The following is a 112,626-nucleotide window of genomic DNA, read 5'->3' as shown; positions in this document are numbered from 1 at the left end:
GCCTTGCTGACGACGATCCGGTCGACCGCGGTCTGTTCGGAGCCGACGCCGAGCGAGGCCAGCGTGCGCTGCCAGTCGGCATCGGCGATCGCCCCCGGCGCGATCCGATCCCCGCCGATATTGGGGACGCGCAATTGCTGCCCGGCCACGAAATAGCCGCCACCGGCCTGCCCGTCTGCGGCCTGCGCATTGGCGCCATCGTCGGGGCCGGCGTCGGCGGTGGCGCTGCTGCCCGCAGGTCGTCCGTCCGGGTTCAGTTCGCGCAGCACCTCGACGGTGGTGTGAAACCGTTCGGCAAGGCGTTCATCGAGCGATTTGTAGCCCAATCGGTCGAGCTTCGCCTTGCCGGCCACGCTGTCGGGCATGTCGGTGTATTCGGCTTCGGCCCAGCTATCGGGTACCGTCACCACGCGGGTGGCGGGGATCCGCTCCCATTCGGCCAACGCGGTCTTGGTCGGCTGGTCCAGTCTGCCCGTCACCTCGAGATCGTTGGCCTCCTGGAAACCGCGCAGCGCGTTTTCGGTGCTCATGCCCATCTTGCCGTCGATTACGCCGGGGCCGAAGCCGATACGGTCGAGCACGACCTGCGCCTGCATGACCGGCCGTTCGGTCGCATCGGGAATGTCGTTCGCCGCGTCGCTGTCTGGCGTCGCGCCATCAGCCATGTAGCGCGCATCGTCCGACGCCATGGTGTCGGCCAGATTGTCGCTGCCGCGCGTTTCGTAGCCATGCTCGCTGCCGCTCGCAGCGGCGGTCTCGGTCGCGGCTTCGGGCGAAGCATCGGGTTCCTGCCCGCCGCAAGCGACCAGCGCGAGCGAGGACACGGTGGCGAGGATGAAATTGCGCATGGGGAGAGCTCCTGAAATCAGGGCTTTACCGCCCTTTCAGGATAGCCAACTCACGCCGCCCCGTTTTGCTCCGCGCGGATCCGCTGGGCGAAGGCCTTGACCGCCGCGACTTCGTCGCCGTTCCAGACCGCGCCGGACACGGCCAGGAAGTCCGCACCCGCCGCCACGATCGGCGCGCAATTGGCAGGCGTGATCCCGCCGATTGCCACGCAGGGGATTTCGAACACCGTGCTCCACCATTCGAGGATCTCCGGCTCGGGCCGGTGCTCGCTCGCCTTGGTGGTGCTGTCGAAGAAGGCGCCGAACGCCACGTAATCGGCCCCGCCCTCGCCCGCTTCCATCGCGAGATGGCGCGAGGCATGGCAGGTCACCCCGATCTGCGCTTCGCGGCCAAGCTCCTCGCGCGCATCGCGGACATCGCCATCGCCCTGCCCCAGATGCACGCCATCGGCGCCGAGCCGCTTGGCCAGCGCGACATCGTCATTGACGATGAAGGCCACGTCGCGGGCCGCGCAGATCGCCTGCAGCGGTTCGGCCAGCCGCGCAGCTTCGTGCTGGTCGATATCCTTGACGCGGAACTGGAAGGCGGTGACCAGTCCGGGGCCGGCATCAAGCGCGCGCTCGAGACGTTGGGGAAAGTCGCCCGTCACATCGAGCGGAGAGATCAGGTACAATTGGCAATCGGTCATGGCTGGCGCCCATAAGACCATTGCCGCGCCGCGTCACCTGTTCAGCGATACGAAAGCAGCCGGCGCCTCTACCGCAGACATGAAAGCCTATCTCGCCGCCGCCCTGATCGCCCCGCTGACCGCCGCCTGCGCCATCATTCCCGATACGCCCCGCGGCAATGGCGATGCCGCCAGCCAGGGCAGCGCGGTCGCCATCGGCAGCCCGGTGTGGGCGGGCGATGCGATCCTGACGCCGCTGGCGATCATCGAGGACACGCGCTGCCCGGCGGACGTGCAGTGCTTCCACGGGGGCGAACTGACCGTGTCGACGCGCATCGCGGCGACACACTGGACGCAGACCGCCCCATTGACGCTGGGCGATCCCTACGAAGTGATGGGCCGCACCTATGTGCTGGCCACTGCTGATCCGTTGCCGACGGCCGGCGGAGACATCCCCGCCGGCGACTATCGGTTCGTCTTCGAACGCCAGTAGCGTTCAGGCAACACTGGCGGCGTGGATCTGGTCGATCGCGCCCGACAGCGTGCCGTCGAATTCCTCGTCGCTCTGCGTGGCGCGCAGATCCTGCAGCAGGCCGCGGCTGAAGCTGGCGATCATGCCGGGGTTCTTGGCCAGCTCGCTGCAGGCCTCCTCGGTCGAATAGCCGCCCGAGAGCGCGACCACGCGCAGCACCTTGGGATGGTTGGTCAGACCCCCATAGATCCCGGCTTCCTTGGGGATCGACAGCTTGAGCATGATCTGCTGGCCTTCGGGCAGCGCGACGAGGCCTTCCTCGATCGCTTCGAGCATGATCTTCTCGCCCTCGGCGCGGTCGGCGGCGGTGATGTCGTATTCCGGCTCGAGCATGGGGACGAGGCCGCAGGACAGGATGCGCGCACCTTCGGCGAATTGCTGGCGGACGGCTTCCTTGATCCCGACCGGATTGGCCGACTTGATCACCGATCGCATCTTCGTCCCGAACACGCCCAGCTCACGCGCGCGGTTGCACATGTCTTCCAGGCCCGGATTGGGCTTCATCAGCTGCGCGCCGTCGCGTTCCTCGGCCAGGCCCTTGTCGACCTTGAGGAAGGGCACGATGCCGCGTTCCTTGAGCCGCGCGGGCACGCTCTTGCCGCCGCTGGCGCCTTCCATGGTCTTTTCGAACAGGATCGCGCCGATGACCTTGCCATTGCCGAAGCAGGGGCTTTCGATGATCCGCTGGCGCATTTCGTGGATCAGGCCGAACATCTCGTCTTCGGTGGTCCAGGCATCTTCGGCAACACCGTAACCGGCCAGTGCCTTGGGGGTCGAACCGCCCGACTGGTCGAGCGCCGCGATAAAGCCCTGGCCCTCGGCAATACGCGCCTTCATTTCATCGAACGTCATCTGGAAAACCCCGTCGCTGGTAGTGGTACTGCATTCGTATGCGGCGCATACAAAAGGCCCCCAACCCCTGCAACTGCGGGGGCAACAAAATCCGCAGCCTTGCGGGAACACAGGACGGCCGCGGTGGCGGGCTTCGCGTAAAGCAAGGCAAGCCGCGGATGCCGCGCGGTAACTATCGCGCCGCCCATGCGTAGTTTCACCAGACCCAAGGAGGACGCATGCTCGACGATACCCAGCGCAAACTGTGCGACGACAACACCACCGACTTTTCGGACCTCAAGGCGTTGACCATCAATTGCACGCTCAAGCCCAGCCCCGGCGGTTCGCATACCGACAAGTTGCTGAGCGTTGCCGAGGCGATCCTCGTGCGCAACGAGGTGACGCTCGAACAGGTGCGGCTGGTCGATCACACGATCGCGCCGGGCGTCTATCCCGACATGACCGAACAGGGCGCCGAGCGCGACGACTGGCCCGCGATCTGGAAAGAGGTCGAGGCCGCCGACATCCTGATCGTCGGCACGCCGATCTGGCTGGGGGAGAAAAGCTCGGTCTGCCAGCGACTGATCGAGCGCCTCTACGCGCATTCGGGCCAGACCAACGACAAGGGCCAGTACGTGTTCTACGGCAAGGTCGGCGGCTGCATCGTCACCGGCAATGAAGACGGCATCAAGCATGTCGGTATGGGCGTGCTCTATTCACTGCAGCATGTGGGCTACACCATCCCGCCGCAGGCCGACGCCGGCTGGGTCGGCGAAGCCGGCCCTGGTCCAAGCTATGGCGACGCCAGGGAAGACGGCCAGGGCTACGAAGGCTTCGACAATGACTTCACCCGCCGCAACACCACCTTCATGACGTGGAACCTGATGCACATGTCACGCATGCTGAAGGATGCGGGCGGAATTCCCGCATGGGGCAATTCGGTCGACCTGTGGCAGGAAGGCCGCTGCTTCGCCGCGCCCAATCCTGAATACCGCTAGCGAGCGAATTCCTCGAGGAAGCGCCGCGCGAGCGGGCTTTCGGCGACTTCGGCCTTGACCAGCGAATTGTCCCACCAGACCGCCTCGGTATTGGCGAGCACAATCAGCGTCAGCCGCTTGCCGGGCACCTTGAGGTAAAGCGCGGAGCCCTTTTGCTCGTTCCAGCCCGAATGCCACAGCAGGCGCTGGCCGATTGATCGAAGAGTGCGAACTCATCCGCCGGATCGCTAGTTTGCGCCAAGGTTGCCGAGGGCAGCAGAAGCACAGCGAGCAGGCAGAAAATACGCACGGTTCTATCTCCTGGTGATCTTCCGGATAATGCCGTTGAAGCTCAGCACCGGCTTGCCGTCGGCACGGATCATGCCGACGACATAGATCGTCTTGCCACCCGCGCGCACGACTTCGCCGCGCGCCTCGATCAGCTGGCCGACGCTGGCCGGATCGAGGAAATCGCCCGCGAGATGCATGGTGACGCCATGCGATCCGGCGAGTTCGTCGGTCGCGATGGTGAAGATCGCGCTGTCGGCGAAAGTCATCATGCAGCCGCCGTGCATGAAGCCCGCGCCGTTCATGTGGCGCTCCTCCGCGCGAAAGGCGGCGACCATGCTGCCGTCGTCATCGCGCCGTTCGTAGAACGGGCCTGCGCGCTGCTCGAAAGCATCGCTCTGCCAGGTCGACCAGCCGGCCCACTCGCCCTCGGTGACGGGTACGAGCCCGCCGCTCGCGCCTACTGCTTCGTTCTCGCTCATGCGGTCAGCGCCGCCACGCCGGGAAGCGGCTTGCCTTCCATCCATTCGAGGAAGGCGCCGCCCGCGGTCGAGACAAAGGTAAACTCGTCCTTCACCCCGGCATGCGCGAGTGCGGCGACCGTATCGCCCCCGCCCGCGACCGAGATCAGCGAACCGTCCTGCGTCAGCGCCGCGGCGGTCCGCGCCAGCGCGACGGTGGCGGTGTCGAAAGGTTCGGTCTCGAATGCGCCCATCGGGCCGTTCCACACCAGCGTACGGCAGGTCTTGAGCACGTCGGCCAGCGCCTCGGTCGCCAGCGGGCCGACGTCGAGGATCATCTCGTCATCCGCGACTTCGTGGACATTGCAGGTACGCAAAGACGCGGGGTTGGCGGCAAATTCCTTCGCCACCACGACATCATAGGGCAGGTGAACCGTGCAGCCCGCATGCGCCGCTTCGTCGATGATACGATTGGCGGTGTCGGTCAGCTCGTGTTCGCAGAGCGACTTGCCTACATCGACACCCTTCGCGGCGAGGAAGGTGTTGGCCATCCCGCCGCCGATGATCAGGTGCTGCACCTTGCCGACCAGATTGGTCAGCACGTCGAGCTTGGTCGAGACCTTGGCCCCGCCGACGACCGCGGCCACCGGCGCTTCGGGATTACCCAGCGCGGCGTCGAGCGCCTTCAGTTCGGCTTCCATCGCGCGGCCCGCATAGGCCGGGAGGTGATGCGCCAAGCCCTCGGTGGTCGCATGCGCGCGGTGCGCCGCGCTGAACGCATCGTTGACGTAGAAGTCGCCATGCGCGGCCATGCCCCGCGCGAATTCGGGATCGTTGGCTTCCTCGCCAGGCCAGAAGCGGACATTGTCGAGCAGGCCGATATCGCCATTGCCGAGGATGCCGATCGACTGTTCGACGACGGGCCCCATCACCTCGGGGATGAACATGATCTCCTTATCCAGCACCTTCTCGACATCGCCCTGCACGAAGCTGGTGCTCATGGTCGAGAAGCGCTGGCCCTTGGGACGCCCGTAATGCGCGAGCAACAGGACCTTGGCACCCTTTTCGGCGAGTTCGAGGATGGTCGGCTTGACCGCCTCGACGCGCGAAACATCGGTGGCCGAACCATCCTTCATCGGCAGGTTGAGATCGACGCGTACCAGCGCGACCTTGCCGGTGATATCACCGAGATCGTCCAGGGTCTTGAAGCTGCTCATTGGTCGGGCGTCCTTTGGCGGAACTTGGCGTTAGAGGAACTTTGCCATCACACCGGCGGTGTCGATCATGCGGTTCGAGAAACCCCATTCATTGTCGTACCAGCTGACGACGCGGGCAAGCTTGCCTTCCATCACGCTGGTTTCGAGGCTGTCGATGGTCGAGCTGGCGGGGTAGTGGTTGAAATCGCTGCTGACGAGCGGCTGGTCGGTATAGTCGAGCACGCCCTTCATCTTGCCTTCGGCGGCTTCCTTGAGCGCCGCGTTCAGTTCCTCGGCGCTGGTGTCGCGGCCGGGGGTGAAGACGAGGTCGACGAGGCTGACGTTCGGCGTCGGCACACGCACGCTCGAACCGTCGAGCTTGCCCGCCAGTTCGGGCAGGACGAGGCCGACCGCGCGCGCCGCGCCGGTGGTCGTCGGGATCATGTTCTGCGCGCCGCCGCGGGCCCGGCGCATGTCGCCATGCATCTGGTCGAGCATGCGCTGGTCGTTGGTGTAGCTGTGGATCGTGGTCATGAACCCGCGCTCGATGCCGACAGTGTCGTGCAGCACCTTGGCCATCGGCGAGAGGCAGTTGGTGGTGCAGCTGGCGTTCGAGACGATCACGTCCTCGGCGCTGAGCGTTTCGTGGTTCACGCCGTAGACGATCGTGGCCGAAACGTTCTTGGCCGGGGCCGAGATCAGCACCCGCTTGGCGCCTGCCTTGAGATGCGGTTCGGCCTGCTCGTGGCTCTGGAAGAAGCCGGTGCATTCGAGGACGATGTCGACGCCCTGGTCGCCATGCGGCAGGTCGCCCGGATCGCGCTCGCTGGTGACCGCGATCGACTTGCCGTTGACGATGATCGCCTTGTCGCCGACCTCGACCGTGCCGGGGAAACGGCCATGCGTGCTGTCATACTGGAACAGCAGCGCATTCGACTTGGTGTCGGCCAGGTCGTTGATGCTGACGAGTTCGAGATCGTGATCGTCACGCTCGAGAATGGCACGCGCCACGAGGCGGCCGATACGTCCAAAACCGTTGATTGCAACCTTCGTCGCCATTGCAAAAACTCCTGCTTAACCGTTCAGTTTGTTCATGATTTGCGGAACGATGGCGTCCGCAGTGAAGCCGAATTTCTCGAACAGATCGCCCGCCGGCGCGCTGACACCGAAGCGGTCGATGCCGATCCGCAGACCATTGGTCATCGTGTAGCGATCCCAGCCGAATGTCGTCCCCGCCTCGATGCTGACGCGAAGCGTTTCGTCAGGCGAGACGTCGGGCAGCAGCTCGGTCCTGTAGGCATCGTCCTGCTCGTCGAACAGCTGGGTGCAGACCATCGACACGACGTCCGCGCCGATGCCCGCCTTTTCCAGTTCGGCGGCGCATTCGGTCGCCAGGCTGACTTCCGATCCGGTCGCGATCAGGATGACCCGGCGCGGCGATTCGGCAGCCTTGAGACGATAGGCCCCGCGCCCGCTGAGGTTCTCTGCAGCCGCCTCGGTGCGCAGCTGCGGCAGCCCCTGGCGGGTCAGCGCAAGAACCGTCGGGCGGTCCTTCTCGCGCAGCGCGATGTCCCAGCATTCGGCGGTTTCGACCGTGTCCGCGGGGCGCATGACCAGCAGGTTCGGGATCATCCGCAGCGACTGGATGTGTTCGACCGGCTGGTGCGTCGGACCGTCTTCGCCCAGCCCGATGCTGTCATGCGTCATGACATAGACCACGCGGGCCTGCTGCAGCGCGGACAGGCGGATCGCGGCGCGGCAATAGTCGGTGAACACCAGGAAGGTGCCGCCATAGGGGATCACCCCGCCATGCAGCGCCATGCCGTTCATCGCCGCAGCCATGCCGAATTCGCGGATGCCGTAATAGATATAGCGTCCGCTGCGGTCGTCGGCGGTGAACGGACCGATACCGCCCGCCTTGGTGTTGTTGGACCCGGTCAGGTCGGCGCTGCCGCCGATCGTATCGGGCAGGTTGGCGTTGATTTCGCCCAGCGTCATCTCGCTCGCCTTGCGCGTCGCGACCTTCTGCGGTTCGTCGATCAGCGACTGGATATAAGTGTCCAGGCTGAAACTCTCGGGAAGATCGCCCGCCATCCGGCGTTCGAATTCGGCCTTGTCGCCATGCGCCTCGAGCCGGTTGCGCCATTCGGCGCGCGCCGCCGAACCACGCTCGGCCGTCCCGCGCCAGTCGGACAGCACCTGTTCGGGAATTTCGAACGGCGCCGCCTCCCAGCCCAGCGCCTCGCGCACTGCGGCGATTTCATCATCGCCCAGTGGTGCGCCGTGGGTGGCACTGGTGCCCTGCTTGTTGGGCGAACCCTTGCCGATGACCGTCTTGCACGCGACCAGCGAGGGCCGTTCGTCGGCCACCGCTTCATCGAGCGCGCGGCGGATATCGTCGAAATCGTGCCCGTCGCAGCTGACGACATGCCAGCCGGTCGCTTCGTAGCGCGCTTTGATGTCTTCGCTGGTCGACAGGTCGGTGGTCCCGTCGATGGTGATGTTGTTGTCGTCCCACAGCACGTTCATGCGGCCGAGCTTGAGATGACCGGCAAGACCGATCGCTTCGTGGTTGATGCCTTCCATCAGGCAGCCGTCACCCGCGATCACCCAGGTGCGGTGGTCGACGATGTCGTCGCCGAAGCCCGCGTTGAGGTGCCGCTCGGCAATCGCCATGCCCACCGCCATCGCCAGACCCTGTCCCAGCGGGCCGGTGGTGCTTTCGACGCCCTCGAGCAGGAAGTTCTCCGGATGTCCGGCGCAAGGGCTGCCGAGCTGGCGGAAATTGCGGATGTCCTCCATCGTCGGCGCGGCATAGCCCGACAGGTGGAGCAGGCTGTAGATCAGCATCGAGCCATGACCCGCGCTGAGCACGAAGCGGTCGCGATCCGCCCAGTCGGGTGCGGCGGGATCGTGCTTGAGATAGTCGCTCCACAGCACGGTCGCGACATCGGCCATGCCCATCGGCATGCCGGGGTGCCCCGAATTCGCCGCCTGCACCGCATCCATCGAAAGTGCCCTGATGGCGTTGGCCATCTGGACCATGCGAGCGGTGGCAAGACTCATGGGATTTATTCTCCGGAAACTGGGTCGATTCGACGCGCGCGAAGCCTTCGCGGAGCGTAGGCGCGAGGTCAACCCGCCCCGGCCGCGATGCACAGCGCGCAGCCGCCTCATTCCACTTATCAACAGCGCGGGGCAAACCTTTGCCTTGGCGCAGCAATCTTGGTAATTTGCGCGAGTCATGACTTCGCAGCGAATTACAAATGCCCTCGATCGGATCGATCGCGCGATGGCGCGCATCGAAACGCAAGCCGCGCTGGCTTCGCATGCCGCGCCTCCAACCGGCCTCGGCGATGCGGCAGATCCGGACGACAGCGGCCTGGCCGCCCGGCACGAAGCCCTGCGCCGCAGCGTCACAGCCAGCCTCGCCGAACTCGACGGGTTGATCGAAGGGCTGGAGCGATGAGCGACGTGACGCTTGCCGTGGGCGGCCGCAATTACACCGTATCCTGTGCCGATGGGCAGGAAGAAAACGTCCAGCGGCTGGCGCGCGTGGTGGATGGCAAGCTGGGATCGATGGGCACCAATCTGTCGACCAACGAGGCGAAGAACCTGCTGTTCGCTGCGCTCCTTCTGGCCGACGAGCTGGAGGAAGCCGGCCAGCGCGCAACCGCCCCGCCCGCAGAGCCCGAAATCGACGTGGACGGGCTGGCCGGACGGCTCGAACGGCTGGCCTCCGCGCTCGAGAAAGCGGCGTCCACCCTTGAGGACGGGTCGCATAACGCCTAGATAGTGCGGTGACGGGGCTGCCCGGCACGAGCCGCATGAACATCCCTGAGGCTATAAGCAATCCAAGGGAGCTGTCCCTGCCCTGGTCCACCGGTTCGGCCGTGGGATTGGGGCATACGGTACCCACCTGACGTTTTAGGCGTCAGAGGATTTCGCCGGAAACGACCCATGGTGGTCCCGTCACTCTTCCCTTTCCGTCTGCCCGTCCCGTGTCCGGGGCTGCGTGTCCGGCACGCGCCGGCGTGCGGCGCGATGGACGCCCTGCCTTCTCCCCGATAAGGATTTGCCCCGTGACAAAGGATGATCTCCGCAGGCAATTGCGCACCGCGCGGCGCGACCATGTCGCGGCCCTGCCTGCCAGCATGCGCACGCTGGTGTTCATGCGCCCGCCCGCGCCGCTGCTCGAACTAGTGCCGGACGGTGCGGTGATCGGGCTATACCGTGCGACCGCCAACGAAGCCCCGACGGCCGCCTATGCGCGGTATTTTGTCGAGCAGGGCCACGATCTCGCCTTGCCGCGCTTCGCCGATACGCACAGCGCGATGGAATTCGCGCGCTTCACCGATCCCTTCGCCGAGAGCGATCTCGAATCCGGCCCGTTCGGCGTGATGCAGCCCGCCGGCGATACCGACACGCTCGAACCGGGCGTGCTGATCGTCCCGCTGGTCGGATTTACCGCCTCGGGTGCGCGACTGGGCCAGGGCGGCGGACATTACGACCGCTGGCTTGCCGATCACCCCGGGACGATTGCGATCGGGCTCGCCTGGGACAGCCAGCTGGTTGACGATCTGCCCAGCGAAGCGCACGATATTCCGCTATCGGCAGTGGTCACCCCGACCCGTATTTACGGACCCTTCGCATGAGGAAAGAACCCAGCTGGCGCCTCCCGGTCGGCATTTTCGGCCTGATGGTCGCACTGGTGGTCTATGGCGTGGTGATCGCGCGCTATGCCCCGGGCCTGATCGGCGAATGGCCGACGTTGCTGCAGACGCTTGTCTATGTCGTCCTCGGCATCGTGTGGCTGCTGCCGCTGCGCCGCTTCCTGATCTGGATGGAAACCGGCCGCTGGGGCTGATTGCCAAGGCGCCTGCCCTGCCCTAGCCTCGCTGCGGGATAGGGAGAGGGCATTGACCCAAACTGAAGGCGCGACCGGGAAAGCCCCGGTGTGGCTGAAGCTGGCACATGGATCGGGCGCCGCGGCGTTCGGGATCAAGAACGGCGGCTTCGATTATTTCCTGTTGCTGTTCTACGGCACGGTCATCGGGCTCGAACCCGGTCTGGTCGGCCTCGCGATCCTGATTGCGCTGGTGGTCGACGCGATCAGCGATCCGCTGGTGGGCTATTGGTCGGACAATTTTCGCAGCCGCTGGGGGCGGCGGCACCCCTTCATGTATGCGGCCGCGCTGCCCGTCGCACTGAGCTATTTCCTGCTGTGGAACCCGCCCGACTGGGGGCAGACCGGGTTGTTCGTCTATCTGACCGTCCTCGCGGTGCTGATCCGAACCTTCATCACCTTCTACGAAACACCCAGCTCGGCGCTGATACCCGAACTGACCACCGATTATGCCGATCGTACGAGCCTGCAGGCCTATCGCCTGCTGTTCGGCTGGTCGGCGGGAACCGGGATGAGCGTCGTGATGTTCGGCGTGCTGCTGACCGGTCCGCTCGGCATGCGCGATCCGGATGCCTACGCTACCTATGGCATCATCGCCTCTCTGCTGATCTTTGCGACAATCATGATGTCGGCGCTGGGGACGCACAGCCGCATTCCCTATCTCCACCAGCCAGTCGAGACGGGCGAGCGCTACAGCGTCGGCCGCATCTTCCGCGAGATGCTGCAGACGCTGAGCGAGAAGAGCTTCATCGCGCTGTTCCTGGCGACCATGCTGTTTGCCATCGCCAGTGGGCTGTCCGCCGCACTGGCCTTCCTGATGCTCAACTACTTCTGGGGCTTCAGCGAATACCAGATCTTCATCTGGACCTGCTCGGTGTTCATCTCCGCGTTGCTGGGCTTCGTGCTCGCCCCTTGGGCGACGCGCAGGCTGGGCAAGAAGCGCGCGACGATCCTGCTCGGGGTGCTGGCCTTCACGATCCAGCCCATGCCCGTGCTGCTCCGGCTGGCCGGGCTGATGCCAGAAAACGGCGATCCGCTGCTGTTCCCGCTGGTGCTGGGCGTGAATGTGATCGACCTGGCGCTAATTATCGCGGTCCAGGTGGTGTCCTTTTCCATGATCGCCGATCTGGTCGAATCCAACGAACTGCGCACCGGTCGGCGATCCGAAGGGGTCTATTATGCTGCGGTGACCTTCACGCGAAAGACCACACAGGGTCTGGGCGTGCTCGCCGCCGGGCTCATCCTGTCCTTCGTGAACTTCCCCGAAGGAGCCCAGCCGGGCAGCGTCGCGGCGGACACGCTGTGGAATCTCGGTGCGCTCTACGCCCCCGCGATCCTCGCGGTCTACCTCGCCGCGCTGCTGTGCATCGCGCGCTATCGCATCGACCGGAACGCGCATGAGGAAAACCTGCGCCGGCTGGCGCAAACCCGCAAGGGCGCGGCAAGCTGATGGACATCGAGTTGTAAGGAAATTCCCAAGTGGCGCGAGTGACGGGACTCGAACCCGCGACCTTCGGCGTGACAGGCCGACACTCTAACCAACTGAGCTACACCCGCGCAGCCACTTGGGAGCCGCGCATCTACGGGCGGGTCCGATTCCTGTCAACGAAGATTCGTCCCTTTTTTCGAACTTTTTTCCCAGGCGGCATTCCGCCTCTCTATTTACCGCAAAACCGCCGAATTCCGCGCGTTTTTACCGCACCATCGCAATGAAAAGGGCCCCCGGACCGATCGTCCGGGAGCCCCCTTTAAGTCGATGCTGCAAATGACCCCGGAAAGGGCCGTCAGTCGATCAGGATCAAGGCCGGCGTTTCGAGAAGGCGCTTGAGCGCCTGGACGAAACTCGCCGCGTCCCAGCCATCGACCACGCGGTGGTCGCAGCTGATCGAGATATTCATCAGCTTGCGCTTCTCGATCCGCTCGACGCCATCGCTGCCAGTGACATACATCGGGCGTTCGATGATGCGGTTGGGCCCGATGATGGCCACCTCCGGACGGTTGATTACCGGCGTGGTCGCCACCCCGCCGAGCGGACCCAGCGACGTCACCGTCAGCGTCCCGCCCTGCATTTCTTCCGATTTCGCAGTGCCGCTGCGTGCCGCCTCGGCAAGGCGCGATATCTCGTTGGCAAGCTGCCACAGGTTCTGCGCCTGCGCATTTCGGATGACGGGGACCATGAGGCCGGCATCGGTCTGCGCCGCCATGCCCAGGTTCACCGCGCCGTGGCGCGTCACGACGCCGGCTTCGTCGTCGTAACGGGCATTGATCATCGGGAAGTCGGGCAGCGTCTTGCAGATCGCAGTGATCAGCAACGGCAGGATCGTCAGCTTGGGCTTGTCGCCGCGGTTGCTGTTGAGCTGCGCGCGCAGCACTTCCAGATCGGTCACGTCGCATTCCTCGACATAGGAGAAATGCGGAATGTTGCGCTTCGATGCGGCCATGTTCTCGGCGATGCGGCGGCGCATCCCGATGACCTTCTTCTCCTCATCCGCACGGGGCGCGGCGGCAGCGCCATAGCCAGCGTTGTAGGATAGGAACTGGTCGAGATCGCCGTGCCGGACGCGGCCGTCCTCGGCTGGCTTCACCTGTGCGAGGTCGACGCCGAGGTCCTTGGCGCGCTTGCGCACTGCGGGCGTGGCGAGAATCTTGGCGTGCTGGACCGGCTCGGGCGCCGACGTGGGCGTGGGCGCAGGAAGCGGCTCAGGCTGCGGATCGGCCGCAAGCGCATCGTCGGCATCGGACGCATCCGAGTTCTCGACCTCGATCCGTTCCTCGACCGCCTCGTCCTTCGGCGCGGGTGCCGACGCGGGCGTGGCTTCCTCGACGACATCCTCAGGCATTTCGCCTTCTACCTCGATGACGACGAGCATCGAGCCGATCGATACCATATCGCCCTCCCCGCCGGCGATCTCGAGGATCTTGCCGTTCACGGGGCTTTCCATCGGCACGGTGGCCTTGTCGGTCATCATGTCGACGAATTCTTCGTCTTCGCTGATCTGATCGCCAACCTGCTTGTGCCATTGCACAATCTCGGCCTCGGCGATGCCTTCGCCGATATCGGGCATGTTGAAGGTAAATTTCGCCATGGGGATCAGTCCTTGAGGATCTTGTCGATGGCCTCGCCGATGCGGATCGGGCCGGGGAAATAGGCCCATTCGAGGCTGTGGGGATAGGGTGTGTCGAAGCCGGTCACGCGCTCGACCGGGGCTTCGAGATGATAGAAGCAGCGTTCGGTCACCAGCGCGGAAAGCTCCGCGCCGAAACCGCTCGTGCGGGTCGCTTCGTGTACGATCAGGCAGCGACCGGTGCGTTCGATCGAGGCTTCGATCGCTTCGATGTCGAGCGGGACCAGCGTACGCAGGTCGAGGATGTCGGCTTCGACGCCCTTCTCGCGGCACACCGCCTCGACCACATGGACCATCGTGCCATAGGCGAGGACGGTCAGCCGGTCGCCTTCGGTGACCTGCCGCGCCTTGCCCAGCGGGATCTTGTAATAGCCTTCGGGCACCACGCTGGCGTCGAACTTCTTCCACGGCTGCACGGGCTTGTCGTAATAGCCCGAGAACGGACCGTTGTAGATGCGCTTGGGCTCGAAGAAGATGACCGGGTCGTTGTCCTCGATGCACGAAATCAACAGCCCCTTGGCGTCATAGGGCGTGGCCGGGATAACCGTCTTGAGGCCCGAGACATGCGTAAAGATCGCCTCGGGGCTCTGGCTGTGCGTCTGGCCGCCAAAGATGCCCCCGCCGAAGGGCGATCGGACGGTCATCGGTGCGACATATTCGCCCGCCGAGCGGTAACGCAGGCGCGCCGCCTCGGAGATCAGCTGGTCGAGCCCGGGGTAGATGTAATCGGCGAACTGGATCTCGGGCACCGGACGCAGGCCATAGGCGCCCATGCCCACCGCCACCGCGATGATCCCGCATTCATTGATCGGCGTGTCGAAGACGCGCGTCTTGCCGTATTTGTCCTGAAGCCCCGCGGTGCAGCGGAAGACGCCGCCGAAATAGCCGACGTCCTCGCCCATCACCACGACATCGTCGTCGCGGCCCATCGACACGTCGAGCGCATCGTTGATCGCCTCGATCATGTTGAGGCGGCGTTCACCGTCCTGCGTGCCTGCGGGCATGTCCGTTGTTTGGGTCTCGCTCATGCCTCGGGCAGTCCTTCGGGAAACTTGGTCTTGCGCTCGTGCACCGCCTGGTCGGCCTGCTCACGCAGGTGCCACGGCAGTTCCTCGAAGACGTCTTCGAACATGGTGCGGAACGGGTGGTGGAGACCGTGGCCGAGGATACCGTTGGCCTCGGCTTCCTTGGTCACCTTCTTGACGTGCTCGGCCGCCTCGAGGTCCATCTTCTCCTGCCGCTCCTCGTCCCATTCACCGAGCGCGATGAGGTGGTTCTTGAGCCGCATCACCGGATCGCCGAGCGGCCATTCGCTGCGCTCCTGCGCGCTGCGGTAGCCGCTGGGATCGTCCGAGGTGGAATGCCCTTCGGCGCGGTAGGTAAAGAACTCGATCAGCGTCGGCCCGGCGTTGGCCCGCGCGCGGTTCGCCGCCCAACGCTCGGCGGCATAGCAGGCCAGCGCGTCATTGCCGTCCACCCGCAGACCCGCAAGGCCGTAGCCCAATGCGCGCGCAGCAAAAGTGGTGCGCTCCGCCCCGGCAAAACCGCTGAAGCTGGAGATCGCCCACTGGTTGTTGATAACATTGAGGATAACCGGTGCATTATACACCGTCGCGAAGGTGCAGGCCGAATGGAAGTCGCCTTCCGCAGTGCTGCCCTCGCCCACCCAGGTCGCAGCGATCCGGCTGTCGCCCTTCATCGCGCTGGCCATCGCCCAGCCCACCGCCTGCGGGGTCTGCGTCGCGAGATTGCCGCTGATGGTGAAGAAGCTGTGCTCGCGGCTCGAATACATGATTGGCAGCTGGCGGCCCTTCAGCTTGTCGCCCTTGTTCGAGTAGATCTGGTTGATCATCTCGATCAGCGGGTAGCCGCGCTGGATCAGGATGCCCTGCTGGCGATAGCTGGGGAAGACCATGTCGTCCCCCGCCAGCGCCATCGAGGCCGAGACGCTGGTCGCCTCCTCCCCGGTGCACTTCATGTAGAAGCTGGTCTTGCCCTGCCGCTGTCCGCGGAACATGCGCTCGTCGAACGCCCGCGTCATCGCCATGTGGCCGAGCATAGCGCGCAGCGTATCGGGATCGAGCTTGGGATCCCACGGCCCGTGCGCCTTGTCGTCATCGCCCAGCACGCGGACCAGGCCATAGGCAAGGTCGCGCATCTCCGCAGGGTCGCACGCCTCGTCGGGCCGCGCCATGCTGCCCGCCTCGGGCACGTCGATATGCGAGAAATCGACCGTGTCGCCTGGCCGGAACTTGGGTTCGGGAACATGCAGCGAGAGTGTCGGGCGGTTTTCGCCTTCCGCTGCACTACCCTGGGGCCTGTCGGCCATAGAATCGTCTCCCAGACGCAATCTTACGCTTAAGCGTTATTTTATTTCACAGATGGGAAACGGTCAAGGGATGGCCGGATCACACCGCGACGGGCGCCTTGATCGGCCCGTGCGGCGTATAGTCGTGAACCACGAAATCCTCGATCGTGTAATCGAAAATGGAGGGCGGACGCCGCACTATCTCAAGGCGCGGGCGGCCCTGCGGTTCCCGCGACAGCTGCTCGTCGATCAGCGCTTCGTGGTTGAGGTAGAGATGCGTGTCGCCGCCCGTCCAGACCAGCTCGCCCGGTTCAAGGCCGACTTGCTGCGCGATCATCCGGGTCAGCAGCGCCGCCGACCAAAGGTTGAACGGCAGGCCCAGTGCGACATCACAGCTGCGCTGGTAGAGCAGGCAGTTGAGCTTCGTCCCCTCGCCCCCGACATGGAACTGGTAGGTCTTGTGACACGGCGGCAGCGCCATCGCGTCGAGCTCGGCGACGTTCCAGCCCTCGATGATATGCCGCCGGCTGCCCGGATTGCTGCGCAGCGATCTGACCACCTCAGCAATCTGGTTGATACCCGGTCCCGGCCGGTAGCTGCCATCGCTCTGCACTTCATAGGTCGGCCAGTCGACCCATTGCTTGCCATAGACCGGGCCGAGGTCGCCCCAGCGGGCGGCGAAGGCCTCGTCGTCGGCGATCCGCTGGACGAATTCCTCCAGCGAGACCTGCTCGCCCGTCTCCGCGACATAGCGCGCATGCGGCCATTCGTTCCAGATCTTGACCCCCTGCAGCACGAGCGGGCGGATATTGGTGTTGCCGGTTAGGAACCACAGCAATTCGCGCGTCGCGGTCTTCCAGTAGACCCGCTTGGTCGTCACCAGCGGCATGGCTCCATCGGCAAGGTCGAACCGCAGCATCGCGCCGAAGACCGACCGCGTGCCCACGCCGGTCCGGTCCATGCGTTGGTCACCCTTCGACCATATGCGGCGCATGAGATCGAGATACTGCTGTTCGGGATGCGATTCGGACACGGAAGGCTCGTTTTGCTGCGGAAAATCCTCCTAGGCACAATTTGCCCGAATTGCCCGCTTGCGTGTGCCGCAATCCCCACCTATAGGGCGCGCCTTGCTTCGCACCCGCCGCTTCACGAAGTCGCGGGCCGATCCGGTCGGGGAGTAGCTCAGCCTGGTAGAGCACTGTCTTCGGGAGGCAGGGGCCGGAGGTTCGAATCCTCTCTCCCCGACCAAATCTTTTTGTTCATTTAAAATCATTGCCTTAGCGGGTCCAGCACTGCCCTTGTAGGGCAGGTTCGTGGGGCAGGTTTGTGGGCAGGTTTGCGAAGAACTACTGCCGCTGGCCTCTTAAAGCTATGTCGGGCACCCGCTGTGACAGCGCTCATGAAGCCCTGCACCCTGAGCTAGGCGCTATGCAGGAGTCGGCTCGCCTCGCTGGGGCTGTGTTCTTCGCCAAAGCAGGGGAGGCTATCGGGGAGCGATGGTGAACGCCCTCCACCAGCGGACGGGTGGTCGGCTGCCATAGCCCTTGCTGACATTGTATTCGTCGTCGGCGAGCGCGGGCGCGGCTGGCGCGACGGCCAGCAGCACCGCGACGAGGATCGAATTGGGACGCAGGTTCTTGGTCATTGATGGTCTCCTTCTAGACTGTCGGTGGGACGGGGGTGACGGCAGGCGACCGCGCTGCAGGGGGTCGGTGAGCGGTGCAATCGGCTGCCGCCGGGCCGGGCCGGGTGCGGGCTGGGGCAGGAAGCCCGGGCCGGTTTCCGGTGAAGCGCGGCGCGCTACTCGTATGCGGTGGCGATCGCGCGCAGGGTGCTGGCGGTGTTGTCGACCTTGCTCGCAATCATGCGGAAATTGACGAGCGAGGCGGCATAGCCATCGTAATGCTCGGTGATCGCGCCAGCGGTCGCGTCGGTCACGACCATCACTTCGAAGCCCGCCTCGATCAGCGCGCGCATGTGCGATTCGGTGCACAGGTTCGACGACATGCCGCCCAGGATCACCTTGGAGATGCCCGCCTTGCGCAGTTGCAGGACGAGGTCGTTGCTGTCGGGCCCGTATACCTTGTGCGGGCTGGTCACGACGGTGCGGCCATTCTCGATGATCGGCTTGTAACGCTCCAGCCAGTCCGCGCCCGACCCTGCGAACCCTTCGAGGGTAAGCGCATGCGGGCGATCGAACATGCCGATACCGTGCATCAGCGTTTCCAGGGTGCCCTCGAACTGCCAGCGATGATCGTGTTCGAAATAATAGTGCGGCGAGATGAAGATCGGCATACCGTGGCGGTCGGCGGCAAGGAACAGATTCTCGATATTCTCGACCGTACGGTTAGCGATGATGCTCTCGCCGACCACACCCCAGGTGACGCCGTCGGGCGAGAGAAAATCGTTCTGCGGATCGGTGATGACGAGCGCGGTCCTTCCCGGTTCGATATCGAAGCCGGGCATCGGCAGGCCATCGTCGACCGGCGGCTGGGTCGCGCTGACGGCGCGAGGCTGTGCGGTGGCCGGCACAGCGGATGCCACGGCCAGAGCTATCGTCGCTACCGAAGCGAGCGCGGCCGCGGCCAGGCGCTGTCGGGTGATCGTATCGCACGTCATCATAGGCTCCTTCTCAAGAATTGGACCCGGCAGGTCGGCGCCGATGGGGCGCTCGCCACACCGGCGGTCGGTCACCTGAATAGGTTGCGAGGGTCCGAGCGTTCTTGCCCGCGGATGCCGTTTGATTGACGCCAGGTGCCAAACGCGGCGCGATGCGCTACAGGAAGGCAGGGTGTTTTACGGGTCGCTGCGCAGAATTTCCGGGGGCACGGGTGGAAATATCGTCGCTATTCTCGGCCAAGGCGGTCGCGCAGGCAGACCCGCAGGTGGCGGATCGGGCGTTGGCGCGCGTGGGGATCACGCGTGAGGCGCTGGCCGATCCTGCCAGCACGGTCGACGTGTCGCAGCACCATGCGCTGTTCGGGGCGCTGGCCGAGCCCGAACGCCCCGATATCGGCATCCACATGCGTACATCGGCTTCGATGCGGTGCGAGGATTTCGGGACGCTGGGCCTGACCATGCGGTCCGCGCCCGACCTGCGCGGTGCGCTGACGCGGCTCGATCGCTATGTGCGGCTGTTCAACCGCTATTCGGTCTTCGCCCTGTCCGATTTCGGATCGGAATGGTGGTGGACCAATTCGCGCGGTGCGGACAGCGACGGCGCGCGCCTGTCGCACGAGGCGGGGCTGGGCACCTTCCTGACGCTGTGGCGCGACGCGAATGGAGAGGATCTGACGCCCGCGCGGGTCCAATTCATGCACCAGCCGGTCGGCTCGCTCGCCCCGCTCGAGGCGCTGTTCCGCTGTCCGGTCACCTTCGGGGCGGAAATCGACGCGATCGTGCTGCGCAGCGAGGATCTCGACCGGCCCAACCGTGTGGGCGACAGGCACATCTGGGAGTTCCTGCGGGGGCATCTGGAAGAGAGTATCGCCGGGACCGAGGAAGACCATCTCGACCGGGACGTCTTGGTCTATGTCGCCGATACCCTGAGCGAAGGCGTGCCCAGGCTCGAGGATGTGGCCCGCCATCTGGGCATCGGCAGCCGCACCCTACAGCGTCGCCTGTCCGACCTTGGCCACAGCTACCAGTCGCTGGTCGACGAGGCGCGGCGCGAGGTTGCCTTGCGGCTGGTGGCGGAAGGGCGCCAGTCGCTCGTCGAAGTAGCGTTCCTGACCGGGTTTGCCGAGCAGAGTTCGTTCACGCGGGCCTTCAGGCGCTGGTCGGGTACGACACCGCGCAAGTATCGGGAAACCTCGTCCCGCATGCCCGCGGGCGTCCTGGGGCAGGCAACGCTGGCGGGTCAGCGCCTGCGCGCCTGACCATCAGAGCTCGCTCATCCGGCGGGAACGCCGACGCAGGCGCAAGCCGATGATCATCGCCAGCAGCAGGATCACCGCGAGCCCCAGAGCGAACCAGAACAGCGCAGTCTCCATCCCGGCGGCGAAATCGAGATTGTCGACATTGCCGGTCTTCCAGAAGACCCACTCCCCGGCCAGTTCGGTCGCAAGCGAGCCGTGCCCTGTCGAGAGGATCACGATGCCGTCGCCCGTCGCGGGGTCGATCCGTGCGGCGGTGTTGATCGCCGGGCCGTTCTGCCCGTCGTGACCGATCACGAAGCTGCCGCTGGCGTTGGGCGCATAGAGCATCGCGCCGAGGCCCCAGATATCGGCGCCGAGCTGCGAGGCGTGTGACGTGGCGATGAGGTCGAGCGTGTCGTGTGACAGCACGGGCTGCTCGCCATCCGGCCCCTGCACGGCGAGAAACCGCGCGAGATCGTCCGCGGTCGTGAACAGCGAGGTCGCGGCCAGCGCGGTATACCAGCGGAAGGGCTCGACCGGCCCGTCGGGCCGGAAGTTCTGCGCAAGGCCCAGCTCAAGCGCGCGCTCGTGATCGAAGGTGGTGCGCTCCATACCCAGCGGGTCGAAAACCGCGCGATCCATATATTGCGCGAAAGGTTCGCCCGAAACCTCCTCGATCACCAGCTGTAGCAGCGTGTAGCCGCCACCCGAATACTGCCACTGCGAACCGGGCTCGCTTCCCAGCCGCACGGTGCCGCTCTTGCCCGGCGAGGCGTCGCGCGCGCGGGTGAGCGAGTCTTCCAGCGTCTGGCGATCCTCCTTCGCCGCGAAGCCATCATAGCCGAGGCCATCGTCGAGCCCCGCCGTATGGCTGAGCAGGCGGCGCATAGTGACGCCATCGGCATCGAATTCGCTGTCGGGCAGTTGCCAGCGCGAGAGATAGGTGGACACCGGCGCGTCGAGATCGATCCGGCCGTCCTCCACCAGCGCCATGACGCCCCATGCAGTGAGCCACTTGCCGAGCGATGCGACCTGAAACAGCGTATCGCCGTCGACCGGATCGCCCTGCGACAGAGCGAAGCTGCCGACCTCGCGGCCATCTTCGAGCATCACGAAGGCCAGATTGCCGCGATTATCCGCCATCGCACTGGCCTTCGCCGCGGCAACGAAGGCCTGCGGGTCGTCGCCTTCAACAAGTGGACTGCGCAGCCAGCCCTCGCTCAAGGTCGCGAAGACGAGCGCCGCCCACGCCACACAGACCGCAAGCGTTCCCAAGATCAGAAGCCCATAGCGTTTCATCCAACCCTCCCTGTGGCCGCGCCGAGTTCGAGCGCGGCGAGTGCATAAAGCGTGCCGGTCACGATGCAACCGAGCATGCGGAAATGGTTGAGGGCGGTCCAGCGGCTTACGTAATGCGCCCAGTACTCCGCGGCCTCGGCACTTGCGGGGTCGACCCGATCGAGCCGATTGTTCATCGGCACGTTGCCCAGAACCGTCATGAAAAGCGCGCTCGGCAGGTAGACTGCCGCCGCCGCGACGATCAGCACGGCAGCCGTGCCGTCGAGGGCGAAGTACGCATAGAGCGCGAAGCCCGGCGTAATCGCGCCGAGCGCAAGGATCGCGAACACGAACTCGGTCCGCAGCACAGTGCGGTTGATTCCCTGCATCGCTGCGATCCCGCTGACCGGCTCGGCCTGCGCGAGGCCGCGCATGACGAATTCGGAGAACGCCTTGAACACCCCGCCTGTGAGCATCGCCCACAGCGCGAGGAAGACGCACAGATAGAGGCTCCAGTGATAACTCATGCCGCGATTTCCCAAGCCCCGGCGCGTGCGGCGTTTCGTGCATAGTGCGCGAAATCGCGCGGTGGGCGACCAAGCGCGCGTTCTACTCCATCGGCGAGGCTCGCGTTGCGCCCGTCGAGCACGGTCGAGAACAGATAGCCGAGCAGCCACACGATCTCTTCGGGGGCACCGGAATCGGCGAGCTGGCCGATGAATGCGTCGTGCGGCACGTCCACATAATCGATGGGTCGCCCGATCGCGTGCGCAAGGTCGCGGGCGACCTCGCGGAAGGTCATCAGGCGCGGGCCGGTGACTTCGTAGACCTCGCCAGCATGGCCTCCCTTGACTAAGGCAGCGAGCGCAACGTCCGCTACATCGTCGAGGTCAACGAAGGGTTCGGGGGTCTCGCCGCCCGGTAGCGCGATCGTGCCACTGGCGACCATGTCTGCAAAAGCGCCTTCGGAGAAGTTCTGCGCGAACCAGCTGGCGCGCACGATGGTCCATTCGAGACCGCTGTCCTGCACGATTTTCTCGCACGCCTGCGCCTCTGCCTCCCCGCGGCCCGAAAGCAGCACCAGCCGCTTCACCCCGTGCAGTTTCGCGCGCCAGACCAGCGCCGCGATCGCGTCTTTCGCCCCCGGGATTGCAAGGTCGGGCGCGTAGGAGATGTAGATGCTCGAAACGCCTGTCAGCGCATCGTCCCAGGTGTCTTCGCGTGCCCAGTCGAAGGGCGGGTTCGCCGACCGCGATCCGACGCGCACCGAAAGCCCGCGACTGCGCAGCCGCTCCACGATGCGGCGCCCGCTATTGCCGGTCCCGCCGAGCACCAGAATGGGTTTATTGGACGTCGATACGGTCTGCATGGCTCGCTCCTTCTGTCTCGTTCGGCTGAGCGAATAGCGGCAGCAAGGGCCTGCGCTCTTGCTTCTGCGCGACAACTTCTTGACCTGTCGCGCTAGGATGATTGCAACGATTTCGTCTCGCGCTCAGGCGGGTGCGTTCTCCTGCGCGGCATTTGCGAGCGCAGGAACCGCAAAGGCGGGGCCGACAAGCGCGGTGGCCGCTTCGGGTGAGGCCCGAACCTCCGCCACGATGGACAGAGTGCCCAGCACGAACAGCACGCCCAAAAGTGACCCGAAAAACGCATCGAGGAAATCGAAAGTCTTGAATGGCATCATCGCCTCCTTTGTTTGGTGACGAGATGAACCTAGCGGGACCCGCCCAGCCGGGCCTTGACGGTGGGTGCCAGAGTTTTGATCCATCATGAGTGCCTTCGCCCCTAGAACGAGGGCACCACCGCGCCAAGAACGGGCTACTTTCTCAGTTCGAATCAAGGACGGCTTTCGGGCATTGGTTCCCGCAGTCTGGATGGCGGAGATAAGGGCGAAAGCTGCCAATTTAGGCCTTTAATACAAGGCTACTAATCGGCCGAACTCCCTCCCCGAATCTGCTGCTCGCTTTGTGCCACAAATTGGGCCACAGATTGTGCCGCACGCTTCGCCCGGAAGCGTGGAAATGGCTGTTTTCTGCGCTTTGTCAGGAGCGGTTGAAAAAAGGTCGGGAACCTCTCTCCCCGACCATTTTTCGTCGTCTTCGCCGTACGGCCGAACAGGATCCTGCCTGTTCGAGACGATAAGCCGGGCCGGTGTGCGATGCGCGGCCGCAACATGGCCGAGCGGGTGATCGAGCGGTGGCGATTGGCGATATCGCCAACCTACTTCGCCCCGGATCTAAGCCATTGCTTCCATAGCGACTTTTAGGTGGGCGATGCGGGTTGCTCCGCAATGTGCGCTAGACGTTGGTTTCGAGGTTATTAACCTTGCGTCACCCATGCGGATGCAGCGCCGCCCCCCATCGTTTCAACAGGTACAATATGTCGCAACGTCACAAGGCCGGGGGTTCTGCGAACCTTGGCAAGGTTCTCCAGCCACGAAATCTGCGTGACATCGGCTTGCTGGCGATCTGCTATTTCGTCGCGGGCTATATCGGCCTCTCACTGGCGGTGCCGCCGGGCTATGCGACGATCATCTGGCCCGCATCAGGCGTCGCGCTGTGTGCCCTGCTGCTGCGCGGCCCGGTTATCTGGCCCGGCATCTGGCTGGGGTCCTTCGCACTCAACGTCATGAACGGGTTCGACCGGGCCAATTTCGACAGTGCCGTGCCGATCATTGCCATCGCCGCGGTGGTCGCCGTCGCTGCAAGCATCCAGGCACTAGTGGGTCTGCGCCTGGCCCAGCGCTTCTCCGATAGTATCGAGCTTTCGCGCATGCGCCGGATGGGCATGGCGGTCTTGCTGGTGATCGTCCTGCCCTGTCTCATCGCCCCCACGATCGGGACGGGTATGCTTTTTGCGGCCGGCGCGATCGGTCCCGACATGGTGCTGGAGAACTGGCGTACCTGGTATATCGGCGATTTCTTCGGCGTGCTGCTGATCATCCCGATCCTCCTGCTGTCGCATCGCTCGCCGGTCGAAGTGCGGTGGCACGACCGCTCGCTGCAAGGCGCAAGCTCGCTGGTGGCGATCAGCCTGGTGACGACACTGCTGCTGACATTCTACGCATGGCAGTTCATCTCGGAGCGGGAATACGGGCAGGCCGAAGCCAATTTCGTGGCGATCGCCGATGAGACCGACAATGCGCTGCGGTACCGCCTTCAGATATACCAGCGTGCGCTAGAAGCCGGCGCAGCGTTCGTCGCCGTCAATGAAAGCGTGTCCCCGGCCGAGTGGCGCGAATATGTCGCCCAGCTCGACATGACCCGCGCCTATCCGGGCATGCGCGGCTTCGGCACGTTCGAATTTGTGTCCGCAGACGACCTGCCCGCCTTCCGCGACAATTTCATTCGCGAGTTCGGCGATCGCTTCGAAATCCATCCCGAAGTGATGCGCGACGAGCATTATGTCATCAACCGGATCGAGCCGCTGGAAAGCAACCTCGCCGCTCTCGGCCTCGACCTTGCATTCGAGGAAGGGCGCCGCGACGCGATCGCGCTATCGAGGACATCCGAGGAACCGGTGCTCACGCGCCCGATCGTGCTGGTGCAGGACGCAAAGCAGGGCGCGGGCTTCCTCCTGATGCGGCCCGTTTTCGACCGCGCCGGCGAACCGACCGGCAAGTGGGTCTACGCCCCGGTCGTGGCGGAAGAGCTGGTCTCGGCGCTGACGCCCGGACAGGGCGATCAATTCGCGCTCGAGGTTTTCCACGGCGACGAGCCTGCCGCCGACGCTCTGCTGTTTTCGACCACTGCGAAGAATGCGGCGGCGAGATTTGTCGTGACGCGGACGGTCGAACTGGCAGGCCAGCCGATTTCACTGCGCTGGAGCAGCCTGACGCCCTTCGAACAGCGCAATTCGTCGAGCGCGCCGGCCTTAGTGCTGGGAAGCGGCATCCTGATCACGATCCTGCTGGGGCTGCTGCTCACGATATTCCTGCGCCGGGAAAGCGATGTCGTGCGCAAGGTCGAGGAAGCGACCGCCGAACTGGCAGAGCGCAACCGCATGCTCGAGATGGCCGAGGCAACCGCACATATCGGCCACTGGCACTTCGACCTGGTCAATGAGGATATTCGTTGGTCGGACGAAGTGTTCCGGCTGCACGGACTGGCGCCCGAGGAAGCACCGCCGCTCGACCGGGCGTTCGAATTCTACCACCCGGAAGATCGTCTGCGGGTCGAGGATACACTCGACCAGGCAATCGCGAGCGGCGAATCGTGCAGGTTCAAGGCGCGTATCCTGACCGCCGATGGCCAGACCAGGCATGTCGAGGTGATCGGCCGGGTCGACACTTGCGAAGGAGGCGAAGCCAGCGCCCTGTTCGGCGTGATGATCGACCGTACGCCCGAGACCCTGATGCGCGAACGCCTTACCGAGACGCTGGAAGAAGCCCGGGCGGCCGACAAGGCCAAGACCAGCTTTCTGGCCAATATGAGCCATGAAATCCGCACCCCGATGAACGGTGTGATCGGATTCACCGAGCTGGCGCTGAGCGAGGAAAAGGAACCGGCCCAGAAGCGGCGCCTCCAAATAATCGCTGATTCGGGCAACGCCATGCTCCGCCTGCTGAACGACCTTCTGGATTTCGCCAAGATCGAGGCCAAGCAGATGGCCATCGTCAGCGAGCCGACCGATCTGCGGCATACGCTGAGAAGCTGCCAGAGATTGATGGAACCGGTCGCGCAATCGCAGGACCTGAAACTGAAACTCGACATCGATCCGGCGCTTCCGCCAATGGTTCTCGTCGACAAGATGCGCTTCCGCCAGATCGTGCTGAACCTTGTCGGCAATGCGCTGAAATTCACGATGGAAGGCGAAGTAACGATCGCGGCATCGGTGGCCAGGCGCGCGTCCGAGCCGGGAGACAATATCGAGGTTACGGTGCGCGATACGGGCATCGGCATCGCTGCCGACCGGCTCGAAAGCATCTTCGAGAAATTCACTCAGGCCGACGATACGACGGCGAGACGCTTCGGCGGAACCGGCCTTGGTCTGCCGATCAGTGCGGAACTCGCCGAACTCATGGGCGGTGACTTGCGCGCCGAGAGCGAGCCGGGCGTGGGTTCTGCCTTCATCCTGTCGATCCCGCTCGAAGCCAGCGCTGCGCAGGTGGCGCAGCAGGCTGCGGAAGCGCCGTCCGGCGATTGCGGGCATGACGTGACGCTGCGTGTGCTGGTGGCCGAGGACAATCCGGTGAACCAGGAACTGACCATGGCGATGGTCGACAAGTCCGGACACGAATGCGAACTTGCACAGGATGGCCGCGAGGCGGTCGAGGCCGTGCTCAACGCCAAGCGCAACGGGAGCCCCTACGATCTGGTCCTGATGGATATGCAAATGCCCGAGATGGACGGGCTGGAAGCAACCAGGGCGATCCGCGCGGCGGGTTTCGATGGCCACACTCTACCTATTATCGCGGTCACGGCCAATGCCTATGCCGACGACATCCAGCGTTGCAAGGCGGCCGGAATGCAGGCGCACCTCGCCAAGCCGCTGCGCCTAAAAGACCTGTGCGCCGCAATCGCGCACTGGTCGTCGCGTGTGGTAATCGAGCCGCGCAGCGAAGAAAATGCGATCGAAGAGGAAACCGATCCACGTTTGCGCATTATGTTCGATGAACGAAAGACCGCTGCGCTCGATGCGCTGGCTTCAGCGCTTGGCGAAAACGAAATTACCGAAGATCGGAAGAAGGAGGTAGCCAGCCTGTTGCACCAGATAGCCGGGGTCGCCGGTTATTTCGGACAAGCAGCGCTTGGCGAAACATGCCGTGAGTATGAACGGAAGATCCTCGCATCCCGGACCGATCGGGACAGCCGCGAACTGATGGAAACCATTCGCGGGCAGATATCGACGGTCGCGGCTGGCGCTTCGGCGGAAAGCTGAGCACTGCGAGGTTCTACGCATGGCCCGCCGCGGGAAACATGCCTTAGAATTGCCTTAATAATCATTCCTTATCCAATGAACGAGCCTGGAGCGATAGATGGCCGAAATACTGATTGCCGATGACGACCCCATTCTTGTCGAAATACTGAAGTTTCGGCTCGAGGGTGCGGGCCATTCGGTGTCGGTCGCCAAGGACGGCGAGGAGGCATTGGCGATGGTGCAGTCCGGCGCGCCGCAGCTGATCGTGCTCGATTCTATGATGCCGATCCTCTCCGGTCCGGAGGTTCTCGCCCAGCTCAAATCCGATGAAGCGGTGCGCGACATCCCAGTGGTCATGCTCACCGCGCGCGACAGCGAGGCCGATATCGTCGCCGGGTTGAAAGGCGGCGCGGCCGAGTATCTGACCAAACCGTTCATCCCGCAGGAACTGCTCGTCCGCATCGAAGGCCTGCTCGGGTAATCCCTGTGGCCGGGGCCCGTATCCTTGTCGCCGCATCGGCCCTCATGGCGGCGCCGCTGGCCGCCCAGCAACCGCTCGAAACGCGCAGCGAACAGGTGGAAGCCGCCGAGGCTGCGCGTTCCGCGAGCGACTTTGCGGAAGCACGGCGATTGCTGCGCAGCATGCTTGCCGAAGCACCCGACGATGCCGACCTGCTTCGCCGCCTCGCCATGACCGAGGCGGGCGATGGCAATCTGGACGAGGCTCTGGCGCTGGTCGAGCAGGCTTCCCAGCGCGCGCCTGCCGACCTCGATGTCGCGCTGGCGCGCGCCTATATCCTTTACTGGAACGGGCAGTACGACGCGGCCGAACAGGCCGTGGCCGGTATCGCCGCGCGGGCGCCCGACTATCCCGACCTCGCCCCGCTAAAGGCGAACCTGCAGCGCCGACGCGATGCAGGCGGCATTCGCCTGCGCGTGCTGTCGGCGTCAGCGAGCGTTTCCGATATCGCATTCGACAATCGCGGCAGCCAGACCTGGACCAGCCAGAATGTGGCCGTCGCGTTCGACGTATCGCAGCGCTCTTCGATCACGCTCGCCCTCGCCCAGGAGGATCGCAATACCAAGGACGCCCGCCTGTCGGCGCGCATCGACCGGCGGATCGGCACCGGTTTCGTTTATATCGCTGCCAGCACCGTTCCCGATGCCGACTTCCAGGAACGCTGGAGCCTTGCGGCGGGCGGCGAGGACCGGATTTCAGAACGCCTCACGGCGATCCTCGATACGCGTATCGCCGAATATGAAACAGGAACTATCCTCGCGCTGCAGCCGGGCCTGCGGTTCGCCCTGGACGATGATTTCTCGCTGACTGCACGCGCGATCAATATCTTCGGAGGCGGCGACAGCTATCGGCTGGGCGGTTCCGCGCGGCTCGACTACCGCGCCGACAGCGGTCTGGCCCTGTTTGCGATCGCTGCGAGCTATCCCGATGTCGAAGCCGACGGCGTCAGGCAGTTGCGCAGCGGCGCTCTTGGCGTTGCCGTTCCGCTGTCCGACCGCTTCACCCTGTCGGGCGCGACGAGCTACGAAGACCGCGAGAACAGCTATCGCCGCCTGTCCGGGACCCTGGCTTTGTCATACAGGTTCGGCACGCCATGATCGGGTACAGCCAGGTGGTGACCGGGACGGTGTTCCTTGCGGCGGCTATGTTGGTGGTTTTCCTCATTCTCGTCTTGCGCCGCTACCTTTCAGAACGCTCAAAGGCGCAGCGTGACGAGCGCGATGCCGCCATAACTCGCAATTACCTGCACCGGGTGGCCGGGCACAGGGTGGACGACAGCGCCAGGTGGAGCCGCAGCGTCAGGCTCGCAGCGGTAACCCGCATCCTGCCGCTGCTGAAGGGCGGCGAAAGAGCACGCCTGCTGCAGATTGCCGAACTCGACGGGGTGCTGGCAGAGACGCTGCGGCGCTCGCACAGCATGTTTGCAGCCGAACGGATTTCCGCCATCCATTTTCTCCAGCGGTTCGGAAGCGAGGTCTGCGTGGCCCGCTTGCGCCAGCTCATGGCGAATGATTCCCAATTCCGCGTGCAGCTAGAAGCGGCATTCGCGCTTGCCGCGAACAACGCGCTACCGCCGCCTCGGGAAAGCCTGCGCATCCTGAATGCGCTTTCCCGGCAACCGACACGGCTCGATGTCGCGCTGCTGCGCGCGACGGCCCCGCTCTACCCCGCGCAGATGGTCCTTCTCCTCGAAGACGACTTGCCGAGCGAATGGCGCGCGCAGATCATCGACGCGCTCGGCTGGTCGGGCGACATGGGGACCATCGACCTGCTCGAGCGTGCCGCAGCAGATCCCGACCCCGAAATTCGCCGCGCAGCGCTGCGCGCCTCCGCCAAGCTCGGCCATCCGGCGGCCGAACGCTGGATCCTGCCCGCGCTGAACGATCCGATCACGTCGGTCCGCCTGCAGGCGATCGCGGCGAGCGTCTCGCTTGGCCTGCGCAGTGCCCTACCCGATCTGACGGCGATGCGGAGCGATGAAGAACTCTGGATCCGCTTGCGCGTCGAACAGGCCTTCGACAGGCTCGCGCCCGAACAGAACGCGGCCCTGCCCAGGGACGGTGCCCGATGAGTTGGGAACAGTTTCAGGTCCTGGCCGCGAACGGAATCATGTGGGTCGCCTTCGCATGCTTCATCATCGTTGCACTGCGCAACGGGATCAGCCTCATCCAGTTGCTGATCGCGGCATGGGTCTTCGTGACCCGCGTCCGGCCGAGCGAAGGCGCCCGCGACCTGTGGCACCGCTATGCCGATCTCGCCCTGCCGATCACCGTCATTGCACCTGCATTCAACGAAGAACTGTCGATCGTGCAGAGCACCAAGGCGCTGCTCGCGCTGGAATATCCCGAACACGAAGTCATCGTGGTCAACGACGGGTCATCGGATTCAACGCTGGACGTGCTGATCGAAGCGTTCGGCATGGAGGAAACCCAACGCACGCAAATTGCCGCGCTACAGGTTACGGAGGTCTACCGGACTTTCCATTCGCGTCGGTACCCGAACCTGCTCGTGGTGGACAAGGAGAACGGCCGCAAGGCCGATGCCGCAAACGCCGGGATCGGTTTTGCGCGCACACCGCTGGTGTGCATCATCGACGCCGATTCGATCATCGAACCCGACGGGCTGCTGCGCGCAGCCGAGCCCTTCATGTATGACGACGGGCGGCTGGTCGCGGTCGGCGGGGCAATTCGCATAGCCAATGGCTGCACCATTCGCGGCGGTTCGCTGCAGAAGATCGGCATTGCCGACACCATGGTCCCCCGCTTCCAGGTTGTGGAATATCTGCGCGCCTTCCTGATGAACCGCGTCGCCAATGCGCATATGAACACGCTGATGCTCATCTCGGGCGCGTTCGGCCTGTTCCGCCGCTCCACGCTCGTCGAAATGGGGGGATATCGCCACGATACCGTGGGCGAGGACCTCGAGCTGGTGGTTCGCATGCATCGCCACATGCGCGATCAGAAGCGCGACTACCAGATCGACTTCGTGCCCGATATCGTCTGCTGGACCGAAGCACCCGCTGAACTCGACGGCCTCGACAACCAGCGGGCCCGCTGGCAGCAGGGCGCGCTGGAAACGCTGCAGCGCCATCGCGGGATGATCCTCAACCCGCGCTATGGCCGCATCGGTCTGCTGGCCATGCCGCAAATCGTGCTCGAAGACATTTTCGGACCACCGGCTGAACTGCTCGGTTATCTCGTCCTGCCAGCCGCGGCGCTGCTGGGCCTGCTCGATCCGATGATGGCCGTCGCCTTTTTCTTCGTATCGGTCGTTTTCGGATGCGTACTCAGCCTCGGGACGCTGGCGCTGGAGGAACAACAGCTGCGGCGGACGCCGAATGCGAAGGATCTGCTACGACTGGGCGCCGCTGCGGTCCTCGAGAATTTCGGCTACCGTCAGATCAATCTCTGGTACCGCATGGCCGGCATCCGCCGCTACTTCCGCAACGACACGTCCTGGGCGGCGGTACCCCGCGTGGGCCTCGGCAAGAGCTGAGCCTGGTCGCCTGGCGGTTACACCGCGACAAGACCCAGCGCCTTGGCCCCCATCCACAGGCCCATGCCGATCATGAACAGGTTCTCGGTCAGCGAAACGAAACCGAGCGGGACATTGCTGTTGCCCCCCACGCAGGCGCATTTGAGCTCGCGCTTGTCGACATAGACGGCTTTGAACACGCTCACCGCGCCGACCGTACCGATGAACAGCGCCACGGGGACCGAGATGATCGGCAGCACATGCGCCAACATCAGGATACCTGCGAGCGCTTCGCCGAAGGGATAGATATATCCGTAGCGAACCCACCGGCGTGCAAGCAGGTCGTAATTCAGGAACATGGTCGAAAAGCTGCGCAGATCCTGTAGTTTCTGGATCGCGAGCAGCGCCATCGAAAGGCTGACGAACCATTCCGCCGCCTGCACGGTGAAAACCGTTTCGAAGACATACCAGCTGATCGCCAAGGCGAGCATAAAAGCGACGCCGAATATGGCGAGAACCGGCTGGTAGCTTGTCTCACCCTCTTCAGGCTGGCTGCGGGACTTGCCCAGATATTCGCGCAGGTCGTCGTAGCCACCGATCCGCTGCCCATCGATAAAGGTCTGCGGCGTAGTCGCGACATCGTGCTCGGTCTTGAAGGCATCGGTTTGGGCGCGCGTCTCGAGATGGTGATCCTCGACAGCGAAGCCTTCGCGCTTCAGCAGATCGACCGTCTTCAGGCCATAGGGGCAAAGATGGTCCGGCATCACCATCCGGTAGACTGTCGCGGTCTTCGTGCTCACGAGGCGCCGCCCGGATAGCTGGACCAGACCTTGCGGCCATCAGGCCCGAAAGCGATGACCTGATAGGCCTGCCGGTGATCGCCATGTTCCATACCCGGCGATCCGACGGGCATGCCTGCGACCGCGAGCCCGGCAACGCCCTCGGGGCGTTCCGCCAGCAGGCGTTCGATATCGGCGACGGGCATATGCCCTTCGATCACATAGCCATCGACGACAGCGGTATGGCACGAAAGCAGATCCGCGGGCACGCCGTGTGCGGCTTTCACCGCTGCCATATCGGCATGATTGACCGCCTCGACATCGTGTACCCCGCCGCGCTCTACATGCCCGGCCCAGGCGAGGCAGCAGCCGCAATTGGCATCGCGGTACATGGTCAGGCTGGCCGCCTGGGCCGCGCAGGCGGTCAATGCCGCCCCCAGAGCGAGCGAACCCGCAAGCGTCCGGCGAGAAAGCGCCGATCCGAGCGATGAAATCATGTGTGTTCTCCTTGGTTTCGAACCGCGCTCACCGTTTCGCCTTTTCGAACAGCGTCACCAGTTCCTCGAACTTTTCGCGCTGGTCGTCGGCATTGCCGCTGGCGATGGCCTCGGCGACGCAGCAGGCGGCGTGATCCTTCAGGACCTGCGTTTCCACCTTTGCCAGCGCAGACTTGATCGCCTGGATCTGGTGCAGGATGTCGATGCAATAGCGATCGTCCTCGACCATCTGGGCGACGCCGCGAACCTGACCCGCAATGCGGTTGAGCCGGTTGATTCCTGCCTTTTTCGCTTCGGCCATTCCATCGTCCTGTCAAAATACCCTATGGGGGTATATATCGGTTCGACCGCAGGTTCAATTGGAAGCAGTTTCGCATGTCCACTCTTTCCCGCCGCCACCTCATCAAGAGCACCGCCGCGCTTGCCGCCGCCAGCGCGCTGCCCATGCCCGCGTGGGCGAAAGGACAGTCGCTTTCGCACGCCAAGAAAGGGGTCGGCGAGGTTTCCGGGGAGGATATCGAGCTTGCCATCGGCAATCACCATTTCGCCACCGGCAACCGCTCGGGACATGCCGTGGCGGTAAACGGGACGATTCCCGGGCCGCTGGTGCGGTTGCGCGAAGGCCAGCATTCGCGGCTCCACGTCACCAACACGCTCGCCGAGGACAGCTCGATCCACTGGCACGGCCTGCTCGTCCCGTTCCAGTTCGACGGTGTTCCAGGGGTGAGCTTTCCCGGCATCCGTCCCGGCGAACGGTTCACCTACGATTTCCCGATCCGCCAGAGCGGCACCTATTGGTGGCATTCGCACTCGGGATTGCAGGAACAGGCCGGTCACTATGGTCCGATCATCGTCGAAAGTGCCGACCCCGATCCGCGCTACGACCGCGATTACGTGGTGCTGCTCAGCGAATTCACACCGCTCCATCCGCATGACATCATGCGCAAGCTGAAGGTCGGCGAACACTATTTCCAGCGCGACATGCTGACCGCAAGCGAAGGCACCATGCCCGGCGCCATGCGCCGCATGTGGGGCAAGATGCGGATGAACCCGCGCGATATCTCCGACGTGACAGGCAGCACCTATACCTTCCTCGTCAATGGCCACGGGCCGCAGGACGATCTGCAGTTCGCGTTCTTTCCGGGCGAGCGCGTGCGTCTGCGGGTCATCAACGGGTCGGCCATGACCTTCTTCAATCTGCGTATTCCCGGCGTTCCGATGACGGTGATCCAGGCCGACGGCCAGGACGTGGACGAAGTCGAAGTCGATGAATTCCAGATCGGTGTAGCCGAGACATACGACGTCATCGTCAGTCCGCCCGCCGGCAGCCATGCCATCGTTGCCGAGGCTATGGACCGCAGCGGTATGGGCATCGCCAGCCTGACCAGTCACAAGGGGCATATCGCCACCCCGCCCCCCTGCGCCAGATCCCCACGCTGACCATGGCGGACATGGGGATGATGGACCATTCCGCGCATTCCGGAAGCGGAATGGCGAGCATGGAGGGCATGGACCATTCGATGCGCGACACATCGGCGCTGCCCGCCGATGTCGAAGCGGGGCCCGGCGTGGACATGGTCGCCCCCATGCCGATGGACCGGATGGACTTCCCCGGGCTCGGGCTGGATACGGTCAGCCACCGCGTGCTGCGCTACACCGATCTCAGGGCCCGCCGGATGAACCCCCACCGCGAAATCGACCGCGAATTGGAAATCCATCTTACCGGCAATATGGAACGCTACATGTGGTCGTTCGACGGCCGGAAGTTCACCGCGGTGACCGACGATCCGATCCGTTTCGGCTATGATGAACGGGTTCGCGTGAAGCTGGTCAACCAGACGATGATGGCGCATCCGATCCACTTGCACGGGCATTTTTTCGAACTCGTCAACGGTGCTGACCACATGCACCAGCCGCTCAAGCATACCGTCGTGGTGCAACCCGGCGGAACCGCCACGTTCGACCTCACCGCCAACGAACCGGGCGACTGGGCCTTTCACTGCCACCTTCTCTACCACATGCATGCGGGCATGATGCAGGTGGTGACCGTGCGGCCGTTCCCCGAAGGAGCGGAAGCATGAGGCGCGCCTCCCTGCTAGCCGGGGCCATGCTGATGGCCGCGCCGCTCGCCGCGCAGGACCATGCGGGGCACGGGAACGACGCCGGGGCGCAGCCGCAAATGGACCACTGCGCGATGGGACACCTGCCGCCCGAACAGTGTCCGCCGAAAGAAGGCGACCCGCCGGCGGAGACCATGGACGACCCGATGGCGGGGATGGATCATGGCGCGCACCGGGGCATGGCGGAAAAAGCGGCTCCCGGCGCGGCGCCCGAAGATGCCCTGCCTCGGCGTGCGCTCGAAGGGCCGCAGCATGCCGCCGACGCGATCTGGGGCAGCGCGGCCATGGCGCCCGCCCGCCGCCAGCTCGCGCGCGAGAACGGCGGCATGGTCACGGGCAAAATCTTCGTCGAACGGCTCGAAGCCCGGCTTGCGACCGATGGCGCGGAGGACGGCTATGTCTGGGATGCCCAGGCCTGGTATGGCGGCGACATCAATCGCTTCGTGCTCAAGACCGAAGGCGAAGGCGAGATAGGCGGCGTGCTGGAGGATGCGGAGATCCAGGCGCTCTACAGCCGCGCTATCGGCCCCTTCTTCGATCTGCAAGCGGGCGTCCGCTTCGATCCCGAACCCGAGGCGCGCACGCATCTGGTCGTCGGCGTGGCGGGTCTTGCGCCCTACATGTTCCATGTCGACGGAGCGCTGTTCCTGTCCGACCGGGGCAAGCTGACTGCGCGGATCGAGGCCGAATACGACCAGAAAATCACTCAGCGGCTCATTCTTCAGCCCCGCATCGAGGCCGAGTTCGCCGCGCAGGACATTCCTGCACGCGAGATCGGTGCAGGGATCGCCAAGATCGAACCCGGGCTCAGGCTACGCTACGAGATCGTTCCCGAATTCGCGCCCTACATCGGTCTCGAATACGAAGCGAAAACGGGCGAAACCGCTGACATCGCGCGCCTTGCGGGAGAAGACCCCGATGGCCTGAAAATAGCGGTTGGTTTGCGCGCCTGGTTCTAGGCGCGCAAACCGGTGCCCGAGATGAGCCACGCGCTCACCTCGCGCGCCAGACCGGCCTGCCCCGCTTTACTCGGCCGGTGATGCGGTCCGGGTCCATCCCGAACGGTAGCGGTCGAACCAGGCGAGGATCGCCGCAGCCTTGGCGGCAGATTGCGACGGCCTCGCCGCAATGCTGCCGTGGCTGGCGCCGGGCACCTTGACCAGAGCGGTAGGCACGCCGCGCAGCCGCAATGCGGTGTAATACTGCTCGGATTCGCTGACCGGCGTGCGGTAGTCCTCGCTGCCGACCACCACCAGCGTGGGCGTTTCCACTTCGCCAACGAGCGAAAGCGGCGACAGACGCCAGTAGGTCTCGGGGTCTTCCCAGGGCTGTGCGCCGATCCAGTAACGGCCGAAAAACGCGGGACCGTCGGCGGTCAGCGCCTGCGTGGTCCAGTTGATCACGGGCTTCTGCGTGGCGGCAGCCTTGAACCGGTCGGTCTTGCCGACGATCCAGCTGGTCAGCACGCCGCCGCCCGATCCTCCGGTAACGAACAACTGGTCGGGATCGGCAATCCCCAGCGCGATCGCACGGTCGACGATCGACATGAGATCGAAATAGTCATTGCCCGGATAGGCCTTGTCGATCTCGTTGGCGAAGTCTTCCCCATAGCTGGTCGAACCGCGCGGATTGGCCGACAGAACAGCATAGCCGGCAGCGGCATAAAGCTGGTTGTCGGTCGAGAAATGCGGGCCGTAGGCGGCGAAGGGTCCGCCATGGATTTCGAGGATCAGCGGCACACGCTGGCCTTCGGCATGGCCCGGCGGCAAGGTCAACCACCCCTCTATCTCGAGCCCGTCATGGCTCGACGGCACCGCGATCCGGCGCACTTCGCCCAGCGTTTTCACCGCGCGAAGCGAGCGGTTGAGATCGGTCAGTATCCGAAGGTCGCCGCCTCGTTGCAGGCCGACTTCCGCCGGGCGCGTGGCCGTTCCCGCCGTAAAGGCAATCGCGGCGTTGTCCGAAACTGAGAAGCTCCCCCCGGTATAGGGACGATCGAGCCCCCCGCCCGAGACGCCCTCGACCACATCGCGCACCGAGCCATCGAGACCGATACGCAGGACGCGGGTTTCCCCGCTGATATCATATTGCGCGTAGATCGCGCGGCCGTCGGCATCCCACCGGATACCTGCAGGGCTGTATCCCCATTCGGCGGTCAGATTGCGGACGCTTCCGCCACTGCGGTCCATGACATAGAGGTCGTCATCCTCATAGGCGCGCAGGGCATCGTCGAAGCCGAGATAGGCCACCAGTCGGCCGTCGGGCGATGCGACCGGGCTATGATCGGGGCCGTCACGATCGGTCAGCTGGGTCACGGCGCCACTCGCCACATCGAGCGCGTAGATCTCGCCCTCGACGGGATCCTCTTCCCAGTCCGCGCGCCGGTTGGCACCGAAATAGATCGTCGATCCATCGGGCGACCAGCTGAGCGGGCCGCCGTCGTGATACCGCCCGTAGGTCAGCTGCCGCGGCGCACCCCCGGTTGCCGGAACGAGGAATATCTTCTGGAAACCGGGCTCGACATACCCCTGCCCGTCGGCGCGATAGGTCAGCAGGTCGCGGATCTCGAGCGGTTCGGCCCAGTCGGCGCCTTCCGGCTTGTTCGCCGGCGCCGATCCCAGCTTTGGCCCCTCGTCCTTGACTTTCATAGTGTAGGCAATCGAACGGCCGTCGGGGGCCCAGGCGATGCTCGACGGGCCCGTCGGCAGGCCGGTCAGGCGTATGGCCTCGCCGCCATCCAGCCATTGCACCCACAGCTGCGCCCCGCCCGCTTCGGTCGACGCATAGGCAAGACGGTCGCCGCTGGGCGACCAGCGCGGGCTGAAGGCATCGCCATTGCGCCCGGCGAGCGGCGTTTCGCGTCCGGTGCGGGTGTCGATCAACCAGATCGAGCTGACGGCGCGGTCGGACATGATGTCGTTCGTCCGGCGAACATAGGCGATATGGCGGCCATCAGGGCTGATCTGCGGGTCGGCCGCAATCGCGATGTCGAACAGATCGGCGCCGGTGAAACGGCGTTCGGGCCCGGTGCGGTCGCTGCCCATTGCCGCACCCGTCATGGGCGCCGCGCGCTGGTTTTCGACACTTCGTGCCGGTGCGTCATGCGGCGCGGGTTCGGCTTGCTGTGCCAAGACGCTGCCCATCGGTATTACCAGCAATGCGATCCCCGTCGCCAGCCTGCCTATCGCCATCTCGTCAATCCTCTCGCTCGCGGTTCGACCGATCTGTCGCCTTGCGGCGGAGCGCAGTCAATGTGTCATCTTCGACAGTTAGTCCCGGTTGCCTCGCCTGCGTCACCGGCGCAGAGTGAGCGAGATGCGGAAAAAATTGGCCGCGCAGCAAAATCGCGCCCGAGCAAGAGCAGGATCGAGGACCGAGATACCATGCATATCGACCGACGAAACTTTCTCGGCGCAACGGGCACAGCCTTTGCGGGACTGCTGCTGAACGGCTGCACGAGACAGGCATCTGCGTTGGCCGCTTCGGGAAGCGGTTTTACCGACTATGGCCCGCTGATCCCCGATCCCGCAGGGATGCTCGACCTGCCGCGCGGCTTTTCCTACCGCCTGCTGTCGCAGCTCGGCACGCCGATGGACGACGGCGGGACCGTGCCCGACAAGGCCGATGGCATGGGCTGCCTGCCCTTGGGGCGCGACGAGCTGGTGCTCATCCGCAATCACGAGCTCGTACCGAGCGACGAAGCGGGCGGCACGCCTCCCGCAGGTTACGGCACCTATGAAGGAGCGATCGTGCCGGGGGGCACGACCAATATCGTGCTCGATGCGCGTACGCTGGAAGTCAAACGCGAGTTTCGCACACTGGCGGGGACCATCCGCAATTGTTCTGGCGGGATCACGCCATGGGGAAGCTGGCTGACCTGCGAGGAAGCGCCCGTGGGACCCGGCAAGGGCCTCGCGCAAAGTCATGGCTGGGTGTTCGAAGTTCCCGCTTCGGCAACCGGACTTGTCGAGCCGGTGCCGCTCACCGCAATGGGCCGGTTCAACCACGAGGCGGCTTGCGTGGATCCCGTGACCGGCATCGTCTATCTGACCGAGGACCGCGGCGACAGCGTACTGTATCGTTTCCTCCCGGCAGTTCCGGGCAATCTGCGCGCAGGCGGACGCCTGCAGGCCATGGTGGTCGAAGGCTTGGCCGATACGCGCAACTGGGCAGGCCCGGCCATGGCCGTTGGCACGCGCCATGCGGTGCGCTGGATCGACTGCGAGAATGTAGGGGCACCGCAGGACGATCTGCGTCACCGCGCGGCGGCGCGAGGCGCGGCGCTGGTCGCACGCGGCGAAGGCATTCACATGGGGACCGACGCATTGTTCGTCTGCTCGACCAATGGCGGGCAGCGCAAGCTGGGCCAGATTTTCCGGCTTGTTCCGGGCCGCGGAACAGCCGCGGATTCGATCGAACTGTTCTTCGAAAGCGAGCGCGAGGACCAGTTCAACTATGGCGACAACCTGACCGTCGGCCCCAATGGCCATCTGATCGTCTGCGAGGACCAGTACACCGACGTGGTCGACAACCATTTGCGCGGCATCACCCCGGATGGGCGCGCCTATCCCTTTGGACGCCTGCGGATGCAGACCGAACTGGCAGGCGGATGCTTCTCCCCCGATGGCAGATGGTTCTTCGTCAACGCCTATTCGCCTACCCGCACCCTGGCCGTCACCGGGCCATGGGCGAACTGAGGACCGGTTATAACCACCCACGGCCGGGGCGTGCAGCCCGGTTTCGGCAAATCCGCTGGCCTCGCGGTATCGTAGTCCCGTGAGCGGCGCCCTGCGGCATCCGCGCAGCGGCCAAAAGCCGTGGGAGACAATTTCTCGGACCCCTCCCCGCGGCGAGGCATTGTCCTACCATGCAAGCACAACAAACCGCCTCCCACAACGATGGGCCGCCCTGGAATATCATCACCAACGGGGGCCCGGTCGTGGCCACTGCCATCCACGCCGGGCATGTCGTCCGTGACGAGCTGGCGCCTTATCTCGCGATTGATCCCGAAGACCGCCGGCGCGAGGAAGACCCGCTTACCGACTATTTCCTGTCACTGAGCGACAACCTCGTCCGCGTGAACCGCTCACGCTTCGAATGCGACATGAACCGCCCCCGCACGGGCTGCATCAGCCCCGATCCGGCAGATACGTGGGGCCTGAAGATCTGGCAGGATGGACTTCCCGAAGGCCAGATCGAGACTTCGCGCCAATTGCACGATCGCTTCTATGCCGAGATGCGGACGCTGTTCGACCGTTTGCTCGACCAGCACGGCCGGCTTCTGGTGCTCGATCTTCACAGCTACAACCACCGCCGCGACGGGGCGGAGGCCGAAGCGGCGCCGGTCGATGAAAACCCCGATATCGATATCGGAGCAACAACGCTCGACCGCGGGGTATTCGGCGATCTTCTGGGGCGCTTCACCGAGGAGCTCGGGCGACACACGATGCGCGGCAATGCGCTGCAGATCGGCGAAAATGTCCGCTATCCCGATGGCGGGAACTTCCCCGAATGGCTGTTCGAAACCTATGGCAAGCGCACCTGCGTCATCACCCTTGAATACAAGAAGATATTCATGGACGAATGGACGGGCACGCTCGACATCGGCGCGGCGCAGGATCTGCGTACCGGGCTGATGCATGCGCTCGGAGTGGCTCGCACGGAACTGGCCAAGCTCAACCGATGAGCGATGACATCGAATTTACCGCAACGGCCCGCGAAACGGACCGGGCGCTGGCACGGATCGACGGCCGGATCGACTGGCTGTCCTATCTCACGCCGACGAACCTCGACGCGGTCGCCGAAGGTTTTCGCGACAGCGGGTACAAGGTGCTGCCCGAACTGGAATACCCGCCGATCCCCGACGATCTCGGGGCGTTGCGCTCGCAACTGCTCGACCTCCCGATGCGACAGCTTGGCAATCTCGATATCGAGGCGCTGCTGATCGAAAAGCAGCGCGAACTCGACCGGCAGATCGAACTGGTCCGCTTGCGCGGCCGCGACGGCTTCACCATGGCATCGATCGACCTGTTCGGCGATGTCGATGCGGCCCTGTTGGCGGTAGCCGAGAAAGTGCTTGAAGAGGTGCCGATCCGCGACCGGCCAACCGCCCAGCGCGTCGATGCGCAGGCCTTCATGGCAGCCGCACGCGAGGCGATGGACAGCTACCGCGCGAAAGATCCGCGCTTCGATTTCGAAGTGGTGGAGGAAACCACGCCGGGCACCCACATCTTTACAGCGGCGGGCAATCTGCATGTCGCCTTCGACTATACTTGTCCGCGCAACCGCGTCGAACCGCTGATCCGCCATGAAGTCGGCACCCATACGGTGACGCGGTTCAACGGTCGCTGCCAACCGCTCAGCGTGCTCGAATGCGGGCTTGCCGATTACGATGCATTGCAGGAAGGCATCGCCGTTCTGGCAGAATACCTCGCCGGCGACATGCCGCCGTCACGCCTGCGGGTCCTGGCGGCGCGCGCGGTGGCTGCCCGCATGGCAATCGATGGCCGGCCTGCAAGCGAGATATTCGCAAAGATGCGCGAAGAGTATCACCTGCGTAGCGAAACCGCATTTGACACCACCGTCCGCGCATTGCGCGGTGGCGGCATGACCAAGGACGCGTTGTACCTGCACGGGCTGGTCGACCTGCTCGCCTATCTGGCGGGCGGCGGATCGACGGAATTCCTCTTCATCGGCAAGTTCGCGCTCAAGCAGCGCGCACTGCTGGAGCGGCTTCTCGACGACGGCTTCCTGCAACCGCCCGCAATCGTGCCCGATGAATTTGCGGCACCGCCAGCCAAAGACCCCATTTCCCCAATTCGGCAAATGCGCGTCGAACAATTCTACACGGAAAGCACTGCAGCATGAAACTCGCATTTGTCGTCAATCGGATCGAGACCGAACAGGCCGATTACACCACCATCCGCCTCGCTCGGAAGGCCGCCGCCCGCGGGCACGAACTGGCCTTCTTCGGGCTGGCGGATTTCATCTACGAATCCTCGGGGCGGATCTGCGCGATGGCGAGCGTGCCCAAGCCGGGAGACTATGCTGATGACGCCGCCTATCTCGACCACCTCCAGAACGACGCTCCGGAAAAGCGTATCGTGGTCGAGGATTACGACATCGTCATGCTACGCAGCGACCCGGCCGACGAACTGACCACGCGGCCGTGGGCGCCGCCGTCGTCGCTGCTGTTCGCGCAGCTTGCGGCCGCGCACGGCACGATCGTGCTCAACGATCCGAGCCATCTGACCGACGCGCAGAACAAGACCTATTTCCAGCATTTTCCCGAGGAAGTGCGCCCGGCCACCTGCATCACGCGCCACGCCGACGAAGTCAGCGCGTTTCTTGAAGAACATGACGGCAAGGGTGTGCTCAAGCCGTTGCAAGGTTCGGGCGGACAAGGAGTCTTCATTGTCGACAAGAAGAACCGCCAGAACCTCAACCAGATCATCGAATCGATCACTCGCGATGGCTATGCGATCGTGCAGGAGTACCTCCCTGCTGCAGCCGAGGGCGACCTTCGCGTCATCACGCTCAACGGGCGTCCGTTGCAAGTCGACGGCACCTTCGCCTCGCTGCGCCGCTCGAGCACGACCGAAGATCATCGCTCGAACCTGTCGGCGGGGGGCAAGGCCGATCTCGAACAGCCCGACGAGGCGGCGATGCGCGCGGCCGAGATGTGCGCGCCCAAGCTGATCGACGATGGCATGTATCTGGCCGGGCTCGATATCGTCGGAGACCGGATGATCGAAGTGAATGTCGATAGCCCTGGTGCGCTCAGCTATATGGAAGACCTCAGCGGAGTCGATTTCAGCGGCGCGATCATCGATGATCTCGAACGGAAGGTGCGACTGAAGAAAAATTACAGCGGCACGCTGAGCAATCGGCATCTCGCGGTCGTCTGACCTGCAGGTGAGGTGAAGGTCGCCGGTCAAAGGCCGATCTTCACCCCCGCCCAGACAGTCCGCGGGACGCCGAGATCGGTCGATCCGCTCTGGTTGCGGGTGATGATGGTCTCGTCGGTCAGATTCTCGCCGCGAAGCACCAGCGCGACATCTCGAAGCAGGGGTATCTGCGCGTAGGCATCCAGCGTGGTCGCGGCTGGAAGGATGTTGGTTTCGCGATCGTCCTCGAACTGCGCACCGACATGACGGATCGTGGCCGAAAGCAGCCAGGCTTCTGCCGGGCGCCAGGCAAGCGATGCCCCGCCGACAAAACGCGGCGTCTGCGACGGACGGTTTCCGTCGAGCACTGCAGCAAATCCCGAACCGCGCGCTTCGGCATTCGTCCATGAAGCCGAAGCATCGAAGGAGAGCCGCCCGACATTCGCGGATGCGGCGGCTTCGAGGCCGCGCGCACGGATCGCGTCGATATTGCGGCGCTGACGCAGATTGGTGCCCAGCGTGACGTTGGCCACCGCATTCTTCACCCGGTTGTCGAAGGCGGTCAGCGACAGTTTGACGCCCGATGACGGCGTGAGATCGACACCCGCCTCGAACCCTTCGAGACGCTCGTTCTCGAGGGCGGCATTCGCTTGCGTGACGACGGGGAAAACCACGAAGGGGCGGTACAATTCGTTCAGTGTCGGCAGCCGCAAGCCCGAATAGGCTGCTGCACGAAGGGCGATCAGCGGGTTCGCCCGGTACAGCAATCCTCCACGGAACGAGGCATCCCAGCCCGACCGGTCCGGATAGCCGGCATCGATCTGCAGCGTGCCCGCAGCGTCGCGCTCACGGTAGAACCCGTCATGGATGGTCCAGCGATCGAGCCGCGCGCCCGCGGTCAGCACCATTGCCCCCAGGGTCCAGTCATCCTCGATGAAGAAACCGAGATCGGTGTTGGTCCCGCCCGCCTGCCGGCGCGCAGTGACGTTACCCGAAAAGGCGCTGATAGCGGTTTCGAACAATTCGCCCTGCGCATTGCGATAGTCCACGCCCAGCCGCAGCACATGCGCATCGCCCACCGGGGGCCGCAGTTCGAACTTGCCCCCCAGCCCCGTCGCAGGCGTGTTGCGCTGGTCGAGCACGGGGACGAAGCGGCTCGAGCTGACGACGATATTGGTGAAGTTGCGTGCCTGGATATAGGCGAGCGCATCGAAGGCCCAGGCGCCGCGGCCAACCAGTCGCACGCTGGCATCCTGTCCCTCGATCATGCTGTCGGCCCCTTCGAACCGCAGCGTGCGTTCGTCACGGTAGGCCAGCCCCCGGACCTGCAGTTCCACATCGCCCGACACCGGGGCCACACCGCGAATCTGGGCCGACCAGCCGTCGAATGCGGCGCGCGCGCTGAGCGGAACGCGGTCCGCCTCGGGTGTGGTGAAGAATCCCTTTCCGCGGTCCCAGCGTCCTGACGCCACGACGAAACCGCTGCCCAGCTGCGCGCCGGTGCTGGCCGACAGTTCGGTTTCGCCGCGGTCATTGGCAAGCGCTTGCCCGGTGAAGCCGCCCAGCGAGTCCATACCGGCGCTCTCCAGCTCGATCGTCCCTGCCAGCGCGCCCGCACCGAAGGGCCCCGATCCCCCGCCCCGCGTTACGCGCACTTGCGCCAGGCGCTCGGGCGCGATTGCACTGAAGGGGATATAGCCGAAGAACGGATCACTCATCGGCACACCGTCGAGCAGCACCAGCGCGCGGCTGGTCGCATTGCCGCCCAGCGCGCGCAGCGTCGCGCCCTGCGCCGAAGCATTGGCAGAACGGCTGTCCGAACGGCGGAATTGCTGGAAACCTGCGACCCCGCTCAGCGCATCCTCAATCCGGCCCGAGGGTACCGACGCCAGCTGGTCACGGTCGATGACCTGGGTATCGTAGGCCGGCGCAGCGGGTGTTTCCTCCAAACCGCTTCCGGTCACGACGATCACCGGATCATCCTGGGCGAATGCTGGGGTAGCGGCGCACAGCGCCAGCGACAGGCCGGTACCGGCCATCAAGCTGCGAAACAGGGTCATGGGGGGCGCCGTAACCGGTGGAACGCCGAATTGCGAGGCCCGACTAACCGTTTGCAGCATCGCGCCGAATGCCTAGAGATACACACACAAGAGGGAGAAATGCGGCATGACTGAGGCAGAGGATCGTTCGGGCTGGGTCAAGCGTCCCATGGCGGCCATCGAGGGTACCGGTTGTACGCTGGAAGATTACCAGGCGCTCTACGCGCGCAGCATCGAGGACAGCGATACGTTCTGGGCTGGCCAGGCCGATCGGCTCGACTGGATCAAGGACCCGACCGTGATCGCCAACTGGTCCTACGATCCGGTATCGATCAAGTGGTTCGAGGACGGCGTGCTCAACATCTGCTACAATGCGGTCGACCGCCATGTCGCGGCCGGCCATGGGGCCAGCACCGCGCTGATCTTCGAGCCCGACGATCCGGCAGGTGACGTGCGCCGGATCACCTATGCCGAATTGCAGGCCGAAGTGATCCGCATGGCCAACACCCTGCGCAAGATGGGCGTGGCGAAGGGTGACCGGGTGACGATCTACATGCCGATGGTTCCGGAAGGCGCCTTCGCCATGCTCGCCTGCGCGCGGATCGGGGCGATCCATTCGGTCATTTTCGGCGGCTTCAGCCCCGAAGCGATCGCGGGGCGGGTCGAGGACTGCCGCAGTGACTGGATCGTGACCGCCGACGAGGGGCTGCGCGGGGGTAAGCGCATTCCGCTGAAGGGCAATGTCGATGCCGCGCTCGACAAGGTTTCGGTCAAGGCGGTGCTGGTGCTGCGCCATACCGGGGGCGAGGTGGCCATGACCGCCGGCCGCGACCACTGGTACCACGAACTTTCTGCCGACGTCGCAGCCGATTGCCCCTGCGAACCGATGCAAGCGGAAGACCCGCTGTTCATCCTCTACACCTCGGGGTCGACCGGCAAGCCCAAGGGCGTGCTGCACACGACGGGCGGCTATGCGGTCTGGACCGAGACCACCTTCCGTCACGTCTTCGATTACCGCGAAGGCGAGGTTTTCTGGTGCACCGCAGATATCGGCTGGGTCACCGGGCACAGCTATATCGTCTACGGTCCGCTGCTCAATCGCGCGACCGCGCTGATGTTCGAAGGGGTGCCCAATTACCCCGATCACGACCGTTTCTGGCAGGTCTGCGACAAGCACCAGGTCAATATCTTCTACACCGCGCCCACGGCCATTCGCGCACTGATGCGCGAGGGCGAAGGGCACGTGACGAAACACGACCTGTCGTCGCTGCGCCTGCTGGGCAGCGTGGGCGAGCCGATCAATCCGGAAGCCTGGCGCTGGTACCACGACACTGTCGGCAAGGGCGAACTGCCGATCGTCGATACCTGGTGGCAGACCGAAACCGGCGGCGTGATGATCACCACCCTGCCCGGCGCGCATGACATGAAGCCGGGCAGCGCCGGACGCCCCTTCTTCGGCATATGCCCGCAGCTGGTCGATGCCGAGGGCGAGGTGCTCGACGGCGCGGCAGAGGGAAATCTGTGCATCACCCGCAGCTGGCCGGGACAGGCGCGCACGGTGTACGGTGACCACGACCGCTTCGTGCAGACCTATTTCAGCACCTATTCCGGCAAGTATTTCACCGGCGATGGCTGCCGCCGCGACGAAGATAGCTATTACTGGATCACCGGACGCGTGGACGATGTGATCAACGTGTCGGGGCACCGCATGGGCACGGCGGAAGTCGAGAGCGCGCTGGTCCTCCATCCCAACGTCTCCGAAGCCGCGGTGGTCGGCTTCCCGCACGACATCAAGGGTCAGGGAATATATTGCTACGTCACGCTCAATGCCGATGTTGCGGAGAGCGAAGACCTGACCGCCGAACTGCGCGCGCATGTGCGCAAGGAAATCGGCCCGATCGCGACACCCGACCATCTCCACTTCACTTCCGGCCTGCCCAAGACCCGCAGCGGCAAGATCATGCGGCGGATCCTGCGCAAGATTGCCGAGAACGATCACGGGGCGCTGGGCGACACCTCGACGCTGGCCGACCCCGGCGTGGTCGATGCGCTTGTCGAAGGCCGCCGGAACCGCTGAATGCGTCGCCGCGTGTGGTTCCCCCGCATGTAGCGTTATCGCACGATTAACCAGCCGGGGCGCATAAATCGCTCATGGAAGCGGGCCTTGCATCATGTGGTTGGTAAAGCACGTTGCGGCGCGTACGCAGGGTTCGGACTGGCGCGGTTATTTCCTGATCGGCTGCGTCGCCGTGCTGGCCCTGCTGCTGGCGGGCGCCAGCTGGAGCGCCCGGCAATCCTCGATCGAGCGCACTGCGGCAGAACAGCGCCAGGATCAGACTCTGCAGGTCCTGCTCGAAACCGACCACCTGCGCTCGGCAGCGCTGCAGCAGGTGCGCGGCGGTCGCGGCTATCTGCTGACCGGGAGGCCTGCCTTTCTCGAGCCTTTCGACGAAGGTCGCCAGGCCGCCGCTACGGCGCACGAACGACTGACTGCGCTGATCGGCGACAATCGCGACCAGTTGCTGCGGACCCGCGCATTGGCAATCGATCTGGCGCATCTGAACATGGTCATTGATGCGATGATCAAGCTGGCCGACGAAGGCCGTCAGAGCGACGCGATGCGGATCATGCGAAGCGGGAGCGACCGCGATGCAATCGAGGCGATTACCCGCACTCTCGATGCGATCCAGGCGAGCGAGCGCGAAGCGCTGGCGGCGTCCTCGCGTGCAGCGCAGAGAAGCGCTGTCGCCAACGAACTCTACCAATATCTGCTGGCCGGGATCGGTCTGTTGCTGCTGGGCCTGTCGATCGTCACCACGAACTACGTCCGCAAGGCGCTGGCGCGCGAAGATGCCGCCCGGCGCGAGCTCGAAGTCTTCGCCATGACCGATGCGCTGACCGCCCTCCCCAACCGTCGCTCGTTCATGAGCGATCTCAGCCGGGAGATCGCGGCATCGCAGGCCGAACAGACCCCGAGGTTGAGCCTCGCAATCTTCGACATCGATCATTTCAAGCGCATCAACGACCGCTTCGGTCACCCGGCCGGGGACGCGGTTATCGAAGAAGTTGCCAAACGGGCGAAATCGGCCCTGCGCGAGAACGATATCGTCGGGCGTATCGGCGGCGAAGAATTCGGTGTGATCCTGCCACGCGCCGATCTCGCCAGCGCGCGAGCGGTGTGCGGCCGATTGCGCGAAACCATCGCCGGGACACCGGTGGTCCGCGATGATGCGATCATCGCCTTTACCGTCAGCGTGGGGATCGCCCAGTTTCAGGCAGAGGATGATATCGACCACCTGATGACGCGCGCCGATGCTGCGCTTTACGATGCCAAGACCAGCGGCAGGAACCAGGTCCGCACCACTACGTGAGGGTTGCGCCGACGCCAGTCGCCCGTTTAGGTCGCACCATGTCCATGCCCAGCATCCTGTTCGTCTGCCTCGGCAACATCTGTCGCTCGCCTCTCGCCGAAGCGGCCTTCCGCAAAGCTGCTGACGAGGCCGGGCTCGATGTCCATGTCGCCAGCGCAGGCACCGCAGGATACCATGTCGGCGAAGCACCCGATCCGCGGACCATCGCCGAAGCCCGCCAACGCGGGGTGGACGTTACCGGCTATCGCGGACGGCGGCTTGCCGCACAGGATTTCCACGACTTCGACTACATCTTCGGCATGGACCGTTCGAACATGGCCAATATCGCCCGCGTCGATCCGGGCGATGGCAGGGCGCGGGTCGCCATGTTGCTCGATATCGTCCCCGGGCAGGAAGGGCGCGAAGTGGCCGATCCCTATTACGGCGGGGCCGACGGCTTCGGCGCGACATGGAACGAAGTCGACGCGGGAGCCCGCGCGCTGGTCGCCGTCCTGCTCGATGAGACACGCTGACGCCGTCCTCGAGCCGCTCTGCGGCGCCAAGGTCATCGGGGCCGAGACCCTCGCGGGCGGCGATACCTCGGGCGCCAGCCGTCTAGCGCTGGCCGACGGACGGACGCTTATCGCCAAGCACGGTCCCACGACTGCCCGGGAAGCCCGCATGCTCGGTGCGATGCATGCGCTGGGTGCGCCAGTCCCCGAGGTGGTCGGCATGCAGGATGACTGGCTCGTGATGACCGACGCGGGTGCCGCATGCCCGTTGGACGAAGCGGCCTGGCATTCGCTCGCCGGCGCTCTCGACATCCTGCACGCAGCCGCGAAGACCGAGCCTTACGGATGGAGCGAGGACCATGCCTTTCGCCACGTTGCGGTTCACAATGCGCAGCGCACCGACTGGGTCGAATTCTGGCGCGACCAGCGCCTGCTGTGCCATGTCCCACACCTGCCTGCACCATTGGCGCAGCGCGTGGAGACGCTGGCCGCAAGGCTGGCCGACCTGTTGCCCAGCCGTCCGCCTCCCGCGCTACTCCATGGTGACCTGTGGGGCGGCAATATCGTCTGGAACGGCGCAGCACTGACGCTGATCGATCCGTGCGCCTATCATGGCGACCGCGAAGTCGATGCCGCCGCACTGACCGTTTTCGACAGCCCGCCCGAAGGGTTCTTCGACCGGCTCGAACTGGCTGCCGGCTGGCGCGCGCGTCTGCCTGCTTACCGGCTGTGGATGTGGTTGATCCATGTGCGGCTGTTCGGGCAGAGCTATTGTGCTCCGGCGGAGAGAGACCTCGCACTGCTCGGCTGCTAACCGCCGCGTAGCGTCTTCACGCCGAAATCGCGTTCGAACAGATACAGCAGCACGCGTGCCGCTTCTCCGCGCCGACCTTCGAGCCCGCCGTCGCGGTCCATCAGCAGGCGCGCATCGTCATAGGCCTTAGGCAGAAGTTCGGTGATCTGATCCAGCGTCGCAATCGTGAACGGCGTGTCGCCTGACTGCCGCGTGCCGAGAAGTTCGCCGCCGCCGCGCAGGCGCAAATCCTCCTCCGCAAGCAGGAAACCGTCCTGCGTCTGGCGCATCAACTTCAGCCTTTCCAGCGCGGTTTCGGACAGCGCCTCGCCATGAAGCAGCACGCAGAAGGATTTCTGAAGGCCGCGTCCCACCCGGCCACGCAGCTGGTGTAGCTGGGCCAGCCCGAAGCGTTCCGCCTGCTCGATCACCATCAACGTGGCATTGGGGACATCGACGCCCACTTCGATCACGGTCGTCGCCACCAGCAATTGCGCATCACCGCGCGCGAACCGCTCCATTGCGGTGTCTTTCGCTTCACCGGGCATCTGTCCATGGACCATGACCACGTCGTCACCGAAGCGCTCCTTCAGCGCTGCATAGCGCGCTTCGGCGGCGGCGATATCTTCGGGACCATCCATTTCGCGCACCATCGGGCACACCCAATAGGCTTGCCGCCCCTCTGCCATCTGCGCGGCCAGCCGGTCGACCAGCGCCGCCAGCTTCTCCTGCCCCATCACCACCGTATCGATCGCCTGCCGTCCGGGTGGCAGTTCGTCGAGCTTGCTGACGTCAAGTTCGCCATATTGCGCCAGCGTCAGCGTGCGCGGGATCGGTGTCGCGGTCATCGCCAGGACATGCGGTGCGCGCTTGCCCTTGCTGGCCAGCATCAGCCGCTGCCCGACCCCAAAGCGGTGCTGCTCGTCGATGACCACCATCGCCAGGTTGCGATAGGCGACCTTGTCCTGGAAAATTGCATGTGTGCCCACGACGATGTCGATGCTGCCGTCGAGCAGCCCCATCAGCGTTGCCTCGCGTGCCCGGCCCTTGTCGCGGCCGGTGAGCAGCGCAACGCGCGCGCCCGTCGGTTCTGCCATGCGGCGCAGGCTTTCATAGTGCTGCCGGGCGAGGATTTCGGTCGGCGCCAGCAGCGCCGCCTGTGCCCCGGCCTCCACCGCGATCAGCATCGCTTCGAGCGCGACCACCGTCTTGCCGGCACCGACATCGCCCTGCAACAGCCGCAGCATCGGCGCTTCCTGCGCCATATCGCCTTCTATTTCCGCGATCGACCGGGTCTGCGCCCCAGTCAACGGGAACGGCAGGTCGAGCTTGCCCCGATAGCTGCCGTCTCCCCGCAAAGGCTGGCCCTTGCGCTTGCGATTGTCCGCACGCACCAGCATCAACGCCAGGCTGTTGGCCAGCAGCTCGTCATAGGCGAGTCGGTCGCGCGCGGCGCCATGTTCGCCCTTGTGTGCCAGCACCAGCGCATCGCGCCAGGCCGGCCAGTCCGCCTTGTCGCGCTGCGTTCCTTCGATCCATTCGGGCAGTTCGGGCGCGCGCGCCAAGGCTTGTTCGACCAGACCCGCCACCCGCGGCTGCGTCAGCCCTTCGGAAAGGCGGTAGACAGGCTCGCACAGCCGCTGCAGCGTCTCGCCGCCCTCCTCGACCACATGATCGGGATGGACGATCTGGAGCATGTCGCCGAACCGTTCCAGCTTGCCCGCAACCCAGCGAGTTTCGCCTTCGGGCAATTGCTTCTTCGCGGTATAGGACGCGCGCCCGAAATAGGTGAGCGCCACCACGTTGCCCGCCGCATCCTGCGCCAGCACGCGGTAGGGCGCACGCGGGTTGCGGCTGCTGCGATGTTCGCCGATCGTCAGTTTCACGACGATCTGCTCGCCCTCGCCGCCATCGTCGATATTGTCGATCGCACGCCGCGTCACGAACCGTTCGGGCAGGTGGTAGGCGATATCGCGCACCCGCGTCAGGCCGAGCTTGTCGAGCGGCTTCTTCAGCTTGGGGCCCACGCCTTCGAGCGTCTCGGTCTCGGCGAACAGCGGGTTGAGGATATCAGGGCGCATGGCCGCACATAGCCATCAACGCCAAGCCGGCGAAAGCGGCAAGCGCACCGCCCGACGCCGCGCTTGTGGATAGCGATCCCAACTTGCGCTGCGCGGGCACGCGCGATAGGCGCTTCGCATGCCCGATCTCCTGACATTCGACGGCCGCAAGCAACGCGCCAAGTTCCGTGCCTGGCATCGCGGCACGCGCGAGGCCGACTACATGATGGGCGGCTTCTACGATCGCTACAACGCCGATTGGAGCGAAAACGAACTGGCCTGGTTCGAGGCGCTGCTCGAGGAAGACGACGTCGACGTGATGGCCTGGGCGCTCAAGACCGCACCCACCCCGCCCCGCTTCCAGGGCGAACTGATGGCGGCGATGCAGCGGCTCGATTACGTGGATATTCCGCGTTGACGACCCGGCGCTAGCGCCTATCTCCCTTCCGATACGCCGCGCACCCCCTTCCCGATCGGGCAGGGGGCGAAGCAGCGTGTGCGGAACGCCGCGCGCTCTTGAACGCTAGGAACACCATGCCCGACCTTTCCCGTATCCTGAAAGCCCGCCAGCCGCTCACGCTGGCGCAGGTTGCGCGCGGCGCGCAGCCGCTGGTGATGGCCGATCTCGCCCGCGCCAGCACCGGCCGCGCGGTGTTCATCGCACCGGATGATGCCGCGATGCGCAGCGTGGTGGATGCCGCCGCCTTCTTCGCGCCCGAGCTCGAAGTGATCGAATTCCCGGCGTGGGATTCCCTGCCCTACGACCGCGCCAGCCCTGCGCTGGCGATCAGCGCCCGGCGGCTCGCCGCGCTGCACCGGCTTCAGGCCGGCAAGGCCAAGGCACAACTGATCGTGACGACGGCGAATGCGGTCCTCCAGCGCGTCCTCACCCCGTTCCGGATCCGCGAAAGCGTACGCGAATTCAAACCGGGTGTCGAAATCGGCCGCGAAAGCCTGTCCGCCCTGTTGCAACGGCAGGGCTACAGCCGCACCGACACGGTGATCGACAAGGGCGAATATGCTGTCCGCGGTTCGATCGTCGACATCTTCCCCAGCGGCATGGACGAAGCGCTGCGGCTCGACTTCTTCGGCGACGAGCTGGAAAGCCTGCGCAGCTTCGATCCCAATACGCAGATGAGCACCGGCCGACTGGATAGCCATCTCCTGCTCCCGGCGAGCGAAGCGCTGCTGGACGAAGACAGCATCAAGCGGTTCCGCAGCCGCTACCGCGAGATGTTCGGCGCCAATGCGACGCAGGATCCACTGTACGAGGCGGTCAGCGAAGGCCGCCGGCTGGCCGGCATGGAACACTGGTTGCCGCTGTTCGAGGACAAGCTGGCGACCTTGTTCGACCATCTCGGCAAGGACGATCTGGTGGTGATCGACCAGGCGGCGCTCGCCGCCGCGGACGAGCGCGTGAAGGATGTGCGCGACTATTTCGACCAGCGTACCGCGATCACCGGTCAGGCGAAGGGCAATTATCGCCCGCTGCAGCCCGATGCGCTGTATATGTCGGCCGATGAACTGAAGGATGCACTGGCCGCTGCACCCGCACATCGTGCGACGCCGTTCGACGAGCCGGAAAGCGACGGCGTGGTCGGCTTCGGCTTCCGGTCGGGCCGCGATTTCGCCCCCGAACGCGCGCGCGGCGACAATGTCTATCCGGTGCTTGCCGATCATCTCAAAGCACTGTCCAAGGCCGGCAAGCGCCCGCTCCTGGCGGCCTATTCGAAGGGCAGCCGTTCGCGCATAGCCTCGATCCTCGAGGAAGCCGGCACGCCCGTGCAGATGGCGGAGAGCTGGCAGGATGCGCTCGGCCTGTCGGCCAAGGGCAAGCCTGCAGCCATGATCCTGCCGATCGAAGCCAGCTTCGCCAATGACGAGATGGAGCTGCTGACCGAGCAGGACATTCTCGGCGACCGGCTGGTGCGACGCAAGAAGAAGCGCAAGAGCGCCGATGCCTTCCTGGCCGAACTGCAGGCGCTCAGCGTGGGCGATCTCATCGTCCACACCGAGCACGGGATCGGCAAATATCTCGGCCTCGAACCGATTGCGGTGGGCAAATCGAAGCACGACTGCGTGCAGCTCGAATACAAGGGCGGCGACAAGCTCTTCATCCCAGTCGAGAATATTGACGTGCTCAGTCGCTACGGCAGCAGCGAGGAAGCGGTCATGCTCGATCGGCTGGGCGGCGAGGCATGGCAGAAACGTCGTGCACGGCTGAAGGAGCGCATCCGCGAGATCGCGGGCGAATTGATGCAGGTCGCTGCGCAGCGAGCGCTCAAGAAGGCCCCGGTCATCGAGGTCGAGGATGGCACCTACAACCAGTTCCTCGATCGCTTCCCGTGGGAAGAAACGGACGATCAGGAGCGCGCGATCGCCGATGTGCTAAGCGATCTCGAGAGCGGCAAGCCGATGGACCGCCTGGTCTGCGGCGACGTCGGCTTCGGCAAGACGGAAGTCGCGTTGCGCGCCGCCTTTGTTGCGGCGATGAATGGCCAGCAGGTCGCCGTGGTCGCCCCCACCACCCTGCTCGCCCGCCAGCATTTCGAGAATTTTTCCAATCGCTTCAGCGGTTTTCCCCTGAAAGTCGGTCGCCTTTCACGGCTCGTTTCCGCCAAGGAGATGAAGGAGACCCGCGAAGGGCTGTCCGCCGGCGACGTGGACATCGTGATCGGGACCCATGCCATCCTGTCGAAGCAGACCAGCTTCAAGAACCTTGGTCTGGTCATCGTCGACGAGGAGCAGCGCTTCGGCGTGACGCATAAGGAAAAGCTCAAGCAGCTGCGCGCGGATGTGCACATGCTGACGCTGACCGCAACGCCGATCCCGCGCACCCTTCAGATGGCCATGACCGGCCTGCGCGAGCTTTCGACCATTCAGACCCCGCCCGTCGACCGGCTCGCGGTCCGCACATATGTGATGGAATGGGACGACATGGTGATGCGCGAAGCACTGCTGCGCGAGCACCATCGCGGTGGGCAGAGTTTCATCGTCGTCCCGCGGATTTCGGACATGGAGGAATTGTCCGACTGGCTGCATGAGAACATCCCCGAAGTGAAGTTCGTCGCCGCGCATGGCCAGATGTCGCCAGGCGAGATCGAAGAACGCATGAGTGCGTTCTACGAAGGCAAGTACGAGGTCCTGCTCGCCACGACGATCGTCGAAAGCGGGCTCGACCTGCCCAGCGCGAACACGATCATCATCCACCGCGCGGATATCTTCGGCCTTGCCCAGCTTTACCAGCTGCGCGGGCGCGTCGGGCGGGCCAAGCTGCGCGCCTATGCCTATCTCACCTATGCCAAGGATACGCAGCTGTCCGAAGTCGCGGAGAAACGGCTCAAGGTACTCGGCGATCTCGACAGTCTCGGCGCCGGTTTCCAGCTCGCCAGCCACGACCTCGACATTCGCGGGGCAGGCAATCTCCTCGGCGACGAACAGTCGGGCCATATCCGCGAAGTCGGGTTCGAACTCTACCAATCGATGCTCGAGGACGCTATCCTCGCCGCCAAGGCCGGCGACATGGGACTCGAGGTGAAGCCCGAACGGGTCAGCCCGCAGATCACCGTCGATGCGCCGATCATGATCCCGGAAGACTATGTGCCCGATCTGGCGGTACGCATGGCGCTGTATCGCCGTCTCAACGATGCTGCGGACAAGGCCGAGATCGAAGCACTTGCCGCGGAAATGATTGATCGCTTCGGCGATTTGCCCGCCGCCACCGCGAACCTCGTCCGGCTGATCGAGATCAAGCATCAGGCGATCGAAGCCAACATCGCCAAGATCGATGTCGGTGCACAGGGTACGCTGGTGACCTTCCACCAGGACGATTTCCCCGATCCGGTGGGCCTGCTGGCCTATGTCGACCGGTTGAAAGGCACCGCCAAGCTGCGGCCCGACATGAAGCTGGTCATCAGCCGCGCGTGGGGATCGCCCGAAAGCCGCCTCAACGGTCTGTTCCAGCTGACCAAGGGCTTGTCCGGAGTGGTCCGCAAGGCCCAGAAAAACGGGAAGAAGGCGGCCGCCTAGCTGTTGGCGAGCTTGAGGAATTCCTGCGCCGTCATCGGCTTGGCGCGCAGGAATCCCTGATAGGCCTTGCAGCCCGCCGCCTGCATGAATTCGCGCTGCGCCTCCTGCTCGACACCCTCGACAACCACGGTGAGATCAAGTGCCGCCGCCATGGCGACGATGGCGTGGACGACTGCCTTGTCGCGTTCGTCCTCGAGCACACCATCAAGCATCGAGCGATCGAGCTTGATGCAATCGATCGGCAGCACCTTGAGATAGCGGAAATTGCAGAAGCCTGCGCCGAAATCGTCCAGCGCGATCTGCACGCCGAACAGTTTCAACTGGTCGAGCACGCGGCTCACCCGGTCGAGATCGGCGAGCAGGACCTGTTCGACGAGTTCGAGTGTGATCCGCCCCAACGGAAAGCCGATCCGCTCGGCCATCTGCGCGAAATCGATTGCGAAATTCTCGACAGCCAGATCGACCGGGGTGATATTGATCGAAAGCTGCAGGTGGTGGGGCCAGGCAAGGGCCTCTTCCAGCGCGCGCTCTACGATGTGGCGCGAAAGATGCGCGATATGATCCGCCCGCTCGGCAATCTGGAACAGCGCCCCGCCCCCGATACGGCCGACAACCGGGTGATCCCAGCGCGCAAGCGCTTCGGCGCCGATTATGCGGTCGTCTTCCAGCGAATATTGGGGCTGGAAGAGGATCTGGATCTCGTTGCGGTCGATCGCGGCAAGCAGATCGGCCTCGAACTGGCGGTTGGAACGCCCGGCATGCGCCGCTTCCCCCGTCGACCAGTCGATCCGCCGACGGTTGCTCTCGCGCATTCCCTCGGCCACCGCCGCCAGGCGTTCCAGCACGCTTTCGGGATCGTCCTTCTCGGTTACCCGCATGAGTGCGATGCGCGGCCATAGACGCAGGCTGCTTCCCCCGCCCTCGGGGCTGGCGATAGGCAGGGCGATGGCGTCGGCCAGTGCTTCGGCAAGCCATTGCCAGCGTTCGCGGCTGCATTCCTGCCGCGCGAGCAGCAGGAACGTGCCACCGTTCAGCCGCGCCGCAACCCAGGCATTGCTGCTTTCGAGCTCATCGGCGGCGAAGTGCTTGATCCGCTGTGCTACTTCGACCAGCGCACCGTCGCCGGCCAGTTCCCCGAAGGCCACATTCACATTGTCGATCCGGCCAAGCGTGATGAGCATTGCCTGGATCGGACAGGAAATAGTGTCCGAAGGCCATTCGCGCTGCCAGCGCGCTATCGTCTCACGCGCGGACGGCTGATCGGCCAGACCGGTAAGTGCGTCGCGCGTTTTCCTTATCGGTTCTTTCGGGTTCGTGGCCATTTCCCAGTCCTTATCCGCGCGTAATGGCACCGTTATCAGTATTTCGGACGTGTTGCCAAATGGGACGTAGCTTCATAGGGACCGCGCGGGTACCGGGAAGCGGGTCTTGTCCGGAACGGGAGGGTCAACGGAAAGCATGTCCGAATACAACCGCCTGGCCTTGGTCGTTTCCGACGCCCCGCGGGCGCAGGAAGCGGCAGAGCGGGAATTTCGCTCCGTTACGGACTGGGTCCCGCTCGAAGAAGCCGATGCCGTCGTGGTTCTCGGCGGCGACGGCTTCATGCTGCAGACGCTGCATGCCATGCTCGACACCGGCCGCATCATTCCTGCCTATGGGCTCAACCTGGGCACAGTCGGCTTCCTGATGAACCGCAACCGCAATCCCGAGACGCTGATCAAGCGGATCGGGAAGGCCAAGCCGCATCACATCGCACCGCTCAGGATGCAGGCCGAGACGCAGGATGGCGCGGTCCACACGTTCTGCGCCATCAACGAGGTCAGCCTGCTGCGCGAGACGCGTCAGACCGCCAAGCTGGAAGTCACGGTCGACGACAAGGTGCGCATCGCCGAACTGGTTTGCGACGGGGTGCTGGTGGCGACGCCGGCAGGTTCGACCGCATACAACCTGTCCGCCGACGGGCCGATCCTGCCCCTCGATCCGAACCTGTTGGCGCTGACACCGATCAGCCCGTTCCGCCCGCGCCGGTGGCATGGGGCGATCCTGCCCGATCGCAGCCGCATCTCGCTCCGCGTGCTCGAACAGGAAAAGCGCCCGGTGTCCGTCGTAGCCGACCAGCGCGAACTGCGTCACGTCTCGTCGGTGGGGCTCGAAATCGCGCGCGACAGCGAATTGACGCTGCTGTTCGACCCCGGCCACGCGCTCGACGAACGCATCGTGGCCGAGCAATTCGTGGTCTGATGCACCCGCCCGTGCGGCTGCGTAAAAGTTTTGCGAAATGCCCGCTTGCCAAACCGGAATCGCACCCATATAGGCGCACCCCTGCCCAGCGGGCTGCTCCCCGATAGCTCAGCGGTAGAGTAGGTGACTGTTAATCACTTGGTCGTTGGTTCGAATCCAACTCGGGGAGCCACTTTTCTCACAAATTCAACAGCAAGCGCCCGCCCACCCAGGCGGTGAGCGCAGCTGTGCCCCAGCGGATCCAGCGCTGCGGAAGGTATTTGAGCGCCAGCAGGCTGCCGACCTGGCCCGCGACGGCGACCGCGACGAGCAGGGGCAATCCCAGCTCCACCGCTGCGCCCAGACGCCCTGGACCGTTCTTGACGACCTGCCCCGCCAGCCCGAACAGCGAATTGACGAGAATGAACAGGCTCGCGGTTGCGGCGATGGCGCGCGCGTCGTTCCAGCGCACCAGATGCAGCAACGGAGCGAGGAAAATGCCCCCGCCGATGCCCACCAGCCCTGCCAGATAGCCGAGCGGAACGGCCACCAGCGGCATCGACCGCGCAAATCGCTTCGGCCGGGAGGGATCGCCGCCAGCGACAGGCAGCAACATCGAGAGCGCGGTAAAAACAAGACTCCCCCCGAGCAAGGCGAGAAAGCCGGCCTCGCCGATAGGGGTCAGGCCGCCAATGAAGGCGGCCGGTGCGGCCAGCCCGGTCAGCAGGATCGCGCCGCGCCAGGGAGTGACGCCCGCCCGGCCGAAGCGTACCGAGCTGCCCACCACCACCACCAGATTGCACGCGAGGGACAGCAGCGGCAGCAACCGGTAATCGACCTCGGCCAAGGCCAGCAGCGCGGTATAGGTCGATCCGCCGCCGAACCCGACGCTGGCGTACAACAGGGCGGTAACGAAGAAGGCGAGTGCGAGCGCGGCCATGCCTCCGCCTAGACGCTGGGTCCCGCGCGGGCTAGCGTCTAGGCGGAGGGAACAGGACACTATGCGACCGGACGACATCACGCTGACCGGCGGGCTCGAACGCGCCCGGGCGGGCGACGCGCAGCGGGTCGGTGCGATCACCGCCGATGCCTTCCGCTACGATCCGTTCAATCTGTGGCTGTTCGGCGCGTTCGCCGGGATCGCCAATCTGTTTCATCTGCAGGCGCGGCGGATCTACGTCCCGCGCGGCTATTGCTACACGGCGGGCGACGAAGGGGCATGCATGTGGATGCTGCCGGGCGGCGATGCCGGGTTTTCGCTGCCCGATTACGCCGCCTTCGTGTTCCCCACGCTATGGCATTGCGGTCCGCGGGCGGTGCGGCGCGGGATCCGGACTGGGGCCGCGATGGATAGCCGCCATCCCGATTTCCCGCACGCCTATCTCTTCAGCATCGGCGTGCGCGAGACGGCGCGCAGCAAGGGGTTGGGGCGCACGCTCATCCAACCCGTGCTCGACGCGTGCGACCGGCAGGGCCTGCCCGCCTATCTCGAGAATTCGAACCCGGCAAACACCGGGTTCTATTCCGCCTGCGGGTTTGCGCCGCTCGGCGATCCGATCCACCCCGAGCCGGGTTCTCCCCCGCTGGTGCCGATGGTCCGTCAGCCCCGCCGCAGCTAGCAGCGGGGCGACAGGTTCACGCCCTCGCACCGGTGCCGATGGCACCGTGGCAATGCTTGTACTTGTTGCCCGAACCGCAGGGGCAAGGCGCATTGCGGCTGATTTCCATGTCGGCATAGGGATTCTCGCCCGCCGAGCTGCCCGGCCCCACGGCTGCGCGTGAACTGCCGGCCAGCGCGCCGAACAAGGCTTCGCGCCCAGCCGACCCGTCACCATCGTTCGAGTCGTCGAGCCCGGTCAGCGGGTCGATATGTCCGGTGAGGAAATCGGGCAGGTCGGGAAGATTGACTGCCGGCATCGGCGCGGGCTCGGCCAGTTCGAGGCGGATGAGCTTGTTGGTCACCGTCTCGCGCAGTTTCTCGAGCATGGATTCGAACAGGCTGAACGCCTCCTGCTTGTATTCGTTCAGCGGCTGCTTCTGCGCATGTGCGCGCAGGCCGACGACCTGCCGCAGCGCGTCGAGCGTGGCGAGGTGATCCTTCCACTGCCCGTCGAGTTCCTGCAGCAGCACGCTCTTCTCGATCCGCCGCCACAGCGCAGGGTCGGCCGCAGCGATCTTGTTTTCCATGATCCGGTCGGCTTCCGCCACCAGCCGTTCCTCGATCATCTCGGGCTCGACCTGGTCTTCCTCGACCCATTGTTCGATCGGCGCATCGATGGCGAGGACGTCGTGGACGCGCGTCTTGAGCCCTTCGATATCCCATTGTTCGGGATAGGAGCCCGGCGGGCAGGCTTCGGTCACGATCGCATTGACTGCATCCTGGCGCATGTCGACGACCACATCGTCGACCGCCTCGCTGTCCATGATCTCCGCGCGCTGTTCATAGATCACCTTGCGCTGATCGTTCATGACATCGTCATACTGCACCACCTGCTTGCGGATCTCGTAATTGCGCGCCTCGACCTTCTTCTGTGCGGTCTCGATCGCCTTCGACAGCCATTTCGAACCGATCGCTTCGCCGTCTTCGAGATTCGAATTCATCATCTTGGAGAACAGCGTATCCGGACCGAAGATGCGCAGCAGGTCGTCTTCGAGGCACAGGTAGAACCGGCTAAGCCCGGGGTCGCCCTGACGGCCCGAACGGCCGCGCAGCTGGTTGTCGATCCGGCGGCTTTCATGGCGTTCGGTGCCCAGCACGAACAATCCGCCCGCTTCGAGCACCTGCTGCCGCTCGGCAGCGACCTCGGCCTTGATCCGATCGATTTCGAGGTCCTTCTTGGGCCCGTCCTCCAGTTCGCTCAGCTCGTCGTCGATCCGGAAATCGACATTGCCGCCGAGCTGGATGTCGGTCCCGCGGCCGGCCATGTTGGTGGCGATGGTCACTGCGCCGATGCGCCCCGCCTGCGCAACGATATGCGCTTCGCGTTCGTGCTGGCGTGCATTGAGGACCTCGTGCTCGACGCCTTCCTGTCGGAGGAATTCGCTGAGCATTTCCGACTTTTCGATCGACACCGTGCCGACCAGGACCGGCTGGCCGATGGCGTTCTTCTCGGCAATCGCCTTGGCGATGGCTTTGAACTTGTCCTGCGTGTTCTTGTAGAACTCGTCATCCTCGTCGATGCGCGAAACGGGGACGTTGGTCGGGATCTCGACCACGTTCATCTTGTAGATGTCCCAGAATTCAGCCGCTTCGGTCGCCGCGGTGCCGGTCATGCCCGACAGCTTGGGATACATGCGGAAATAGTTCTGGAAGGTGATCGACGCCAGCGTCTGGTTCTCCGGCTCGATCTTCACGCCTTCTTTGGCCTCGACCGCCTGGTGCAGGCCGTTCGACCAGCGCCGGCCTTCCATCATGCGGCCGGTGAACTCATCGATGATGACGACCTTGTCGTCCTTCACGATGTAATCGGTATCACGCTTGAACATGTGCACCGCGCGCAGCGCCTGGTCGACGTGATGAACCACCTGCGTGTTCTCGACGTCGTAGAGGTTCTCGGTTTCGAGCAGGCCGCGTTCGATCAGCAGCTTCTCGAGCTGTTCGGTGCCATCCTCGGTCAGCTGGATGTTGCGCTGCTTTTCGTCCTTTTCGTACCAGTCCTCGGGGAAGGTCTTCACCACCTCGTCGATCGAAAGGTAGAGGTCCGACTTGTCCTCAGTCGGTCCCGAAATGATCAGCGGGGTACGCGCCTCGTCGATCAGGATCGAATCGACTTCATCGACGATCGCGAAATTGAACGGCCGCTGCACCATTTGCCCGCGTTCGTGCTTCATGTTGTCGCGCAGGTAATCGAAGCCGAGCTCGTTGTTGGTCGAATAGGTGATGTCCGAGTTATACGCATCGCGCCGCTGCTGCTCGCTGATGTTGGGAACAATCACCCCGACCGTCAGGCCGAGGAACTTGTGCAGGCGGCCCATCCATTCGGAGTCGCGCGCGGCGAGGTAGTCGTTCACCGTGACGACGTGCACGCCCTTGCCCTCGATCGCATTGAGATAGGTCGCCAGTGTGGCGACCAGCGTCTTGCCCTCGCCCGTACGCATCTCGGCGATTTCGCCGCGGTGCAGGACGATGCCGCCGACCATCTGGACATCGAAATGGCGCATGCCGAGCACGCGGACCGATGCCTCGCGCACGGTGGCGAAGGCTTCGGGAAGGATGTCGTCGAGCGTCTTGCCCTCGGCCAGGAGCGCCCGGAACTTGTCGGTCTGCGCGGCGAGTTCGGCGTCGCTGAGCGCCTGCATCTGCGGCTCCAGCGCGTTGATCCGATCGACAATCTTGCCGAGCGATTTGACATAGCGGTCGTTGGCCGAGCCAAAGACGGATTTCATGATGGAGTTGAACATGTTGGGGCCTTCGAGCCTTCCGCGTGAACTTATGGATGGGAGGCCCGCACGCGCGGTGCGCGGCGGGCAGGAATACGGCAGCAAACGGGCGCGGGGCGCCTATTCGTAGGAGCGGTCGATACCGATGTGGACCGCGGGGATCATCACCGCGACGGTCCGGACGCACTCGGCCGGCTGCGCGGCGGGCCGCAGGACACGCGCCTGGCCGGCGATCGGTGCGCCTTCGCGGGCCTCGTGCTGGATGCAGCGGTCGGTACCGGCGGTCAGTTCGACTCCGGAAACCCCGTCATAGGCCTGCGCATGCGCAGGTGCGCCCGCGGCGGCGAGGCCGGTAAGAAGCGCAAGCAGGGTAAGGATGCGACGAAGCATTGCAGCGGTCAGATAGGACGTGTGGCTATGCGCGTCCACCCCGCTTGACCGTTTACCCCGCCCCGCTCTGCGCCTAACGAGCGCCAATGGATCTTGCCCGCTCGCCCCTCGCCCGCCCCTTTCCCGAACTGCCGCGGATCGGCGGCGTCACGCTGCGCGTCGCCTGCGCCCGGTACAAGGAGTGGGACCGCGCCGATCTGACCTTCGCCGAACTGGCCGAAGGGACCACCGTGGCGGGCGTCTTCACCCAATCCTCCTGCGCCTCGAGCGAGGTCGAGTTGGGCCGCGAACAGGTGCGCCAGGGTCATGCGCGCGCATTGATCGTCAATGCCGGCAATTCGAACGCCTTCACCGGCTACCGCGGCCGCGAGGCGGTCGATCAGATCGTGCAACAGGTCTCCGCAGCGCTCGGCTGCTCCGCCGAAACCGTGTTCGTATCCTCCACCGGCGTCATCGGCGTGCCACTGCCGAAGGACCGGGCACGCGCGGGCGTCGAGGCCGTTCTCTCCGCCGAGCCATGCAGCTGGGAAGACGCCGCACGCGCGATCGGGACGACCGATACCTTTACCAAGGGCGCGGGCGCGCATGCGATGCTGGGCGACACCCGCGCCGCGCTGGCGGGGATCGTCAAGGGCAGCGGGATGATCGCCCCCGACATGGCGACGATGCTCGGCTATGTCTTTACCGATGCGGCGGTGGCGCCCGAATTCCTGCAGGAAATGCTCGGCCGGGCGAATGCGGCAACCTATTCGTGCATCACCGTCGACGGCGACACGTCGACCAGCGACACCGTGCTGTTGTTCGCCACCGGCAAGGCCGGGAATACCCCGCTTGCGTCGTGGAGCGATGCGGGGGCGGACGCCTTTTACGCCGCGCTTCTCCAGGTGTGCCGCGACCTCGCGCAATTGGTGGTCCGCGATGGTGAAGGTGCGCAGAAATTCATCGAAATAGCGATTGCCGGTGCGGCAAGCGACGACAGCGCCCGGCGCGTCGGGCTTGCCATTGCCAATTCGCCGCTGGTCAAAACGGCGATAGCGGGCGGCGATGCTAACTGGGGCCGCGTGGTCATGGCGGTCGGCAAGGCCGGCGAACCGGCAGACCGCGACCGTCTGTCGATCGGCTTCGGCGGTATCTGGGCCGCGCGCGACGGACAGCCGCTGGCCGAGTATGACGAAGCTCCCGTGGCCGCCCATCTGGCAGGCGAGGACATTCGCATGGATGTCGATCTCGGCGTCGGCGACGGGCGCGCGACCGTGTGGACCTGCGACCTGACGCATGGCTACATCTCGATCAATGCGGACTATCGCTCGTGACCGCGCTCGACGACCAGATCCTCGATCTCATGCGCCGGGTTTCCGAACGCGCCATCCTGCCGCGCTATCGCAATCTCGCAGCGGGTGAAGTCGAGGACAAGGGCGGCAACGACCCGGTGACGATTGCCGACAAGGACAGCGAGGCGCTGCTGCGCGAAGGCCTGGCCGCGATCGATGCCTCGCTCGCGTTCGTCGGGGAAGAGACCGCGCATGCGGACCCGGCGATCGTCGAGCGGCTCGACCGGCCCTGCTGGATTGTCGATCCCGTCGATGGCACGCGCAATTTCGCTGCCGGCAAACCGCCCTTCGGCATCATCATCGCCCGCGCGGATGGCGGCGTCGCCCAGTCTGGCTGGATCTACGATTGCCTGACGGACCGCTTCTGCAGCGCCCACCGCGGTGCCGGCGCCATGATCGACGGCGAGCGGGTGGCGTCGCGTCCCACAGGACAGTCACCGCCGATTGCGGCGATTTCGCTGATCTTTATGGAGGAGCAGCGCCGCGACGCCACGCGCCGTCATATCGCCCCGGCGTACGAGCTCGTCGACATTCCCTATTGCGCGGCGGAGCAATATCCGCGGCTGGCGCTGGGCACGAACGATGTTTCCATCTTCGAACGCACGCTCGCCTGGGACCATGCGGCAGGCGTGTTGTGGCTCAATGAAGCGGGGGGCAAAGCAGCGCGGCCCGACGGCTCACCCTATCGCGTCGACGAGGTGGGCCGCACGGGCCTGCTGGGTGCGGCAAGCCCGGCCCTGTGGGACGAGCTTGCCGATCTATATGCGAAAATGGATTAAAGTTCGCCTTCAAGCCACTGCTTGAGCTGGCCTTTCGGTGCTGCACCGCGCATCTGCGCTGCCTGTTCGCCATTCTTGAACAACACCAGATAGGGGATCGACTGGACGCCCATCGAACCCGGCACATCGGGATTTTCCATGATGTCCATCTTGGCGATGGTCACCTTGTCGCCCAGCTCTTCGCTCAGTTCTTCAAGTGCGGGTGCGATCATCTTGCACGGGCCGCACCAGTCGGCCCAGAAATCGACCAGCACGGGCTTGTCGCTTTCGAGCACGTCGGACTGGAAGCTGGCGTCGGTAACGGCGGTGGTGGCCATGGGAATCTCCTGTAAAGCGTGTGGCCCATGATGTGGGCGGCCAAGGCGGTTACTCAACGGGCGGCAGGGCAAAACTTTCCTGCGGCGCCGCAAACGCGGTCTTGTAGGCAGCCAGCCGCGCGGCCGGCAAGGCGAACAACTGCGGCGTCTGGGTATAGAGCACCGCCGCCTCGACCCTGCGCCCGGGATAGATCGTCTCGAGCGCCGCGACATAGGCGGCCATCTGCTTGAGCGTGGCGTCGGGAATGGCCTCGGGAGACAGGGGCGGACGCCGGGCGGTCTTGAAGTCGACCACTGTCACCGTGTCGGCCATGACCAGCAGGCGATCCGCGGTTCCCATGACCACTTGCCCCTCGACCGTCGCGGCCAAGGGCACTTCGGCCAATGCGCGGGGTCCGAACACTTCCGCAAACGCCGGTTCGGCCAGGACCTGCGTTGCCCGCGCAAGCATTTCCTCACGCTCCGCCGGCGCCAGGTCACCCGCCTGCCGTTCCAGCCATGCGCGCGCCTTGCCATCGTGGTCTTCCCCAGCGATCTGCGGCAAGCGCTCGAGCAACGCGTGGATCAACGTCCCGCGCCGCGCGGCCGCGCCCACGCTGGCAGGTGGCAGCGGGGGATCGCTGCCCTCGGTCTCGCCTAGCCCCGAAGGGGCGAGCGGGCGCGGCGGCCGGGGCTCCGGCCCGACCGGCGTGGTGGCCCAGTCGGGCAATAGCGGCATGCCGTCGCAATCCGTATCGGGCGCGGACGGCGCAACCGGGGCAGCGTGTTCGCCCAATTCCCAGCGGGCACCCCAGATGGGATCCGCCAGCGCCTCGTCTTGATCGAACAGTGCCGCGAGCCGCGCATACCAGCTATCGTCATGCGGACCGTTTTTCGCATCGCGCGGGCCGAGCGAGCCGGTAATGAACAGCGCCTCCTGCGCGCGCGTCAGCGCGACATAGAGCAGCCGCCAATGTTCCTGCATCGCCTTGGCCGCTTCCGCAGCGTCAGCCTCGGCAACAGGGCCGACCTTTTCTTCCTTGGTCAGACCCGGCAGCGGAACGGTGCGCGGCGTCGCCGATCCCGGCAGCTCTTCCTCCAGCACCAGATCGCCCGCGCCATCGGGCCGGATAGCGGCATCGGCGAGGATGACGATGGGCGCTTCGAGCCCCTTCGAACCGTGGACGGTCATCACCCGGACCTGGTCGCCGCCCTCCCCGGCTTCGCGCTTCAGTTCGCCATCGCCAGCATCGAACCAGCGGATGAACCCCTGCAGGCTCGCGGTATGCGCGCTTGCGTAGGCATTGGCGGCATTGAGCAATTCGTCGATCGGATCGTTCGCTTCTCGGCCCAGCCGCGCGACCAGCTTGCGCCGCCCGTCGAGCGCGCCAAGCAATATCCAGTGCAGCAATTGCTGCGGGCTGTCGTAATCGGCCCGCCGTAGTATGTCGCGCAGCGCATCGACCGTGCCGCGAACGAACGCATCGCTGCTGCCCCGCAGGTGCTCCCACAGGCGCACGCCTTTCGGCCGGTAGCCGTGCGCCAGCAAATCCTCCTGGCTCCAGCCCAGCAAGGGCGAAACCAGCAGGCTGGCCAGCGTGAGATCGTCAAGCGGCTGCGCGGCAAAGCGCAAGGCGGCCATCAGGTCCTTCACTGCCAGCGGATTGCCGAGACGCAGCCGGTCGACCCCGGCCACCGGGACACCGTGGCGGTACAGCCGCGCGACGATGAGCGAAGCCAGGTCGCGCCGTTTCTGGACCAGCACCATGATATCGCCTGCGCTGGCGCGGCGCTTGGTCCCGCGCGACAACGTAAAGCCATCGCCGGCAGGGTCGAGCCATTCGGCCACCTGCCGCGCGATCCTGTCGGCCAGCAAGCGGTCGTGCCGCGCCAGCCAGCCTTCGCGCTCACCGCCGTCGTCTTCTTCCTCGGCGACACGAACGACCTGCCACAGACCCACCAGTCCGGGTTCGCCGCTGCCCGTATGCGGATCGCTGCGTTGATCGAGCCCGAACCCCTCATGGCCGATCGCATCGATCGCCCGATCCACAAAACCGAGTACCTGCTGGTTGGTGCGATAGCTCCGGCCGAGGCCGTATTCCTCCAGTCCGCGAATATCGGGCGCACCGCGCGTATCGCGGGCCGCATCGGCGGCGGCATTCATCTTGTCGCGGAAGAAATCGCGCGCCTGCCGGAAGTTCTCCGGGCTGGTCCCCTGGAAGCCGAAGATCGCCTGCTTGTAATCGCCCACGGCAAAGATCGTGCGCACCGCCTCGCCGCGCGCGCCCGAACCGTCGAAATAATCGTCGGTCAGTGCCTTCACGATCGCCCATTGCGCCGCGTTGGTATCCTGCGCTTCATCGACGAGGATGTGATCGAAGCTGCGGTCGAGCTTGTAACGGATCCAGTCGGCCATCGCGCTGTCGGACAGGAGCGTGGCTGCGCGGGCGATGAGATCGTCGAAATCGACCAGCCCTTCGCGTTCCTTCGCCCTGTGCCAGGCAAGCGCGAAGGCACGTCCCGCTTCGAGCTGCGGGCCGAGGAATGCCGCCAGTTCGAGCAATGCCGCGCGTTCGCGCACCTTGGCCACGGCTTCGGCCACCCGTTCCTGGTTGGCCGGGAAGTCCGGATCGACTTTTTCCGCCCCGGCCATCTTGCGCGGGGTGCCATCGGCCTTGAGCAGTGTCTTGGAAAACCCGTCGATCGCGGCAAGCCGGGCCTCCGTATCGCTTACCAGCCAGCTTTCGAGAAAATCGGCACAAGTCTGGCCCGTCTTTGCCGACCAGCCGCGGCTGGCGGCCAGGCAGGCGCGCAGGCTGGCGCCGGGAAACGCCGCGTCCGAACATGCGTCTGCAACCCATGCGGCATCGGCATCGGCGGGGAGGCCCAGCAAGCGAAACACGCGCGGCTGCATCGGCGGCTGCCAGCTGCCCGGCCCCTGCCACATGTCCATGTGCCGCGCGCAGCGCATCAGCCAGCCGCGGACCGCATCGGGTCCCTTGCGCTTGCTCATCTCGGCGATCGCCCCGGCGATGCCTCGGTCGCCTTCGGCCAGCAGGCCCGAGAGAACATCGCGGCTCAGGAGGTCGCGCTCGCGGTCTTCCATCGGACGCGATCCGGGCAGCATGCCCGCTTCGCCGGGGAAGGCGGCAAGCAGATATTGGGCGAAGGCGTGGATCGTATCGATCCGCAATCCGCCGCCGGGGCAATCGAGGACGCGGGCGAACAGCGCCCGGGCCCGCGCGCGCGTTTCTGGGTCGCCGGGCGCGCCCAAAAACGCCAGTTCGCGCGCCAGCTGCGCATCGTCCATCCGGACCCAGCGCGCCAGTACCGCGTTGACACGCACTGCCATTTCAGCCGCGCCCGCCTTGGTGAAAGTGAGGCACAGGACCTGCGAAGGATCGGCGCCCGGTTCGAGCAGCAGCCGCAGCACACGCGCCGACAGGACCTGCGTCTTGCCGGTCCCCGCGCTGGCCGAAAGCCACACGCTGTCCTGCGGATCGACCGCGAGGCGCTGCTTGTCCTGCAGTTCGTAGACGGTCCCGCTCACGCCGTTTCTCCGCCATCCTGGTGCGCGATCCACTCATCGAGCCGCATCAGCTGATCATAGGTGTCATAGGCGGGATAATCAGGGTTCTCGCGCGCCGTGAAGGAGTCATTGCCCTTGATGAAGCGGTTGGTGGCCAGTGTCAGCTTGTCCGCGGTCAGCGGCAGGAATTCCTCGGGCGCCACGCCCGAAGTCTTGCGCCCGACTTTCAGCGGGACGTCGACATAGCCGAAACCGTAGCGGTTTTCCGCATCCTTGGCTTTGCCAAGCGACCAGTATTCGTAGCCTTGCGCGTCGCCGGCCAGACCTTCGAAACCGCCGCGTTCGGCGATCAGGCCGAGGACGCCAAGCTGTAACGCGAAACCGGCCTCGACCCGGGCCCCGCTGGGCGGCGTACCGGTCTTGTAATCGATTATGGCAAGGCTGCCGTCCGCGAGCCGGTCGATCCGGTCCGCGCGGCCGTGGACATGGACGCCGTCGAAAGTCATCGCGCCGTGCTTCTCGACCGCCAGCACGCGGCGGTCGTCATAGGCACCGATCTCCTCTTCGATCCAGCGCAGCGCGGCTTCGAGCCGTGGCTGCCACAGCCCCCGCATCAGCGGATCGGCGTTCTCTTCGTTGAGCACGGCCTGCATGATCGGGGCGAGGCGGGCGGCAGGATCCCGCTCGCGCGTTTCGTGCCAGCGTTGCAGGATGGCGTGCGCCACCGTCCCCTGCCACTGCGCCGAAGGTTCGGCGTCCAGCGCGTCGAGATCCTTCAGCCCCATGATCCGGTCAGCATAGAACTGGTAGGGATCGCCAAGCAGGCGATCGAGCGCGGTCGCGGAAATGTCGACCTTGCGCTGTTCGGGCTGCGGCTGCGGTGCCGGGCGCGGATAGGCCGGCGCGCTCGGCGCGCGGGTCATCGCCCGCGCCAGCGCGACCGTCTTGCGGTCCTCGTAGCGATCGAGCAGCTCGCCCAGCAGCGCCTGCACGCGCAGCAGGAAACGCGAGGGAATGGCCGGGCCGGCCTCGTCCCTTTCGGAACGCGACAGGACCACCTCGGGCGCGCCGAGCGCCCCGGCGAGGTCATGCGCCGACAGTCCGATACGGAAATCGGCCCCGGGCACGCCCAGCGCGCGGAGCACCGGCGGGGCGAGCAGCGCGTCGATCCCCCCGCGGACCGGCCAGACGCCTTCATTCAGTCCGGCGCAGATTACCAGTTCGGCGCGGTTCATCCGGCTTTCGAGCAGCCCGAGCACCTGCACCCGCGCATGCCCCCCATAGGGAGGCCGGACCGCCACCTGTTCCATGGCATCGCGCAGCGCAATTGCGGCCTCGCCGGGCGCCAGCGCGAACCCGGCCTCGCGCGCATGGCCGCGCAATTCCTCCACGAAGCCAGCCAGCGAACGGCCGTCCTCGCGTGCCCAGAGCTTCTCGCCGCACAGCGCCTCGCCGCTTTCGACCAGCGCATCGAGCAAGGCGTGCATAGGGATGGCATCCTGCCGGTGCAGCGCCACCAGCGGCGAAAGCGCCTGATCGACCGCGGCGTACCAATCGGCCACGCGGCCATGCCGCTGGGCCAGCCGCGCCGCGATAGCCGCGACGGGGGCCAGGCCGCCCGCCTTGCGCGGCCCGCGCAGCGCGCGTTCGACCCGGCGCAGCTGCCGTAGCCAGACGCCGCGCTCCATCCCGCCATCGACCAGCGGGTGGCCCAGCAGCCCCATCAGCGAAACAGGGGCGGCATCTTCGGCGACGATCTCGGCAAGCAGCAGGAACAGCCGGCCGGCAGCGGTCTGCGACAAGGGGCGCCCGCCCGAATCGTCGGCCGTGATGTTCCAGCGGTCGAGGTGGTGGACCACGCGCCGCGCCAGCGCGCGATCGGGCGTGACCACCGCCACGCGCTTTTCCGGTTGTTCCACTGCCTCGCGGACCAGCAGGGCGACCGCCTGCGCCTCTTCCTCCGGATTGGCGCAGGTCATGATGCGCAAGCCTGCCAACCGGCGTTTCTCGGCGGGCAGGTCGACCCATCCCTTGCTCGCTTCGGGCGGCAGGAACAGCGATCCGAGCGCATGGCTGCGTTCGGGCTGCGCCGCGGCGATGCCACGGCGATGCCACGGCTGCACTTCCTCGCGTGCGATCCCCATGCGGTTGAGCAGCAACTTGAGGTGGTATTGCGGATGCGTCACCGCATCCTCGCGTGCGAAAGGCGTGGCGCCGGGTTCGGGCGTCGCCCCGGCGCGGCCCAATTCGTCCCACACCGCCTGCGGCATAGTGAGATCGAAATCGGGCAGGATCACCGCCCCCTGATCGCAATCGGCGACCACTCTCAGCAGCCGCGCAAGCGAAGGTGCGGCGCTGGTCACGCCCGCAGCGACGATGGGCGTTTCGGGCGGCGCAGCACGCCAGCGCGCGGCGGCCCAGTCGAACAGGCGATTGCGCCGAGCTGCCGCGTCGAGCGCATCCCATTGCTGCAATTGTTCCAGCCACTTGGCCTGAACAGTTGCAAAGAGATGGAGGCTGCGCTGCCAGTGATCGGACAACGATCCGAACAGGTCGAGCACGCTTTCGCCGACCAGTTCTTCAGGACCCACGCCCTCGACCAGCAGCCGGTCCATCGTTGCCCCGGTTTCACGCGCGAGCCGCAGCAGCGTTGCACCGCCGGGTGCCTCGTCGCCCATCGTGTCCGCGATCAGCCGGGCCAGTGCAAACAGCCGCCGCTGCGGTTCGATAGCGCGGGGTATGTCGGCGGCGCCCAGCGGGTCGAGCAGCGGGCCGAGCGTTTCATCGAGATCGAGATCGCCGACCACCGCCATGCGCGGCATCAGCAGTCCGGGCGTGCCCTGTTCGCCGGCGTGGCGGATGAAGGCTTCGGAAATCGTGCGCCGGGCTCGGCTGCTGGGGACGAGCAGCGTCAGGCGCGCCAGGCCGAACTCGTCGTCGGCATAACGCGGGACCAGGCCAGCGACGAGGGCATCGGCGAAGCCGCGATGTGCGGCAATCGAATAAACCTTCGGCCCCTGCCGCTCAGCCACCCTTGAGTGCTTCCTCGGTCGGGCGGATATGCGCAGGCGTGCCGACTTCGTACCACCGTCCGGTAAAGGCGACACCGTAGAGCCGCCCTTCGGCAATCGCGCGATCCCACAGAACATTGGTCGAAAACTTGCCGTCCGGTGCATCGCGCAGCAGGCGCTGCGATACCAGCTGGATCCCGGTGTAAATGAAGGGCGCGATCCGGCCGGGCAGCTTGCGCGTGAGCTGGCCGGCGGGGTCCATGTAGAAATCGCCCGAACCGTCGAAATTGTGGGCGCGCGCGTGCGTGACGAGCAAAAGCAACGCATCCATGCGCTCGGGATCCCACCCGGCCGAAAGATCACTGAACGCGTTTTGCGGGCCGTCGAGCCAGATGCTGTCGGCATTGCAAGCGAAGAACGGATCGGGCAGCAGCCCGGCGGCGGCGGCCTTGACCATGCCGCCCCCGGTCTCGAGCAATTGCTCGCGTTCGTCCGAGAACGTCACCGCGGGCGCCTTGCGCGCACCGACATGCGCTTCGATCGCATCGGCCAAGTAATGCACATTGACCACGGCCCTTGCGACACCGGCTTCCTCGAGGCGGTCGAGCGCACGGTCGATCAGGGGTTTTCCGGCCACGCGCACCAGCGGCTTGGGCGTGGTCGCGGTAAGCGGGCGCATGCGCTTGCCCAGCCCTGCGGCCATCAGCATGGCCGTGTCGGAGACGAGTGTGGTCACTGGATTTCCCCTCCGGCGGTATCGCGGATTTCCTGTGGGATGTTCGCGTCGAACCACGCGGCGACGGGCGCCAGCGCTTCATGCGCCAGATCGCGTTCCATCGCCTGCCAGACGCGCGGGATCATTGCCAGATACCGCGCCTTGCCATCGCGCTTGGCGAGACGCGTGAAAATGCCCACGATCTTGGCGTTCCGCTGCGCCCCGAGCCGGGCATAATCGGCTTCGAAATGGGGCCCCGGGTCAGCCGCGGCACGGTAGCGGCCCAGCATCTCGCATTCGAGTTCGGTCGATACTTCGCGCCGCGCATCCTGCAGCAGGCTGACGAGGTCGTAGGCCGGATGGCCGACCAGCGCGTCCTGGAAATCTATCAATCCCTGGGCTTCCGCCAGCTTGCCGGGTTCGAGCAGCATGACGTTTTCGGCATGGTAGTCGCGCAATACGGTGACGCCGGGATCCTGCCTCGCGAGCAGCGGCTCGAGTGCGGTTTCCCATGCGGCGCGATAGGCCGGCACATCGACCGTCAGCCCCATGGCCGGGCAATACCATTCGACCAGCAACATCGCTTCGCGCAGGTAGACGGCCATGTCATAGGGCTCGAACGGGCCGGGCGGCAGCCGGTGGAGCGCCACCAGCGTATCGATCGCCTGCGCGTAGATCCCGCGCTCGTCGGCCGGATGGGCATCGATCCATTCGCGCATGCGCTGGTCGCCGAAATCCTCGATCAGCACCCAGCCATTGGCGGCGTCCTCGCTCAGTATGCGGGGCGCGCGCAGGCCGTTCCTGTCGAGCCAGTGCGCCACGTGCAGGAACGGCTCCGGGTCCTCGTGCGGCGGCGGCGCATGCATCAGCATGGCGCTGTCACCCCCCATCCTTACCCGGAAGTAGCGGCGGAAGCTGGCATCGCCGACGAGAGGGGCGATTTCCGCGCCTTCCCACCGGGTGCCACCCAGAAACTCGTGAATCTCGTCGAAAGGCGCATCGCTCATGGCCAGCGGCTTTGCCAAGATGTGCCCGGGGTGACAACGGCCTCGCGGCCTTCGCCCACCTTTTCCAGCGCAATGGCGAGGCAGTTCGGCTCATGGGCGAAACCGCCCGCGTGATCGGGCCACTCGGCCAGCAGTGCGGCGCCCTCCCGGTAGTCGTCGAGCCCCAGCTCGGCAGCTTCCGCGGGATCCTCGAGCCGGTAGAAATCGGCATGGACCAGCGGGACCGGCAGGCCGTCATAGGTTTCGATGATCGTGTAGGTCGGCGAAGGCACCTCGCCCTCGTGACCGAGCGCCGCGATGATCGCACGCGCCAGCGTGGTCTTGCCAGTGCCCAGCGTACCGGAAAGCGCCACGACATCGCCCGGCGCCAGCTTCGCGGAGATCTGCTGGCCGAACGCCTCCATCGCCGCGAGATCGGGCAGCGCGATTTTCACGGTAGGGTGATCGTTGCAGTGGTGCCGCTGTTCTTGCGGCTGCGGATCTCGAGCGTACCGCCATGCGCTTCGACCAATTGCCGCGCCAGCGGAATGCCCAGCCCGTGGCGGCGTTCGATACCCTTGCCGTCCGACGACATGCGGATGCCCTCCAGCGCACGAGCAAGCTCGTGCTGGCTCATCCCGCGGCCATTGTCGGAAATCACGATCCGCGTCTCGTCGCGCTTGCGCCCGATATCGATCGCGATCCGCCCCCCGCGCGGGGTGCCGTTGATCGCGTTGTCGAGCAATTGCGAGATCGCGCGGCGCAGCTGGTGCGGATCGGCCGTCACCGATTTTTCCGCATCGCCCTTCAGGTCGAGCGTCAGTTCGCCATCATGGATGCGCTGTTCTTCCTTGCGCACGATCTTGGTCAGGAAGGGCAACAGCGTGAAGGTGCTCTTGCGCAGCGGCATCAGGCCCGCTTCGGATTGCGACAGGTCGAGCACGTTCTCCACCTGCTCGGTCAGCTTCCCGACCGACAGCGAAATCGCCTGCGCATATTCGGTCGCCTGCGGCGACAGCTCGCCCGCGATGCCGCTGGTCAGCAGTTCAGCGAACCCGCCGATCGAGGTCAGCGGAGTGCGGAATTCGTAGCTCATATTGGCGAGGAAACGGGTCATCACCGCATCGGCCTCCTCGAGCGCGCGATTGCGTTCGCGCAGCGCGACCTCGGCCTGCTGCGACGCGGTGACGTCGAGCACGGTCAGCATCCCATTGCCATCGGGCAGCGGCACGCCGGTGAAGTCGAGCGTCCGGCCATCGGCGAGCTCGATGCGGCCATTGCTCTTCTTGCGATCGAGCGTGGCGGCACGGATCACCTGGTTGAGCTGCGAAACCGAAGCCGGGTCCGACAGATTGCGCGAGATCGCCTGCAACAGGTCTTCGGCCTGCGGGTGCCCGTCGAGCACTTCGGGATCGATCCCCCAGGCGCCAGGGAAACCCCGGTTCCACAGTTCGAGGTGCCCGTCGGGCGCGAACACAGCAAGCGCCTCGAACAGATTGTCGAATGTCGCGGTCCGCGTGCGCAGCAGCGTATCGCGCGTTGCCGACAGCGCGAGCTGTTCGGTGCGGTCTTCGGCAATCATCACCAGCCCCCCATCGGGAAGGGGCTGCGCGACGATACGCAGATGGGTGCTGTCGGACAGCGGCCAGGCTTCTTCGTGGGGCTCGTCGCGCTGGAACCACTCGGTCAGCTCGTTGCGCCAGGCGGGGAAGTCGCGCACTTCGGGGATCCGGCCGTTTTCGCGCGCGATCAGCAGCATCTGCCCGAACGATGTGCGTTCGTTGACCACGCCGGGGGGAGCGCGAATACGCGGTGGAAGGGCTGGTTGGCAAAGGTCATGCGGTGGCCGGCATCGAACTGCGCCACGCCGATCGAAAGCTGGTCGAGCATCGAACGCTGCGCTTCGCGGAAGGCACGGAACTCGCGCGCCTGCTCCTCCATTTCCTCGATATCGACCGCATAGCCGGCGATCCCCTCGCCCATCAGCGGGAGGTCGGTGACACGGATCGTGCGCCGCGCGCGTTCGATCGTCGCGCTGAGGATGCGTTCGATCGGCTGGCGGCGGTCGGCCGCCTGCTGCGCAACCTCGGCCGCAGTGCGGCCATTGACCGTTTCGACCAGTTCGACCTGGTCGGCAACGACCTGGTCGGCGCTTTCGGCACCCACCGCGGCGACATAGGCCTGGTTGACCAGCCGCAGCTGCATGTCAGCCCCGCGGAACCACATCGGCATCGGGGCGGCCTCGATCAGCCCGACCAGCGCGCCGAAATCCTCGCGAGCGCGCGCCGCTTCCTCGCGCAGCTGAGTCAGTTCCGCCTGGCTGTCGCTGAAGTCGAAGACCCAGACGAGCGCTGACCCGCCGGGGGACACCGCCGGGTCGGCCAGCGACCCCTGCAGCGCCAGCGACTTGCCCGAATCGGGTGAGACATTGATCGCCATGCGAAACGGCTTGGCGGTCTTCTGCGTGCGCCGGACATTGCGTGTCAGCGTATCGATCTGCGCTTCGGTGAGCCCGCGCCCCTCGCCGCCAGCCAGCTCGCTGAGATATTCGGGGACTTTCTCGAGCCCGATCCACCGCGCCAGCCGGTCGGGCGCCTCGATCCGCCCGTCGGCCCGTACCAGCAGCGGAATGGCGGGACCTTCCTCGATTAGCCGCGACAGGCGCTGGGCGGTCTTGCGACTGGCGATCGATCGCTGTTCGCGTCCGCTGGCGCGCAGCATCACCCACACCGCACCCGCGGTCCAAAGCGCCAGCAAAAGGCCGATGACGGCCAGCAGTGCGGGAGATGAGTCCATTACCCGCCAGCTATGCCTACGCGCGCGGGGATGCAATGCCCCCGCGCGCGTTCATGCGTGTGTATCCAGACCGGAACGGCCGTCAGTAACGGTAATGTTCGGGCTTGAACGGACCATCGACCGGCACGCCGATGTAATCGGCCTGCTTCTGGCTCAACTTGGTCAGCTTCACGCCCAGCTTGTCGAGATGGAGCGCCGCGACCTTTTCGTCGAGATGCTTGGGCAGGACGTAGACGTCGTTCTTGTATTCGTCGCCCTTGGTCCACAGTTCGATCTGCGCCAGCGTCTGGTTGGTGAAGCTGAAGCTCATCACGAAGCTCGGGTGACCGGTGGCGCAGGACAGGTTCACCAGCCGGCCCTTGCCGAGCACGATGATTTCCTTGCCGTCGGGGAACTTCACCAGGTCGGTACCCGGCTTGAGTTCGTTCCACTCGTAATTGTCGAGCGCCGAGATCTGGATCTCGCTGTCGAAGTGACCGATGTTGCAGACGATCGCCTTGTCCTTCATCGCCTTCATGTGTTCGGCGGTGATGACGTGTTCGTTGCCCGTCGCGGTGCAGAAGATATCGGCGACCTTGACCGCTTCTTCCATCGTCACGACCTCGAAGCCGTCCATCGCGGCCTGCAGCGCGCAGATCGGATCCACTTCGGTGACCAGCACGCGCGCGCCGCCGTTGCGCAGCGACTGCGCCGACCCCTTGCCGACATCGCCGAAGCCGGCGACGCAGGCGACCTTGCCCGACAGCATCACGTCGGTTGCGCGGCGGATCGCATCAACCAGCGATTCGCGGCAGCCATAGAGATTGTCGAACTTCGACTTGGTCACGCTGTCGTTCACATTGATCGCGGGGAACGGCAGCTTGCCCTGCTTGGCGAGATGATAGAGGCGGTGGACGCCGGTGGTGGTTTCTTCCGACACGCCGACGATGTTCTTGACCGATTTGGTCAGATAGCCCGGCTTGGCCTTGAGGAACGCCTTGAGCGCGCGCTGGAATTCGATTTCCTCGGCATTCTGCGGCTCGGGCAGTTCCTCGCCCGCTTCGACGCGCGCGCCCCACAGCGCGAACATGGTCGCATCGCCGCCATCGTCGAGAATGATGGTCGCTGTCTGGTCGGGATCCTCATCGGTCGACCAGTCGAAGATGCGGCCGACATAGTCCCAGTAGTCGGCCAGGCTCTCGCCCTTGATCGCGAAGACCGGGATGTCCTGCGCCGCGATGGCCGCCGCGGCATGATCCTGCGTCGAGTAGATGTTGCAGGTCGCCCAGCGCACATCCGCGCCGAGCGCCACTAGCGTCTCGATCAGCACGGCGGTCTGGATCGTCATGTGCAGCGAACCGGTGATCCGCGCGCCCTTCAGCGGCTTTGCCGCATACTCCTCGCGCAGCGCCATCAGGCCCGGCATCTCGGTTTCGGCAATGGCGATCTCGGCGCGGCCGTAATCGGCCAGGGCAATGTCCTTGATGACGTAATCGGTGAATTCGCTCACAGTAAATCCTCAGTCTATCGGGGTGGTGGCCGCCTGGGGGGAGTGCGCGGCTGCCGCATGGCAGCGGCCCTAGCCGCCCAGCCGAACGAGGGCAACATCCCCTCCCCCGGCCCCGTACCAACCACCGGGCCGCAACCCGCGCAGGGAGCTTGCGCATCGCCGCGGTGCAGCTTACCTCACCCGGCACACGCGATAGACGGAGTTTTGTTATGACGATTTCGGTAGGCGACAAGCTGCCTGATGTAAAAATGGTCAAGGCGACCGAGAACGGCCCCGAGCAGGTAAGCTCGGCCGACTACTTCAAGGGCAAGAAGGTGGCGCTGTTCTCCGTGCCCGGCGCCTTCACCCCGACCTGTTCGGCCAAGCACCTGCCCGGTTATGTCGACAAGGCCGGCGATCTGAAATCGAAGGGCGTCGACGAAATCGTCGCCACGGCAGTCAACGACGCCTTCGTGATGGGCGCCTGGAAAAGCGCTGCCGGTTCCGACGACATCACCATGCTCGCCGACGGCAATGGCGATTTTGCCGAAGCGGTCGGCCTGACGATGGACGGTTCGGGCTTCGGCCTCGGCAAGCGCGGTCAGCGTTATTCGATGGTGGTCGAGGACGGCGTGGTTACCCAGCTCAATGTCGAAGCACCGGGCGATTTCTCGGTCTCGAGTGCGGAACACATGCTCGGCCAGATGTAAGCCATCGGCCCTGCCGACACGCAAACAGACGCCCCGTCCGGCTTGCTGCCCGGCGGGGCGTTTTTACTTGCGGGTTTGACCTCGGAGCCGGCCGCCCGGGCGGTCAGCCGTATCCCATCAGCTTGAGCACTTCTTCGCGGCTGCGATGGTCGTCGAGGAAGGTGCCCATCATCCTACTCGTGACCATGCCGACACCGGGCGTGCGCACGCCGCGCGCGGTCATGCAGGCATGCGATGCCTCGATCACCACCGCGACGCCCTGCGGCTGGAGATTTTCCCAGATACAGTCGGCCACTTCGGCGGTCAGGCGTTCCTGGACCTGCAGCCGCCGCGCGAAGCCATGCAGCACGCGCGCAAGCTTCGAAATGCCGACGACGCGGTCATGCGGCAGATAGGCGATCGCGGCCTTGCCTATGATCGGCGCCATGTGGTGTTCGCAATGCGACTGGAACGGAATATCCTTGAGCAGGACGATCTCGTTGTAACCGCCCACTTCCTCGAACACGCGATCGAGGTGCACTGCCGGGTCTTCGGTGTACCCGATGCAATATTCCTTCCACGCGCGCGCCACCCGCTTGGGGGTGTCGAGCAAGCCTTCGCGCGCGGGATCGTCGCCCGTCCATTCGATGAGCGTGCGGATCGCATCCTGCACATGCTCCGGAACGGGCAATTTGCCGCGCGGATCGTCCTCGTCGGGTCCAACTAGGCTGCTCACGTTCCCTTGATCCTCCTGAACTTGTCGCGAAACCGCTTGAGCCTGCTCCCCTTGCGGAAAAGCCCGCCGTTTGCAAACGGCTCGAACATGTCGTCGGGGTCCTCCGGATCGAGCAGCGCGCTATCGGCGAGGCCCTTTTGCACGTCGTTGAGTTCGGGAGGATGGTAGCGGCGCAAATTTCGGCCGCCTTCGCCTTGCGAATGGTCGATCAACGCGGCCATCGACCCGTGCCGCGACAGCAATTCGCCAACCTCGTTTTCATCGATGCCGCAGTGTTCTCCGAGTAGCGAATGGCGCAGAGCCGCGATCGCATCGGCGGCGTGCGCATTGCCCTTGCGCGTCAGAATCGATGAACACATCGCACTCGCTGTCGAGGCCCATCGAGCGATTGTTGAGATTGGCCGACCCAATCCGCAGGATCGTGTCGTCGACGATCATGATCTTGGCGTGGACGTAGATCGGCGTCTCGCCGGTGAATGGGGACCAGAGCGAAAACCGGCGCTGCGGATCCGCTTCGCCGATCGCGCGCACCAATTCCGCACGCGCATGATCCATCGCCTGCTGTTCGAGCCAGCCATCGGCGTGGCACGGATGCACGATGACGATTTCCGGGGGATCGTCCTCTCCCAGGCGGGCGATGATCGCTTCGGCGATCGCCCGCGATGCGAAATACTGGCTTTCTGCGTAGATGAACCGCTTCGCGCCAGCGATCTGGTCGAGATAAAGCTGCTCGATCTCGGTGATCTTTTCCCAGTCACGGTAGGCAGCGCGGGTACGTGCCACGCCGATCTCGACATCTTCGAACTGGGCGATCAGCGCATCGGGCCAGGGGCTGCCGGGGGCATCGGGAACTTCGGGCAGCTCGGCACCGCCGGCCGATGTCCACCGGTCGTCGCCCAGCTCGGCAAGCGCGGTGGCGACCTCGCCCTCCATCAGCATCGCGGCATCGTGCCACGGGCCGTAACTGCGCCCGTGCGGTGTCTTGCGGCGCGGATCGACCTCGTCGTGATCGCGCGTGTCCCAGCGCTTGTCGGTCATGTCGATTCCGCCGCACACCGCCACCTTGTTGTCGAGCACGGCGATCTTCTGGTGATGCGTGCAACCGATCGGATGCGCGGTATCGAAGTGGAAGTTGATCCGGCTATGACGGAACCAGCGGGCAAGATCCCACCACATCGAGGCACGGCCCATAGTCGACAGTGCGCCTACGCTCCACTTCAGGATACGGATGTCGAGCTGCTTGCGGTGACGCGCCAGCCAGGCGATGAAACTGCCGAGCCGCGACGGGTACCCGCGTTTCCACGCGCGCTGCCACCAGCGCCGCCCGCGTTCCAGATGTATCCGCGTGTCGAAATCCCAGCCGATCAGCAGTATCCGACGGCGCGATTTGAGCATCGCTTCCTGCATGATGGCGAAATAGTCGGCAGCATCGACGATTACGCTCGCGCGCGAGGCCCTGGCATAGCGCCAGACCCCGGGCTCGACCGAAGGCGACAGCGCCGAAGTGCGGCTCGGATCCGCCTGCTTGTCTTCACTCATGTGCCGCCCCCTGCGCTGCGCGCTATTCCTTCGCGTCTTCCTTCTTCTCGGGCGTCACTTCGGCTTCCGCCATTTCCTCGTCCTTGCGGCGCTCGAAGACCCGTTCCATGTGCTTCATGTCATCTTCGTCGAGATGCCGCTCGAAGTCAGGGAAATGGTCTTCCTCTTCCTCGTCGATATGGTGCCGGTACTGGTGCTCGAAGCTCTTGAATTTCGTCAGCCAGCCACCTTCGGACATATCGGTCGCAGCAAGGTCGTTGAGCGCCTCTTCGATCTCATGGTGCTCGGCTACCGAATGGCGCGTTTCGCCGGTCGTCGGCGGCTTGCGCAGCATTGTGGAATACAGCGCCTGCTCTTCTGCGGCAGCATGGCTCTTGAGCTCCTTGGTCAGCTCTTCGAACAGCGACTTGCGCTCGGTCGTATCCCCGCTCGTGTCGAGCAGCTTGTCCAGCAGCTCGCGGTGGCGATCGTGATCTTCCTTCAGGCGTTCGAAAATCTTCGTGGCATCGGCCATGTTTCTTATCTCCTTTGGAAGATGAACCGGTCACCGGCGGCGCGGTTCCGGTCTTGTGGGGCCCGGCCGGCTAACCCATATCGGCTTCACCATGCATGACCGACAAGCGCCCACGCGGGCCCAGATGCAGACAATGGCCGAAACGGCTTTCGCCGAACTGCCTGCGCAGTTCCGCGACCAGATGGGCGATGTCGTTCTGCAGGTCGAGGATTTCGCGACCCCCGAGCAGCTGGCATCGGTCGATATCACGGACCGCTGGCATCTTTCCGGCCTCTACGAAGGCGAACCCCTGCCCGACCAATCGATCTGGCAGAGCGGGCAGCTCCCGCCGCGCATCTGGCTGTTCCGCGAACCGCTGATTGCCGAATGGCGCGAAACCGGGGTCCGAATGGACGATCTGGTGCGCCACGTGGTGGTGCATGAGGCGGGCCATCACTTCGGCTTCAGCGATGACGACATGCACTGGCTCGAAGACGAGGCCGACTGACCGCCCTACTCCGCGGCTTGCGGGCACCGGCGCCCTTGCGCCTCCTCCAGAACCACAAAAGGCCACCCTTCCGGAGAAGGATGGCCTTTTGTGGCGCGCCCGGAAGGATTCGAACCTCCGGCCCCCAGATTCGTAGTCTGGTGCTCTATCCAGCTGAGCTACGGGCGCGCTTGGAGGGCGCCACATAGGCAGGCACCCACAGCTTGGCAATCCCTAAATCACCCCTTTTGCAAACAACTTTGCCGCCAGCGCGACATCGAGCGGGGGTTTGGCAAGTAGCTCCGCCTCCTCAGGGGTAAACCAATCGATTTCACCCCCCTCGAGCGCGCCCATACCGCTCCCGTCCCAGACCGAAGTGTAAAGCATGATGACAATCGGCGGGCGCCCTTCCCCGCTGGTCTCCTCGGCGAAGCCGACGGGCGCACAGGCCGCCGGTTCGATGACCAGGCCAAGCTCTTCTTCGATCTCGCGAACCAGCGCATTGCGCGGGGTTTCGCCCGTCTCGACCTTGCCGCCGGGAAACTCCCAGAGCCCGCCATGGTGCTTGTCCGCGGGGCGCCGATGCATCAGCCAGCGCCCCTTCCCGTCGCGCAGCGCCAGCGCGACGACGCAGGTCCATGTCGGGATATTTTCCACTTTCGCGACCACTCTCAACGATTTCTTAACCCGCCCCAGCGTAAACATCCCATGTCAGCTTAGACAAGCGACGAGTGGGGGCACCGGGCATGATCAAATTCCTGCGCATGTTGGAACGCGATAATCGCGGCGCCACTTCCGTCGAATACGGGCTGATCTTCGCCCTGATCTTTCTCGCCATGATTGGCGGGCTCCAGGCTTTCGGCGCGTCTGCGACGACCATGTGGTCGAGAATCGCAACCGCGGCTGCTGCCGCAATGGGCGGCTGACCGCAGCGGTTAGGGGTTTTTAAACCACTTCGCTGCAGAACGCATAATTGTCCGCTCTACATTCTTGGAGTGGGCCGGGTACGAAGACTGAACCAGGAGACGAATTATGAAGTTTTTCCGCAAGCTGCGCCGCGATGAAGAAGGCGCAACCGCAATCGAATACGGCCTTATCGCTGCCCTGATCGCCGTTGCCGCGATCACCGCGATGGACAACCTCGGCGGCCAGCTGAGCACGACGTTCAACACCGTTTCGACGACGATGGGCGGCAGCGAAGACGCGGGGTAACTCCCGACGAAAATCAGGGGCGGCGGGTTCAACCCGCCGCCCCTTTTCTTTGTCCCGATCAATTGCTGCAGTTCATCGCCCGCGGACGACGATCTTCACCTTCTGCCCAACGCTGAGGCCTTCATTCGAAGTCAGCCCGTTGAGCACGCGGAACCGGTCGATCTGGTTGTCGCTGTAGGCCATCCGGCGCGCGAGCGAGGCGACCGTATCGCCGCTGCCGACCGTCACGACATCGACCACCCGCGGAATCACATTCGCCGCGGTCTGCGAGTCGATCCGCTGCATCGATGCGAACATGTCGTTGAACGCCGAAGTCTGGCCAGCCGGGGTTATCGCGAGAAAGTGGTACGCGCGGTCGCTGGCGAACTCATAGGCGAAAACGGTCACGTCGACCTGCCCGTTACCCGATGCGACGCGCGCCGTCCCGTAGGCGGCGGGCAAACCATTGACGGTGGTCCGCTGGATCGATTGCGGCCGGATCTGCTGCTGCTCGCTCACCCCGGCGAAAACGCTGGTGACATAGCTGTTGAGGTCATTGTTGTACGGCGCGAGCGAGAATTGCGCCTGCCCGCTCTGGCCATTGATCGTGACCGCTCTCGTCCCGTTGATCATGTAGAAACCCTGCGGCGCCGTGAATGCCAGCCGCAGATCGGGATGGATGAAGCGCCGGCCCTCGACCACGCCTTGCGACGGATCGTCGCCATAGGTCAGCCCGTCGATCCGGGTCAGGAAGGTATCGCGATTGGTGACGCCGCCGGTGACGCCGGTGGCCTGCGCTTTCGCCAGCGCGGTCTGCACACGGCTGGCCGGATCGGGGTGGGTCGATGCCCATTCGGGAATATTGGCATTGTCGCGTCCCTGCACGCGGGCATCGAGCGCATTCTGCAGCGCGAGGCTCTGCAGCACCGTGCCCATCGCGCGCGGATCGTAGCCCGCCGAGTTGAGATAGCGAATGCCGAGCTCGTCCGCCTCGAGTTCCTGCGAGCGCGAGAACTTGAGCGTCAGCAATTGCGATCCCTGCAAGGCAGCCTGGCCGAGCTGCTGCCCGAGCCCGCTATTGCCGAGGAGGACACCCGACAGGATCGCACCGGCCGCGCCGAGCAGCGTGTTGCGCTGTGCCGTGGCCTGCCGGCGCTGCGAATGGCGCGCGGCGACGTGGCCGACTTCATGGCCTAGCACCGCCGCCAGTTCGGCTTCGTTGTTCATCAGCGCAACCAGCTGCCGGGTCGTGTAGACGTAACCGCCGGGGATCGCGAACGCGTTGTTCACCGGGCTGTTGAGCAGCGAGACGGTGAAGGATTCGCGGGCATTGCCGAGGCCCGACTGGACCGCGATGTTCTTGCCCACCTGTTCGACATATTGCGCATGGCTGCCGCTCATCGCTCCGCCGAACTCGTTGAGCAGCTGCGGATGCGCCTCGGCGCCCATCTGCGCCTCGCTCTGCGTGATCGGGGTGGACGCACTGGGGATGTTCCCCGTGCCCATGCAGCCGGCCAGCGCCAGCGAGAGTGTCGAAACGGATGCGGCGGCGGCGAGTGAAATGCGCGTCATGAGCGGCGGTCCCCATAAATCTGGCACGCGGCCGCCGGACATTCCCGGCCTGTCGCGCGAGGCGTTGAATATGTTGGGAAGAACCGGATCATGCGGCGGTTTGTTCCCGCCGGGGTACCGCGTCCTCAACCGGCGAGCGCGAGGAAACGCTCTTCGCGCAGCCGCTTGAGTTCATGCGGCGCATGCCGCGCCAGCGCGTCCAGCTCTTCCACGATCGCATCGCCGAGCGCGGTTGCCGCCACCCGCGGATCGCGATGCGCCCCGCCGACAGGCTCGGGCACGATCCGGTCGATCACGCCCAGCGCGGCCAGATCCTGCGCGGTCACTTTCATCGCCTCGGCGGCATCGGGGGCCTTCTCGGCGGTCCGCCACAGGATCGAGGCGCAGCCTTCGGGGGAGATCACCGAATAGACCGCGTGTTCCATCATCAACACCCGCTCGGCGCTGGCCAGCGCGACTGCACCGCCCGATCCGCCCTCGCCGACGATCGCGGCCACCATCGGCACCGGCAACGCCAGGCAGGCCTCGGTCGAACGCGCAATGGCTTCGGCCTGGCCGCGTTCCTCGGCCTCGATCCCGGGAAAGGCACCCGAGGTGTCGACCAGCGTCACCACCGGCAGGCCGAACCGTCCGGCCATTTCCATCAACCGGATCGCCTTGCGGTAGCCTTCGGGCTTGCCCATGCCGAAATTGTGGCGGACCCGGCTGGCGGTATCGTTGCCTTTTTCATGGCCGATCAGCATCACCTTGCGGCCATCGAGCTTCGCGAACCCGCCGAGGATCGCCTCGTCGTCGCCGTAGCAGCGGTCCCCGCCCAGCGGCACGAATTCGTCGAAGGCATATTCGACATAATCGCGGAAATGCGGGCGCGACGGGTGCCGCGCGACCTGCGTTTTCTGCCACGGGCTGAGCGCCTGATAGGTGCTGGCGAGCAGGTTCGCGCTCTTCAGCTCGAGCCGCTGCAATTCGTTGGTGATGTCGACATCATCGCCCTCCGCTGCGCTCCGCAGTTCGGCGATACGTTGTTCAAGCTCGGCGACCGGCTTCTCGAATTCGAGATAGGAAATCATGCTACGGCGCTAGTCCGAAGCGCGCGCGCGTGCAAGCGGATGGCGTTCGTTGACCAGTTTCACCAACCGCGCGGCATCGACATGCGTATAGATTTGCGTGGTCGAAATATCCGCATGGCCCAGCAGCGTCTGCAGCGCGCGCAAATCAGCCCCGCCTTCGAGCAGATGCGTGGCGAAGGCGTGCCGCAGGACATGCGGGCTGAGCTTCTCGGGCGCGAGGTTGGCGCGCACCGCCAGCGCCTTGAGCAGCTGGAACAGGCGCACGCGCGAAATGTGCCCGCTGCGCGAGGGAAAGAGCCAAACCGAATCGGATCCGCGCAGCGCCAGCCACCGCTTGAGCGCGGTATCGGCCCGCTGGCTGACGGGAACCATGCGCGCATGGCCGCCCTTCCCGGTAACGGTGAGAAACGGCGCATCGCGCGGTACTGCGGAAAGCGGCAGCGAAACCAGTTCGGTGGCCCGCAGCCCGGAACCGTAGAGCATTTCGAGCAGCGCCAGCATCCGCACCGCGAGCGGGGCATTGCCCCGGGCCTCTTCTTCCGCGGTCGCGAACAGCGCTTCGACCTCGGCATGCGACAAGATCTTCGGCAGCGGGCGGCGCGTGGCAGGGCGCGGCAGCGCATGCGTCGGATCATCCTCGCGCAGCCCTTCATCGACGAGGAAACCGAAAAACTGCCGCAGGGCTGAAACCTTGCGCGCCAGCGTCGCCGGGGCCAGCGACGACCAGCCCTGTCCCAACCGGGCGAGCTGCGCCGGCTGGGCGTCCTCCAGCCGGGTTCCGATCAGTTCCTCCGCCTGTTCGAGGTCGCGGCCATAAGCGAGAACCGTATTGCGCGCCGCCCCGCGCTCGGTGGCGAGCATGGCGAGAAAATCGGCGATCGAAGCGCCCATGTCAGGCGCGCGCGACCGCCTCCGCGGCGATCATTCTGGCTTCGGCTTCCAGCCCCACGCGCCGCAATGCGGAAACGATATGGAACAGGTGCCGCGCCGTCATGCGGTCCCAGCCCGATCCCTGCATGCCGAGCCCCGCCAGCATGGCGACCAGCGCCGGATTGTCGACTTCGGCCGCGCGTTCGATCATCCGCGTCCAGCGTGTCTGCGCCGCCAGGTCGATCCCCAGCCGCTCGCCATACTCGGCTATTTCGGCATCCGCGACGCGCCCCAGGCCCGCGAGCCCCGCGAGCAGCATGCGCGACTTGTGCTGCCGCGGCGAATCGTCTTCGTCCACGAAGCCATCGAGTTCGCCATCGCTGACCATTGCCGAACCGTCGGGATCGGCCAGGGCCAGCATGGCCCAGCCGACACTGCCGTCATCCACCACGCCGGCCCAGCGCATCGCATCGCGATCGAGCCCCGCCGCGAGCATGGCCGCGACCAGGCCGTCCGCATCGTCGGCCAATGCATCGTCGACCGGAAGGCGCGCGGCGGCATAGGCAGTCAGCACCACCCTGCCATAGGAAAACTCGCCGCCGCCGCCGCCCCAGATATCGCGGATCGCGGCGAGCCGCTGCAGCGGATCTGTTCCGACATACGCTTCGCGCAGGCGCGACGCGGTGACAGCGGCATCGCCCTCGGCGCCCTCCTCCGCGAAAATCTGGCTGTAGAGATCGACCATTGCCGCCGACGACAGGATGCCGCTGGCCGCTGCAATGTCCGCTGCGCGGGCGCGCTGCAGCGGGGTAAGCGCGGGGGTGAGCGCCGCGGTCCGCAGCAGGTCCGGCTCCGCATCGCCCAGCAATTCGTCGGGCACGGGCTCGCCCAGCGCATTGGCCAGGGCAAACCGCCACGGGGTCAATGCCGCGATCCCGTCCCATTCGATGGTTACCGCACGGCGTCCGCGCCCGGCGGAGCCCGCCACACGCTGCGCCAGCAGCACGTCAATACGGTCGTCCTCGGTGCGCGACAGCAGGCGGCGCAGGTCGTTCTGCGCACGGGTCGCCTCGCCCGCATAGGCATTGCAGATCCCCGCCAGCATCTGCCACTCGGCATCGTCGCGCCGGGTATCGACCAGCCGCACCGCGGGGCAGGCGCCGATAATGTCGGCACTGCCGATATAGGCCTCTACCGCCGCATCGGTGAGCGCGGGCGAATAGTTTGCCGTGTCGATATCCTGGACGACGGCGCGGGCGACGACATGTTCGCCCAGCGCGTTGAGCGCGCGGACCCGCAACGTCGCGAACTCGACCGGATCCATTTCCTCAGGCGTCGCCAGTCGGCTGGCCAGGGCGCGGCGCAGCAGGATGTGCCCCCAGCGCGAAACCATCGGACGCGTCGTACCGGCCAGCACCGCGCGCACCAGCGCGGCAGGCTGGCGCGCCAGCGAAGCAGCCGGCAGACCGCCCTCGCGCTGGCCGAGAATGCCCACCTGTTCCATCGACCGGCGTGCCGCGGGCGGGATGTCGAATTTCGGCTTCAGGCCCAGCAATTCGTCGAGTTCGTCGGTCGACATCGCCTCGAGCTCTTCGAGCGTCGGCAAGTCGGCCAGGTCGAGGTCGGTCCCGCCGACCGGCGCCGGCGGTGTCGGCAGGGGCTGCACTACTTCGCCCGATTGCGATGCGCCGGCTTCGCCCGGGTCGCGTGGTGCCGCAGCCGGTCCCGGCGCGGCCGGAGCCTGCGTCGCCCGGGGTGTCGGCGTCGGGGTCGGTGCCGGCGCGGGTTCGTCGAAACCCGGCGGCAGCAGATCGACCGGTGCGTCCTGCGCGAGAACCATCGCCGAGCTCAGCGCCAGTGCGGCGCCGCCCGCCAGCCATGCGGATTTCATCGTGCAGCCTCCGGCATATCGATACCCTGTTCGATCGGATGCAGCGGTTCCTCGCCGCCATCGATCAGCGCCGCGATCACCAGCACGGCGAACAATATTGCCAAGAGACCTGCAATCCTTCTCCCGCTCATCGCCAAGATTTTCGCGTCCCGTTTCAAGTGCTGATACCTTGCCCGCGCCCTAGCCCAGTTCTAGGCACGGCGGCAATGACCCATGCAACAGCCTTCACGCCTGCCGAAATCGGCGGCCTTGCCCGGCGGATCGATCGCCCCGTGGTGCTGGTCGGCCTAATGGGGGTCGGCAAGTCCACGGTCGGACGCCGCCTCGCGGCGCTGCTCGACACCGACTTCATCGATGTCGACGAGGAAATCGAACGCGCCGCCGACCGGTCGGTCAGCGAAATCTTCGAAGCGCATGGCGAACTCTATTTCCGCGCCGGCGAACGCCGGGTGATTGCCCGGCTGGTCGAGGAAGGCCACGGCGTGATCGCCACCGGCGGCGGCGCCTTCGTCGATCCCGAGACCCGGGCCCTGATCCTCGACCGCGCCATCGCGGTGTGGCTCGATTGCGATATCGATACGCTGGTCGAACGCACCGCGCGGCGCGACAGCCGGCCGCTGCTGCGCAAGGGCGATCCGCGCGCAATCCTGACGCAGCTCAAGGACCAGCGCGGCGACGCCTATGCCGAGGCGCAGGTCCATGTCGTCACCGACGATGCGCCGCACACCGAAACCGCGCTGAGCATCCTGAGTGCGATAGACGCATGGCTGTAATTCCCGTCGAACTGGCCGGCCGGGGCTACGAAGTGCGTGTCGGCAACCGGTTGCTGGCCGATCTGGCAGCGCAGGCCCGGCCCTTCCTGCGCAAGCGCTATGCCTGCATCGTGGCCGATGCCAACGCGCGCCGACACTGGGGCGAAGCCGTCGGCAATTCGCTTTCTGCCGTGGGCATCGAACCGCGCTGGTACGATGTCGCGCCCGGCGAAACATCGAAGAGCTGGGACAGTCTCGCCCGGCTGACCGACTGGCTGCTGGACCAGGGTGTCGAACGCGGCGACCATGTCTTCGCGCTGGGCGGCGGCGTGGTCGGCGACCTGACCGGCTTTGCCTGCGCGATCCTCAAGCGCGGCTGCGGCTTCGTGCAACTGCCCACCACGCTGCTGGCGCAGGTCGACAGTTCGGTCGGCGGCAAGACCGCGATCAACACCGCGGCGGGCAAGAATCTGATTGGCGCGTTCCACCAGCCTTCGCTGGTGCTGGCCGATCTGGGCACACTGGGCACGCTGCCCGAACGCGAACTTCGCGCCGGTTATGCCGAAGTTCTCAAATACGGCGTGCTCGGCGATCGCGGCTTTTTCGACTGGCTCGAACAGGACGGCCGGGCCGTCGTCGCCCTCGACCCCGCTGCCACCGAACGCGCCGTCGCCGCCAGCGTTGCCGCCAAGGCGCGGATCGTGGCGGAGGACGAACGCGAGACCAGCGGGGCCCGCGCGCTGCTCAACCTCGGGCATACCTTCGGCCACGCGCTCGAGGCGGAAACCGGCTTTTCCGACCGTTTGCTGCATGGTGAAGGCGTCGCGCTGGGGATGGTCCTGGCCGCACGCTATTCGGCGCGGCGCGGAGAAATTTCGCTGGCCGACGCGCAGCGCGTGACTGCCGCGGTCGATGCTGCCGGCCTGCCCGCGGAAATTTCCGCGCTGGGGCTCGACTGCGGCGGTCGGCGGCTTGCCGACCACATGCTCCACGACAAGAAGATGGACGCGGGCACGCTGCCGTTCATCCTGCTCCGCGCGATCGGCGAAGCCTATCTCGCCCGCGATGTCGAAATGACCGACATGGCGGCATTCCTCGACGAACAATTGCAGGCGCATTGACCGCCGATCCGGCCGCGCGCATCGTTGCGGGGATGGTGCTCGACATCCGCCCCGCCCACCTTTCCGATCCTGCAGTGAGGGAACTGGTCGCCTATCACCAGCGCGACATGCTGGCGATATCGCCGCCGGGTACCAGCTTTGCGCTCGACGAGAGTGGCCTTTCCGGACCGGGCATCACGCTGCTGGGTGCATGGCGTGGACGAGTGCTGGTCGGCATCGGGGCGATGAAACGCCTGTCCGCCGATAGTGCCGAACTCAAATCGATGCGCACCCATGCGGACCATCTGGGCCGCGGAGTTGCATCGGCAGTTCTCGACCGCCTGATCGCGATCGCCACAGCAGAAGGGATTTCCCGGCTCAGCCTCGAGACGGGCACGAACGAGCGGTTCGCCCCCGCGGTCGCACTGTATGCCAAGCGCGAATTTATCGCCGGCGAAGCTTTCGCGGACTACGCCAATGGTCCGCAAAACCAATGCTACCACCTCGCGCTTGCGCCGGCAGCGACCTGATCAGCTGAGCCGCGTTTCCAGCCGCGTGACCGAGGCCGCGCCCACCGGCTCGTACTCTGCCAGCATGCGGTCGTGGTCGGTGAAAAGCTGCTCGATCTCGCTGCGACGATGCAGCAGCGTGTGCGCTATACCCGGAGCGAGGCTTTCGCCGTCGCCGATCTTGCCGAGAATGGCCGACAAGTCGCTGATCGTCGCCTCGTCCGGCGTTTTGAAATAGTGGCCCTTCGCATCGAAGAAACCGGTACCCATGCGTGCCATGTTCGAAACCTCCTGCGTGGATGCACAAGGCGAACCCGAAGGCACGGATTATCTACCCCTTGGCGCAGGGATTCCAGAGCATTTACCATTTTGGCCGGCTCGGCGGGGAAACCTGCGCGAAACGGAAAGCACCGCTGAACCGATCTTGCGCAGGAAGTTCCGTTTGCGCCGGATCCGCGAACTATTCGAGTTCGAGGATCACCTCGTCCACCGCGAGGGAATCGCCTTCCGCCGCGTTGATCTTCCCCACCGTCGCCTGCTTTTCGGCGCGGAGGATGTTTTCCATCTTCATCGCCTCGACGGTGGCGAGCGGCTGGCCCGGCTGGACCTCCTCGCCTTCGGCTACGTGCAGCTTCACCAGTAGCCCCGGCATCGGGCAGATCAGCATTTTCGACAGATCGGGCGGGGTCTTCTCGATCATATGCGCCGCGAGATGCGCGACCCGCGTCTGCAGGATCCGCAAATGATGCGTCGCACCGCGCGTCGTGATGGCATAGCCGGTCCGGGTGGACCGCAGCTGGAGCGTGTAGCGCGCAACCGGATCGGCATCGTCGTCCGCTCCGTTTTCAAACAGCGCGACATCGACCATCGTTTCGCCCGGGGTGTACTGCATTTCCAGCGTGACCGGTTCGCCATCGACGGTCAGCGCGGCTTCCTCGAGCCGCACTTCGTGCGATGTCGAGCCTTCCTCGCGTTCGCCGATGCGCACGGTCCAGTCGCCGGGAGCGTAGAGGTCGTCGGACAGCTGCCCTTCGACGCGCCGCGCGCGGTCGGCATCGGCCGTGGCGATGACGCCGGCGACCGCGGCCAGAACCCGCGTCAGCTGGTCGGACGCGGGCGCGCCGGTGAACCCATCGGGATATTCCTCGGCGATGAAGCCGGTGGTCAGTTCGCCCGAACGGAAGCGCGGGTGCTGCATGATCGCGCTGAGGAAATCAACATTGTGCCCCAGCCCCTCAATGCGGAAGGCATCGAGCGCCGCGATCTGCAGATCGGCCGCCTCGTCGCGCGTTTCGCCCCAGGTGACCAGCTTGGCGATCATCGGGTCGTAGAACATCGACACTTCGCCGCCTTCGAACACGCCGTCGTCGACGCGGATGCCGTCGACGCCGCGGCGGCCATTGGCAGCGCCATCATCGGCCCATGGTTCGACCGGGGGCTGGTACCTTACCAGGCGCCCGGTGGACGGCAGGAAGCCGCGATAGGGATCTTCGGCATAGACGCGGTTCTCGATCGCCCAGCCGTCGATTTTGACATCGTCCTGCGTCATCGCCAGCTTTTCGCCCGCCGCGACACGGATCATCTGCTCGACCAGGTCGACCCCGGTGATCGCCTCAGTCACCGGATGCTCCACCTGCAAACGAGTGTTCATCTCGAGGAAGTAGAAGCTCTCGCCGGTCTTGTCGGCGCCGCTGACGATCAGTTCGACCGTGCCCGCGCTGTGATAGCCCACCGCCTGCGACAGCGCGACGCATTGCTCGCCCATGGCCTTGCGCATCTTGGGTGTGACGAAGGGCGACGGGGCCTCTTCGACCACCTTCTGGTGGCGGCGCTGGATGCTGCATTCGCGCTCGTTGAGATAGATCACATTGCCGTGCTTGTCGCCGAGGATCTGGAGCTCGATGTGGCGCGGATTGAGAATGAACTTCTCGATAAACACGCGGTCATCGCCGAAGCTGTTGAGGCCTTCACGCTTGGTCGCCTCGAAGCCTTCGCGCACGTCCTGTTCAGAATAGGCGAGCCGCATACCCTTGCCGCCGCCGCCCGCGCTGGCCTTCATCATCACCGGATAGCCGATCTCGTTGGAAATCCGCACCGCATGTTCGGTATCCTCGATCTCGCCAACGAAGCCGGGGACGACGTTGACGCCCGCTTCCATCGCGAGCTTCTTGGACTCGATCTTGTCGCCCATGGCAGCGATGGCGTTCACCGGCGGGCCGATGAAAGCGATGCCTTCCGCTTCCAGCGCTTCGACGAAGCTCGCGCGTTCGGACAGGAAACCATAGCCCGGATGCACCGCTTCGGCGCCGGTCTGCTTGGCCGCGGCAATGATCTTGTCCGCCACCAGATAGCTTTCCGAAGCGGTTGCGGGGCCGATATGCACCGCCTCGTCCGCCATGCGAACGAAGGGCGCGCGCGCATCGGCATCGGAATAGACCGCCACGGTCGCGATACCCATGCGCTTGGCCGTCTTGATGACGCGGCAGGCGATTTCGCCACGATTGGCGATGAGGATTTTCGTGAACATCGGTGTCAGTTCTCCGTTCCGGGTTTCGCTTCGCCGGACATCTGATTGCGCGTCAATTCGCGCAGTTCTTCGGTTCGCCGCTCGGTCAGAGCGGTCATGCAGGTGCTGTGGAGGAGCGGTTGCATCGTTCCCCCGCGCGCATCGTAACTCGACAGCCGGCAGTGCGCGTCGCGGTACGCGATCCAGGCGCGCTGGGCTTCCAGCAGGCTCTCCCAATAGCCCGGCTGGTCATCCTCGACCGCATAACCGTCCTCGCGCTGCATGATCGCGCGCATTTGCGGCCACAGCGCGTTCAGTTCGGCATCGGCCTGCTCCCATTCCCGATGCGCGCAGATGTTCATCTCGCTTTGGACTTGCGGGTCGGCGCAGTCGGGCATGCCGACAGCGGCCTGCGCAGTCAGCAGCAGGGACGACAGGATGATCATTCGGCCGGCTCGGCCACCTTGCAGGCGCGCATCGGTTCTTCCTGCTGCAGCGCCGTCAGGCCCAGCTTGGCAAACAGCGCCGCGTCGGTGTCGTCGCCCGCATTGGGCGCGGTGAGCAGCTTGTCGCCGGTGAAGATCGAATTCGCCCCGGCGAGGAAGCACAGCGCCTGAGTGGCCTCGCTCATGCTCTCGCGTCCGGCCGACAGGCGCACCATGCTCATCGGCATGGTGATGCGCGCGACCGCCACGGTGCGGACGAATTCGATATCGTCGATCTTGGCGAGCGGCGTGTCGGCCAGCATATCGCCCAGCACCGTGCCCTTGACCGGGACCAGCGCGTTGACCGGGACGCTTTCGGGATGGCGTTCCAGTGTGGCGAGCGTGTGGACGAAGCCCACCCGGTCGCTGCGCGTTTCGCCCATGCCGACGATCCCGCCGCTGCAGACATTGATGCCCGCATCGCGGACGTTCTGCAGCGTGTCGAGCCGGTCCTCATACTTGCGGCTGGAGATCACCCGCTCGTAATATTCGGGGCCGGTGTCGACATTGTGATTGTAATAGTCGAGGCCCGCTTCCTTTAGCATGTCGGCCTGTTTCGGCGTCAGCATGCCCAGCGTCATGCAGGTCTCCAGCCCCATCGCGCGCACGCCTTTCACGATCTCGACGATCGCGGGCATGTCGCGATCCTTGGGATTGCGCCAGGCGGCGCCCATGCAGAACCGCTGGCTGCCCTGGTCCTTTGCCTGCGCCGCGCGCTGGAGTACGGACTGTACTTCCATCAGCTTGGTTGCCTCGACCCCGCTGTCGGCCTTCACCGACTGCGAGCAATAGCCGCAATCCTCCGGGCACCCGCCGGTCTTGATGCTGAGCAGCGTGCACAGCTGGACTTGGCTTGGCGGGTGAAACTCGCGGTGGATGCTCGCGGCCTGGAACAGCAGTTCGGTAAAGGGAAGGTCGAACAGCGCCGCGATCTCGTCGCGGGTCCAGTCGGTGCGGATGTGGGTCATACAGGCTTCCTGGCAAGGTAAAGGCCGAATGCCATGACCGCCAGCCCGAGCGCGCGCTTGGGGGTGATCGCGCTCTGGATGGAGCCAAGCAGGCCGAAATGGTCGATAATCGCCGCAGCGACGATCTGGCCCAGCAGCACGAAGAAGATCGCATTGCCCAGCCCGATACGCGGCGCGGAATAGGCCACCGAAGTGGCGTAGAACAGCATCATGACGGCGCCGATCCACAACCAGGGCCGTTCGAATGTGAAGGTGCTGGCGGCGGGAAACCCGGTGAATACCAGCATCGCAGTGGCGATGACGAAGCCGATCGCGAAGGTCACCGCCGTCGCCGCCACGGGCCCGCCAAGCTGTTGGCCGAGCCCCGCGTTAAGCGCCGCGAAAACCGGAATGCCCAGCCCGGCCGCGAACATCATGGCGGCAAGCGGCAGGAAGGCAGGGGACGAAGATGCGCTCACTACTGCGCCGCCTCGTCCAGATCCTCGCCCGCGGGCGGCATGTTGTGGCCGAGCAAGCGCAGCACGTCGGCGGCGCATTCGACGACATTGCTGCCCGGGCCGTAGATGCCCTGCACCCCGGCATCGCGCAGGAAGTCGTAATCCTTCTGCGGGATCACCCCGCCCGCGATCACCTTGATATCGGCACGGTCGGCATCGCGCAGGTGCCCGATCAGCTCGGGGATCAGCGTCTTGTGTCCCGCGGCAAGGCTGCTGGCGCCGATCGCGTCGACATCGTGTTCCAGCGCCATGGCGCAGGCTTCACCGGGTGTCTGGAACAGCGGGCCAGAGAGGACTTCGAAGCCCATGTCGGTGAACGCGCTGGCAATGACATTGGCGCCGCGGTCGTGCCCGTCCTGGCCCATCTTGGCGACCATCAGCCGGGGTGCGCGCCCGAGCCGGCGTTCGACCGCCTGCACGCCTTCGACGACCTGCTGGTAGCGATCGTCTTCGGCATAGGCGGCAGCATACACCCCGCGGACCGGTTTGGGAATCGTGTCGTAGCGGCCATAGGCGTCTTCCATCGCCTGGCTGATTTCGCCCAGCGTCGCATCGTGACGCGCAGCCTCGACCGCGAGGGCAAGCAGGTTCCCCTCACGCTGGGCGGCCCCGCGCGCCAGGGCGTCGAGCGCAGCGCGGCAGGCGAAATCGTCGCGCTTGGCGCGCACTTCTTCCAGCCGCGCGATCTGGCTCTGGCGGACCTTGTGGTTGTCGATATCGAGCGTGTCGATCTCGTCTTCCTTGTCGCGGCGGTACTTGTTCACGCCGACGATGACGGTTTCCCCGCGGTCGACACTGGCCTGCTTGGCGGCTGCCGCCTCCTCGATCTGCGCCTTGGGTTTGCCGCTGGCGACATATTCGGTCATTCCGCCGGCCGCCTCGACCTCGTCGAGCATGGCCTTGGCCTGTTCGACCAGCGCGGCGGTGAGGCTTTCGATGTAATAGCTGCCGCCCAGCGGATCGGCGACATTGGTGATGCCGGTCTCCTCCTGGATCACCAGCTGCGTGTTGCGCGCGATGCGGGCGCTGAAATCGGTCGGCAGCGCGATCGCCTCGTCCAGCGCATTGGTGTGCAGCGACTGCGTTCCGCCCAGCACCGCCGCCATTGCTTCCACCGTGGTGCGGATCACGTTGTTGTAGGGGTCCTGCTCCTGCAGCGAGACGCCACTGGTCTGGCAGTGCGTGCGCAGCATCTTCGACTTAGGGTTCTGCGCCCCCAGCCCTTCCATGACATCGTGCCACAGCGCGCGCGCGGCGCGCATCTTGGCGATCTCCATGAAGAAGTTCATGCCGATGCCCCAGAAGAAGGACAGGCGCGGCGCAAAGGCATCGATATCGAGGCCCGCTTCCATCGCGCGCTTGGCGTATTCCTTGCCGTCGGCGATGGTGAAGGCCAGTTCCTGCACCGCCGTCGCCCCGGCTTCGTGCATGTGATAGCCCGAAATCGAAATGCTGTTGAATTTCGGCATGTTGGCCGAAGTATATGCGATGATGTCCGAAACGATCCGCATGCTCGGTTCGGGCGGATAGATATAGGTGTTGCGGACCATGAACTCCTTGAGAATGTCGTTCTGGATGGTCCCTGCCAGCTTGTCCTGGGCGACGCCCTGCCGTTCGGCGGCAACGATGTAGAAGGCCAGCACGGGGATGACCGCGCCGTTCATCGTCATCGATACGCTCATCGTGTCGAGCGGGATCTGGTCGAACAGGATCTCCATATCGCGCACCGTATCGATCGCGACGCCCGCCTTGCCGACATCGCCGACGACGCGCGGGTGATCGCTGTCATAGCCGCGGTGCGTGGCGAGATCGAATGCGACCGACAAACCCTTCTGCCCGGCCGCAAGGTTGCGGCGATAGAAGGCGTTCGATTCCTCTGCCGTGGAGAAGCCCGCATACTGGCGGATGGTCCACGGGCGCCCGGTGTACATCGAGGCATAGGGCCCGCGCGTGAACGGCGCGATCCCCGGCACCCCGGGATCGACCAGCGCTGCGGTGTCCTCGGAGGTATACAGCGGCTTCACCGCGATCCCCTCGGGCGTGTGCCAGGTGAGATCGCGCCCCTTCACTTCCTTGTCGGCGAGGGGCTTCCAATCGTCATAAGTCGGCTTGTCGGTCATGCACGGTCCTAAACCACAATCGTATGCACAGGAAAAGAGCGGGCGCGGTGCAAACCACCCTCTACCCCCGTCACCCCCGCGCGGGCGGGGGTCCAGATAAGGGTGCGATCAATGGCAAGCTTCGCTGGATCCCCGCCTTCGCGGGGATGACGAAAGACTTGCGGCGTTCGCCTCTTACTCGCCCTTGAAGTCCGGCTTGCGCTTCTGGAGGAAAGCCATGCCGCCTTCCATCGCATCCTTGCTCGCACCCGCCAGGCGCTGGCCCTCGGCCTCGGCCAGCAGCACCTCGGTGATGGTGCCGTCCATCGCGGTGGCGATGTTCTTCTTCATCGTGGCGTAGGCCAGCGTCGGACCATTGGCGAGCTTCTCCGCCAGCGCGCGGGCTTCGCCGATCAGCGCATCGTCATCGACCGCCTTGTAGATCAGGCCCCAGTCCTCGGCCTGGCTCGCGCCGATCTTCTCGCCCAGCATCATCATCCGCGTGGCGCGCGCGCGGCCGATCGAGCGCGCGAGCAGCCAGGTCGATCCGCCATCGGGCACGAGGCCGATGTTGACGAAGGCCTGGAGGAAATAGGCGCTCTTGCCCGCCAGCACGAAGTCGCCCGCCAGCGCAAGGCTGCAGCCGACGCCAGCGGCGGGGCCATTGACCGCGCAGATCACGGGCACGTCGGCGCGCAGCACCTGGTTGATCGCCGGGTTGTAATGGTTCTGCAAGGCGCGGTGGCTGCCGCCCTTGTTCTGCAGCGCGCTGCCCTCGCCCCGCGCGGCGAGATCGGCGCCCGAGCAGAAACCCTTGCCCGCGCCGGTTATCAGAACTGCGCGGCTGTCGCCCAGATCGTAGAAAGCCGCGCCGATTTCGTCCGCCATCTGCGGCGGCATCGCATTCAACCGGTCGGGCCGGTTGAGCGTGATGGTGGTCAGCGGGCCGTCCTTTTCGACGACGATGGTTTCGTAGCTCACGCGTCACTCTCCAGGGTGCTATTGGTTAGTTTCGTTTCGTTTCGCAACCGACCTTGGCTGCGATGACGCCCGCGTGCAAGAGGCTTGCGCAGCGGGTGGGATTCAGGCCGCCGCGCTGGGCCGTGCCGATACCCGCTCGTGCCATGCCGCCAGCGCCGCGCATTCCCCGGGCATTTCGAGCCCGACGAACTTGGCGAAATCGACCGTGGTCAGCAGCAGGATATCCGCGGCGGAGAAATCGTCGCCGGCGAGGTGGTCGCGCGCCCCGAGCGATTCGTCGAAGAAGCGCATCGCCTCGGCAACGCGCGGCCGGTTGGCCTCGCCCCATTCCGCATTGCGCCCCGGCAGGGCGGCGGTGAAGGGATGCGTATGCACCCACACCGCGCCGACCGGCGGCATGAGGATCATCTCGACCCTGCGGCACCACATCTCGATTTCCGCGATTTCCCGCGAGGTGGTGCCGAACAGCGGCGGTTCGAGATGCTCGGCCTCGAGATAGCGCATGATCGCGACGCTTTCGGCGATCACGGTGCCGTCGTCGAGCTCGAGGATCGGCGTCTGCCCGCGCGGGTTCTTGGCGACGAAGTCCTCCGCCTTCTGCTCGCGCTTGGGGATCGAGACTTCCTTGCTGGGAAGCTCAATGCCCTTCTCGGCGGCGAAGATACGCACGCGGCGCGGATTGGGCGCCGGGTTGGGACTGTCGTAGAATAGCATCGAAGTTCCTCTCATTTCCGCCGTCTTTTCCCGTCATCCCCGCCCAGGCGGGGATCAGATAACGGTCGTTCAAACTCGCAAGGTCAGCTGGACCCCCGCCTGCGCGGGGGTGACGAAAAAGGTTGGGCGCGCGCGATCAGTTCTCCCACCCCCTCAATTCGACCAGTGCGCGTCGTCCTTGGGCGTTTCCATGATCTCGGTCAGCTGGCCCATCATGTCCTTGGGGTGCAGGAAGAAGATCGGCGTGCCATGCGCACCGATGCGCGTCGGGCCGAGGATCCGCTTACCCATGTCCTCGAACCACTTACGCGCGTCCTCGATGTCCTCGACTTCGTAGCAGACATGATGCTGTCCCCCTGCGGGGTTCTTGGCGAGGAAACCGGTCAGCGTGGACTGCTCGCCCAGCGGCTCGATCAGCTCGATCTGCGTGCCATTGGTCCCGTTCTCGCCCGGCGTGTCGACGAAGCAGACCGTCACGCCCTGCTCCTCGAGATCGAAAGGTTCATGCGTGATGCTCGCGCCCATGACATCGCGATAATAGCGCAGCGATTCCGCAATCGAAGGCGTCGCGACGCCGATATGGTTGAGACGGCCGAGTTTCATGTCAGTTTCCTTGTCCCTTACGAACAATCGTCATTCTGCAAGATCCTTCATCCGAAGGCGCACCAATGTCGAAATCCTGATGTAATCCAACGAACTGGTCGCGGGCCAAAAGACGCAATATCTGCGAAGCAAAGTGCTTCAACCCCGCATCGTCTCCCTCAATCAGAATCTCTCCAGCGTCGGTTGTGATGTGTTTGAACACGAAGCCGGAAAAGTTGTCCTGATCATCTTGGTCTAGCCTGTCAGCCAACAAAAGAAGCTCTGCGCGTTCCATTACAACGGAATGTTATCATGCTTCTTCCACGGGTTCTCGAGCTGCTTCGTCCGTAGCTTCCTCAGCCCCAGCGCAATCCGCTTGCGGGTCGAGTGCGGGTAAATCACCTCGTCGATATAGCCGCGGCTGGCCGCCACGAAGGGGTTGGCAAAGCGGTCTTCGTATTCCTTGGTCTTCTCGGCGATCTTGTCGGGATTGTCGCGGTCCTGGCGGAAGATAATCTCCACCGCGCCCTTGGCGCCCATCACCGCGATTTCGGCGGTCGGCCAGGCGTAGTTGAGGTCGCCGCGCAGGTGTTTGGAGGCCATCACGTCATAGGCGCCGCCATAGGCCTTGCGGGTGATCACGGTGATCTTGGGCACGGTCGCCTCGGCATAGGCGAACAACAGCTTCGCGCCGTGCTTGATGATGCCGTTGTGTTCCTGGCTGGTGCCGGGAAGGAAGCCGGGCACGTCGACGAAGGTCAGGATCGGGATTTCGAAGGCATCGCAGAAGCGCACGAAGCGCGCGGCCTTCTTCGAGCTGTTGATGTCGAGCACGCCCGCGAGCACCATCGGCTGGTTGGCGACGACGCCCACCGTGCGCCCCTCGACCCGGCCGAAACCGCAGATGATGTTCGCTGCATGGCCCGGCTGCACTTCGAAGAAATCGCCTTCGTCCAGCGTCTTACGGATGACTTCGTGCATGTCGTAAGGCTGGTTGGCATTGTCGGGGATCAGCGTGTCGAGGCTCGGCTCCTCGCGGTCCCAGGCATCGCTCGTCGGGCGTTCGGGCACGTCCTCGCGGTTGGACAGCGGCAGGTAATCGAAGAAATCGCGCGTCGCGAGCAGCGTCTCGATGTCGTTCTCGAAGCTGTTGTCCGCCACGCTGGTCTTGGTCGTATGCGTCTTCGCACCGCCAAGTTCTTCCTGCGTGACGACCTCGTTGGTAACCGTCTTCACCACGTCAGGGCCGGTGACGAACATGTAGCTCGAATCTTCGACCATGAAGATGAAGTCGGTCATCGCCGGGCTGTAGACCGCCCCGCCCGCGCACGGCCCCATGATCAGGCTGATCTGCGGCACCACGCCGCTGGCGAGCACGTTGCGCTGGAACACCTCGGCATAGCCGCCGAGCGACGCGACGCCTTCCTGGATGCGCGCGCCGCCGCTGTCGTTGAGGCCGATCACCGGCGCGCCGACCTTCATCGCGGTATCCATCACCTTGCAGATCTTCTCCGCATGGCGCTTCGACAGCGAGCCGCCGAAGACGGTGAAATCCTGGCTGAAGACATAGACCAGCCGGCCGTTGATCGTGCCCGACCCGGTGACCACGCCGTCGCCGGGGATCTTCTGGTCCTGCATGCCGAAATCGACGCAGTCATGTTCGACATAGGTGTCGAGTTCCTCGAAGCTGCCTTCATCAAGCAATATGTCGAGCCGTTCGCGCGCGGTCAGCTTGCCCTTGGCGTGCTGCGCGTCGATCCGCTTCTGCCCGCCGCCCATCTTGGCGGCATCGCGGCGGCGTTCCATTTCGGCGATATTGGCGGACATGCTCTCTCCGTGAATAGGTTTTGATGTGCGACTAGTGCCAAGCGAGGCGCAAGGTCAATCGCGCGGCGCGCTTCTCTCGGCGCTGATGAGGAACTCGACATTGCCTTCGGGGCCGGTGATCGGGCTTTGGGCGATGCCCTGTACGGTAAAGCCCAGTCCTTCGATCCAGTCGCGCACTTCGTCGCAAACGCGGCGGTGCAGCGCGGGGTCGCTGACCACGCCCTTCTTGCCCACTTCCTCGCGCCCGACCTCGAATTGCGGCTTGATCAGCGCGACGAGGCGGCACTGCGGGGCCGCGAGCTGGAGCGGACGATCGAGTACCTTGGCCAGCCCGATGAAGCTGGCATCGCACACTACCCAGTCGCATGGCTGGTCGATCATGTCCGGCGTCAGGATGCGCGCGCTGGTCTGTTCGAGCACGGTGACGCGCTCGTCCTGCCGCAGTTTCCAGGCCAGCTGGTTGGTGCCGCTGTCGACTGCGAAGACATGCTCCGCCCCGCCCTGCAGCAATACGTCGGTGAAGCCGCCGGTCGAACTGCCGATGTCCATCGCCACCGCGCCGCGCGGGTCGAGGTCGAAATGCTCGATCGCATGGGCCAGCTTGATGCCACCGCGCGAAACCCAGGGGTGATCGCGCCCGCGCACGTCGAGCGGCGCGTCCACGGGCAATTGCTGACCGGGCTTGGCCAGTTTCTGTTCGCTGCTGAACACCAGCCCCGCCATGACCAGCGCCTGCGCGCGCGTCCGGCTCTCCACGAGCCCGCGGTCCACCAGCATCTGATCGAGGCGCATCTTTTTCGTCATTGGAAACATGCGCGTTAGCGATCATTGTGCATGCATGAAACCGATCTATGTGCATCTGGGTGGCGCGCTGGCGCTGAGCTTCACCATCGCGGCCTGCGTGCCCGCGCCCGATTCGACCCCGGCACCGACGCCGACCCCGTCGCCCACCGCCACCGCGCCGGCCCCGCAGCGGCCCGCTCCGCCCGCATCGGAAAACTGGATCGACCGGCCGCAAACCGCGGGCGACTGGAGTTACCGCGCCGGGGCCGATGGCGGCGTGGCCATGTTCGGTGCAAATGCCGACAAGCCCGTGTTCGCGATCGATTGCGACCGCGGTGCCGCACGCGTAACCCTCAGCCGTATCGGCAGCGCCGCCGCACCTGCGACGATGACGATCCGCACCGAAACCACCGATCGCACGCTTGCCGCGACGCCCGCTGCGCGCGAACTGCAATCGCTGATGGCCACGCTTGCGGCGAATGACCCACTGCTCGATGCGATGGCGGTGACGCGCGGACGATTCGCGGTCGAGACGCCGGGGTTGTCCACACTTTACCTGCCGCCCTGGGCGGAAGTTTCCCGCGTGATCGAGGATTGTCGCTAGGCGGAGTCGCGACCCGCGTCGCTCTCGCGGCACGCGGGATCTCGCGGCACAAAAAAGGCCCGGGAAACGACCCGAGCCACAAACACCAAGTCTGACGTGGGAAAACTTTTTTACAAGGGTTGTTTTGCCCCCCTCGAAGACTCCAATATGCCTTCCAAGATCAGCGGCGAAACGCGATCTTGGTCCCCGGAGACGGGGTACTTTGGCTCTAAACAGCGCGAAAGGAGGTGATCCGATGTCTCATGGTCCAGCAGAGAGGTCGGCAAGTTTCCGCACGGGGCACTATCGGTAGAACATACCTTTAGAGGCTTCGTAAGCGGCACTTCCCGCCGCTGACCATGCGAAGGGCAGTTCCACCTACGGGCGTGGGGCTGCCCTTCTCATTTTGCCGCGCCGGCAGTTCGCGGGCATTGCGCGCCATGATCCGACTGACCATTCCCGGCCTGCTCCAAAACCTTGCCTCGCGCGCGGCTTCCCATTACCCGCGCGCAGATGGATTTCGAGCACCTACCCCATTCCGCCCCCGTCCCCGGTGAAACACGCCAGCAGGCCCTGATGGACCCCGGCTTCGGCACGCTCTTCACCGACCACATGGTGGTCATCGATTACGATGCCGATCTTGGTGGATGGCACAAGGCGACGCTGGGCCCGCGCGAGCCGATCAGTCTCGATCCGGCGGCAGCGGTGCTGCATTATGCGCAGGAAATCTTCGAAGGCATGAAGGCGTACAAGCGCGAAGACGGCACGCTGGCGCTGTTCCGCCCCGAACAGAATGCCCGGCGCTTCAACGAAAGCGCGCGCCGTATGGCGATGCCCGACTTGCCCGAAGAGCTGTTCCTCGAATCGATCCGCCAGCTGGTGGCTAAGGACCGCGATTGGGTCCCCTCGATCCCCGATGGCGCGCTGTACCTGCGGCCCTTCATGTTCGCTTCCGAAGCATTCCTCGGCGTACGTCCCGCGCGGCAGTACAAGTACATCCTGATCGCCTCGCCCGTCGGCGGCTATTTCAAGGGCGGCGCGAAGCCGGTCAAGATCTGGGTCAGCCGCAATTACACCCGCGCCGCCCCCGGCGGCACCGGGGCGGCCAAGACCGGCGGCAATTACGCTGCCAGCCTCGTCCCGCAGGCCGAAGGAATCGAGAATGGCTGCGACCAGGTGGTCTTTCTCGACGCGGTCGACAAGAAATGGGTCGAGGAACTGGGCGGGATGAACCTGTTCTTCGTGTTCGACGACGGCAGCGTGATCACCCCGCCGCTGACGGGGACGATCCTTCCCGGCATCACCCGCGACAGCCTGATGCAGCTTCTTCGCGAGGAGGGTCTGCAGGTGCGCGAGGAACCGTACAGCATCGACCAGTGGCGTGCCGACGCCACCGAAGGCCGCCTGCTCGAGACAATGGCCTGCGGCACCGCCGCGGTCGTCACCCCGGTCGGCACCGTGCTGGGCCCCGATGGCGAATTCACCATCGGTAGCGGCGGGATCGGGCAGATGACCCACAAGATCCGCGAAAAACTGGTCGGCATCCAGAAGGGCGCCATCGAGGACACCCACGGCTGGACGGTCACGCTCGACTGATCAGAAACGCGGGCGCACCAGGAACCGGCGCGTGAAAGTCGCGCTGGGCCGCAGCACGATTATCGCCACCCCTGCCAGCGCGATCGCACCGCCGATCACCAGCCGCTCGCCGATCGCATCCCCGGTCAGCCACGCGCCGAACACGATCGTCAGGATCGGCGTGAACAGCGTGAGCGGTACGACCAGATTGGCGTCGTATTCGCCAAGCAAGCGGAAATAGGCGGTGTGCGCCCCGATCGAGACGACCAGGCTGGCAAAGACCAGACACGCCGCCAGTTCCCAGGGCGAAGCGGCCAGAGCCGCGAACTGACCACTTTCCAGCGTAAGTGACAGGGGCAGCAGCACGGCGACCGAAGCCACCGCCGCCCAGCCCTGCAGCCGGATCGACGACAGGTCGAGACGCTTGACGAAAACGGTGCCGAGCGCCCCGACCATCGCCGAAAGGAATACCAGCAGCAGCCCGGTGCTGGTCTGCATCTGGTTCTCCCCTGCCATGGCGAACAGCACGCCGCCGAAGGCGAGGCCGATGCCCAGCCCACGCCGCCAACGCACCTTTTCGCCCAGGAAGAGGATTGCGAACAGCACCGTCATCGGCGCGCCGCTCAGGCTGACGACGCCGGCGGCTGACGGGCTGGCGGTTTCCAGGCCCATGAACAGCAGCGCGAAGGATCCCCCGCTGATGGCCAGGCCGATGACGAGGACCTGCCACAGCTTGGCCGGCAGGGGCCGCAGCAGCGGAATCAGCACCGCCGCGACGATGATGGAGCGCACGAGCGCGTAGAACAGCGGCGGAGCAGAAAAGTCGGTAATCGCCAGCTTGCTGACCACGACGTTGAGCGCCCAGGCGATGTTGCAGAACGCCATGATCAGCAAAGCGCGAAAGGACATCGTCAGTCCTCGAGCGGGGGCAAGGCGGCGGCCAGTTCGGCCAGCCAGGTATCGGCCACCGAATCGCTCGGTGCGCGCCAGTCGCCGCGCGGGCTGAGCGCGCCGCCTGCACTGACCTTGGGCCCGTTGGGCAGTGCCGAGCGCTTGAACTGGCTGAACCCGAAGAACCGCTTGAGGAATTTCTCCAGCCAGTGGGCAATCGTGGCGAGATCGTAGTGGTTCTTGGCGTCTTCGGGGAAATCGATCGGCCACTGGCCCGCCTGCACATCTTTCCACGCATGCCAGGCGAGGAACGCGACATGGCTCGGCTTCTGCCCCCAGCGTACGATGTGATGAAGGAAGAAGTCGTTCAGCTCATAGGGCCCGATGATCGATTGCGTGCTCTGTATCGCGCCATCTTCTCCGGCCGGCACCAGTTCGGGGCTGATTTCGGTATCGAGAATATCGGCGAGCACGGCGTCCACGCCTTCGTCGAACTGGCTGGTCTGGGTCGTCCAGCGGATGAGATACTGGATCAGCGTCTTGGGCACGCCCGCATTGACGCCGTAATGGCTCATCTGGTCACCCACGCCATAGGTGCACCAGCCCAGCGCCAGCTCGCTCAGATCGCCCGTGCCGATCACCCAGCCGCCATGCTGGCTGGCAAGGCGGAACAGGTAATCGGTGCGCAGGCCCGCCTGGACGTTCTCGAAAGTCGTGTCGTAGACCGGCTCTCCATCGGCGAAGGCATGGCCGATATTCTCCAGCATCAGCCGCGCGGTGGCGGTGATGTCGATCTCCTCGGCGGTGATGCCGAATGCCTTCATCAGCCGCCAGGCGTTCGACTTGGTGTCGTTCGACGTCGCGAAGCCGGGCATGGTATAACCACGGATATCGGTGCGCGGGCGCTTCAGCCGGTCCATCGCCTTGGCCGCCACGATCAGCGCGTGCGTGCTGTCGAGGCCGCCCGAAATCCCGATCGTCAGGCATTTGGGGTTGGTCGCCTGGATCCGCCGCATCAGTGCATCGACCTGGATGTTGAACGCCTCGTAGCAATCCTCGTCCAGCTTGTCGGCGCGGTTCGGCACGAAGGGAAAGCGCCGGATGGGACGATGCAGGCCGATGTCACCGCGCACGGCCGCATGGTCGAATTCGACGCGGCGGTACCAGTCCTCGGGCCGCCCGGCCGCTTCGGCGGCATCATTGAAGGTCTGCATGCGCATGCGTTCCGACAGGATGCGCTGCGTATCCACGTCGGCGATGCTCAGCTCGGGCTCCAGATCGAAGCGTTGGCTCTCGGCCAGCAGATCGCCCAGCTCGTAGATCATGCCCTGCCCGTCCCACGCCAGGTCGGTGGTGCTTTCGCCGTGCCCGCTCGCCGAATAGGCATAGGCGCATAGCGTCCGGCTCGAACTGGCGCGTGCCAGCAGGTGCCGTTCGTCCGACTTGCCGATAACGATGTTCGACGCAGACAGGTTGAGCAGGATCGCAGCGCCGGCAAGCGCAGCCATGGTCCCTGGCGGATTGGGCGCCCAGAAATCCTCGCAGATTTCTATTCCGAAGGCGAAACCGGGCAGATTGCTTGCTGCGAAAATCAGGTCGGTGCCGAACGGCACTTCCTGCCCGCCACAGCGAATGGTCAGTCCGACGCAGTCGCGGCCATGGGCAAACCAGCGCTTCTCGTAATATTCGCGGTAATTGGGCAGATAGCTCTTGGGAACGACGCCCAGCAGTTCGCCCCGCGCCACGACCAGCGCGCAGTTGTAGATGCGTCCACCGCGCCGCAGGGGGGCGCCGAACACCAGCACGGGTGTAAGATCCCGCGATGCCTCGACGATCGCGGCGACCTGCGCCTCGACCGCGTCGAGCAGGGCCATCTGCAGATGCAAATCGTCGATGGCATAGGAAGAAAGCGCAAGTTCGGGATAGAGCAGCACGTCGACATGCTGCGCGTGGGCCTGGCGGGCAGTCTCCAGAATGCCTGCCGCATTATACGCGATATCCGCCGTGCGCACCTTGGGCGTGCTGGTCGCCACGCGGACAAAACCATGCGTGTGAAGATCGTAGAAGGAATGCGTGTCGCTGCCACTCATGCGGGCTGGGCCTTTCGGGTCGGGATATCCAGATGCGGGTGCCGGTTCAAGCCAGTCCGCTGGCTGGCAAACGCCCAGCTCGGCCAAGCGTTTCTGGACCGAAGCGCGGGCAATCTTGCCCTTCGCTTCCCAGCCGTAGACGGTGCGGCTGGGCCACGGATTGGGAAGGCCATAGCGCGCGCCGAACTGGTCCGCGCTCAGGGGCGGGTCATGCGTTTCGCGCCAGCGGCGCAACTTGAAACCAGCCAAGTGCATTCGCGGGCGGTATCCTTTTAGGCTACCCTAGGCAAGTTCGCTCTGGTCCTCGCGCCGCATTTCGGTGCGATAGCCGTTGAGGATCGGCCCGGCGTGGTGGGTCGCTTGCGCCTGAGTGGCGAAGGCCGCAAGCAATTGACTCCCCAGCCCGCCGCTGGGATCGGTCGCAGCTTCTGCGCCTATTCCGTTGTCTTCGATCGTGAAACGCCAGCTTCCACCGCGCTCGTTGAAGAACACTGCGATCGTCCCCGGTCGCTGTTCGGGGAATGCGTATTTGCAGGCATTCGCCACGGCTTCGTTGAGATAGAGGCCGATCGCCACCGCCTCTTCGGGCGTAAGCGTCGCCTCGTCGATCTCGCGGAACAAGCGGACCGAAGGCGGCAAAGCCGATGCCTCGATCCGGTCGAGCAGGAATTCGAGATAGGGCTTGATCGAGACATTCGGCTCGTCCGACTGTTCGAGCGCCAGCGCCGAATACGCATCGGCGAAGGTCCGTACCCGTCCCACCGCATCGTCGAGCGGTGCGTGCAGTTCGGCCTGCGGGATGCGCCGTTTCTGAAGTTCGAGCATGCTGGCGACCAGCGCGAAATTGTTCTTCGTGCGATGTTCGAGCTCCGCCAGCAACGTCAGCCGCCGGTCGGCGCGTTCGCGGATTTCGGATAGCGTCGCCTGGGCGGCGCGGCGGAATGCCTCGGCGAACACCACGACCACCACCGCGCTAACGGCATTCAGCAACACACGCACCGGATCGGTGGGGTCGGCGAACAGGAAGGATCTCGCCGGCGGGAGGATGAAGAACCACGCCCAGCAGAAAGTGACTGCCAGCGCGACCACTCCGGCACGCCAATGGCCGTACAGCGTGGCAAGCAGGACGGTGGGGTAAATCAGCGCGAAGGGTCCCGATACCGGAGCCCAGACGTCGATCAACGAGCGCACCCCGATCATGGCAGCCGCACACATTCCGCCGAACACGATCTGCGCTGCCACCTTGCTGCGCCGGGCAAGGAACTGGCGGCTGACATCGAAATTGGCAAGCCGGTGCATGATGGCAGTCTTCCGGCGGAGTACAGATGCCCGCCGCTACCGTGATGCATAGGCGAACGCTCGACGGCTCCGCACCATCGGTCCGGTCCATTTACTGCGTTAAATCAAAAAGCGGAAGAGGCTTGCCACGCTCACGCCTCAGGCGGCCAGCAGATCCTCGGCTTTCGGACATTCCTGCAAGAGCTCGATCAGCGCGCGTTCCTCGCGGGTCAGCCAGCGCGTCGCGCGCGGCAGCCGGAGTTCCTTGCGCCAGCCTTCCTGCCCGTCGAGCAATCCGAACAACACCGGGTGAATATAGCTTTTGCGCGCCACGGCGGGCGTGTTGCCGAGATGGTCGGAAACGCACTCCAGCAGTTCCTTCATCGGGATCGTACCCTCGGCCTGGTGCAGGCAGGTCAGCGCCTTGACGCTGGCGTGCCAGGTGCGGAAGTTCTTGGCGCTGAAATCCTGCCCCATGATCTCGCGCAAATAGGCGTTCACGTCGCTCGAACCGACCGCATGCTGCTCGCCGTCGTCATCGATGTATTTGAACAGGTTCTGGCCGGGGAGGTCCTGCATCTTGCGCACCACCCGGGCGAGGCTGCCATCGGAGAGGGTCACTTCGCGCAGCTTGCCGCCCTTACCCTTGTAGCGCAGCCGCAGGGTCTTGCCGGTCAGTTCGGCATGGCGGTTGCGCAGCGTGGTGGCACCGAAACTCTTGTTCGTCCTGGCATAGCCCTCATTGCCGACACGCACCGCGCCCAGATCGAGCAGGCGGACCACGCTGGCGATGGCGCGGTTGCGGGTCAGCTTGTTGCCCCGCAGATCGTCCTCCACCCGCTTGCGCACGAGCGGTAGGAGATTGCCGAATGTGATGCAGCTGTCGAATTTCTCGCCCTCGCGGGCAGCCCGGAACTGCGGGTGGTACCGATATTGCTTGCGCCCCTTGGCGTCGATGCCGGTCGCGAGGATGTGGCCATTGGGGGCCGGGCAGAACCATGCATCGGTATAGGCGGGCGGCAGCGCCACGGCATTGAGCCGGCGCTTCTCCGCCCGGTCGGTGATCAGGCGCCCTTCGGGATCGTAATAGGCCCACCCCTTGCCCGCTCCCTTGCGGGAGATACCGGGCAGATCGTCGTCGACATAGATGAGCTTCGTCATGGCGAAGGGAAGAACCTTGGTACGGCATGGACGGTTCCCCAACTTGCGACGAACGGGAGGCTGCATTACCCCCGCACCAGAGGAGAACGATCTTGGCCGACCCCACCTACACCCCGCCGGAAGTCTGGCAGAACGACACCGAGAACGGCGGCCGGTTCGCCGGGATCAATCGTCCCACAGCCGGCGCGCGCGAGGAAAAATCGCTGCCGGTGGGCGAGCACGATTTCCAGCTTTATTCGCTTGCCACGCCCAATGGCGTCAAAGCCACGATCATGTTCGAGGAACTGCTCGAGGCGGGCCATTCGGGCGCCGAATATGATGCCTGGACGGTCAATATCGGCGACGCGGTGCAGTTCACTTCGGGTTTCGTCGATCTCAATCCCAACTCGAAGATTCCCGCGCTGCTCGATCGCAGCGGGCCCGAGCCGCTGCGCGTGTTCGAAAGCGGGGCCATCCTGATGCATCTGGCGGAAAAGTTCGGCGCTTTCCTGCCCGCCGACCATAGGCGCGCCGAAGTGCTCAGCTGGCTGTTCTGGCAGGTCGGCAGCGCCCCTTTCATCGGCGGCGGGTTCGGCCATTTCTATGCCTACGCCCCCGAGAGATACGAATATCCCATCAATCGCTATGCCATGGAGACCAAGCGCCTGTTCGATGTCACCAACCAGCGGCTGGCGGAGAGCGAATATCTGGGCGGGAGCGACTATACCGTTGCCGATATTGCGACCTACCCCTGGTTCGCCCCCTTCGTATTCGGCAACATCTACAACGAAGCCAGGACCTTCCTCTCGATTCACGAATACGAACATGTCGATCGCTGGGTGAAGCAGATTGCCGAGCGCCCTGCCGTGCGGCGGGGCCGCATCGTCAACAAGACCTGGGGCGAGGAAGACACCCAAATGCTCGAACGGCATTCGGCCGCCGACTTCGAAGGCAAGTCGCTCTAGTACGCTCGTCGGCAACCGCTTGACTCGGACGCCGCGCTGCCCTCTCCTCGGCTCAACGGAGAGAGGGCACGCGCGTTGGCTAATCAGGATCCCCCGGTCGGGAGGCTGGAGAAGCTCGGCTATGGCGTTGGTGATCTCGCCTCGTCGCTCTACATCAACTTCTTCAACATCTACCTGCTCTATTATTTCGTAGAGCTGGGCGGCGTCGGCCCCGCGGCAATGGGCCTGATGCTGCTGCTGACCAAGTTCTTCGATGCAATCACAGATCCGGTTATGGGGGCCATCGGCGATCGCACGCGCACGCGCTGGGGCCGCTACCGGCCCTATCTGCTGTGGGGGGCGGTGCCCTTCGGCCTGTTCGGCGCCGCCATTTTCGCGGCCCCGGAACTTACCCCCGGATCGATGCTGGTCTGGGCGTATGTCACCTATACGCTGACCATGGTTGCTTTCACCGCGACCAACGTGCCCTATTCGGCGCTGATGGGCGTGATTTCGCCGAGTGCGGATACGCGTTCCTCGGTCGCCGCCTACCGGATGATCTTTTCTGCGCTGGCGGTGGTCGGCGTGGCGGTGGTCGCGACCACGCTGGTGCGCGAACTGGGCGCTGGCGACGAACGACGCGGCATCATGCTGACGATGTTCGTGCTGGCGGGCGCCGGCATGCTCGCACTGGTCATCGCTTTCGCGTCCACGCGCGAACGTATCCCCCCTGCTCCCACCAACGGCCGGATCCGCGACGATATCGGCTTGCTGATCCGGACCCCGGCGTGGATCGCGGTCGCCGCCGCGGCCGTGCTCACGCCCGTTGCGCTTGCTTCGCGCGCTTCGAGCGCGCTGTTCTGGTTTCGCTATGTAGCGGGCGACGATGGCCGTACGGTCTTCCTGTTCCTCGACCGGGTGGGCCTTTTCTATACCGGCTTCGCGCTGGGGCAGCTGATCGGCGTGCTCGTCGCCGCATCGCTGGCCCGCCGGTTCGACAAGGCGCACCTCATCATCGTCGCCGGCATCATCGAAGTCGCCGCGATCAGCGCATTTCACCTGATGCCGGTCGATGCCGTCTGGCCGCAGACCGCCGCGCAGGTCTTCGTCGGCGTCGGACTGGGCATGATGATGATGCTCGCCTATTCGATGTTCACCGATATCGCCGAATATCTCGAATGGTCGACCAAGCGGCAGATGACCGGTCTTGCCGTATCGGGCGCGGTCTTCGCGGTTAAAACCGGCGTGGCGATCGGCGCCGCGCTGCCCGGCCTGTTGTTCGCCCTGACCGGCTTCGAGGCAAGGGCAGTGCAGACCGCCGACGCCCGCCTGGGCATCGATCTCGCCTTCGCCATCGTGCCTGCGGCAATCATAATCCCGGCGGGCGTGGCGATGCTGTTCTACAAGCTCGACCGGCGGACCATCGCGCACTTCGAAGGCGAACTTGCGCAGCGCCGGATGCAATCGGCCCCGACCCCCTTCCCTTCCCCGCCCGAGACGCTATAGGGGCGCGCACTGCTGGGGTGTAGCCAAGTGGTAAGGCATCGGTTTTTGGTACCGACATTCGCAGGTTCGATCCCTGCCACCCCAGCCACTATCCTGACACTTATCAAGCGCTCGCGAAGCGTCAGCTTCCCAACCACTCAAACCACGTGGCACCCTGCCGCGGTCTTGAGAACAGCAGCATGTATCACACCAATTCGGCCGGGTGGGAGAAGACTACCGACCGCGCCTGTCGGAACCGTCTATTCGGCTAAGATCTCCGGCGCCTCGGCGAATGGCTCGATACCGAAGAAAGGGTAGATATCGCTCGGGAAGTAAACCGTCCCGTTCGATACCACCATCTGGATCCTCTTGATTTCCTTCAGATTGGCTGTCGGATCACCGGGCACCAGGAAGAAATCCGCATACTTGCCCCTCTCGATCGAGCCCAGTTCCTGATCCTGATTAAGGTATTCGGCCATGTCATAGGTGGCCCGCCTCAACACCTGCGCCGGAGACATGCCGAGCTTCCCGAAGAGTTCGAGTTCGCGGTGATACGCAAAACTGCCGCCGAGGTCCGTGCCAGGGACCAGGAGAATGCCCTTGTCATTCATCAGCGTGAGCGTCTCGATGATCGTGTCGAAAGCTGCTATGTAAGCATCTCTCTCCGCCTGGTTTTCCGTGCCGAACAAAGCCTGCTTCATGTACCGCTGCGTGTTGACCGGCATGTTGTCGAACACGTCGATCGAGCCTGCGGGAACCTGCCCGTCGATGGCCGTCAAACCCAATTCGTGAATGGCAATGGTCGGATCGTGCGCCACGCCCTTTTCCGCCATCTTGTCCAGGGTCGACTGGATCAGGTCGCCGTCCAGGTCGAGCGAGGGAAATCGTTGCATCGCGGTGAAGCGGAAGAGGGTGCGTGTGTCTTCTCCCTCGTTCAGGACCCAGCCGAGCATCAGTTGATTGACGTGCGTGATCTCGTCGAAACCGGCATCGATCATGGCGTCTGCAGTCGAAAAAGCTGGCACATGGCCGGCTACGCGCATGCCGAGATCATGGGCTTCGCCAACGACGGCATCCGCCCATTCGGGATTCATGGAATTGTACAGCTTCACCTGCGGATAGCCGCGCGCGGCATACCAACGCACAAGATCGATGGCTGCCTGCTCGTTGGCTGCGATTTCACCCGTCGCTGCGGAGAATTCGGA

102 protein-coding genes, 5 tRNA genes and 1 pseudogene (2 of these 108 only partly in view) are annotated in these 112,626 nt (G+C 64.9%); 43 read left to right on the top strand and 65 right to left on the bottom strand.

What is annotated here, in order from left to right; all coding sequences use genetic code 11:
* Both WKH79_RS02920 and thiE read right to left on the bottom strand, forming a co-directional pair.
* Positions 1–848, bottom strand: the 5' portion of a protein-coding gene (locus tag WKH79_RS02920; RefSeq protein ID WP_341859557.1) for a L,D-transpeptidase family protein. Its footprint begins 376 nt before the window's first position; the window shows 848 of its 1,224 coding nt (coding positions 1–848); its start codon is at positions 846–848; its stop codon lies beyond the left edge, outside the window.
* A 50-nt stretch (positions 849–898) separates the two neighbouring features.
* Entirely contained in the window at positions 899–1,537 is a 639-nt protein-coding gene (thiE, locus tag WKH79_RS02915; protein ID WP_341859556.1) for a thiamine phosphate synthase, read from the bottom strand.
* Between thiE and WKH79_RS02910 the strand changes: the two genes are divergently transcribed.
* Positions 1,536–2,009 carry a hypothetical protein gene (locus WKH79_RS02910; RefSeq protein ID WP_341859555.1) on the top strand — a complete coding sequence of 158 codons (474 nt, stop codon included), beginning with the start codon at positions 1,536–1,538 and terminating at the stop codon, positions 2,007–2,009. The two genes, thiE and WKH79_RS02910, sit on opposite strands and share 2 nt — an antisense overlap.
* 3 nt (positions 2,010–2,012) lie before the next feature.
* On the opposite strand, the gene WKH79_RS02905 is transcribed toward WKH79_RS02910, so the two are convergent.
* Positions 2,013–2,900, bottom strand: coding sequence for a fructose bisphosphate aldolase (locus WKH79_RS02905; protein WP_063512276.1), 888 nt, complete (start codon positions 2,898–2,900; stop codon positions 2,013–2,015).
* 218 nt (positions 2,901–3,118) lie between these two features.
* Between WKH79_RS02905 and WKH79_RS02900 the strand changes: the two genes are divergently transcribed.
* Positions 3,119–3,877: a flavodoxin family protein gene (locus WKH79_RS02900; protein WP_341859554.1), complete on the top strand. Its 759-nt coding sequence runs from the start codon at positions 3,119–3,121 to the stop codon at positions 3,875–3,877.
* On the opposite strand, the gene WKH79_RS02895 is transcribed toward WKH79_RS02900, so the two are convergent.
* The 5 genes from WKH79_RS02895 to tkt all read right to left on the bottom strand — a co-directional run bounded on the left by WKH79_RS02895 (position 3,874) and on the right by tkt (position 8,867).
* Positions 3,874–4,005, bottom strand: coding sequence for a hypothetical protein (locus WKH79_RS02895; RefSeq protein ID WP_341859553.1), 132 nt, complete (start codon positions 4,003–4,005; stop codon positions 3,874–3,876). The two genes, WKH79_RS02900 and WKH79_RS02895, sit on opposite strands and share 4 nt — an antisense overlap.
* A 165-nt stretch (positions 4,006–4,170) precedes the next feature.
* Positions 4,171–4,626, bottom strand: coding sequence for a PaaI family thioesterase (locus WKH79_RS02890; protein ID WP_050600692.1), 456 nt, complete (start codon positions 4,624–4,626; stop codon positions 4,171–4,173).
* Positions 4,623–5,822 (bottom strand): phosphoglycerate kinase, encoded by a 1,200-nt coding sequence (locus tag WKH79_RS02885; protein ID WP_050600693.1) that lies wholly within the window; start codon positions 5,820–5,822, stop codon positions 4,623–4,625. The genes WKH79_RS02890 and WKH79_RS02885 overlap by 4 nt, the downstream gene beginning before the upstream one ends.
* Positions 5,823–5,852: 30 nt before the next feature.
* Positions 5,853–6,860: a type I glyceraldehyde-3-phosphate dehydrogenase gene (gene gap / locus WKH79_RS02880; RefSeq protein WP_341859552.1), complete on the bottom strand. Its 1,008-nt coding sequence runs from the start codon at positions 6,858–6,860 to the stop codon at positions 5,853–5,855.
* A gap of 15 nt (positions 6,861–6,875) precedes the next feature.
* Positions 6,876–8,867, bottom strand: a complete 1,992-nt coding sequence (gene tkt, locus WKH79_RS02875) for a transketolase (protein WP_341859551.1) — start codon at positions 8,865–8,867, stop codon at positions 6,876–6,878.
* A gap of 178 nt (positions 8,868–9,045) precedes the next feature.
* Here tkt and WKH79_RS02870 point away from each other — a divergent pair, with 178 nt between their 5' ends.
* From WKH79_RS02870 to WKH79_RS02850, 5 genes are all read left to right on the top strand, one after another.
* A complete protein-coding gene (locus tag WKH79_RS02870) occupies positions 9,046–9,270 on the top strand; it encodes a hypothetical protein (RefSeq protein WP_050600696.1) in 225 nt (74 codons plus the stop codon).
* A complete protein-coding gene (locus tag WKH79_RS02865) occupies positions 9,267–9,593 on the top strand; it encodes a cell division protein ZapA (RefSeq protein ID WP_050600697.1) in 327 nt (108 codons plus the stop codon). Before WKH79_RS02870 ends, WKH79_RS02865 begins: the two co-directional genes overlap by 4 nt.
* A gap of 290 nt (positions 9,594–9,883) precedes the next feature.
* Positions 9,884–10,456, top strand: coding sequence for a 5-formyltetrahydrofolate cyclo-ligase (locus tag WKH79_RS02860; RefSeq protein ID WP_230832782.1), 573 nt, complete (start codon positions 9,884–9,886; stop codon positions 10,454–10,456).
* On the top strand, positions 10,453–10,668 hold the full coding sequence (locus WKH79_RS02855) for a DUF2842 domain-containing protein (RefSeq protein WP_050600698.1): 216 nt from the start codon (positions 10,453–10,455) through the stop codon (positions 10,666–10,668). The genes WKH79_RS02860 and WKH79_RS02855 overlap by 4 nt, the downstream gene beginning before the upstream one ends.
* 52 nt (positions 10,669–10,720) lie before the next feature.
* Positions 10,721–12,157, top strand: coding sequence for an MFS transporter (locus tag WKH79_RS02850; protein WP_341859550.1), 1,437 nt, complete (start codon positions 10,721–10,723; stop codon positions 12,155–12,157).
* 30 nt (positions 12,158–12,187) lie between these two features.
* Here the strand turns inward: WKH79_RS02850 and WKH79_RS02845 are convergent.
* The 5 genes from WKH79_RS02845 to thyA all read right to left on the bottom strand — a co-directional run bounded on the left by WKH79_RS02845 (position 12,188) and on the right by thyA (position 17,173).
* Positions 12,188–12,264: transfer RNA gene (locus WKH79_RS02845), tRNA-Asp, on the bottom strand.
* A gap of 227 nt (positions 12,265–12,491) precedes the next feature.
* Positions 12,492–13,793 (bottom strand): dihydrolipoamide acetyltransferase family protein, encoded by a 1,302-nt coding sequence (locus WKH79_RS02840; protein ID WP_341859549.1) that lies wholly within the window; start codon positions 13,791–13,793, stop codon positions 12,492–12,494.
* A 5-nt stretch (positions 13,794–13,798) separates the two neighbouring features.
* The gene (locus tag WKH79_RS02835; RefSeq protein ID WP_341859548.1) at positions 13,799–14,860 is read right to left on the bottom strand and encodes an alpha-ketoacid dehydrogenase subunit beta; all 1,062 of its coding nucleotides are present in this window, start codon (positions 14,858–14,860) and stop codon (positions 13,799–13,801) included.
* Positions 14,857–16,161: a 3-methyl-2-oxobutanoate dehydrogenase (2-methylpropanoyl-transferring) subunit alpha gene (locus WKH79_RS02830; protein ID WP_341859547.1), complete on the bottom strand. Its 1,305-nt coding sequence runs from the start codon at positions 16,159–16,161 to the stop codon at positions 14,857–14,859. The genes WKH79_RS02835 and WKH79_RS02830 overlap by 4 nt, the downstream gene beginning before the upstream one ends.
* Positions 16,162–16,240: 79 nt before the next feature.
* A complete protein-coding gene (gene thyA / locus WKH79_RS02825) occupies positions 16,241–17,173 on the bottom strand; it encodes a thymidylate synthase (RefSeq protein WP_341859546.1) in 933 nt (310 codons plus the stop codon).
* 138 nt (positions 17,174–17,311) lie between these two features.
* On the opposite strand from thyA, the gene WKH79_RS02820 reads away from it, so the two are divergent.
* Positions 17,312–17,388: transfer RNA gene (locus WKH79_RS02820), tRNA-Pro, on the top strand.
* Positions 17,389–17,623: 235 nt separating this feature from the next.
* On the opposite strand, the gene WKH79_RS02815 is transcribed toward WKH79_RS02820, so the two are convergent.
* Both WKH79_RS02815 and WKH79_RS02810 read right to left on the bottom strand, forming a co-directional pair.
* Complete coding sequence (locus WKH79_RS02815) at positions 17,624–17,785, bottom strand: hypothetical protein (protein WP_341859545.1); 162 nt, start codon at positions 17,783–17,785, stop codon at positions 17,624–17,626.
* Between the two features lie 155 nt (positions 17,786–17,940).
* Positions 17,941–18,759 carry an isochorismatase family protein gene (locus WKH79_RS02810; protein ID WP_341859544.1) on the bottom strand — a complete coding sequence of 273 codons (819 nt, stop codon included), beginning with the start codon at positions 18,757–18,759 and terminating at the stop codon, positions 17,941–17,943.
* 212 nt (positions 18,760–18,971) lie between these two features.
* Here WKH79_RS02810 and WKH79_RS02805 point away from each other — a divergent pair, with 212 nt between their 5' ends.
* Positions 18,972–20,018: an AraC family transcriptional regulator gene (locus WKH79_RS02805; protein ID WP_341859543.1), complete on the top strand. Its 1,047-nt coding sequence runs from the start codon at positions 18,972–18,974 to the stop codon at positions 20,016–20,018.
* Between the two features lie 3 nt (positions 20,019–20,021).
* On the opposite strand, the gene WKH79_RS02800 is transcribed toward WKH79_RS02805, so the two are convergent.
* The 4 genes from WKH79_RS02800 to WKH79_RS02785 all read right to left on the bottom strand — a co-directional run bounded on the left by WKH79_RS02800 (position 20,022) and on the right by WKH79_RS02785 (position 22,956).
* A complete protein-coding gene (locus WKH79_RS02800; RefSeq protein ID WP_341859542.1) occupies positions 20,022–21,296 on the bottom strand; it encodes a serine hydrolase domain-containing protein in 1,275 nt (424 codons plus the stop codon).
* Positions 21,293–21,802 (bottom strand): anthrone oxygenase family protein, encoded by a 510-nt coding sequence (locus WKH79_RS02795; protein WP_341859541.1) that lies wholly within the window; start codon positions 21,800–21,802, stop codon positions 21,293–21,295. The genes WKH79_RS02800 and WKH79_RS02795 overlap by 4 nt, the downstream gene beginning before the upstream one ends.
* On the bottom strand, positions 21,799–22,644 hold the full coding sequence (locus WKH79_RS02790) for an NAD(P)H-binding protein (RefSeq protein WP_341859540.1): 846 nt from the start codon (positions 22,642–22,644) through the stop codon (positions 21,799–21,801). The genes WKH79_RS02795 and WKH79_RS02790 overlap by 4 nt, the downstream gene beginning before the upstream one ends.
* A 123-nt stretch (positions 22,645–22,767) precedes the next feature.
* Positions 22,768–22,956: a hypothetical protein gene (locus WKH79_RS02785; protein WP_341859539.1), complete on the bottom strand. Its 189-nt coding sequence runs from the start codon at positions 22,954–22,956 to the stop codon at positions 22,768–22,770.
* A 698-nt stretch (positions 22,957–23,654) separates the two neighbouring features.
* Between WKH79_RS02785 and WKH79_RS02780 the strand changes: the two genes are divergently transcribed.
* From WKH79_RS02780 to WKH79_RS02760, 5 genes are all read left to right on the top strand, one after another.
* The gene (locus WKH79_RS02780) at positions 23,655–27,155 is read left to right on the top strand and encodes a CHASE domain-containing protein (RefSeq protein WP_341859538.1); all 3,501 of its coding nucleotides are present in this window, start codon (positions 23,655–23,657) and stop codon (positions 27,153–27,155) included.
* A 97-nt stretch (positions 27,156–27,252) separates the two neighbouring features.
* Positions 27,253–27,615 (top strand): response regulator, encoded by a 363-nt coding sequence (locus WKH79_RS02775; protein WP_063506727.1) that lies wholly within the window; start codon positions 27,253–27,255, stop codon positions 27,613–27,615.
* Positions 27,616–27,620: 5 nt separating this feature from the next.
* Positions 27,621–28,751: a tetratricopeptide repeat protein gene (locus WKH79_RS02770; protein WP_341859537.1), complete on the top strand. Its 1,131-nt coding sequence runs from the start codon at positions 27,621–27,623 to the stop codon at positions 28,749–28,751.
* Positions 28,748–29,725 carry a HEAT repeat domain-containing protein gene (locus WKH79_RS02765; protein ID WP_341859536.1) on the top strand — a complete coding sequence of 326 codons (978 nt, stop codon included), beginning with the start codon at positions 28,748–28,750 and terminating at the stop codon, positions 29,723–29,725. The genes WKH79_RS02770 and WKH79_RS02765 overlap by 4 nt, the downstream gene beginning before the upstream one ends.
* Positions 29,722–31,149, top strand: a complete 1,428-nt coding sequence (locus tag WKH79_RS02760) for a glycosyltransferase (RefSeq protein ID WP_341859535.1) — start codon at positions 29,722–29,724, stop codon at positions 31,147–31,149. The genes WKH79_RS02765 and WKH79_RS02760 overlap by 4 nt, the downstream gene beginning before the upstream one ends.
* Positions 31,150–31,166: 17 nt before the next feature.
* Here WKH79_RS02760 and WKH79_RS02755 read toward each other — a convergent pair whose 3' ends face one another.
* From WKH79_RS02755 to WKH79_RS02745, 3 genes are read right to left on the bottom strand one after another with little or no spacing between them, the layout of a single operon-like run.
* Positions 31,167–31,898 carry a glutaredoxin gene (locus tag WKH79_RS02755; protein ID WP_341860083.1) on the bottom strand — a complete coding sequence of 244 codons (732 nt, stop codon included), beginning with the start codon at positions 31,896–31,898 and terminating at the stop codon, positions 31,167–31,169.
* Positions 31,899–31,924: 26 nt separating this feature from the next.
* A complete protein-coding gene (locus WKH79_RS02750; protein ID WP_341859534.1) occupies positions 31,925–32,404 on the bottom strand; it encodes a DUF411 domain-containing protein in 480 nt (159 codons plus the stop codon).
* 28 nt (positions 32,405–32,432) lie between these two features.
* Positions 32,433–32,705, bottom strand: coding sequence for a metal-sensitive transcriptional regulator (locus tag WKH79_RS02745; protein ID WP_063506732.1), 273 nt, complete (start codon positions 32,703–32,705; stop codon positions 32,433–32,435).
* Between the two features lie 74 nt (positions 32,706–32,779).
* Between WKH79_RS02745 and WKH79_RS02740 the strand changes: the two are divergent.
* Positions 32,780–34,485, top strand: a pseudogene (locus tag WKH79_RS02740) (copper resistance system multicopper oxidase).
* Positions 34,482–35,483, top strand: coding sequence for a copper resistance protein B (locus WKH79_RS02735; protein WP_341859533.1), 1,002 nt, complete (start codon positions 34,482–34,484; stop codon positions 35,481–35,483). Before WKH79_RS02740 ends, WKH79_RS02735 begins: the two are co-directional and overlap by 4 nt.
* Positions 35,484–35,549: 66 nt before the next feature.
* Here the strand turns inward: WKH79_RS02735 and WKH79_RS02730 are convergent, their stop codons facing one another.
* Positions 35,550–37,715 carry a S9 family peptidase gene (locus WKH79_RS02730; protein ID WP_341859532.1) on the bottom strand — a complete coding sequence of 722 codons (2,166 nt, stop codon included), beginning with the start codon at positions 37,713–37,715 and terminating at the stop codon, positions 35,550–35,552.
* Between the two features lie 192 nt (positions 37,716–37,907).
* On the opposite strand from WKH79_RS02730, the gene WKH79_RS02725 reads away from it, so the two are divergent.
* The 4 genes from WKH79_RS02725 (at position 37,908) to WKH79_RS02710 (ending at position 42,431) form a co-directional block, all read left to right on the top strand.
* Positions 37,908–39,221 (top strand): alkaline phosphatase PhoX, encoded by a 1,314-nt coding sequence (locus WKH79_RS02725; RefSeq protein WP_341859531.1) that lies wholly within the window; start codon positions 37,908–37,910, stop codon positions 39,219–39,221.
* Positions 39,222–39,463: 242 nt separating this feature from the next.
* Entirely contained in the window at positions 39,464–40,210 is a 747-nt protein-coding gene (locus WKH79_RS02720; RefSeq protein ID WP_341859530.1) for an N-formylglutamate amidohydrolase, read from the top strand.
* Positions 40,207–41,391, top strand: a complete 1,185-nt coding sequence (locus WKH79_RS02715; RefSeq protein ID WP_063506737.1) for a tyrosine/phenylalanine carboxypeptidase domain-containing protein — start codon at positions 40,207–40,209, stop codon at positions 41,389–41,391. Before WKH79_RS02720 ends, WKH79_RS02715 begins: the two co-directional genes overlap by 4 nt.
* Entirely contained in the window at positions 41,388–42,431 is a 1,044-nt protein-coding gene (locus WKH79_RS02710) for a glutathione synthetase (RefSeq protein WP_050599894.1), read from the top strand. Before WKH79_RS02715 ends, WKH79_RS02710 begins: the two co-directional genes overlap by 4 nt.
* Before the next feature lie 26 nt (positions 42,432–42,457).
* Here WKH79_RS02710 and WKH79_RS02705 read toward each other — a convergent pair whose 3' ends face one another.
* A complete protein-coding gene (locus WKH79_RS02705; protein WP_341859529.1) occupies positions 42,458–44,470 on the bottom strand; it encodes a TonB-dependent receptor in 2,013 nt (670 codons plus the stop codon).
* Between the two features lie 106 nt (positions 44,471–44,576).
* Here WKH79_RS02705 and acs point away from each other — a divergent pair, with 106 nt between their 5' ends.
* The 4 genes from acs (at position 44,577) to WKH79_RS02685 (ending at position 49,125) form a co-directional block, all read left to right on the top strand.
* Entirely contained in the window at positions 44,577–46,526 is a 1,950-nt protein-coding gene (acs, locus tag WKH79_RS02700; protein ID WP_341859528.1) for an acetate--CoA ligase, read from the top strand.
* A 100-nt stretch (positions 46,527–46,626) separates the two neighbouring features.
* A complete protein-coding gene (locus tag WKH79_RS02695; protein ID WP_341859527.1) occupies positions 46,627–47,820 on the top strand; it encodes a diguanylate cyclase in 1,194 nt (397 codons plus the stop codon).
* Between the two features lie 38 nt (positions 47,821–47,858).
* The gene (locus tag WKH79_RS02690; RefSeq protein WP_341859526.1) at positions 47,859–48,332 is read left to right on the top strand and encodes a low molecular weight protein-tyrosine-phosphatase; all 474 of its coding nucleotides are present in this window, start codon (positions 47,859–47,861) and stop codon (positions 48,330–48,332) included.
* Entirely contained in the window at positions 48,319–49,125 is an 807-nt protein-coding gene (locus tag WKH79_RS02685) for a fructosamine kinase family protein (RefSeq protein ID WP_341859525.1), read from the top strand. The genes WKH79_RS02690 and WKH79_RS02685 overlap by 14 nt, the downstream gene beginning before the upstream one ends.
* Here the strand turns inward: WKH79_RS02685 and recG are convergent.
* Complete coding sequence (recG, locus tag WKH79_RS02680) at positions 49,122–51,185, bottom strand: ATP-dependent DNA helicase RecG (RefSeq protein WP_341859524.1); 2,064 nt, start codon at positions 51,183–51,185, stop codon at positions 49,122–49,124. The two genes, WKH79_RS02685 and recG, sit on opposite strands and share 4 nt — an antisense overlap.
* A 118-nt stretch (positions 51,186–51,303) precedes the next feature.
* On the opposite strand from recG, the gene WKH79_RS02675 reads away from it, so the two are divergent.
* The gene (locus WKH79_RS02675) at positions 51,304–51,582 is read left to right on the top strand and encodes a succinate dehydrogenase assembly factor 2 (RefSeq protein ID WP_050599901.1); all 279 of its coding nucleotides are present in this window, start codon (positions 51,304–51,306) and stop codon (positions 51,580–51,582) included.
* A 116-nt stretch (positions 51,583–51,698) separates the two neighbouring features.
* Positions 51,699–55,193, top strand: coding sequence for a transcription-repair coupling factor (gene mfd, locus WKH79_RS02670; protein WP_341859523.1), 3,495 nt, complete (start codon positions 51,699–51,701; stop codon positions 55,191–55,193).
* Here the strand turns inward: mfd and WKH79_RS02665 are convergent.
* On the bottom strand, positions 55,190–56,515 hold the full coding sequence (locus tag WKH79_RS02665; protein ID WP_063506745.1) for a GGDEF domain-containing phosphodiesterase: 1,326 nt from the start codon (positions 56,513–56,515) through the stop codon (positions 55,190–55,192). The two genes, mfd and WKH79_RS02665, sit on opposite strands and share 4 nt — an antisense overlap.
* Positions 56,516–56,651: 136 nt before the next feature.
* Between WKH79_RS02665 and WKH79_RS02660 the strand changes: the two genes are divergently transcribed.
* Positions 56,652–57,434 (top strand): NAD kinase, encoded by a 783-nt coding sequence (locus WKH79_RS02660; RefSeq protein ID WP_341859522.1) that lies wholly within the window; start codon positions 56,652–56,654, stop codon positions 57,432–57,434.
* 97 nt (positions 57,435–57,531) lie between these two features.
* Positions 57,532–57,606, top strand: a tRNA-Asn gene (locus WKH79_RS02655).
* Positions 57,607–57,612: 6 nt separating this feature from the next.
* On the opposite strand, the gene WKH79_RS02650 is transcribed toward WKH79_RS02655, so the two are convergent.
* Positions 57,613–58,353, bottom strand: a complete 741-nt coding sequence (locus WKH79_RS02650; RefSeq protein WP_341859521.1) for a sulfite exporter TauE/SafE family protein — start codon at positions 58,351–58,353, stop codon at positions 57,613–57,615.
* Positions 58,354–58,414: 61 nt separating this feature from the next.
* On the opposite strand from WKH79_RS02650, the gene WKH79_RS02645 reads away from it, so the two are divergent.
* Positions 58,415–59,032 carry a GNAT family N-acetyltransferase gene (locus WKH79_RS02645; RefSeq protein ID WP_341859520.1) on the top strand — a complete coding sequence of 206 codons (618 nt, stop codon included), beginning with the start codon at positions 58,415–58,417 and terminating at the stop codon, positions 59,030–59,032.
* A gap of 16 nt (positions 59,033–59,048) precedes the next feature.
* Here the strand turns inward: WKH79_RS02645 and secA are convergent, their stop codons facing one another.
* Positions 59,049–61,814, bottom strand: coding sequence for a preprotein translocase subunit SecA (secA, locus tag WKH79_RS02640; protein ID WP_341859519.1), 2,766 nt, complete (start codon positions 61,812–61,814; stop codon positions 59,049–59,051).
* A 99-nt stretch (positions 61,815–61,913) separates the two neighbouring features.
* Positions 61,914–62,183, bottom strand: coding sequence for a hypothetical protein (locus WKH79_RS02635; protein WP_050599908.1), 270 nt, complete (start codon positions 62,181–62,183; stop codon positions 61,914–61,916).
* A gap of 86 nt (positions 62,184–62,269) precedes the next feature.
* On the opposite strand from WKH79_RS02635, the gene argJ reads away from it, so the two are divergent.
* Together argJ and WKH79_RS02625 are read left to right on the top strand one after the other, a co-directional pair.
* On the top strand, positions 62,270–63,496 hold the full coding sequence (gene argJ / locus WKH79_RS02630) for a bifunctional glutamate N-acetyltransferase/amino-acid acetyltransferase ArgJ (RefSeq protein WP_341859518.1): 1,227 nt from the start codon (positions 62,270–62,272) through the stop codon (positions 63,494–63,496).
* A gap of 29 nt (positions 63,497–63,525) precedes the next feature.
* A complete protein-coding gene (locus WKH79_RS02625; protein WP_160767074.1) occupies positions 63,526–64,293 on the top strand; it encodes an inositol monophosphatase family protein in 768 nt (255 codons plus the stop codon).
* On the opposite strand, the gene trxA is transcribed toward WKH79_RS02625, so the two are convergent.
* From trxA to ahcY, 9 genes are all read right to left on the bottom strand, one after another.
* A complete protein-coding gene (gene trxA / locus WKH79_RS02620) occupies positions 64,290–64,610 on the bottom strand; it encodes a thioredoxin (protein WP_050599910.1) in 321 nt (106 codons plus the stop codon). The genes WKH79_RS02625 and trxA overlap by 4 nt on opposite strands.
* A gap of 49 nt (positions 64,611–64,659) precedes the next feature.
* Positions 64,660–68,139 (bottom strand): double-strand break repair helicase AddA, encoded by a 3,480-nt coding sequence (gene addA, locus WKH79_RS02615; protein WP_341859517.1) that lies wholly within the window; start codon positions 68,137–68,139, stop codon positions 64,660–64,662.
* Entirely contained in the window at positions 68,136–71,150 is a 3,015-nt protein-coding gene (gene addB / locus WKH79_RS02610) for a double-strand break repair protein AddB (protein ID WP_341859516.1), read from the bottom strand. Before addB ends, addA begins: the two co-directional genes overlap by 4 nt.
* Positions 71,143–71,865 (bottom strand): nucleotidyltransferase family protein, encoded by a 723-nt coding sequence (locus WKH79_RS02605; RefSeq protein ID WP_307019254.1) that lies wholly within the window; start codon positions 71,863–71,865, stop codon positions 71,143–71,145. Before WKH79_RS02605 ends, addB begins: the two co-directional genes overlap by 8 nt.
* On the bottom strand, positions 71,862–72,851 hold the full coding sequence (locus WKH79_RS02600; protein ID WP_341859515.1) for a phosphotransferase: 990 nt from the start codon (positions 72,849–72,851) through the stop codon (positions 71,862–71,864). The genes WKH79_RS02605 and WKH79_RS02600 overlap by 4 nt, the downstream gene beginning before the upstream one ends.
* Positions 72,848–73,285, bottom strand: a complete 438-nt coding sequence (gene tsaE / locus WKH79_RS02595) for a tRNA (adenosine(37)-N6)-threonylcarbamoyltransferase complex ATPase subunit type 1 TsaE (protein WP_050599914.1) — start codon at positions 73,283–73,285, stop codon at positions 72,848–72,850. Before tsaE ends, WKH79_RS02600 begins: the two co-directional genes overlap by 4 nt.
* Complete coding sequence (locus tag WKH79_RS02590) at positions 73,282–74,619, bottom strand: ATP-binding protein (protein WP_341859514.1); 1,338 nt, start codon at positions 74,617–74,619, stop codon at positions 73,282–73,284. Before WKH79_RS02590 ends, tsaE begins: the two co-directional genes overlap by 4 nt.
* Positions 74,580–75,626, bottom strand: coding sequence for a PAS domain-containing protein (locus WKH79_RS02585; protein WP_341859513.1), 1,047 nt, complete (start codon positions 75,624–75,626; stop codon positions 74,580–74,582). Before WKH79_RS02585 ends, WKH79_RS02590 begins: the two co-directional genes overlap by 40 nt.
* 82 nt (positions 75,627–75,708) lie before the next feature.
* Complete coding sequence (gene ahcY / locus WKH79_RS02580; RefSeq protein WP_063506078.1) at positions 75,709–77,115, bottom strand: adenosylhomocysteinase; 1,407 nt, start codon at positions 77,113–77,115, stop codon at positions 75,709–75,711.
* Positions 77,116–77,324: 209 nt separating this feature from the next.
* Between ahcY and WKH79_RS02575 the strand changes: the two genes are divergently transcribed.
* On the top strand, positions 77,325–77,804 hold the full coding sequence (locus WKH79_RS02575; RefSeq protein WP_050599917.1) for a peroxiredoxin: 480 nt from the start codon (positions 77,325–77,327) through the stop codon (positions 77,802–77,804).
* A gap of 103 nt (positions 77,805–77,907) precedes the next feature.
* Here the strand turns inward: WKH79_RS02575 and folE are convergent, their stop codons facing one another.
* Genes folE through WKH79_RS02555 form a run of 4 tightly spaced genes read right to left on the bottom strand, consistent with a single transcriptional unit; the run spans position 77,908 to position 80,572 of the window.
* Positions 77,908–78,519: a GTP cyclohydrolase I FolE gene (folE, locus tag WKH79_RS02570; RefSeq protein WP_050599918.1), complete on the bottom strand. Its 612-nt coding sequence runs from the start codon at positions 78,517–78,519 to the stop codon at positions 77,908–77,910.
* A complete protein-coding gene (locus WKH79_RS02565) occupies positions 78,516–78,740 on the bottom strand; it encodes a hypothetical protein (protein ID WP_341859512.1) in 225 nt (74 codons plus the stop codon). Before WKH79_RS02565 ends, folE begins: the two co-directional genes overlap by 4 nt.
* Positions 78,741–78,777: 37 nt before the next feature.
* The gene (locus WKH79_RS02560; RefSeq protein WP_341859511.1) at positions 78,778–80,058 is read right to left on the bottom strand and encodes a phospholipase D-like domain-containing protein; all 1,281 of its coding nucleotides are present in this window, start codon (positions 80,056–80,058) and stop codon (positions 78,778–78,780) included.
* 22 nt (positions 80,059–80,080) lie between these two features.
* On the bottom strand, positions 80,081–80,572 hold the full coding sequence (locus tag WKH79_RS02555; protein ID WP_050599920.1) for a hemerythrin domain-containing protein: 492 nt from the start codon (positions 80,570–80,572) through the stop codon (positions 80,081–80,083).
* Positions 80,573–80,705: 133 nt separating this feature from the next.
* Between WKH79_RS02555 and WKH79_RS02550 the strand changes: the two genes are divergently transcribed.
* Positions 80,706–81,059, top strand: coding sequence for a metallopeptidase family protein (locus WKH79_RS02550; RefSeq protein WP_228135228.1), 354 nt, complete (start codon positions 80,706–80,708; stop codon positions 81,057–81,059).
* A gap of 91 nt (positions 81,060–81,150) precedes the next feature.
* Here WKH79_RS02550 and WKH79_RS02545 read toward each other — a convergent pair.
* A tRNA-Arg gene (locus tag WKH79_RS02545) sits at positions 81,151–81,227 on the bottom strand.
* A 45-nt stretch (positions 81,228–81,272) separates the two neighbouring features.
* Complete coding sequence (locus WKH79_RS02540; protein WP_341859510.1) at positions 81,273–81,695, bottom strand: (deoxy)nucleoside triphosphate pyrophosphohydrolase; 423 nt, start codon at positions 81,693–81,695, stop codon at positions 81,273–81,275.
* A gap of 89 nt (positions 81,696–81,784) precedes the next feature.
* Between WKH79_RS02540 and WKH79_RS02535 the strand changes: the two genes are divergently transcribed.
* Complete coding sequence (locus WKH79_RS02535) at positions 81,785–81,964, top strand: Flp family type IVb pilin (RefSeq protein WP_341859509.1); 180 nt, start codon at positions 81,785–81,787, stop codon at positions 81,962–81,964.
* Between the two features lie 106 nt (positions 81,965–82,070).
* Positions 82,071–82,250 (top strand): Flp family type IVb pilin, encoded by a 180-nt coding sequence (locus tag WKH79_RS02530; protein ID WP_341859508.1) that lies wholly within the window; start codon positions 82,071–82,073, stop codon positions 82,248–82,250.
* Between the two features lie 72 nt (positions 82,251–82,322).
* Here the strand turns inward: WKH79_RS02530 and WKH79_RS02525 are convergent, their stop codons facing one another.
* The 4 genes from WKH79_RS02525 to WKH79_RS02510 all read right to left on the bottom strand — a co-directional run bounded on the left by WKH79_RS02525 (position 82,323) and on the right by WKH79_RS02510 (position 87,632).
* Positions 82,323–83,801, bottom strand: coding sequence for a M48 family metalloprotease (locus tag WKH79_RS02525; protein ID WP_063512989.1), 1,479 nt, complete (start codon positions 83,799–83,801; stop codon positions 82,323–82,325).
* A gap of 125 nt (positions 83,802–83,926) precedes the next feature.
* Entirely contained in the window at positions 83,927–84,871 is a 945-nt protein-coding gene (locus WKH79_RS02520) for an acetyl-CoA carboxylase carboxyltransferase subunit alpha (RefSeq protein ID WP_050599924.1), read from the bottom strand.
* A gap of 9 nt (positions 84,872–84,880) precedes the next feature.
* The gene (locus WKH79_RS02515; RefSeq protein ID WP_341859507.1) at positions 84,881–85,762 is read right to left on the bottom strand and encodes a tyrosine recombinase; all 882 of its coding nucleotides are present in this window, start codon (positions 85,760–85,762) and stop codon (positions 84,881–84,883) included.
* A gap of 1 nt (position 85,763) precedes the next feature.
* Positions 85,764–87,632, bottom strand: a complete 1,869-nt coding sequence (locus WKH79_RS02510; protein WP_341859506.1) for a hypothetical protein — start codon at positions 87,630–87,632, stop codon at positions 85,764–85,766.
* Between the two features lie 206 nt (positions 87,633–87,838).
* Here WKH79_RS02510 and WKH79_RS02505 point away from each other — a divergent pair, with 206 nt between their 5' ends.
* Genes WKH79_RS02505 through WKH79_RS02495 form a run of 3 tightly spaced genes read left to right on the top strand, consistent with a single transcriptional unit; the run spans position 87,839 to position 90,014 of the window.
* Positions 87,839–88,405 carry a shikimate kinase gene (locus WKH79_RS02505; protein WP_050599927.1) on the top strand — a complete coding sequence of 189 codons (567 nt, stop codon included), beginning with the start codon at positions 87,839–87,841 and terminating at the stop codon, positions 88,403–88,405.
* Positions 88,396–89,505: a 3-dehydroquinate synthase gene (gene aroB / locus WKH79_RS02500; RefSeq protein ID WP_341859505.1), complete on the top strand. Its 1,110-nt coding sequence runs from the start codon at positions 88,396–88,398 to the stop codon at positions 89,503–89,505. Before WKH79_RS02505 ends, aroB begins: the two co-directional genes overlap by 10 nt.
* Positions 89,502–90,014 (top strand): GNAT family N-acetyltransferase, encoded by a 513-nt coding sequence (locus WKH79_RS02495; RefSeq protein ID WP_341859504.1) that lies wholly within the window; start codon positions 89,502–89,504, stop codon positions 90,012–90,014. Before aroB ends, WKH79_RS02495 begins: the two co-directional genes overlap by 4 nt.
* On the opposite strand, the gene WKH79_RS02490 is transcribed toward WKH79_RS02495, so the two are convergent.
* The 12 genes from WKH79_RS02490 to WKH79_RS02435 form a co-directional block, all read right to left on the bottom strand.
* Complete coding sequence (locus WKH79_RS02490) at positions 90,015–90,272, bottom strand: hypothetical protein (protein WP_063505175.1); 258 nt, start codon at positions 90,270–90,272, stop codon at positions 90,015–90,017.
* Between the two features lie 181 nt (positions 90,273–90,453).
* Complete coding sequence (locus tag WKH79_RS02485; RefSeq protein WP_341859503.1) at positions 90,454–92,520, bottom strand: acetyl/propionyl/methylcrotonyl-CoA carboxylase subunit alpha; 2,067 nt, start codon at positions 92,518–92,520, stop codon at positions 90,454–90,456.
* 5 nt (positions 92,521–92,525) lie between these two features.
* A complete protein-coding gene (locus tag WKH79_RS02480; protein ID WP_341859502.1) occupies positions 92,526–92,945 on the bottom strand; it encodes a lysozyme inhibitor LprI family protein in 420 nt (139 codons plus the stop codon).
* Positions 92,942–93,952 carry a biotin synthase BioB gene (gene bioB / locus WKH79_RS02475; RefSeq protein ID WP_341859501.1) on the bottom strand — a complete coding sequence of 337 codons (1,011 nt, stop codon included), beginning with the start codon at positions 93,950–93,952 and terminating at the stop codon, positions 92,942–92,944. Before bioB ends, WKH79_RS02480 begins: the two co-directional genes overlap by 4 nt.
* On the bottom strand, positions 93,949–94,410 hold the full coding sequence (locus WKH79_RS02470) for a DMT family transporter (RefSeq protein ID WP_341859500.1): 462 nt from the start codon (positions 94,408–94,410) through the stop codon (positions 93,949–93,951). Before WKH79_RS02470 ends, bioB begins: the two co-directional genes overlap by 4 nt.
* The gene (gene scpA, locus WKH79_RS02465; protein ID WP_063511206.1) at positions 94,410–96,569 is read right to left on the bottom strand and encodes a methylmalonyl-CoA mutase; all 2,160 of its coding nucleotides are present in this window, start codon (positions 96,567–96,569) and stop codon (positions 94,410–94,412) included. Before scpA ends, WKH79_RS02470 begins: the two co-directional genes overlap by 1 nt.
* Before the next feature lie 174 nt (positions 96,570–96,743).
* Positions 96,744–97,529 (bottom strand): enoyl-CoA hydratase-related protein, encoded by a 786-nt coding sequence (locus WKH79_RS02460; RefSeq protein WP_341859499.1) that lies wholly within the window; start codon positions 97,527–97,529, stop codon positions 96,744–96,746.
* A gap of 102 nt (positions 97,530–97,631) precedes the next feature.
* The gene (locus tag WKH79_RS02455; protein WP_341859498.1) at positions 97,632–98,243 is read right to left on the bottom strand and encodes a glutathione S-transferase family protein; all 612 of its coding nucleotides are present in this window, start codon (positions 98,241–98,243) and stop codon (positions 97,632–97,634) included.
* A 153-nt stretch (positions 98,244–98,396) separates the two neighbouring features.
* Entirely contained in the window at positions 98,397–98,846 is a 450-nt protein-coding gene (mce, locus tag WKH79_RS02450) for a methylmalonyl-CoA epimerase (protein ID WP_050599937.1), read from the bottom strand.
* A gap of 1 nt (position 98,847) precedes the next feature.
* On the bottom strand, positions 98,848–99,120 hold the full coding sequence (locus WKH79_RS02445; RefSeq protein WP_341859497.1) for a hypothetical protein: 273 nt from the start codon (positions 99,118–99,120) through the stop codon (positions 98,848–98,850).
* Positions 99,120–100,652, bottom strand: a complete 1,533-nt coding sequence (locus tag WKH79_RS02440) for an acyl-CoA carboxylase subunit beta (RefSeq protein WP_063511210.1) — start codon at positions 100,650–100,652, stop codon at positions 99,120–99,122. The genes WKH79_RS02445 and WKH79_RS02440 overlap by 1 nt, the downstream gene beginning before the upstream one ends.
* Before the next feature lie 54 nt (positions 100,653–100,706).
* Entirely contained in the window at positions 100,707–101,456 is a 750-nt protein-coding gene (locus tag WKH79_RS02435) for a TlyA family RNA methyltransferase (RefSeq protein ID WP_341859496.1), read from the bottom strand.
* 34 nt (positions 101,457–101,490) lie between these two features.
* Between WKH79_RS02435 and WKH79_RS02430 the strand changes: the two genes are divergently transcribed.
* Both WKH79_RS02430 and WKH79_RS02425 read left to right on the top strand, forming a co-directional pair.
* The gene (locus WKH79_RS02430; protein ID WP_341859495.1) at positions 101,491–102,039 is read left to right on the top strand and encodes a hypothetical protein; all 549 of its coding nucleotides are present in this window, start codon (positions 101,491–101,493) and stop codon (positions 102,037–102,039) included.
* 492 nt (positions 102,040–102,531) lie between these two features.
* Positions 102,532–103,614, top strand: coding sequence for a branched-chain amino acid aminotransferase (locus WKH79_RS02425; RefSeq protein ID WP_341859494.1), 1,083 nt, complete (start codon positions 102,532–102,534; stop codon positions 103,612–103,614).
* Here the strand turns inward: WKH79_RS02425 and WKH79_RS02420 are convergent, their stop codons facing one another.
* The 4 genes from WKH79_RS02420 to WKH79_RS02405 all read right to left on the bottom strand — a co-directional run bounded on the left by WKH79_RS02420 (position 103,615) and on the right by WKH79_RS02405 (position 109,013).
* A complete protein-coding gene (locus WKH79_RS02420) occupies positions 103,615–104,502 on the bottom strand; it encodes a DMT family transporter (RefSeq protein WP_050599943.1) in 888 nt (295 codons plus the stop codon). It abuts the gene before it with no gap.
* Positions 104,503–104,504: 2 nt separating this feature from the next.
* Complete coding sequence (locus WKH79_RS02415) at positions 104,505–106,574, bottom strand: NAD(+) synthase (RefSeq protein WP_160767077.1); 2,070 nt, start codon at positions 106,572–106,574, stop codon at positions 104,505–104,507.
* Positions 106,575–106,856: 282 nt separating this feature from the next.
* Positions 106,857–107,873: a histidine kinase dimerization/phosphoacceptor domain -containing protein gene (locus tag WKH79_RS02410; RefSeq protein WP_050599944.1), complete on the bottom strand. Its 1,017-nt coding sequence runs from the start codon at positions 107,871–107,873 to the stop codon at positions 106,857–106,859.
* A 138-nt stretch (positions 107,874–108,011) separates the two neighbouring features.
* A complete protein-coding gene (locus tag WKH79_RS02405) occupies positions 108,012–109,013 on the bottom strand; it encodes a DNA topoisomerase IB (RefSeq protein ID WP_341859493.1) in 1,002 nt (333 codons plus the stop codon).
* 92 nt (positions 109,014–109,105) lie between these two features.
* Here WKH79_RS02405 and yghU point away from each other — a divergent pair, with 92 nt between their 5' ends.
* The 3 genes from yghU (at position 109,106) to WKH79_RS02390 (ending at position 111,530) form a co-directional block, all read left to right on the top strand.
* Positions 109,106–109,957: a glutathione-dependent disulfide-bond oxidoreductase gene (gene yghU / locus WKH79_RS02400; protein ID WP_341859492.1), complete on the top strand. Its 852-nt coding sequence runs from the start codon at positions 109,106–109,108 to the stop codon at positions 109,955–109,957.
* Between the two features lie 75 nt (positions 109,958–110,032).
* Positions 110,033–111,442 carry a glycoside-pentoside-hexuronide (GPH):cation symporter gene (locus WKH79_RS02395; protein ID WP_341859491.1) on the top strand — a complete coding sequence of 470 codons (1,410 nt, stop codon included), beginning with the start codon at positions 110,033–110,035 and terminating at the stop codon, positions 111,440–111,442.
* A 13-nt stretch (positions 111,443–111,455) separates the two neighbouring features.
* Positions 111,456–111,530 (top strand) — tRNA-Gln (locus tag WKH79_RS02390).
* Between the two features lie 151 nt (positions 111,531–111,681).
* On the opposite strand, the gene WKH79_RS02385 is transcribed toward WKH79_RS02390, so the two are convergent.
* On the bottom strand, positions 111,682–112,626 hold the end of the coding sequence (locus WKH79_RS02385; RefSeq protein WP_341859490.1) for an amidohydrolase family protein. 1,059 nt of this gene lie beyond the right edge of the window; only the last 945 of its 2,004 coding nucleotides appear in the window; the start codon falls outside the window, past its right edge; it ends in the stop codon at positions 111,682–111,684.

The sequence above is a fragment of the Qipengyuania sp. GPGPB31 genome (assembly GCF_038396345.1).
GTDB classification, from domain to species: Bacteria; Pseudomonadota; Alphaproteobacteria; order Sphingomonadales; family Sphingomonadaceae; genus Qipengyuania; species Qipengyuania citrea.
Note: the sequence above shows the minus strand (reverse complement) of the source record. Positions and strands in the feature narration are given on the sequence as shown.

What these genes read in the sequence shown, in the direction of transcription:
- WKH79_RS02910 (WP_341859555.1), top strand. Translation starts at nt 1,536, where the DNA reads ATGGCTGGCGCCCATAAGACCATTGCCGCGCCGCGTCACCTGTTCAGC.
- thiE (WP_341859556.1), bottom strand. Translation starts at nt 1,537, where the DNA reads ATGACCGATTGCCAATTGTACCTGATCTCTCCGCTCGATGTGACGGGC.
- WKH79_RS02905 (WP_063512276.1), bottom strand. Translation starts at nt 2,900, where the DNA reads ATGACGTTCGATGAAATGAAGGCGCGTATTGCCGAGGGCCAGGGCTTT.
- WKH79_RS02900 (WP_341859554.1), top strand. Translation starts at nt 3,119, where the DNA reads ATGCTCGACGATACCCAGCGCAAACTGTGCGACGACAACACCACCGAC.
- WKH79_RS02890 (WP_050600692.1), bottom strand. Translation starts at nt 4,626, where the DNA reads ATGAGCGAGAACGAAGCAGTAGGCGCGAGCGGCGGGCTCGTACCCGTC.
- WKH79_RS02885 (WP_050600693.1), bottom strand. Translation starts at nt 5,822, where the DNA reads ATGAGCAGCTTCAAGACCCTGGACGATCTCGGTGATATCACCGGCAAG.
- gap (WP_341859552.1), bottom strand. Translation starts at nt 6,860, where the DNA reads ATGGCGACGAAGGTTGCAATCAACGGTTTTGGACGTATCGGCCGCCTC.
- tkt (WP_341859551.1), bottom strand. Translation starts at nt 8,867, where the DNA reads ATGAGTCTTGCCACCGCTCGCATGGTCCAGATGGCCAACGCCATCAGG.
- WKH79_RS02870 (WP_050600696.1), top strand. Translation starts at nt 9,046, where the DNA reads ATGACTTCGCAGCGAATTACAAATGCCCTCGATCGGATCGATCGCGCG.
- WKH79_RS02865 (WP_050600697.1), top strand. Translation starts at nt 9,267, where the DNA reads ATGAGCGACGTGACGCTTGCCGTGGGCGGCCGCAATTACACCGTATCC.
- WKH79_RS02855 (WP_050600698.1), top strand. Translation starts at nt 10,453, where the DNA reads ATGAGGAAAGAACCCAGCTGGCGCCTCCCGGTCGGCATTTTCGGCCTG.
- WKH79_RS02840 (WP_341859549.1), bottom strand. Translation starts at nt 13,793, where the DNA reads ATGGCGAAATTTACCTTCAACATGCCCGATATCGGCGAAGGCATCGCC.
- WKH79_RS02835 (WP_341859548.1), bottom strand. Translation starts at nt 14,860, where the DNA reads ATGAGCGAGACCCAAACAACGGACATGCCCGCAGGCACGCAGGACGGT.
- WKH79_RS02830 (WP_341859547.1), bottom strand. Translation starts at nt 16,161, where the DNA reads ATGGCCGACAGGCCCCAGGGTAGTGCAGCGGAAGGCGAAAACCGCCCG.
- WKH79_RS02815 (WP_341859545.1), bottom strand. Translation starts at nt 17,785, where the DNA reads ATGACCAAGAACCTGCGTCCCAATTCGATCCTCGTCGCGGTGCTGCTG.
- WKH79_RS02810 (WP_341859544.1), bottom strand. Translation starts at nt 18,759, where the DNA reads ATGACGTGCGATACGATCACCCGACAGCGCCTGGCCGCGGCCGCGCTC.
- WKH79_RS02800 (WP_341859542.1), bottom strand. Translation starts at nt 21,296, where the DNA reads ATGAAACGCTATGGGCTTCTGATCTTGGGAACGCTTGCGGTCTGTGTG.
- WKH79_RS02795 (WP_341859541.1), bottom strand. Translation starts at nt 21,802, where the DNA reads ATGAGTTATCACTGGAGCCTCTATCTGTGCGTCTTCCTCGCGCTGTGG.
- WKH79_RS02790 (WP_341859540.1), bottom strand. Translation starts at nt 22,644, where the DNA reads ATGCAGACCGTATCGACGTCCAATAAACCCATTCTGGTGCTCGGCGGG.
- WKH79_RS02785 (WP_341859539.1), bottom strand. Translation starts at nt 22,956, where the DNA reads ATGCCATTCAAGACTTTCGATTTCCTCGATGCGTTTTTCGGGTCACTT.
- WKH79_RS02780 (WP_341859538.1), top strand. Translation starts at nt 23,655, where the DNA reads ATGTCGCAACGTCACAAGGCCGGGGGTTCTGCGAACCTTGGCAAGGTT.
- WKH79_RS02775 (WP_063506727.1), top strand. Translation starts at nt 27,253, where the DNA reads ATGGCCGAAATACTGATTGCCGATGACGACCCCATTCTTGTCGAAATA.
- WKH79_RS02765 (WP_341859536.1), top strand. Translation starts at nt 28,748, where the DNA reads ATGATCGGGTACAGCCAGGTGGTGACCGGGACGGTGTTCCTTGCGGCG.
- WKH79_RS02760 (WP_341859535.1), top strand. Translation starts at nt 29,722, where the DNA reads ATGAGTTGGGAACAGTTTCAGGTCCTGGCCGCGAACGGAATCATGTGG.
- WKH79_RS02755 (WP_341860083.1), bottom strand. Translation starts at nt 31,898, where the DNA reads ATGGTGATGCCGGACCATCTTTGCCCCTATGGCCTGAAGACGGTCGAT.
- WKH79_RS02750 (WP_341859534.1), bottom strand. Translation starts at nt 32,404, where the DNA reads ATGATTTCATCGCTCGGATCGGCGCTTTCTCGCCGGACGCTTGCGGGT.
- WKH79_RS02745 (WP_063506732.1), bottom strand. Translation starts at nt 32,705, where the DNA reads ATGGCCGAAGCGAAAAAGGCAGGAATCAACCGGCTCAACCGCATTGCG.
- WKH79_RS02735 (WP_341859533.1), top strand. Translation starts at nt 34,482, where the DNA reads ATGAGGCGCGCCTCCCTGCTAGCCGGGGCCATGCTGATGGCCGCGCCG.
- WKH79_RS02730 (WP_341859532.1), bottom strand. Translation starts at nt 37,715, where the DNA reads ATGGCGATAGGCAGGCTGGCGACGGGGATCGCATTGCTGGTAATACCG.
- WKH79_RS02725 (WP_341859531.1), top strand. Translation starts at nt 37,908, where the DNA reads ATGCATATCGACCGACGAAACTTTCTCGGCGCAACGGGCACAGCCTTT.
- WKH79_RS02715 (WP_063506737.1), top strand. Translation starts at nt 40,207, where the DNA reads ATGAGCGATGACATCGAATTTACCGCAACGGCCCGCGAAACGGACCGG.
- WKH79_RS02710 (WP_050599894.1), top strand. Translation starts at nt 41,388, where the DNA reads ATGAAACTCGCATTTGTCGTCAATCGGATCGAGACCGAACAGGCCGAT.
- WKH79_RS02705 (WP_341859529.1), bottom strand. Translation starts at nt 44,470, where the DNA reads ATGACCCTGTTTCGCAGCTTGATGGCCGGTACCGGCCTGTCGCTGGCG.
- acs (WP_341859528.1), top strand. Translation starts at nt 44,577, where the DNA reads ATGACTGAGGCAGAGGATCGTTCGGGCTGGGTCAAGCGTCCCATGGCG.
- WKH79_RS02690 (WP_341859526.1), top strand. Translation starts at nt 47,859, where the DNA reads ATGTCCATGCCCAGCATCCTGTTCGTCTGCCTCGGCAACATCTGTCGC.
- WKH79_RS02685 (WP_341859525.1), top strand. Translation starts at nt 48,319, where the DNA reads ATGAGACACGCTGACGCCGTCCTCGAGCCGCTCTGCGGCGCCAAGGTC.
- recG (WP_341859524.1), bottom strand. Translation starts at nt 51,185, where the DNA reads ATGCGCCCTGATATCCTCAACCCGCTGTTCGCCGAGACCGAGACGCTC.
- WKH79_RS02675 (WP_050599901.1), top strand. Translation starts at nt 51,304, where the DNA reads ATGCCCGATCTCCTGACATTCGACGGCCGCAAGCAACGCGCCAAGTTC.
- mfd (WP_341859523.1), top strand. Translation starts at nt 51,699, where the DNA reads ATGCCCGACCTTTCCCGTATCCTGAAAGCCCGCCAGCCGCTCACGCTG.
- WKH79_RS02665 (WP_063506745.1), bottom strand. Translation starts at nt 56,515, where the DNA reads ATGGCCACGAACCCGAAAGAACCGATAAGGAAAACGCGCGACGCACTT.
- WKH79_RS02660 (WP_341859522.1), top strand. Translation starts at nt 56,652, where the DNA reads ATGTCCGAATACAACCGCCTGGCCTTGGTCGTTTCCGACGCCCCGCGG.
- WKH79_RS02650 (WP_341859521.1), bottom strand. Translation starts at nt 58,353, where the DNA reads ATGGCCGCGCTCGCACTCGCCTTCTTCGTTACCGCCCTGTTGTACGCC.
- WKH79_RS02645 (WP_341859520.1), top strand. Translation starts at nt 58,415, where the DNA reads ATGCGACCGGACGACATCACGCTGACCGGCGGGCTCGAACGCGCCCGG.
- secA (WP_341859519.1), bottom strand. Translation starts at nt 61,814, where the DNA reads ATGTTCAACTCCATCATGAAATCCGTCTTTGGCTCGGCCAACGACCGC.
- WKH79_RS02635 (WP_050599908.1), bottom strand. Translation starts at nt 62,183, where the DNA reads ATGCTTCGTCGCATCCTTACCCTGCTTGCGCTTCTTACCGGCCTCGCC.
- argJ (WP_341859518.1), top strand. Translation starts at nt 62,270, where the DNA reads ATGGATCTTGCCCGCTCGCCCCTCGCCCGCCCCTTTCCCGAACTGCCG.
- WKH79_RS02625 (WP_160767074.1), top strand. Translation starts at nt 63,526, where the DNA reads ATGCGCCGGGTTTCCGAACGCGCCATCCTGCCGCGCTATCGCAATCTC.
- trxA (WP_050599910.1), bottom strand. Translation starts at nt 64,610, where the DNA reads ATGGCCACCACCGCCGTTACCGACGCCAGCTTCCAGTCCGACGTGCTC.
- WKH79_RS02600 (WP_341859515.1), bottom strand. Translation starts at nt 72,851, where the DNA reads ATGAGCGATGCGCCTTTCGACGAGATTCACGAGTTTCTGGGTGGCACC.
- WKH79_RS02585 (WP_341859513.1), bottom strand. Translation starts at nt 75,626, where the DNA reads ATGGACTCATCTCCCGCACTGCTGGCCGTCATCGGCCTTTTGCTGGCG.
- WKH79_RS02575 (WP_050599917.1), top strand. Translation starts at nt 77,325, where the DNA reads ATGACGATTTCGGTAGGCGACAAGCTGCCTGATGTAAAAATGGTCAAG.
- WKH79_RS02565 (WP_341859512.1), bottom strand. Translation starts at nt 78,740, where the DNA reads ATGGCCGCGTTGATCGACCATTCGCAAGGCGAAGGCGGCCGAAATTTG.
- WKH79_RS02560 (WP_341859511.1), bottom strand. Translation starts at nt 80,058, where the DNA reads ATGAGTGAAGACAAGCAGGCGGATCCGAGCCGCACTTCGGCGCTGTCG.
- WKH79_RS02555 (WP_050599920.1), bottom strand. Translation starts at nt 80,572, where the DNA reads ATGGCCGATGCCACGAAGATTTTCGAACGCCTGAAGGAAGATCACGAT.
- WKH79_RS02550 (WP_228135228.1), top strand. Translation starts at nt 80,706, where the DNA reads ATGGCCGAAACGGCTTTCGCCGAACTGCCTGCGCAGTTCCGCGACCAG.
- WKH79_RS02535 (WP_341859509.1), top strand. Translation starts at nt 81,785, where the DNA reads ATGATCAAATTCCTGCGCATGTTGGAACGCGATAATCGCGGCGCCACT.
- WKH79_RS02530 (WP_341859508.1), top strand. Translation starts at nt 82,071, where the DNA reads ATGAAGTTTTTCCGCAAGCTGCGCCGCGATGAAGAAGGCGCAACCGCA.
- WKH79_RS02525 (WP_063512989.1), bottom strand. Translation starts at nt 83,801, where the DNA reads ATGACGCGCATTTCACTCGCCGCCGCCGCATCCGTTTCGACACTCTCG.
- WKH79_RS02520 (WP_050599924.1), bottom strand. Translation starts at nt 84,871, where the DNA reads ATGATTTCCTATCTCGAATTCGAGAAGCCGGTCGCCGAGCTTGAACAA.
- WKH79_RS02515 (WP_341859507.1), bottom strand. Translation starts at nt 85,762, where the DNA reads ATGGGCGCTTCGATCGCCGATTTTCTCGCCATGCTCGCCACCGAGCGC.
- WKH79_RS02510 (WP_341859506.1), bottom strand. Translation starts at nt 87,632, where the DNA reads ATGAAATCCGCATGGCTGGCGGGCGGCGCCGCACTGGCGCTGAGCTCG.
- WKH79_RS02505 (WP_050599927.1), top strand. Translation starts at nt 87,839, where the DNA reads ATGACCCATGCAACAGCCTTCACGCCTGCCGAAATCGGCGGCCTTGCC.
- aroB (WP_341859505.1), top strand. Translation starts at nt 88,396, where the DNA reads ATGGCTGTAATTCCCGTCGAACTGGCCGGCCGGGGCTACGAAGTGCGT.
- WKH79_RS02490 (WP_063505175.1), bottom strand. Translation starts at nt 90,272, where the DNA reads ATGGCACGCATGGGTACCGGTTTCTTCGATGCGAAGGGCCACTATTTC.
- WKH79_RS02485 (WP_341859503.1), bottom strand. Translation starts at nt 92,520, where the DNA reads ATGTTCACGAAAATCCTCATCGCCAATCGTGGCGAAATCGCCTGCCGC.
- WKH79_RS02480 (WP_341859502.1), bottom strand. Translation starts at nt 92,945, where the DNA reads ATGATCATCCTGTCGTCCCTGCTGCTGACTGCGCAGGCCGCTGTCGGC.
- bioB (WP_341859501.1), bottom strand. Translation starts at nt 93,952, where the DNA reads ATGACCCACATCCGCACCGACTGGACCCGCGACGAGATCGCGGCGCTG.
- scpA (WP_063511206.1), bottom strand. Translation starts at nt 96,569, where the DNA reads ATGACCGACAAGCCGACTTATGACGATTGGAAGCCCCTCGCCGACAAG.
- WKH79_RS02455 (WP_341859498.1), bottom strand. Translation starts at nt 98,243, where the DNA reads ATGCTATTCTACGACAGTCCCAACCCGGCGCCCAATCCGCGCCGCGTG.
- mce (WP_050599937.1), bottom strand. Translation starts at nt 98,846, where the DNA reads ATGAAACTCGGCCGTCTCAACCATATCGGCGTCGCGACGCCTTCGATT.
- WKH79_RS02445 (WP_341859497.1), bottom strand. Translation starts at nt 99,120, where the DNA reads ATGGAACGCGCAGAGCTTCTTTTGTTGGCTGACAGGCTAGACCAAGAT.
- WKH79_RS02440 (WP_063511210.1), bottom strand. Translation starts at nt 100,652, where the DNA reads ATGTCCGCCAATATCGCCGAAATGGAACGCCGCCGCGATGCCGCCAAG.
- WKH79_RS02435 (WP_341859496.1), bottom strand. Translation starts at nt 101,456, where the DNA reads ATGACGAAAAAGATGCGCCTCGATCAGATGCTGGTGGACCGCGGGCTC.
- WKH79_RS02430 (WP_341859495.1), top strand. Translation starts at nt 101,491, where the DNA reads ATGAAACCGATCTATGTGCATCTGGGTGGCGCGCTGGCGCTGAGCTTC.
- WKH79_RS02425 (WP_341859494.1), top strand. Translation starts at nt 102,532, where the DNA reads ATGGATTTCGAGCACCTACCCCATTCCGCCCCCGTCCCCGGTGAAACA.
- WKH79_RS02420 (WP_050599943.1), bottom strand. Translation starts at nt 104,502, where the DNA reads ATGTCCTTTCGCGCTTTGCTGATCATGGCGTTCTGCAACATCGCCTGG.
- WKH79_RS02415 (WP_160767077.1), bottom strand. Translation starts at nt 106,574, where the DNA reads ATGAGTGGCAGCGACACGCATTCCTTCTACGATCTTCACACGCATGGT.
- WKH79_RS02410 (WP_050599944.1), bottom strand. Translation starts at nt 107,873, where the DNA reads ATGCACCGGCTTGCCAATTTCGATGTCAGCCGCCAGTTCCTTGCCCGG.
- WKH79_RS02405 (WP_341859493.1), bottom strand. Translation starts at nt 109,013, where the DNA reads ATGACGAAGCTCATCTATGTCGACGACGATCTGCCCGGTATCTCCCGC.